This window comes from Cellulophaga sp. L1A9, from assembly GCF_009797025.1.
Lineage (GTDB): Bacteria > Bacteroidota > Bacteroidia > Flavobacteriales > Flavobacteriaceae > Cellulophaga.
In genome coordinates this window covers 3,114,259-3,229,601 of record NZ_CP047027.1, presented here as the reverse complement: position 1 = coordinate 3,229,601, position 115,343 = coordinate 3,114,259, and the positions used below count along the sequence as shown (strand labels likewise).

Sequence of the window (115,343 nt, the reverse complement as noted above, 5' to 3'; positions counted from 1 at the left end):
AGATTGGAATGCCACAGTAATTAGAGCTTCTATGGGTATTGAAGATGCAGATGGATACATCAGTAATCCTGAAACCGAAAAGGCAAAAGTATTTACTGTGATTGATGCTGCTATTGAAGCTGGTATTTATGTGATTGTAGATTGGCATAGCCACCATGCCGAAAACTATCTTACGGAAGCCAAAGCATTTTTCGCTGAAGTAGCTCAAAAATATGGCGACCAACCCAATATTATTTATGAAACCTATAACGAGCCTTTAGATGTTTCTTGGGCTGGTGTTTTAAAACCCTATCATGAGAGTGTAATTGCAGAGATTAGAAAATACGATGCTAATAATATTGTAATTTGTGGCACAAGAACTTGGTCTCAACGTGTAGACGAGGTGGTAGGTAATGAAATTGATGATGATAATGTTGCCTATACATTGCATTACTACGCATCGAGCCATAAACAAGAACTAAGAGATATTGCGCAAATTGCTTTAAATAATAACCTAGCCATTTTTGTTACAGAATACGGTGTTACAGAAGCTTCTGGTAACGGGTATATTGATGAAGCTTCTGCCAACACTTGGTGGAGTTATTTAAACGACAACAAAATTTCTTGGTGTAATTGGTCTATAGCCGATAAAGATGAGAGTGCCGCAGCTTTAACACCTGGTGCCAGTGGCACAGGAAATTGGGCAGAAAGCGAGCTTACCGTTTCAGGGAAATTAGTTCGTGCAGAAATGTTAGCCAAAAATCCTACCTACTAGCCCACAGCTAGGAACACATAAAAAAAAGCTCCTTACAAATTAAGTTTGTAAGGAGCTTTTCTATAGTATAAATCTATTCTTTAATTCTTAGCATCTTGTTTTTCAGCCCATTCCTTAGCTCTTTCAGAACGTTTTGCAGAACCTGGGTGAGAAGAAGTTAAAGATCCTTTACCTCCATTATCACTTAAGGATGCTAATTTCTGAAAAGCACCTTCCATAGCGTGGTAATTTAAATCATGACGTACTAAAAACTCAAATCCGTATTTATCAGATTCAGATTCATTCGTCTGAGAAAATTGTGCATTTAATACATTTTCTACAAAACCACCAATTTCACCGTCTGCTAATACTTTACCAGAATTTGTATTGGCAACCGCCAAATCTTTAGCTGCAGAAATTTTGTATGCAGATTTATAACGCTCTTTTGAGTGTCCTAATTTAACATGTCCTATTTCATGACCAATAACACTTAAGATTTCATCATCCGACATTAAATCCATTAATCCAGCCATGACACGTACACTACCATCCGGAGTAGCAAATGCATTAATATCGGTAACTAAATACACTTTATAGTTCAAATCTAAACCGTCTTCACTTTCAAAACCTTTTACTAAGTTTGCCAAACGATCTGCATATGGATCACCAGCTTCGCCTACAGGGTTATTTTCATCCATCCAAACAACAGATTCTAATGACAATTTTGCCATATCTTCATCTGTTAAAGATGCTGCAGCGACCATTTTTTTCCCCGCATCAATATTCCCTTTTTTTAAAGCTTTACCGAATTGTGCTTGCAAACTAATTGTTCCTAAAGCAAAAACAGCCATTAAAATACTTGTTTTCATTATGTATGGTTTAATTATTTAAGTTTCAAATTTAATTTTAAAAGTGCAAATATGGTTTATTTACTCCGGAATATTTTCAAGAATATCTAAAGTAAACTTCCAAAACTTCTGTACAGATGAAATACTAACACGTTCATCTGGAGAATGCGCCCCTTTAATTGTTGGTCCGTAACTAATCATATCAAGGTCTGGATAATTCTGTCCTAGAATTCCACATTCTAAACCTGCATGACAAGCCACTACCTTTGGCTCTTCTTTAAAAACAGTTTTATATTGTACTTTTAACACCTCTAAAATAGCAGAATCTGGATTAGGGTTCCACCCTGGATAATCTCCACTTAAAGTTACTTTACAGTCCGCCAATTCAAAAGCAGATTTTAAAGCATATGCTAAATCCATTTTTGAAGAATCTACAGAAGAACGTGTTAAACAACCAATATGTATATTCCCACCTTCTACTTTTACGCGCGCCACATTATTAGAGGTTTCTACTAAATCATCAATAGCGGCACTCATAGCATATACACCATTATGTGCAGTGTATATTGCTTTTAAAAGATCTGATTGTGTTTTAAAACGCATAACCGATTTTGGTTTTTTAGCCTCAGATAAGCTAATCACCATATTAGGCTCTGTACCTAATTTTTCAGCCTTAATTGCATTCGCCCAAATCTCAAAGTCTTTTTTAAAATCTTGAACATTAGATTTTTTTAAACAAACAATGGCAACGCTTTCTCTTGGTATAGCATTCCGGAGACTTCCGCCATTAATTTCTGATATTCTAAGCTTATATTTTTCTGAACCTAAATACAAGATTCGGTTCATTAATTTATTGGCATTGCCCAAACCTTTATGGATATCCATTCCACTATGCCCACCAGTAAGCCCTTGAACTTTTACCTCAAAAGAAACAGCTCCCATTGGTGTAGAGCGCTCTTTATAGCTACGTTTCGCAGTCACATCAATACCGCCTGCACAACCTATGTCTATTTCATCATCTTCTTCCGTGTCTAAATTAAGTAAGATAGCTCCTTTTAGCACACCTCCTTTTAAACCCATAGCACCGGTCATCCCCGTTTCTTCATCAATAGTAAACAATGCTTCTAAAGCGGGGTGCGGAATGTTTGTACTCTCTAATAGTGCCATTATTGTAGCTACTCCCATACCATTATCTGCACCAAGGGTAGTCCCTTTTGCTTTTACCCAATCCTCTGCTATAAACATTTCTATACCTTGCGTATCAAAGTCAAAAACAGTATCATTATTTTTTTGGTGGACCATATCTAAATGAGATTGAAGCGTTACCATCTTACGCTTTTCAAAACCCTTAGTTGCTGGCTTTCTAACAATCACATTCCCTACGTCATCCTTAAAAGTTTCAAACCCTAAACTTTTCCCGAAATCTAACATAAACTCAATAACCCGCTCTTCTTTTTTAGAAGGTCGTGGTACCGCATTTAAATCTGCAAATTTATTCCAAACAGCTTTAGGCTCTAGTTGTCTTATCTCTTTACTCATATTTTTTTTATCTTCTTCAAAAATACGGATACTTAAAGAATACCGTATTTTTGAGACTAGAAATTTTTAATTTGATGCATGAATAATAAATTTAAAAATGCAATTGCATTAAGCTTACCACTTCAGTTTCTTCTGGTTCAATGGCTAAGCAACTATCCTGAGCTTATTGAAAAATATTTCAGCACAGGCATCTATTTATATTCCTCAAAATTTTTTCGTTTTCTTTTAGGATGGGTTCCTTTTTCCGTGGGTGATGTATTATATGCCTTGCTCATTCTATATGCACTTAGGTATCTTATTGTAAAACGAAAACACATAGGAGCTCATAAACTACTTTTCTTAAGAAATGTAACTGTGGTTCTCGCGGTCGCCTATTTTACTTTTAATATATCATGGGGCCTCAACTACCATCGGGAACCTATTTCAAAGAAATTAGCGTTGGAAGAAAAGACATCAAAAAAAGAGCTCATTTCTTTTGTTGAAACTTTAATCCTAAAAACAAACCAAACACAAATGACCCTTGTGGGCGATTCCACTAAAATGGTGAAAATTCCCTATTCCAATAAAGAAATTTTTAAGAAAACTATTGAAGGATACAAAAGCTTAGAAAAAATTCATCCTTTTTTAGGGTATCATCAAAAAAGCATAAAAGAATCTTTGTTCAGCTATCCCTTAAGTTACATGGGGTATGGCGGATATTTAAATCCGTTCACGAATGAAGCACAAGTAAATGGGCTGATCCCTGCATTTCGTTTTCCTGTTATTACAGGTCATGAAATAGGACATCAACTGGGGTATTCCGCAGAAAATGAAACCAATTTAATCGGCTATTTAGTCACCTTAAATAATGACGATATACAATTTAAATATTCGGCATATGCGTATGCATTGAGTTACTGTTTAAGCAATATTAAAGAGAATGATAATGCACTTTTTAAAAGATTAATAGCTAAAGTAAACGCTGGTGTATTACAAAATTATCAGGAATTAAACACCTTTTGGTTGCAGTATGAAAACGTAACAGAACCCCTATTTAAAGCAGTTTTTAATTCCTTTCTAAAAGTAAATAAGCAAGAAGATGGCATTAAGAGCTACAGCAAAGTTGTTTTTTTGCTAGTAAGTTATCATCAAAAATACCCGCTCTAAAATACCTATCTTCAATTTAAAAGTAGTTTTTTTTATAAGTCAATATAAGCTTGCCAATAATCTGTTAAAATCAAAGTAATACTTTCCATATACTACCAATTTAACTTATTTTTAAGACAGACTAATTAACTAAAACTACATATATGAAAATGCGATTACTCGTGCTCACCTTCCTATGGTGCAGCAGTTATCTATTTGCGCAAGATTATTTTCCCAAAAATGATGGCGTTAAATCTAAAAACAACAACTTCACTGCTTTTACCAATGCTAAAATTTATGTGACGCCAACTCAAATCATTGAGAACGGAACACTTTTAATCCAAAATGGTAAAGTAGTGCAAGCTGGTAAAACGGTAAGCCTACCAAAAAACACGGTGACTATTGATTTAAGCGGAAAATCTATTTACCCTTCTTTTATTGATATCTACTCTGATTTTGGTATTGAAAAACCCAAACGACCTGCAAGAGGTCGTAGAACCGCAGAATATGAACCTTCAAGAGAAGGTTTTTATTGGAATGACCATATTATGCCCGAAAATAACGGCATCAGCACATTTAAATATGATTCTAAAAAAGCTAAAGAATTATTAAAAGCGGGCTTTGGTGTTGTAAACTCACATCTTCAAGATGGTATTGCTAGAGGCACAGGGGTTTTAATTGCGTTAAATACAGAGGGTACCGATGCTAACCGTGTACTCGATGATAAATCTGCTCAGTATTTCTCTTTTGAACGTAGTGTAATTAAAAATCAATCGTACCCAACTTCATTGATGGGAACTACTGCCCTACTGCGTCAGATGTATAGTGATATGAATTGGTATGCTCAAGGAAAATCTGATACTAAAGACCGGTCTTTAGAAGCGCTGATTGCCAATAAAAATTTAGTCCAAATTTTTGAAGCTAAAGATAAAGGCAATGATTTATTAGCTGATAAAATTGGTGATGCAAATGGAATACAATATGCAATTGTTGCGGGTGGTGATGAATACGAAAGTATTGCCGACATAAAAGCAACTGGTGCCAAATATATTTTGCCTTTAAATTTTCCTGATGCTTATGACGTATCTAACCCTTACCAAGCAGGATATGTTTCTTTAGAGGATATGCGTTACTGGAACCAAGCGCCATTAAATCCTAAAATGATGGCCGATAATGGTATTTCTTTTTCCTTTACAATGCATGATTCTAAATCATCTGCAAAGTTTAAAGAAAATCTAATGAAAGCTATTACTTACGGACTTTCAAAAACGAAAGCTTTAGAAGCGTTAACCACTGTTCCTGCTTCAATATTAGGCAAAAGCTCAAAAATAGGTTCACTACAATCAGGTAGTTATGCCAACTTCCTAATTACCTCTGGTGATATTTTTGAAAAAGGAACCACATTATATGAAAACTGGGTCCAAGGCAGTAAGACTATTGTAAATGACATCAACCTAAAAGATATTAGAGGTGATTATAGTTTAAATACTGACGGTACTGCTTTTGCAATTTCAATTAGTGGAGAAGCTAGCAAACCTAAAGTTGAAATCAAGCAAGACACTGTAAAACTAAAGTCTAAAATTAGTTTTGCGAACGACTGGTTGGATTTATCTTTTTCTACGGATAAAGGTGAAAAAATATACCGGATGACTGGTTTAGTGACTACAACTGATGAATTATCAGGGCGACTCATTTTGCCAAATGGAAAAGAAACTACTTTTAAAGCGAATAAAACAAAAAGCTTTGAAGACAAAGATAAAGATGAAAAGGAGAAAAAGACTCCTAAAATTATGCCTATAACCTACCCTAACATTGGATACGGTTATACTTCTATACCACAACAAGAAACGCTTTTATTTAAAAACGCTACCGTTTGGACGAGTGAAGATGCAGGAGTTTTAAAAAATACTGATGTTCTTATTAAAAACGGAAAAATAACCAAAATTGGTACTAATTTAAATGCAGGCAGTGCAAAAGTTATTGATGCTACTGGTAAGCATTTAACCGCTGGAATCATAGATGAACATACCCATATAGCGCTTTTAGATGTAAACGAAGCAGGGCAAAACTCCTCTGCTGAAGTTACCATGGAAGATGTGGTGAATATTGAAGACATGAACATTTACCGCAACTTGGCGGGTGGTGTTACCTCTGGTCAACTCCTTCATGGATCTGCTAACCCAATCGGTGGCCGTTCTGCAATCATTAAATTAAAATGGGGAGAATCTGCAAAAAACATGATCTATGACAACAGTCCTAAATTCATAAAATTTGCTTTGGGTGAAAATGTAAAACAATCTAACTGGGGTAGTTTTAGTCGTTTTCCTCAAACAAGAATGGGTGTTGAGCAAGTATATATCAATTATTTCCAACGAGGAAAAGAATACGATGCACTTAAGAAAAGTGGAAAACCGTATCGTTACGATGAAGAGATGGAAGTTATTGCAGAGATTTTAAATGGCGAACGTTTTATTAGCTGCCACTCTTATGTACAAAGTGAGATTAATATGCTAATGAAAGTTGCCGATAAATTCAACTTTAGAATCAACACCTTTACTCATATTTTAGAAGGCTATAAAGTTGCGGATAAGATGAAAGAACATGGTGTTGGTGCTTCTACATTTAGCGATTGGTGGGCATACAAATACGAGGTTAACGATGCAATACCTTACAATGCAGCTATTATGCACAGTCAAGGTATTACAGTTGCTATTAATAGTGATGACCGTGAAATGTCTCGTAGACTTAACCAAGAAGCTGGTAAAATTGTAAAATATGGTGGTGTTTCTGAGGAAGAGGCTTGGAAAATGGTTACCATTAATCCGGCAAAACTTTTACATTTAGATGGTAGAACAGGAAGTATAAAAGAAGGTAAAGATGCGGATTTAGTATTGTGGTCCGATCATCCTTTATCCGTTTATGCGAAATCTGAAAAAACGTTAGTTGATGGTGCTGTTTATTTTGATATTGAAAAAGACAAGCTACAAAGAGAAGCCATTGCAACGGAACGAAACGAATTGATTCACATGATGCTTCAAGAAAAAGAGGGTGGTAAACCAACTCAAAAACCTACAAAAAAGGACAAAGAAGAATTTCATTGTGATAGTTTATAAAATGGTTTACAGCTGCTTGTTGCTTGTTATTTATTTTCAAGAAAATACATACATAACAACTACATAGCCTGCTGTTCTTAAAAGCTTAAATTAAAAAAATACAGAAATGAAAAAAATAACATATATACTCGTATTACTATGTGCCACATCACTCAGTTTTGCACAGCAGACTCCTGCACCTGCACAAACTGAAGCGATTACTATTGAAGGCGCTACCGCACACTTGGGTAATGGAAAAGTGATTGAAAATTCACTGCTAATGTTTGAGGATGGTAAAATTACATTTGTAGGTGATGCCAAAATGAAAATTGCCCGTAAAGGAAACGTAATTAACGCTACAGGAAAACATATGTACCCTGGTTTTATTGCTCCTGCCAAATCTTTAGGTTTGGTGGAAGTAGATGCCGTACGTGCCAGTGATGACCAAGATGAAATAGGAGATATGATTCCTCACATCCGAAGTCTAATTGCCTACAATGCAGAATCTAAAGTAATTGAAAGCATGCGCCCAAATGGAGTACTTCTTGGACAGATTGCTCCACAAGGGGGCCGTATTTCAGGAACTTCATCTATCGTGCAATTTGATGCATGGAACTGGGAAGATGCTGCTGTAAAAGTAGACGATGGAATTCACATGAACTGGCCTAACTCCTTTAAGCAAGGTCGTTGGTGGATGGGTGAAGAACGTGGTTTTAAGCCCAATGAGAAATATGCTGAAGAACTAGATGAGATCGCTACATTCTTTAAGAACTCTATGGCGTACGGTAAAGCTCCTGCCCCTGAAATGAACCTAGCTTTTAAAGCAATGAACGGATTATTTGATGGCAGTCAAAAACTTTATATCTATACGGATGGTGAGAAAGAAATTATTGATGCAGTAACATTGGCTAAAGCTAATGGGGTAAAAGAAATTGTAATCGTTGGTGGATACCAGGCTTATAAAATTACCAATTTCCTGAAAGAAAACAACATTGCTGTTTTAATCAATTTTACCCACAACAATCCAAATTTTGAAGATGATGATTATGATCTACCTTACAAGAATCCAAAGTTATTATTTGACGCTGGAGTATTAGTAGGAATTCAAAATGCTTCTGCTGCAAATTTTCAAACGAGAAACTTACCTTTCTATGCAGGACAAACCGTAGGGCAAGGTTTAGATAAGGAAGCTGCTTTGCAATTAATCACGGGAAACAATGCTAAAATATTAGGTATTGATGCTGATTATGGAACTTTAGAAGTAGGTAAAAGCGCTACTCTTTTTATCTCGGAAGGAGATGCCTTAGATACGCGAAGCAATCAATTAAGTCACGCCTATATTGATGGACGTGATTTATCTTTAGAAACGCACCAAACAGAATTATGGAAACGTTACATGGGCAAGTACGAAGGAAAAAAATAACCTTTTATCGCCCTATATAAAAAAAGCGTCTAGAGAAATCTAGACGCTTTTTTTATAGTTTTATTTTGAGGGTATAAAATGAACCTGATCTCCTTTTTTATAGCTAGTTTCCCCAGGGGGCAAACAAATAAACCCATCTATTTCTGCCAAAGAAGTTAAATCTCCTGAACCATTATTTTGGATAGGTCTCGCCATTAACGTAGCGCCTTCCCATTCTAAAAAAACAGGAATATAAAGCGTGAGCACCAAATGCATTTCTACATCATCAGTTAAAATAACAAAACGATCTCTTACCCCTAATCCCATAGAATTTTTTAACCAAGGAGAAAAGTATACATAGTAGTTAGAAAAAGTAGATACTGGGTTCCCTGGAAAAGAGAATACAATGGTTTCATACTCCTCATGAACACCAAACCAAAATGGTTTACCCGGTCGTTGCAATACTTTATGAAAAACCTTTTCTACACCTAATTCATCCATAACTTCAGGGATAAAATCAAATTTCCCTTTAGATACTCCGCCACTTAATAGGAGTACATCATACTCTTTAAGTGCCTCCATAATAGCACTTTCAATAACTGCTTTATCATCATTTAAATGCAAGTGCGTAGCTGCTATATTTTCTTTAATTAATGCTGCTTTTAAGGACAATACATTAGAGGTGCGTATTTGATGTGGTTTAGGCGTTTCCGAAACAGAAACCAATTCATCGCCTGTAGAAATTACACAAACGGTGGGTGTCTTTTGTACCTCAACATTAACTTTACCTACAGCAGCTAAAACACCAATCTCAGAAGCTGATATTCGTATTCCTTTCTCCAATAAAACAGTACCTTCCTTCTTATCACTCCCTTGAACATGGATATTTTGGCCTTTTGTAGGTGCGGTATGTATTGTTGCATAGCCGTCCTTAATAATAATGTCCTCATACATCACAACAGTATCTGCATGTTCTGGCAATACAGCTCCTGTCATAATTTCCAAGCAAGATGTTGGATGCTTTAGACGTTGTTGCGGAATCCCTGCACCAATAACCCCTTCTATTTTAAAAGTTTGCTCATTTGTTTCAAAGGCACTATGTTGTAATGCTATACCATCTTTAGTAGACCTGTTAAATGGCGGAAAATCTCTATCCGCATGAATAGTTTCTGCCAATACACAATTTACACTTTCCATCAATGGCACGCTAACCGTCCCAAAATCTTTAGTGTATAACATTACGCGCCTAAAAGCCTCTTCATATGTAATCATAGTACGTTCAATCCATTTTTAAGTAAAACTCGTATTCCAACAATAAACACTAATAAAGCCGTCAATCGCTTTATGTTATTGGGCGTTAATTTTTTTAAACTTAATCGTATTCCTAATTGCCCGCCCAGAAAAACAGCTATTACTAAAAATAAAGTTTCTCTCCAAGGCAAAGCTATTGTTCCGCTATTTAATAATCCTAATAAACCAGAAATAGAATTTACTAAAATAAAAAAACTTGCCAAAGCTGCAATTTTCAGTGCCGTATTCCATTTAAAATGATTTAACACTGGAGCTAAAAAAATACCTCCACCAATGCCCACCAAACCCGAAAGAAAGCCAATGACACCCCCCATGATATAACTAAAATAGCTTGAGTATTCTTTTACATCTTTCGCTTCTTTCTTTTTAGTAAAAGTCTGCCCAGCCAAAGCTAAGGCAGAAAGCACTAGAGACAGTCCTAGAATAATAAAAAAAACGCGCTCATTCAACTTAAATGATGCTCCAATAAATGCTAAAGGTATGCTTGTAATTACAAAGGGAATAAAATCTTTAATTTTGGCGTGACCATGTTTAAAATACAAATAAGTACTACCACTAACTACCACCAAATTACAAATCAAAGCAATAGAACGGATGGCAAAAAAACTAGGTAAGAATAACGTCAATAAAGCCAAATAACTAGAACCTCCACCAAAACCAACGGAGGAATATAGCGTTGCAATGATAAAAAAACCTAAACAAAGTAGTATAAGATGTGTACTATCTAAGAGCATACCTATTCAGTTTATTAATACCACCTTCTACATTAATAAGCGTAGCATTTGGTTTAATGGCTGCAATTAAATGTATAGCTTTCTGACTCCGGATTCCAGATTGACAGATAACATAAATTTCTTTTGAATAATTAATAGTATCTACCTTACTTTCTAAATCTGCTAAAGGAATATGTATGGATTCTTCTAAATGAAATTGGTCATATTCTGCTTCGGTACGAACGTCTATCAATTGTAAGTCTTCGCTCTTTAGAAGTAGTGCTAATTCTTGAGTAGAAATCGAATTCTGGCCTATTTCACAACTAAACTCATAGGCGTCTTTTAACTGCGTGATGGCATCGTTACCTGCTACTTTTTTAAAGTTTATTTTTTGATAGTTCTGAGATAGCCCATCAAATAATAAAAATTTACCAGAGAGCACTTCACCAATTCCAGTAATAACTTTTACTACCTCTAAAGCTTGCAGATTTCCTATAATTCCAGGTACTACTCCTAAAACACCATTTTCATTACAATTAGGAATCTCTGCTGGATTTGGCATTGTTGGAAAAATACATCTGTATGTTGGTCCGTCTTGAAAATTAAAGACACTAACCTGCCCTTCAAAGCTATGTAAGGCGCCATACACAAAAGGCTTTTTAAGAATAACGCAGGCATCATTTACCAAATAACGGGTAGGGAAATTATCAGAAGCATCAAGAACTAGATCATACTGAGCTATAAGTTCAAGGGCATTTTCTGTTGTAAGAAAGGTATGATGCGCTATTAGATTGGTTTCTGAGTTTTGGGCTTGTAATTTTTTAATTAGAGAAGTTACTTTAGGTTCCCCTACTTCATTTTCATAATAACTCACTTGCCGGTGTAAATTAGACAAGCTTACCACATCACTATCTACAATCCCTAAGGTGCCCACTCCCATAGCATTTAAATAGGTTAATGCAGGAACACCTAAACCACCAGCTCCAATTACTAAAACTTTAGCAGTAGAAAGCTTCTTTTGCGCCTCTAAACCAAATTCTTTTAATTGTGTTTGTCTTGAATAGCGTTCTAAACTCATTACTGTGCAACTATTTTTAAAGCTTCTTCGTATTCTGTTTTAGAATTTGCATTAAGCAATACTTTTTCATCTGAAGGAAAAACAAGTGCAACTTCATTATGTATTAGAAATTTTCGTGGACAACTCCCTTGCTGTGTATTCATATAAAGTACAGATGCTTTTAATCCTTCTGCCTCCCAAATGGCACACAAAGGTTCTGGAAGCGGATTTTCCCTCAATGCAAATGCCGTGGCTAACCTTGTAGTATCTCTAGCTGTTATTAATTCTTTCAAAGACGGAACATCAATTAACGGCAAATCACACGCGAGCACCAACCAAGCTACATCGGGGTACTTTTCATGCGCGGATAAGATTCCGTTAAACGGACCTTTAAACGTATCTTCATCAGTAATGACTTGAAAATCTTCTGAGATTTCATCAGCCTGATCTTTTCGGATACTCATAAACGTTTCATCACAAACCTCCGATAAGCGCTTATAAATATACTCGCGTTGTGGAATTCCGTGATAGGCAATGACGCTTTTATCATTTCCCATTCGGGTACTTTTCCCTCCTGATAATACTAATCCGTAAAGTTTACCTTTTGAAGTCATTTTTCCCTCCTGTTTTTTTAGCTAATTGTACATTGGTAATAGTAATATCTTGAGACAATGCTTTACACATATCATAAATGGTCAGGGCACTTACGGTAACTCCAGTTAATGCCTCCATCTCTACACCTGTACGTTCGTTACATTTTACGGTACATGATATCTGTAAACTTGCACCCTTAGGTTGGATATCTATAGCTATTTTTGATAATGACAACTGATGACAAAGTGGAATTAAATCTGCTGTTCTTTTCACAGCTTGAATTCCTGCAATCACTGCGGTTTGGATAATACTGCCTTTTTTACCCAAAAAATCTTGTGCAGACAGCGTATTAAACACCTCCTGCGGAAAAACAACTTCTCCCGTGGCTATAGCAACTCTTGTTGAAATTTCTTTTTGAGAAACATCAACCATTGCTGCATTTCCTGAATCATCTATATGCGATAATTTATTTTCCATTATCCTCCTATTGAAGTCATAGAGTTTGAAAAAACTCCTTTATATTTTTCTTGTGCTTCAAAACCAGTTTTAGCTCTGCTGCCTACCGCTTTTAAAATATTTTCTTTTACTTTTTCCTCTGAATTATCACCCCGCAAAGCAGCAATTAAATTACTACTGGCTTTAGCGTACAAACACGTAATGATATCCCCTGTTGCAGAAATCCTTAATCGGTTGCAAGACCCACAAAATGTTCTAGTAAAAGACGGAATCACTCCAAAAGTTCCGACAAATCCAGGAATCTTATAATTAACTGAAGTTGATGTTTTTGGTGATTCTAATTGATAGTAATCCGGATACGCTTCTGCTATATGCGCTAAAATTTGCTTGTAATCCCAAGTAATGGCCGTAAATTTTTTAGATCCACCGTTAAAGGGCATTTCTTCTAAATACCGAACACAAACATTATGGTGTTTTGCTAAATCTAACATTGGAATAATCTCGTCTATATTCTGACCTTCTAAAGCGATACAATTGATCCGAACATTAAAGCCTTCTGTAATTAAACGGATAATATTTTCATACACAATATCGTATTGCTTACGTCGTGTAATTTTCTCGAAAACATCTTTTGTAATCGCATCCATGCTTACATTGATATTTTTAATACCTAATGTTTTTAACTCTGAAATATAGGGGCCAATTACGGTAGCGTTCGTGGTGATTGAAATATCCTCTAGCGCATCCATTTTAGAAAGTTCTCGAAGTAAAACCATTAGATCTTTACGAACAAAAGGTTCTCCGCCGGTAATTCTAATTTTTGTTATGCCTTGCGAAACTAAGATCTGACTTAGTGTAATTAATTCTTCAATAGTAAAAAGCTTGTCATTCTCCGCAAAATTTATCCCTTCTGACGGCATACAATAATTACAGCGTAAGTTACAACGGTCTGTAACCGCCAATCGCAGGTAATTAATAGTTCTATTGTGATTGTCTACCAACATAAGCCAAAGGTGTATTAAAACACCAATAAATTAAACGTTAAAAAAAGTACTTTGCTAACCACTCTAAAGGACTAGCCCCCACTCACTGGAGGAATTATAGCAATCTCATCATGAGAATTCAAAAAAACATTCTCGTCTGCATATTCACTATTTACCGCGATCGCAAAAGAAGATAGTTTGTCAAATTCCGGAAACAAAACAACCAAAACATCCTTTAACTCTTTTACGGTTGAAGGTTGTTTTGGTTGTGCAGGAACTTCAAACTCAGAAGCTCCAATAATGTCTTTTGCTATCCCGAATAATAAAACTTTCATTTTATAATTTTTGAAGCAGAAAGTTACGGATAATCACTCGCAATAAAAATCCTAAGCTGTTATATTTTTAAGATTCCTTACGGGTAACATAGGTAGCAGATTCTGGCTTAGCATAATAGCCATTTTCCATTCCTTTTTCTGAAAGGGTAGCATTGTCAAAAACTACGGTTTTAGCCACATCCATAATTTTATTGCCTTCGGCTTTATGCCAAGAAATAGATTTTGGTAGTTTTAATCCTGAAACCTCTGTCCAATCATTATAATGAATCCAACTGATTTTATCAGATTTCTCTCCTGTTCTATAGGTTACCGTATATCCCAGCCAAGCCATTTGGTTTGTTGTTGGATCATAATGCAAATAGTAATTATCTTTTGGCGAAGTACCTACACCTTGATCAAAGCTAACTTTTACACCTGGGTAAGACACCCCGTCTACTTCTAATGCTTCTGTATTCGTATAATTAATCCCTTTATCCGCCAACACAAAAGGCATCGCGTAAAAATAAAAATATAAGTTCTTATAAAAAACGGCATCACCTTTAAAATTATTCTCAGGATCTAAAACCCACGTTTTATCTCCCTCATTTCCTCTTTCTACTTCTTCAGAAACTACTTTTTCATTTCTAGTATGCAAATCAATAGTATAGTGCTCAAAACCTTTATCATTTGGCTTAACAAAAGTCAAGGTCTTTTGAGCTTTCCATGTAGCAATACCGCCATGTGCTTCTAATACTTTCATGAAGTCTTCTGGATAATCCATCTTACTTTCTGTTGCAGAAACTTTTTCTGTAGTTTCCTTTACGGGTTCGGAAGTTTGTTCTTTCTTTTTAGTGTCTTTACACGAGAAAAAGAGAGTTACAACTAACGAAATAAGTACTAAGCGCATATTATGTATTTTATGGGTTGAAATGCTAGGTCGGTAAAAACATGTCTTCATTACAAGCGTTACTGAAAATAATTGCATTAATTTATCGCAAATTAACTTAATACATTTTAAGGACGATATATTAAGATTAGTTTATTTTTGCAGCAATGAATTCAACCAAACACATTAGCAGTCTTCAAAATGCCCTCATTAAGAATGTTCTAGTTTTAAAAGACAAATCACGTGAGCGAAAAAAAACAGGGGTTTTCATCCTTGAAGGCATCCGAGAATTTGAATTGGCTCTTAAAGGTCTTTACACTATTGAAACTGTTTTTTATGCTGAAGATTTATTTTCCGAAGCCAAAATAGAAGCCTTAACAGCGACATTAAATCATTCCCCGGAGTTAATTAGTGTTTCTAAAGAGGTCTATCAAAAAATTGCTTATCGTGAAACTACAGAAGGTATCTTAGCACTAGCCAAAGCCAAAGTTCACAATTTAAGTGAATTGAAATTCAAAAATAAAAACCCGCTTATTTTAGTAGCAGAAGCGCCAGAGAAACCTGGTAATATTGGGGCTTTATTGAGAACGGCAGATGCCGCAAACCTTGACGCTGTAATCATAGCAAACCCAAAAACCGACTTATACAATCCTAATATTATACGGTCAAGTGTAGGCTGTGTTTTTACAAATGCTATTGCCATGGGCAACACCACAGAAATTATTGCGTTTTTAAAAGAAAACAACATTAATATTTTCTGTGCAGCATTAACCGCTTCAAAGGCATATACGAGTACTAATTTTAAAACTTCTTCTGCGATTGTGGTAGGCACGGAAGCTACGGGACTCTCTGAAGAATGGTTAGAAAATGCTACTCAGAACATTATTATTCCTATGGAAGGAGAAATAGACTCTATGAATGTTTCTGTTTCTGCTGCTATTTTAATTTTCGAAGCCAAAAGACAAAGAGGTTTGTAAAAACAAAGCTAACAACCAATATACCAAATGACCGCCAACCTATTATTTTATCTTATAATTGCCATTGTAAGTCTTCAGTTTATACTTGAAACTACTTTAGACTACCTAAATGCCAAACGCTATAAAGATCCTATCCCAGCAGAACTGAATGATGTCTTTGACGCTGAAGAATATCAAAAATCTCAAGATTACAAAGCAACCAACTATAAATTTGGACTTATAACTTCTAGTTTTTCAGTTGTTCTAACCTTATCATTTATAATTTTTGGAGGTTTTGACTATATCGATACTCTTGCTCGAACATTCTCCAACAATAACATTATTATTGCTTTACTCTTTTTTGGCATCATAATGATTGGAAGTGATATCATCACCACTCCTTTTAGCTACTATTCAACATTTGTGATTGAAGAGAAATTCGGATTTAATAAAACTACCCCTAAATTATTTTTTTTAGATAAATTAAAAGGATGGTTAATGACAACTGTTTTAGGAGGTGTCATAATCTCTTTATTTATTTGGTTTTTTAATTGGGCCGGTACTAATTTTTGGATATATGCCTGGGGATTAATGGCTGTTTTCGCCTTAGTTATGAATCTTTTTTACAGCAAATTAATTGTTCCGTTATTTAACAAACAAACGCCATTAGAAGAAGGTACCTTAAAAACTAAAATTGAAACCTATGCACAAAAAGTAGGTTTTGAACTTAATAATATTTTCGTGATTGATGGCTCAAAAAGATCTACAAAAGCAAATGCCTATTTTTCTGGTTTTGGCAAAGAAAAAAGAGTAACCCTATATGACACCCTAATTAACGATTTAAACGAAGATGAAATTGTTGCCGTTTTAGCGCACGAAGTTGGCCATTATAAGCGCAAACACATCATTTTCAACCTAATTAGCAGTATTTTATTAACAGGATTCACCTTATTTATATTATCCTTTTTTGTAAATACCCCTGAGGTTTCTTTGGCTATTGGCGTTAGCATTCCTAGTTTTCATGCCGCATTAATTGGCTTCGGAATTTTATACAGTCCCATTTCTGAAATCACCGGGTTAGTTATGAATATTTTATCTCGGAAATTTGAATACCAAGCAGATGATTTTGCTAAAAACACGTTTTCTGCCACCCCATTAATTACCTCCCTTAAAAAATTATCAAAAAATAGTTTGAGTAATCTTACCCCCCACCCTGCCTATGTTTTCATGCATTATTCCCATCCTCCATTAATTGCCAGAATTAAAAACCTAAAGGCATAGTTTTTGTAGGATAGTTAAAAGGATTGTATTAAATTTAAGATATGATGACAGAAGCTGATATAGAAAAAGAAAATAAACAGATTGCGAAGCAGTATAAAGAATTGCTCCGTATCAGTTATCAAACGCTTACCGATGAGGATAAAAAACTTATCCGAAGTGCATTTGATACTGCTGTTGATGCTCATAAAGATCAGCGAAGAAAATCTGGTGAAGCCTACATCTTTCACCCTATTGCTGTTGCTAAAATTGTCGCTTCTGAAATTGGCTTGGATGCCGTTTCTATTGCTTCTGCTTTATTGCATGATGTAGTAGAAGATACGGAATACACTTTGGATGATATTGAACGGATGTTCGGCGAGAGTGTTGCTCGTATTGTAGATGGCCTTACTAAAATTGCCCACCTGAAAAAAGATATGAACATATCGCAACAGGCAGAAAATTTTAGAAAGATGTTATTAACGCTTAATGATGACATTAGAGTAATCATTATTAAAATTGCCGATCGTTACCACAATATGCTTACGATGGATTCAATGCCAGAGTATAAGCAAGTAAAAATAGCTTCCGAAACACTTTACATATACGCTCCTTTAGCACATAGAATAGGACTATATAATATAAAAAATGAACTTGAAGATTTAAGTTTAAAATATACAGAGCCAGAAGTCTACAATGACATTTTAGGTAAAATTGAGGAAACTAAAGAGGAACAAAAAGAATATATAGAAAATTTCTCCGGAGTAATTAGTGATTCTTTAGATAAAGAAGGACTTAATTACACGATAAAAGGACGTATGAAATCCATTTATTCTATCCGGAAGAAAATGGTAGCGCAGAGTGTCACCTTTGATGAGATCTATGATAAATTTGCCATTCGTATTATCTACAAGTCAGACAAACCAAACGAAAAGTTTTTGGCTTGGAAAATTTATTCTATTGTAACAGATCACTTTACCCCTAACCCCGTACGTTTAAGAGATTGGATTTCATCTCCAAAATCTACAGGGTATGAAGCTTTACACATTACCGTTATGGGACCAATGGGCAAATGGGTAGAAGTACAGATTAGAAGTGAGCGAATGCATGAAATTGCAGAGAAAGGCTATGCTGCGCATTATAAATACAAGCATGGAAATCAAAAAGAGATAGGGATTGAAGATTGGCTAAACAAATTACAAGAAGCATTAGAAAACGCAAACACTAATGCCGTAGATTTTGTTGAAGAATTTAAACTGAATTTGTACTCAAAGGAGATTTTTGTTTTTACTCCGAAGGGAGAATTAAAGTCCTTACCTAAAAATTCTACCCCATTAGATTTTGCATTCAATATACATACAGAAGTTGGCATGCACACTCGTGGGGCAAAAGTCAATGGAAAACTTGTCCCTTTAAACACCACATTAAATAGTGGTGATCAAGTAGAAATTATTACTTCCGAAAATGCACAACCCAACCAAAGTTGGTTGGATTATGCGACTACTGCCCGCGCTAGGTCTAAAATTAAATCTACTTTACGCGAAGAGAAGAAGAGTGTTGCATTAGAAGGGAAAGAGATTTTAAGAAGAAAATTAAAATCACAAAAGATTAATTTTTCGGAAGACACTATCAATAAAATGGTGCTTTACTTTAAATTAAAAACAAGTTTAGATTTATTTTACAGAGTAGGCATAGGCGCTATAGACAATCAGAAGATAAAGGACTATAGTGCTTCTGACAGCAATGCTTTTATTAACTTTTTTAAGAATAGAATTCGTAGGCCACAAACTTTAGACGACGTAGACAAGGACGAGATTACCTCTAAATATGATTTGCTTGTTTTTGGCAAAGAAGAGGAAAAATTACCTTACAAAATGTCGCCTTGTTGTAATCCTATTCCAGGTGATAATGTGTTTGGTTTTTTAAGTATTAATGAAGGAATTAAGGTACATGCTAAAACATGCCCTAATGCCATTTCTCTTCAATCTAACTATGCATACCGAATTATAAGTGCAAAATGGATTGATTCTAGTCAGCAAGAATTCACAGCAGAAATTAACCTCACAGGAATTGATAATTTAGGTTTAGTAAGCGATATTACTGAGGTTATTTCAGGGAACATGCACGTGAATATGCGTAACATTAATTTTAGTACAGACGGCGGCACGTTTAAAGGAAAAATAACAGTTGTCGTTAAGAATAACGAAATATTAAAAAAACTTATCAACAATTTAAAGGGCATTAACGGTATAGACAAAGTAACTAGAATTTAAATTTTAGCTGTACATTTGTAACCTGAATGATGCAAAAGTTCTTATGAGCAATAACAAGAACCAAGACATCGTAAAAAATGTCTTTACAAAATTTTTAGAGGAAAACGGGCACCGAAAAACACCTGAACGATACGCTATACTCCAAGAAATTTACGATAGCGAAGAACATTTTGATATTGAGAGCTTATACATCAATATGAAAAATAAAAACTATCGGGTAAGTCGCGCTACTTTATACAACACCATTGAACTTTTATTGGATTGTAAATTGGTACGTAAACACCAGTTTGGGAAGAATCAAGCGCAATATGAGAAATCATATTTCGATCGGCAACATGATCACGTAATTCTTACGGATACTGGTGAAGTGATGGAGTTTTGTGATCCACGTATTCAATCTATCAAAAAAACCATAGAAGAAGTGTTTGATATCAAAATAACGAATCATTCGCTCTATTTTTATGGGGTTAAAAATAAAAAAGTAGAAAACAACGACGATAATAAAAACAACTAACGAAATACACTAATGGCAGTAGATTTACTACTTGGGCTTCAATGGGGAGACGAAGGAAAAGGAAAAATTGTTGATGTACTTACTCAAGATTACGATATCATAGCTCGTTTTCAGGGAGGTCCAAACGCAGGGCACACGTTAGAATTTGATGGTATTAAACATGTTTTACATACAATACCATCAGGGATATTTCATAAAGGTGCAATGAATATTGTTGGAAATGGTGTGGTAATAGACCCTGTCATTTTCCAAAAAGAACTCGACAATTTAAAACAGTTTAATCTTGATATTAAATCTATTTTATTAATCTCAAGAAAAGCACATTTAATATTACCAACGCACCGCTTGCTAGATGCAGCTTCTGAAACAGCTAAAGGAAAAGCAAAAATCGGTTCTACATTAAAAGGTATTGGTCCAACATATATGGACAAAACTGGTAGAAACGGAATGCGTATTGGCGATCTTGAATTTGCAGATTGGAAAGAAAAATATCGTGCACTTGCTGACAAGCATGAAGCCATGATTGACTTCTACAATGTAGATATTCAGTATGATTTACCTGAACTGGAAGCAGATTTTTTCAAAGCCGTAGAAGCTTTAAAAGAACTTACCTTTATTGACAGTGAAGAATACTTGTTTAAAGCACAAAAAGAAGGTAAAAAAATATTAGCTGAAGGAGCTCAAGGATCGCTGTTAGATATTGATTTTGGTACCTATCCATTTGTGACCTCTTCTAACACTACAGCCGCTGGTGCTTGCACTGGATTAGGAGTTGCTCCAAATCAGATAGGTGATGTAAAAGGTATTTTTAAAGCGTATACCACTCGTGTGGGTAGCGGACCTTTTCCTACTGAATTATTTGATGCTGATGGTGAAACTATGGGTAGAGTTGGTAATGAATTTGGTGCTACTACAGGTAGACCAAGACGTTGCGGATGGCTAGATTTAGTCGCTTTAAAGTATGCCGTTCAAATTAATGGTGTTACCGAGTTAATGATGATGAAAGGCGATGTACTTAGCGGTTTTGAAAAACTGAAAGTATGTACAGCATACAATTACAAAGGAGAAACTATCACCCATTTCCCATATAATATAGATGCAGAAAATATAACGCCTATTTATAAAGAAATGAATGGTTGGAATGAAGATTTAACGAAAATGACTTCTGAAGATCAATTCCCTAAAGCGTTGAATGAATACATTGACTTTTTAGAAAAAGAATTAGAAGTGCCTATAAAAATAGTTTCGGTAGGTCCAGACAGGACACAAACGATACACAGATAAATTTAAAAGCCACTTTCGAGTGGCTTTTTTTTTAGTTAATCTTGTCATAGGCTACCTATTTATATACTGTATTCTAAGATTAAAGGAGTTTGTTTGACTTAAAATATGCACATACTCGTAAACAGATCCTTAAGGATCATTGTCAACGTCTCATTAGTTAATTATTGATTAGCTGTCTTTATTATTTTAGTTATAAATTTTATTAATTCGCCAATAATACTAAATTTATGCTAATGGGCTTTTGCCTGTATTAAAAATCCCTATTTTTGAGCAAAATTGTAAACCTAGTGCAAAAACTCTTTGTTTTATTTTTAGTCCTATTTAGTTCAGCCTTCAGTTTTGCACAGCAAGACACACTTGCTGAAAACAAGCAAATAAACATCGTTTACGGGGGTACCTTCACTAAAGACGAAGCTAGAGCTCCTGGCGCTTCCATATTTAGTATGGATGACAGGCAAGTGCAATTTGAACACCAAGGTGCCGATTTATGGTGTGATTATGCTATATTTTATCAGAAGGAAAACCGACTCAAAGCCGTGGGTAATATTCGTCTTCAACAAGGAGATTCTGTTCAAATGACCAGTGGGAAAGTTGATTACGACGGAAATACAAAGTTAGCGAAAGCATGGCAAAATGTTATTTTAGAACAAAACCCAGGCATGCGACTAGAAACAGACACCCTACGTTTTGATCGTGAAAAACAAGAAGCATACTATAAAGATTTTGGTACCGTAATAGATTCAACCAACACCCTTACCAGCCAGATAGGTCGCTATTATATGGAAACCAAAAAATATCAGTTCCTAGATAGCGTACATATAGATAACCCCGAATACAAAGTAGATTCTAAACAGTTAGACTATTATACCTCTTCTAAGAATGCCTACATGTACGGACCTTCTACAGTAACTGGGAAAACGTATAAAATTTATTGTGAGCGTGGTTTTTATGACACCAAAATAGAAAGTGGTTACGGAATTAAAAACACACGGATAGATTACAACAACAGAATTATTGTTGGTGACAGCGTGTATTTCAACAAAGCAAAAGAATATGCTTCCGCAACAAATAATATCGTCATAACAGATACTGTTAACAATGGTATTATACGTGCTCATTATGCAGAAGTTTTTAAAGCCAAAGATTCTGTATTTGCTACAAAAAGAGCCGTGGCTATAAGTTTAGTAGAAAAAGATTCCCTCTATATACACGGAGATACGCTTATGATTACGGGAAAGCCTGATAAAAGAATTATGCGGGCATTTAAAAATGCTAAATTTTATAAAACCGATTTAAGTGGTAAGGCAGATTCTATTCACGTTGAAGAAGCTACAGGGTTAACCCAACTTATTGGAAAAAAAATTCCTAAAGACGTAAAAGAAATATCCTGGCCAAAGTATTATCCCGTAATATGGAATGGTGAAAATCAAATGACCGGAGATAGTATTCATTTGATTTCAGATTTAAAAACAGAAAAACTAGATTCTTTAAAAGTAATAAAAAATGCTTTTATTGTCTCTTCGGATACCATAGGAAAAACAGGATACAATCAGGCAAAAGGCATTGATTTATATGGTAAATTTATTGAAAACACTTTAGATGAAGTAGATTTAATTGGGAATACCGAAGTGGTCTACTGGATGTATAATGATGATCAAGAACTCATTGGTATCAATAAAACTATCTGCAGTAAAATTAACATCACCTTTAACGAAAATGAGGTAGAAGACCTGACGTTCTACGTAGATCCTGATGGAAGTATTTTTCCTGAAAAAGATTTAGAAGAAGAATTAAGAATCTTAAAGGGTATGGTTTGGCGTGGTGATGAACGTATCATGACCAAAGAAGATATTTTTGATGAAGATGATAATAACGTTAAGCTTGTCGTGATTCAAGGGATTGAAAATCCTATTGATATAGATGCAGAAGAGGAGCAGCGCAGTAAGAATTCATCAGACCCTGTAAATAACCTACCTACAAATACGACCATCTCTACTACTAAAAAGAAAAGTGCTAGTAAAGCCGCGCTAAAAAAGTCTAACTAATTTTATGAAAGAGGACTTTTACAAACATCAAACACAGACAACACCGCATCCATTAGCTTTGGAAGTTTCTCATGCTAAAGGCAGTTATATTTATGACACAGACGGTCATGCTCATTTAGATTTTGTTGCTGGAGTTTCTGCTTGTAGTTTAGGCCATTGTCACCCGAGGGTTTCACAAGCCATAAAAGACCAAGTAGATAAATATGCTCACGTGATGGTATATGGAGAATACATACAAGAACCTGCGGTTGCCTACACCAAACTATTAGCTTCGCTATTACCAGATAACCTTGAGACCACTTATTTAGTGAACTCAGGTACAGAAGCTATAGAAGGTGCTTTAAAATTAGTTCGAAGAGCAACAGGTAGAACTGAAATCCTCTCAGCGAATAATGCCTACCATGGAAATACTATGGGAAGTTTGAGTGTTATGGGTTATGAAGATCGTAAGGGAGCATTTAGACCCTTAATTCCAGATGTACGGTTTTTACAATTTAATGACGAGGCAGCTATTGCAGCTATCACAGAAAAAACAGCAGGGGTTATTCTAGAAACCATACAAGGAGGTGCAGGATTTATAGAACCAAAGAATAATTTTTTAACTAAAATAAGAAAACGCTGTACCGACGTTGGTGCGCTTTTAATTTTAGACGAAATACAGCCTGGTTTTGGTAGAACCGGAAAATTATTTGCCTTTGAACACTACAATTGTATTCCTGATATTCTTGTAATAGGAAAAGGAATGGCTGGAGGTTTACCCGTTGGTGCTTTTGTTGCGTCTTACCAACTCATGCAAACGCTACAAGACGCTCCAAAATTGGGCCATATTACTACTTTTGGAGGAAACCCCATTATCGCTGCCGCAAGCTTAGCCACCTTACAAGAAATTACTGAAACAAATTTGATTGCCGAAACTTTAGAAAAAGAAATCCTTTTTAGATCCTTATTACAACATAAACTTATTAAAGAAATAAGAGGAAAAGGCTTAATGCTTGCATTAATTCTTGACGACTTAGATGTTGCAAACCACGTAATATTAACAGCAGCCAAAGAAAAACTGATCCTTTTCTGGCTTTTATTTGAGCCTCGGGCAGTCCGCATCTCTCCTCCCCTAACCATTTCCAATCAGGAGATTACAGCGGGTTGCAAGCAAATTATATCCATTTTAAATCAATATTAATTTCCTTTTGTTAACTATTTTGTTAATAATACAGCCGTACAACTTAACTAGAAATAAGTAGTATGCACTATATTTAAGATATTAGAAAAAAAAAAGAAAGGCCTATGGCACTAGATGCAGAGGAAAGACCAAGCCAACCAATCACCAAGTTTGAATCCATGTTAAAGACAGATGATGTCTATTTTTTTGACTCAGAAGACTTTGAGGATATTATACATCATTATCTAAACAATGGAAAGATTGCTTTGGCAAAAAAGGCCATTAAAATAGGCTTACAACAACATCCAGGTGCAATTGAAATAAAACTCTTGCTAATAGAAGTTTTTGTTTTTGAAAACAAGCTGGAAGAAGCAGAAAAAATGTTGGATGAGTTACAACAACTAGATCATCACAATGAAGAAATTTATATTCAACGTGCCAATATTTTTTCTAAAAAAGACGATCATTTAGGGGCTATAAATTTATTAAATAAAGCACTAGACCTAACTGACGACGGCTTTGACATCTATTCCCTATTAGGTATGGAGTACCTTTTTATGGATGATTTTGAAATGGCTAAAAAGAGCTTTATGAAATGTGTTGAGTTTGATGATGAAGATTATTCATCCTTATACAACGTAGTGTATTGCTTTGAGTTTCTAGAAGATTACGATGGTGCTATTTTTTATCTCAATGATTATTTAGAAGATAATCCCTATTCTGAAGTGGCATGGCACCAACTAGGAAAGCAATACTTTTCTAAAAAAATGTACAAAGAAGCCTTAAGCGCTTTTGATTTTGCTGTTATTTCAGACGATACATTTATAGGGGCTTATTTTGAGAAAGGAAAAGTATTAGAAAAACTTGGCTTATATAATGAAGCTATTGAAAATTACGAGACCACCATCACTATAGAAGACCCTACATCACATGCCTATTTACGCATTGGCAAATGCCATGAAAAATTAGGCAATGTAGAAATGGCTAAATATTATTTTTACCATACCGTACATGAAGACCCATTATTAGATAAAGGTTGGTTGGCTATTACTGACTTTTATTACCGTTTAAAAGATTATGACAAAGCTGCTTACTATATAAATAAAGCAACAAGCATAGATAGTGAAAACCCTGTTTACTGGAAAAAAAGTGGTAAAATTAATGCTGCCTTGCAAAGATATGACGAAGCTGATTTTGCTTTTAAACAAGCTGTAGATTTTGGTAATTATGAATTGGAAACTTGGCTTCAATGGGCGGATGTTGTCGAAAAAAATAAAAACTATGAATCTGCCATAGCCATACTGACACAAGGAAAAGAATTTCATCCTGAGGAAGCAGCGCTATTATTTAAACTATCTGGCAACTATAGTCTCTTAGGAGAGATAGACATGGCGCGAAAACATATAACAGAGGCGATGATTTTAAACACAAAAGGCTTGGCGGCTTTTCAAATAAATTATCCAAATTTCTGTACAACAGAATGGATGCAAAACATATTAGAACAATATAAAAACGCTTCCAAATAAAAAAACTATTTTTGTTTTTTTAGCTTATGGAAAATCGCAATTTTTTACAGTACTTTTTTATCACCTTAAAAGGCATGGCTATGGGAGCTGCAGATGTAGTCCCAGGGGTTTCTGGTGGTACCATCGCATTTATTTCTGGTATTTACGAAGAGTTAATTGATTCTATCAACAATGTAGACTTATCACTTTTTAAAACCCTTAAAAAAGAGGGATTTAAAAGTTTCTGGAAACAACTCAATGGTAATTTCTTAGTAGCGTTATTCCTAGGTATTGGCATCAGTGTACTTTCACTAGCAAAAGGAATTAGTTGGTTGCTCTTAAATGAGCCTGTTCTTTTATGGTCTTTCTTTTTTGGACTTGTCGTTGCTAGTATATTATTTGTAGGTAAATCTGTAGAAAAATGGAACCTAGCTGCTATCATTATGCTAATTATTGGTACCGCTCTTGCTTATTACATTACAACGCTCCCTCCTTCTGAAAATACAGACAGTTTACCCTTTTTATTTTTATCAGGAGCACTAGCTATATGTGCAATGATTTTACCTGGTATCTCTGGCGCTTTTATTCTGGTACTTTTAGGATCGTACAAGGTTATTCTAGATGCTGTTCACGAATATGATTTAAAAATTGTGGGCACCGTAGGTTTAGGCGCAATTTTTGGATTGTTAAGTTTTGCTAGACTCTTAAAATGGATGTTTAAACATTATAAAGATTTAACCTTAGCCGTACTTACAGGCTTTATTTTAGGTTCATTAAACAAAATATGGCCTTGGAAAAAAATATTGGAGACGAAAGTTTTTGGCGATAAAATTATCACTGTAAGCGAGCAAAGCATTTCTCCTTTTTCTTATGAAGGTGATAACCAATTAATGTTTGCTATCCTTTTAGCCATTGTAGGCTTTTCTTTAATTTTAATTTTAGAAAAATTAGCTACTAAAAAGTAAACAAGCCAATTATGGAGTCACCTAGAACATTTTCCGATAAGTTTTGGCTTATCATTAAAGGCTTGTGTATGGGTGCTGCAAATAAAGTACCCGGAGTTTCTGGTGGTATCGTTGCATTTGTCGGCGGCTTCTATGAAGAGTTTATTTATTCCCTTCAGAAAGTAAATACCAAAGCTTTCAAATTGCTTTTCAATAGGAGATTTAAAAGCTTCTATCGGTATATTAATGGGCAATTTCTAAGCCTATTAATTTTCGGAATGCTTGTGAGTTATTTTAGTATTTCGAAACTTTTAGATTACTTTCTAGAACATAAAGAGCTATATGTTTGGTCGGCCTTTTTTGGTATGATTATCGGCTCTATCTATTACATTTCAAAAGATTTTAACCATTGGAATAAAAAAACCATTGCTGCTGGTGTATTTGGTTTACTCTTAGGTATAGGAATTAGTTTTTTAAATCCTGCTACTGAAAATGACAACCTATTTTTCATTTTCTTTTGTGGTATCATCAGTGTTTCTGGTATGACCTTACCGGGTTTATCTGGATCTTTTATTTTAATCTTATTAGGAAATTATGTATTGCTACTCGTTGATTCTGTCAATGCCCTTTTTGATACGTTTTCTGAAGTGATACGTGGCGATTTTAGTTTTTATTATAATGAAAATAGAATTAAAACCTTAAAAATATTGGCCGTTTTTACCGCAGGTTCCACAGTAGGTTTAGTCACATTATCGCACCTGTTGACCTACTTACTAAAACATTTTAAACATAGTACCAATGCCATTATCATCGGCTTTATTACTGGATCACTAGGGGTGGTATGGCCGTGGAAAAAAACAATTTTAAAAACAGCTATAGATGGCACCACACTGGTAGATTCTAATGGCAATGATATAATAGTTAATTATGAAAGATATTTACCCAATTTATCAAGTGCTGATACTTGGTGGGCATTTTTATTTGTCTTAATGGGGATCTTTCTTTTTTTAGGTTTAGATTGGTATGGAAAAAACAGAAAATAAAAATCGTTTTGGATTAATTGGAAAAGATATAGCGTATTCTTTTTCGAGAGCATATTTTACACAAAAATTCAAAGACTTAAAATTAGAAAACTATTCCTACGAGAATTTCGATTTTCAGGATATCAGTGAGCTAAATAAGGTTTTAGAAACTACTACTAACATTAAAGGTTTTAATGTAACTATACCCTACAAAGAAGAAGTGATTCCTTTTCTAGCGCTGATTGATGAAAAAGCGAAAGCAATCGGCGCGGTGAATACTATAAAATTTACAGAAAAGGGCTTAAAAGGATACAATACTGATTTCTACGGGTTCCAAAAGTCCATTGAACCTTCTATAAAAGAGCATCATAAAAAAGCTTTAATTTTAGGCACAGGGGGTGCATCAAAGGCCATCGCTTTTGTTTTTAAAGAACTAGGTATAGCCTACACGTTTGTGTCTAGAAGAAAAAAAGAAAACCAATTTACTTATCAAGAACTAACACGACAAATACTAGAAGAGTATACCGTAATTGTAAATTGTACCCCCGTAGGAACTTTTCCCGATAGTACAGAAAAGCCGGCACTACCTTATGAGTATATTACAAAAAAACATTTGTTATTTGATCTTATTTACAATCCAGCAAAAACAGCATTTTTAGCCGCAGGAGAAGCACAAGGCGCACAAATTAAAAATGGTGATAAAATGCTAGAGCTTCAAGCCGAAAAAGCTTGGGAAATATGGAACAGCTAATCCGATAGCTCCTAGAGGTCTAAACTGAAAATATTTAGAATTTCTGCACAACTTTTTTACATTTTTTTTGGTATTCAAGTGGTTGTTACTATCTTACCAATGAATTAGGCAAAAAAGCCAAATACGTACATAATGTTGGACGAGAAAGACGAGAAACTATCTAATGATAGTAGTAATGAAAAATCAGTAGAATTGAATGAAGTTGTAGATACGACTTCGGAAAATAAGGCTGCTGAGGATACAGAAGTAACTTCTAAAAGCACTCCTGAAGAAAGCAAGGAACCTAATGAAGAGGACAAACCTGATGAAGATGTTCTTAATGAAATTGATGATTCTAATGCTGAAGATGCTGAAGATACCGACAATCACCAAAGGCATGTAATTCCTATTTTAGACTATCACTCGATGTCTATGGAGAATTTGGTGGGCGAATTACAACGTCTGGTTAAAAATGAAAAAGTACAAGCCATCAGAAAACATGTTGATGGAATTAAATACGAGTTCGATTTAAAATTTCAAGAATTTTTAGAGCATAAAAAAGAAGAGTTTATTAGTAATGGTGGAAATGAAATTGATTTCAAATATAATTCTGTTACGAAACGACAATTCAACGAAGTTTATTCAGAATATCGAGATAAAAAAAATCAATACCACAAGAGTCTTGAAAATAGTTTGAAAGACAATCTTGAAAATAGACTTCAAATTATTGAAGATTTAAAAGGTTTAGTTAATGTTGAAGAAGATATTAACACCACCTATAAAAACTTTAAAGATTTACAGGAAAGTTGGCGTGTTGCAGGGCCTATACCTAGAAATAACTATAATGATGTTTGGCGCACCTACCATCACCACATTGAAATATTTTATGATTTCCTTCATCTTAATCGCGAATTAAGAGATTTAGATTTTAAGCGAAATCTAGAAGAAAAAGAAAAACTTGCAGAAAGAGCGGAATCCCTTGAACATGTTGCAGACTTAAACACTGCTTTTCAAGAATTACAAACTTTACATAAAATCTGGAAAGAAGATATTGGTCCTGTAGACAAAGATCATAGAGAAGCAATTTGGGAACGTTTTAGTAATGCTACAAAGGCATTACACAATAGAAGACAAGGTTATTTTGCTGAACTAGAAAAAACCTATGAAGTAAACTTAATCAAGAAACATGAAATTATAGAAGGTATTAAAGCCATCACTACAAACGTTTCTAAAAATCATAAAGGTTTACAACAACAAATTAAAGAGATCGAAGCACTACGTGAGAGTTTCTTTAGCGCTGGAAAAGTACCACAGAAGGTAAATGAAAAAACTTGGGCGTCTTTTAAAGATAGTGTCCGAGATTTTAACAGACAGAAAAATGCTTTTTACAAAGACCAAAAGAAAGAACAACAAGATAATTTAGACAAAAAGAGAGCATTATTAGAATTAGCATTATCTCTAAAAGATAGTGAAGATACTGCAATGGCTACGTCTGAAATGAAACGCATTCAGAACGAATGGAAAAAAATTGGTCATGTACCTCGTAAATTCTCTGATAAAATCTGGAAGCAATTTAAAGATGCGTGTAATCATTATTTTGATCGATTAAATGCTAGCAAAAATGAAGCACAAAAAGACGAGCTTGAAAATTTTGAACTTAAAAGTACTTGTTTAGAGCGCTTACAAGGGTTTCAATTATCTGGCAAAAGAAATGAAGATTTAGATGGCATAAAAGGATTTATTGCAGAATGGAAAGCTATAGGACGGGTACCGTTTAATAAGAAAAGTGTTAATGCTAAATTTAATAAAATATTAGATGCTTTATTCAAAAAGCTAGACATAGAACGTCAAGAAGCTGAAATGATGAAGTACGGGAATAAAATTCAGCAAATTACCAACGGAGAAGATACTGAATTTGCATTACAGAGAGAACGCACTTTTATTCGTCGCAAAATAGACGAAAGCATGAGTGAAGTTCGTCAGCTAGAAAACAATTTACAATTCTTTTCAAATGCCTCTGAAGATAGCCCTGTTGTTAAAGATGTGATTAAGAAAATTAATGGTCATAAAGAAGATTTAGCAACTTGGAAAGCAAAATTAAAAAAGCTAAACATTCTTAAGAATAACTTAAACAAGGAAGTTGAAGAAGAAAGTGAAGATAGTTCTGAAGATGAAGCTGAAGCTTAAATAAAATGCATTCCACGCAATAACACCTTTACTATTAGGCAGTATTGGCGCTGGCAAAACAACCTATTCCCATCAACTAAAAAATATAGTTGATGGGATTTTGTTTTCTATAGTAGTCTGGAAGACATCCCTCTTTCTCTTAGACAAAACAGAAAAGGATGGCTTGGAGTGATTTTTAAAACGAATTGACCATGCACGGAAATCAATATAAGAACAAATTTTACAGTTAGAAAGTAGTGCTGTAGGTTTCAATTTAGGGTTCTTCAAAAAAGATCCCCAAAAACATTTAGAGCCTTTAGCTAGGGGAATGCAATTACAAGTGACGCTTCATTATTTGAACCTCATTAAAATTAAACGAAAAAAGGGGCGAAATACACGAAATATAGAAAAAGCAAACAGCTATGTTTTTTGAGGTTAATGACGAAAAATTTGAATTCACGGAAAATTGGTTTGAAAAGCCAACCTTTAAACACTAAAATAACGCCACAAAACTCACATATCAACTTCTTACCAAAATGAATATTGAAAATTTATGGTCGTTATATTGCTAAAAATTAGTATCTTATAAGGAAGACTCAACGACACACTTTAAAAAAGAATGCTATGAAAATCAATACGAACAATTCATCTATAAAAATCTGGGTAGTACTTCTATGTATGCTAGTAAGTATAGGAGGAATACAAAAAATTAAAGCAGCGAACGTTCTGCAAGAAGAACAACAAGAAGTTTTTAATAAATATAAAGGTAAAATAATTGATTCCAATACTAAAAAAGAACTTGTATTTGCAACCATCGCTATTGAAAATTCTAATATAAGTACGGTAACAAATACCGAAGGAGATTTTGCCTTGAAAGTCCCAAAAAGTATGGAAGCTTCATTGGTTACTATTAGCTTTTTAGGATATAAAACGAAAACCATAAACTTAAGCGATATTGATAATACCAACAATAAAATTTCACTAGAAACTGCGGTAACCGCATTGACTGAAGTAAATATTGTAGTCCCAAAGAATGCAGAATTATTAGTTCGTGAAACCTTGCAAAACAAAGGCGCTAATTATTTCGAATTTCCAACACTGATGACTGCCTTTTACAGGGAAACCATAAAAAAAAGAAAGAAGAATGTCTCTCTTTCTGAAGCAGTAGTGACTATTCACAAAGCACCTTATACTACCAAACAATCTGATGCTGTTGAACTCTATAAGTCTAGGAAAAGCACAGATTATAGTAGGTTAGATACTTTAACTTTAAAGTTACAAGGTGGCCCCTTTAACACCTTATTTATCGATTTAATGAAATATCCAGAATATGTATTCACCGAACAAACAATACCGCTGTATACCTATACCTTCGAACGTTCTGCTAGGATAAACGATCAGCTTATCTATGTTATTAACTTCGCTCAAAAAGAAAATCTAACGGATCAGCTCTATAAAGGCCAATTATTTATAGATGCCGAACATAAAATTTTAACTAGTGCTATTTACGAACTAAATATTACAGATCAAGAAAATGCAGCGCGCATGTTTGTAAAACGGAAACCGGCAAAAGCAAAAGTTTATCCTACGGCCGTAGCCTACCGAGTAGATTATAGAGAAAAAGATAATAAATGGTATTATGGCTACAGCAATGTTATGTTAGAGTTTAAAATTAATTGGGACGATAAATGGTTTAATTCCGTTTATAGTATGACCTGTGAAATGGCTGTCACAGATTGGGAAAAAAATGTAGGTAAAAACATAAGAGGAAAAGAAAAGCTGCGCAAAAATATAATTTTGAGTGATGAAGCTTTAGGGTTCTCTGATCCCGATTTCTGGGGAGAATACAATATAATTGAGCCCGAAAAATCAATCGAATCTGCCATCAAAAAAATTCAAAGACAAATTAAAAAAAATAAGATAGGCAGTAACGCAGCCGTACCAAAACCTTAAAAAATAATTGATATTTTGGACGTATATTTATCTTTTAAATTAACACTGTTAAATTAGTGTTTGCATACAATTATACAGCAAGTGTTTCGTTCTCCATATTGTAATATATTTCTCACTTTACAAAATCGACATCATGCTTGCTCCAAAAGCACACAAAGAAGAAGAAAAAAGGTTAGCAGAGTTACAATCTTATAATATTTTAGACTCATTACCTGAAGAAGATTATGATAATCTATCCAAAATAGCTTCCGAAATATGTGGCACCCCTATTTCTATGATTTCATTAGTTGACGAAAAGCGACAATGGTTTAAATCATCATACGGTATAGATGTGAAGGAAACAGAACGTGAAATTTCATTTTGCGGTCACATGATTAATGATTCCAATGATATCTTTATAGTACCGGATGCTCGTAAAGATGCACGTTTTTTTGACAATCCTATGGTGACTGGTGACACTAATGTTGTATTCTATGCTGGTGTTCCATTAATGACTTCAAATAATTTACCTATTGGTTCACTTTGCGTCATAGATAATAAACCTAAGAAGCTAAATAAAAGTCAGATAGACTCTCTAAAGGCATTATCAAATCAAGTGATGAAGTTAATAGAACTTCGTAAAAATGAACAGCTATTACAACAAGCATTATCCAATCAAAAAGAAAAAAACACGGAATTAGAGCGTTTCGCATATATCGCTGCGCATGATTTAAAATCGCCTTTAAACAACATTTCCACACTAACAGCCATCTTTATTGAACAATATGGATCAAAAATTGATTCGCAAGGAACTGATATTTTAGATATGATTGTGACTTCTTCTAATCGATTAAAAGGATTGATTGAAGGTTTATTAGACTATAGTAAAAGTGACACTCTTTTAAAAGAAAAAACTATAGCCGTTTCTGTTGAAAAAATAAAAAATAACATCAATGGTATATTTAGTAGTAATCCTCACATACACCTAACTGTAGCATCGGAACTAAAAACCGTTAAAATTAATGAGACTGCATTAGACCAAATACTTATTAACCTCGTAACTAATGCCATAAAATATAATGATAAAGCGGAGGCAGAAATAAAAATAGGAATTGATGCTTCTAAAACGCATTATCTATTCTATGTTGAAGATAACGGTCCTGGCATTCCCGAAAATAAATACAATAGCATCTTTGATATATTCACTATACACAGTCCTCAGGATAAATTTGGTGTAAGAGGTAATGGTATTGGTTTAGCCACTGTGAAAAAAATTATTGAAAAATTGGGTGGTGAAATCGCTGTAAAATCTACTTTAGGCACAGGCTCTAGATTTAGTTTCACCATTAAAAAATAATCTTTAAATTAAATACATTGTATTCATTCTAAATGAATAATAGTTACTTTTAACCTAACAAAGAGCTATTTAAAATGTTTATACCAAAGTATTACGAGCAAACAGATTTAAAAGAAATTAAACAATTTTTAGTTGAAAATAGTTTCGGGATTCTTATTAATCAAGTTAATAATAAACCTTGGGCTACCCACATTCCATTAGAATTAGCCATAGACGAGGATGGTTCTGATATCCTAGTTGGCCATATCGCCAGAGCAAATCCGCAAGGCAAATACTTTTCAAAAGACAGTACTGTTCTTTGTATTTTCAATGGTCCCCATTCTTATATATCTTCTTCATGGTATAAAGAAGAAGAGGTGCCTACTTGGAATTACATTGCGGTTCATGTCTATGGAAAATTAAGCATTCTTAGTGAAGAAGATGTAATGGCATCTATGCATAAGCTGGTCAATAAATATGAGAAAATATCTAAAAACCCTATTTCTTTAGATGATATGTCTGATAAAACACTTCGGCAAGTAAAGGGTGTAATCGGGTTTAAAATAAAAATAGAAGATATTCAAGCTACCTATAAATTATCCCAAACTAGACCAGAAGATCATGAAACAATTATTGATGAATTAGAAACCTCTAAAAATCCAAACGCTTGTGCCATAGCCCAGGCAATGAAAAACCAAACATCAATTTAAATGATAATCAACTAAATTATTTATACCCTTATAATTGTTCAATGTAATAGGGCTACCCATTCACAATCTTGCATTCTTTTTAAAGAGGCTGCAATAAATTTCACCATACAAGAAACTAAAGGTATGGTACATTGGTTAGAAAATAGAATTGGGAATTAGATCGTTCTTATACAACTCAGCTATAACATGCTACAGTTGAGTTTTTAGGATTTAGCATTACTGTTTATTTTTTTCAACTTTGAAGTATTAATAACCACTACCCTAATTTATAGGTAGTACAATACCTCATTTAAATGAAAAATTTAATAATTACTTCAATGTTTATTTTAAGTTCAATCTTAGGTATGGCTCAAGAAAATGAAAGCTATACCCTTACCGTTATTATTGATAATATCTCTAATGACAATGGCAAAGTATTACTCTCATTACACACTGCAGATACCTTTATGAAAGGTTCTGGCATACAACATAAAGAAAGTGAAATTGTAGCTGGAAAAATAAAGCTAACTTTCCAAAATGTACCACTCGGAACCTACGCTATTATGGCGCTTCATGATGAAAACGATAACCAGCGAATGGATTATGAAACCAACGGAATGCCTAAAGAAAGTTATGGTATGTCTGGAAATGAAATGTCGTATGGACCCCCGAATTTTGAAGATGCAAAATTTAAAGTTTTAGATCAAAATTTAGACTTCAACATTCGTTTTTAATACTAAAAAAGCCTCTTAACATACTATGCTGAGAGGCTTTTTATTTAATAAATTAGACTATTATATTTCTTCTGTTAACCAGGCTTTCATCATCCAAACTGTTTTCTCTTGTTCAGCGATAAAATCACTCATCATAGAGTTAGTTCCTTCATCGTTCGCATCACCAGATGTGTTCAAAATTTTTCTTTCTAATACAAGTAATTTACTTAATGAATCTACAATTAAATGGATTGCAGCTTCATCTTTATTGACATTTTTACCCACTTGAATCGTTGAATTTTCAATATAATCTTCAAAAGTATGTAATGGAAGACCGCCAAGAGTTAATATTCTTTCTGCAATCATATCTACTTTCTCATTAGCATCTGTATACAATTCTTCGAATTTAATATGCAAATCGAAAAAACGTTTTCCTTTAATATTCCAATGAATACCTCTTAAATTTTGGTAATATGTTTGAAAATTAGCCAATAAAGTATTTAAGTCGTTACTTAATTGTGCAGATTTTTCCTCGTCTAATCCTATGCTATTTAGTTTCATAATAAGTGCTTTTAATTTCATAACAAAATTACAAAACATATACCTCCAAAGGCTATAAGATTCATTGATAGTTTTTATATTTTTATAGCCTAAAACAATACAGATGACTATAACGCAATTGCAATATGTTTTGGCTGTTGCCGAATACCAAAATTTCACCTTGGCTGCCGAAAAAAGTTTTGTAACCCAGCCTACTTTAAGTATGCAAGTTCAAAAATTAGAAGATGAATTAGATATTCTAATTTTTGACCGTGGAAAAAAACCAATTGCGGTTACTGAAGTAGGAAAAAAAATTGTGGCGCAAGCAAAGAATATTGTCAATGAAGCCAATAGGATAAAGGATATTGTTGATCAAGAAAAAGGATTTATCGGAGGTGAATTTACATTGGGAATCATACCTACCGTAATGCCTACACTTTTACCAATGTTTTTAAATACATTTATAAAAAAATATCCAAAAGTAAACCTTATCATTAAGGAGCAAAATACTGAGGATATGATACGAAATATTCAAGATGGCCATTTAGATGCAGGAATTGCTGTTACTCCTTTAGAAATTGAATTTATCAAGGAACGTCCGTTGTACTACGAACCGTTTGTAGGGTACGTACCAAAAAATCACCGCCTAAGTTCAGTAAACAAACTTAAGACAGAAGATTTAGATATTAATGACGTACTTCTTTTAAGAGATGGTCATTGTTTTAGAGATGGTGTGATAAACCTATGTAAAGCTTCAAAAGATGCAAATGGTGAAGCATTTCAATTACAAAGTGGTAGTTTTGAGACTTTAGTGAATTTAGTAAATGAAGGAATGGGGATGACCTTGCTACCTTTCTTGAATACATTAACGCTAGACGAACGAAAAAAAGAAAATTTAAAATATTTCGAAAGTCCTTCACCTGCTAGAGAAGTGAGTTTAATTTATCACAAAAGCGAATTAAAAATACAAATCACAGAAGCGCTAAGAGAAGTAATTTCTAGTATTGTTAGAGGAGCAATTGCTTTTCAAGACGTAAAAATTATTAGTCCGCTTAATAAAAAATAGATTCAACATTAAAAACAATAAAAAAAGCCACTTTAGAAGTGGCTCTTTTGTTTTATGTCAAATAAATTAAGCTCTGTTGTAATTCTGGCTTATCGTATATAAATTTTTCTAACCAGAGTTTTAGTTCTTCTACTTCTTCAGGTAATAAATTTGAAAAAGCTTTTTTTACTTCTTTACAAAATAACTTTGTATCAAAACTAACTTTATTCAGTACCATTTTAGTGTACTCAAGCATTGATTTAGCCATATTAAAATGTGTATTAGTTGATTTTACTAAGTTAACCATAAAAAGATGATATCTATTGCTTTGCATTAGTTAAAAAATAGATAAATTGTTGTTAATATACACAAAAAGCCTAAATTTCAATTTAAATAACTACTATTTAGAAATGCAGAGAATATTATATTCACTATTGATTATCAGCCTATTATGTAGCTGTTCAGCTACAAATATTAAGAAAATTAAGAAGGAAACACAACAAACACTTGTTGCGCCTTTATTCGATAATCAGTTCCTAGGAGTATTCATTTACGACCCGTCAAGTAAGGATACTATTGTCCAATACAATAGCAAAAAATATTTTACACCTGCTAGTAATACAAAAATTGCAACCCTCTATACGGCACTAAAAATACTCCCTAAAAAAATCCCTGCGCTAAAATATTACACCACTGTAGATACGGTTTATATTGAAGGCACTGGCGACCCTAGCTTTTTACACTCCTATTTTAAAGATAGTACCGTTCTTAAATTTTTACAACCGTACCATCACATCAAACTTCACTTAAATAATTTTGATGCTGCTGCATATGGTCCTGGATGGGCTTGGGAAGATTACGATGCTTATTTTCAACCAGAACGTTCTCCTTTTCCTATATATGGTAATGTAGTGTCTGTTTTTAAAAAGGATTCATTAACTGTTATTCCTCCATTTTTCAAAAAAGACGTGAAGGAACTATTAGCACCAAAGGCTCGTGAACACTATCAAAATACATTTTATTATAATCCTGATAAAAAGGACACCCTAGAAACTCCTTTTATGGTAGATTCTACATTGGTTAGAACACTTTTAGAAAAAGCAATAAACAAGAAAATAAATCTTGTAAATACATTTCCAAAAGTTGAAAAACAAATTCTATTTAGTGTCTCTACAGATTCTGTTTTAAAAAGAATGATGGCCGTCAGCGATAATTTTTTAGCAGAACAACTTCTTGTTTTAGTAAGCACTACCCTATCTGACACTTTAAGTAGTAGAAAAGCACAAGATTATATTTTAAAAAATAATCTTTCCGATTTAAAACAACAACCGAGATGGGTAGATGGTTCTGGGCTCTCTAGATATAATTTATTCACCCCAGAATCCTTAGTACATGTCCTTCTAAAAATGTATCATGAGGAACCACAAGAGCGCTTGTTTAACCTATTCCCTGTAGGCGGAGTTTCTGGCACCCTCAAAGGTTCGTATGCAGGAACCAACCGACCTTATATGTATGCAAAATCTGGATCCTTAGGTAATATCTATTGTTTGAGTGGTTATTTACTAACCAAATCTGGTAAAACTCTAATTTTTAGTTTTATGAATAACCACTACAAACAACCTTCTGCAGAAATAAAAAAACAAATGCAGCTCGTATTCGAAAAATTAAGAGATAATTACTAATTGCTATTAACCCTTAGAAAGATGCTGAATTTTTAAATATTGTAACAACATGATGGACTTCCCATCCACAATTTCTCCTGTAGCAATCATATCATAAGCCGAAGAGAATGGAATATCTAACACTTCTATATTTTCGGTTTCATCTTCTGCGCCACCACCTTTACTGACCTTCATTGTATCATCAATATAGCCTGTGAAAAAATGAACTTTTTGCTTTACCGTTCCTGGTACCATAAAGCTCCCAAAAACTTTACTGACATCAGAGATTTGGTATCCAGTCTCTTCTAAAACTTCTTTTCTAATACAATCTTCTGGGGTGTCTCCATCTAGAAGACCAGCGCAAACCTCAACCAGCATTCCTGTAGCCACTCCGTTTTGATACGCAGGCATTCGAAACTGTTTGGTTAAAATTACTGATGCTCTTTCTTTATGAATCAAAAGAATAGCTGCAGCATCGCCACAATCATATACTTCACGCTCTTGTTTTTCCCAAGTATCATCTTCCCTTTGATATTCAAAAAAATATTTATCTAACCGATACCAGTTATCTGATAAGAGTTTTTTTGTTATGTTTTTTACAGTACCGTTTTTCAAATTATGCTATTATAAAATTAATTATCACCATCTAACAAATCTCCTATTCCTCCAAGAATACTTCCTTCCCCTTTAGTTTTTCCACCTCTAGGGATTGCCGCTAGAACACGCCCTGCTAGCCTACTAAAAGGTAAAGACTGTACATATACGGTTCCGGGTCCACGCAGCGTTGCATAAAATAATCCTTCCCCACCAAAAACAGTATTTTTAATTCCGCCAACAAATTCTATATCATAGTCTACCTGTTGCGTAAACCCAACAATACACCCTGTATCTACCCGCAAGACCTCTCCAGACTTTAATTCCTTTTTCGCTAAAGTTCCTCCGGCATGTACAAAAGCCAAACCATCGCCTTCTAGTTTTTGCATGATAAAACCCTCTCCTCCAAACAAACCTCTTCCTAAACGTTTTGAGAATTCAATTCCAATAGAAACCCCTTTAGCTGCACAAAGAAAAGCATCTTTCTGACATATAAATTTACCTTGCGTTTCTGATAAATCTATAGGAAGTATTTTTCCAGGATAAGGAGAAGCAAAACTAACTTTGCGTTTTCCTTGACCTATATTTAAAAAAGCCGTCATAAATAAACTTTCACCTGTTAGCATCCGTTTTCCTGCAGAAAATATCTTACCCAAAACACCCGTATCTTGATTAGATCCGTCTCCAAAAATAGTATCCATTTTAATATCAGAATCCATCATCATAAAACTTCCCGCTTCAGCCACAACTGCTTCTTGAGGATCGAGTTCTATTTCTACAAACTGCATTTCTTCTCCAAATATTTGGTACTCTATTTCATGTGCATTCATATTTCTATTTCTTTTTGATTGATGATGATTAGTTTACAAGTATATCATTATGTTACATTTATTTTACTTTTTTTATTAAGATTTTGGCCAGCTCAACAGGGTTTTGCGTTCCAATCATTATCTTCTTACCATTTTTAAGATGAAGAGCTAAGCCTTGGTTCCCTTTTATATTATACACTGTTCCATATTTTAAACTCAACCTAATTCCGTAACCAACAAAGCTATAAGTAACAATCTCAGCAGCAGTAATGTCTGTCCAATTCCATTTTTTAGAAAAGAGAGGAAAAAAAGAAATTTTTATATATTCTTGCGTTACTGTAGTTTTTAATTTTAAAAGAATAAAAAGTATCAAAACTAAAAGCATAATCACCAAGGAAATCCAAAAATCTATAGGTGCTACTAAACTAAAAGAGAAATTACCATTGGCCTGATTAGAATCTTCTAAAATAGGTTTAACCAATGTATACCCTAAAATTAGGATAGGTGACAGCAATAACAACCATAACCACCATTGTGTAAACTTTTGTTCTTCGTAAAATAAAGGTGCTTCTTTCATAATGAACTACATAACTATAATATCCTAAAAATAAAAAACAGAAACTACAATTCTGTAATTTCTGTTTTTTAGTTTTAACTAATTGCAGTATTCATAATCTACTTTTGACTTAATATGGACTTTTAACTTTTGACTTTTTATTTAAATTGTATTTCAATCCAAAATTATAGTAGGCCCCATTCTCCATGTCAAAATCATAAATCTCATCCGTATCATAATCCTGAACTTCCATGGTATTAAAAGCGGAATATCCCACTTTGGCATTAAACTCAAAGTTATTAAGGAATGTTATGTTATACCCTAAGCCGCCCACTAAATAAGTGTTTTTTAAAGTACCTACATAATCTGTTTTATAAATCTCCACATCATCATTAATATTACCAGCAAAACCATCTAAAGTAGTAAATGCTTCGAAATTATGATTTTTATGTAAAGTCCATTTTAATCTTGCATCAGGAAACCCAATTTTGTAGGCCCATTTTTCATCCAAACGTTTTGTGTATGCAATTATAGGGATTGGAAAATTTAAGCCATTTTGAGCATCATACTCCACCCCAAAACTCCACATGGATTGTTTTTCTTCGTTTAATTTATCAAATAGTAAAGTTCCATTTATAAAAACATCTCGACCATCAATCTCTTGAATATCGAAATTTGAAGATATTTGCGGCGCTAATTTCAAAGAAAAACCCCAGCCGTTTTCAAGAATTCTATCATACAAAAGACCTAAACTAAAGGTTTGAAAGTTGTCAATTTGATAGGTTTCAAAAGGCACATCTTTATCCACATAGCCAATATTTAAATTTTGATATTCTCCAAATAAGCTAATTGTTTCTTTACCCGTAATGGTCTTTAAAGGAATATCAAAACCTACTTTATTTTTTTTTATAGTTCCTACCTCAGTATTAGGTAAAATTTCAGAATCAATATAAACACTTCCCATTTCTTGAGCGAAGCCTACTCCTACTGAACTAAGAATAAAGATAATTACCAATTTTCGCATTTTCATTTCTTTTATAAAAGTTATGGGTTAGATTTTAACTGTTATACAGCAGCTATAGGTCTAATCCCAAACGAAATTGGTGAAAATGTAAAAAAACAACAAAGCAAATAGATATGCGCGGGGTTTGAATATACCAACCCTCCATATTCATCTATAGAATGAAGAAATGAGGTTAATTTTATTTTTTTCTTAACTTTATGGTCCATTCAAAGTTAAAGGTAGATACGACTACGCCATCTGTATTTACTCCAACGGACTTCATCCAAATAGTTTGCCCTTCTCCCGTAGCTACCGTTTTATCAATACCCTCTTGAATTAGATGACCATCTTCGCAAGTAAATGTAATTTTGCCTGTAGCTTTTTTTGTAAAACTAGCATTGTTATTTGCTACTAACATAGAAATTTTATGTCCGCTCTCTTTAATTTGATCAATCATCATGGCTCCAGTAGTTAATTCTGCTGCCATACCTTGAACTGCCCAGAACATGGATTTAAAAGGATTTTGATTCACCCATCTGTGCGTTACCGTTACTACTGCTTTTTTTTGATCTATATGACGTAAACGTACGCCACACCACCAAGCAGAAGGCAATTTAAAAAATGTAAACGAATTAAACTTACTTGCGGAAACTCCCATAATTACTCTAAATTTTTTATAAAAGTATTGAAAAATAATGAGCTTACAATTGTTAATAAAAAGTTAATTTTCAGTACTATGTGTAGCATAGTACCTTTTTTTAACCATATATTTGCATAAGAAATTACTAAGCCATGACAGATACCTTATCAAAACACGAAAAAAACCTCTCTGCGATTTTGCATGCATCAACGTTTTCAAAGTTTTTTATTCCTTTTGGAAACTTCATTTTACCCTTGATTCTATGGACCGCAAATAAGAATGAATATAAGTATGTGGATTATAATGGAAAACAGGCGTTAAACTTTCAATTGAGTTTATTACTGTATTCTTTTATCCTTGGAATTATAAGTATTCCTTTTTTTATCGGTTTATTTCCAAGCGTATTTGATTTTGGTAATTTTTCATTTGGAAATTTAAATCACTTTAATACTATGAATTTTCACTTTGATAGTAGTGATTTTAGGTTTGGCTCTTGGTTAATTCCTTTTGGAGTTACAGGTTTATTGCACGGAGCTTTATTTGTCTTAAATATCGTATATACCATTTTAGCTGTTATAAAAACCAATGAAGGTCAGCCCTTTGCATATCCATTAACCATTCAATTTATAAAGTAAAAGAGGTCTTAATCACACCTTTTCGGTATAGGAGTTTATTCATTAATCACAATCAAAAATCAATCCGGATGTTTATTCATCAATCAAAAAACGAACCGTTAATCTATGCAAGAAGTTAGTTCTAAAACAGAAAGAATTTCGAGGCTAAAAAAGCTGCATACAAAGCACAACGAAATTATGAATGTAGAAAATACAAAGGCGCAAATGCGAAAAGGTGTTCTGGAATATTGCATCCTCTCTATCCTAAACGGAGAAGATAAATATGCTTCAGAAATTCTTGAAACGCTAAAAAATGCTAAAATGCTAGTTGTTGAGGGTACTATTTACCCTTTACTAACTCGACTAAAAAATGCAGGCCTATTAAATTACCGTTGGGAAGAGTCTACTTCTGGACCACCAAGAAAATACTATACCTTAACTGAAACCGGTAAACTATTCTTAAAAGAATTGGATACCACTTGGGATGAATTGCGAAGTGCTACGAACCTAGTGACCAACAACAAAAACAACTAACGATGAACAAGACTGTAAATATAAACCTCGCTAACATACTTTTTCATATTGATGAAAATGCGTACAACAAAATGCGACGCTATTTGGAATCTGTAAAAAGATCATTTGCAAATACCCCTGGAAGCGATGAGATTTTGGCCGATATTGAAGCTAGAATTGCAGAACTCTTTCATGAAAAATTAGCCAATGAACGTCAAGTAATTACGACGAAAGAAGTAGATGAAGTCATCGCTATAATGGGACAGCCAGAAGATTATATGGTGGATGAGGATATTTTTGATGATGAACCTGTAGCCGCTTCTAAAGAACCTAAAAGGGTTAAAAAATTATACCGAGATATTGAAGCAAAATATGTTGCAGGTGTATCTGCCGGTATTGGTCATTATATAGGCCTAGATCCAATATGGGTTCGCATTCTTTGGATTATTTTTACTGTTGGATCTGGAGGAAGTTTTGCGCTTATTTATGGACTACTATGGATATTGATTCCTGAGGCCAAAACAACCGCTCAAAAATTAGACATGCGTGGTGAAGATGTAAACATCAGCAATATTGAACGTAAAGTAAAAGAAGGTTTTGATGAAGTTGCAGACCGTGTAAAAAACGTTGATTATGAAAAAGTAGGAAATAAGGTTAAAAGTAGTGGCAAAACTTTTTTTGATACCCTTGGAGAAATCATCATGTTTTTCTTTAAAATTATAGGAAAATTTGTAGGTATCTTACTTATAATTACCGGAGGCGCTGGATTAATTGCCATGCTGGTAGGTTTCTTTACTGTAGGTGTTTTTGATACTGTTCATCTTGGTCCTTTAAACTTATATGAACTGGTAGATGCAACAGATACCCCTTTTTGGATTGTAGCACTATTCGCATTCTTATTGGTGGCTATACCGCTGTTCTTTCTAATGTATCTTGGTTTAAAAATTCTTATCACCAATTTAAAATCTATAGGATCTGTTGCTAAGTTTACCTTATTAGGCTTATGGTTAATTTCATTAATTGCCATTATGATACTGGGAGGCAAACAAGCTGCTTCAAGAGCATTTTGGGATAGTGCAATAACAGACAATGAATATTACTTAAATAGCCCTAACGACACTTTAAATATCGCTTTCGCCTCTAATGATTTACATTGGAATAGAAGAACATTAAATATTGGTGATATGGTAGTTAGTTATGATGATAACGGACAAGAAATTTTATCTTCTAAAGACGTCGAATTTAATTTCAGAACTTCTAAAGATTCACTCATTCATATAGAAATTCAGAAAAATGCCAACGGAAAGTCATTTCCAAATGCTAGAGAAACTGCAGAAAAAATAAATTACAACTATACTTTTGAGGGAAATACCTTAGAACTGAATGAATTCTTAACGACAAGAAGAGAAAACAAATTTAAAAATCAAGAGGTTCGTGTTTTTATCTACTTACCAAAAGGTATGAAAATAAAATTTTTGAATAATGCTGATAATTGTTGGAGAATTAACACCAAAAACAATTCGGATGTTAACGACTGTGATGTCTCTGATTTCAAATGGATAATGGGGAACAATGGAACGCTAAATTGTTTAGACTGCTTGGAAGAAGAAATAGATAATCCTGAAGGGAATAACCGAGTGAAAATAAATGAAGACGGTATTAATATTAACATCAATGACAATGGAGAAAAGGGCAAAATAAAAATAGATGAAGACGGTATTGATATTGATGTGAACGATAATGGCGAGTCTTTCATTTTAAAAATTGATGAAAATGGAATCCGAGTAAACACTAATGAAAATCAATAATCAGTAGGACGTTTAAAAACTAAACCACTAGTGAACGCCTATCATTTACAATACATTACAATTCATCAATTAAAATCAACAGTTGAGTTTTAAAAGTTATAAAGCAACCTCAATAAATAACATCTTTACATCAATCATAAAAACAACAATCATGACAACTTTAGTAAGAATTGCACTCACACTAGCACTAAGCATATTTTTAACCTCCTGCGGAATGGATATAAAAATAGGCGAATTTGGCTCTGGCGTTAAAGGAAACGGAATAGTAACCAAAGACATTAGACCCGTAAATGAAGATTTTACCGAAATTTCTGCATCAGAAGGTTTAGAAGTAATTGTAACCCAAGCAGATGTTTTTGAAATAACGGTAGAAGCAGATGAGAATATTATTGATTTAATAGGAACAGATATTAATAACAACGTCCTTAAGATTCATGCAATAGAAAACATTGGTAATGCTACTAAAAAAGTATATGTTTCTTTACCTAATATATCAGAATTAAAAAGTTCTAGTGGTGCAAATGTAACAGCAAAAAACACCATTAAATCAGACAAATTAACTATAGATTCAAGTAGTGGTTCTTTAGTTGACGTAACCATTGCAACAGATGATTTAACTATTGATGCCAGTAGTGGTGCTAATCTTAAAATTCTAGGAGAAACAACGCATGCAACTATTGATGCTAGTAGTGGGTCAAATGTGAGCGGTAAAAAGTTAGCTGCAAAATTTTGTAACGCAGAAGCAAGTAGTGGTGCGAATGTTGACATCAATGTTTCAGAAACATTACATGCAGATGCTAGTAGTGGAGGGAATATATCTTATTCTGGCAAAGCACAAGTAAATTCTAATAAAAGTGTTTCCGGTAGTGTAACTTACAACGATTAACTACCAAACGTAAATAGATGAAAAGCCATTGAAATTTCAATGGCTTTTCGTTTTTTTATATTTTGTCTTTGCCTATTTTCGTAGGAAAGATTTACACCATGGAGCTTCAATTAAAAAAATACATTTTACCTTTAAAACATACTTTTAGTATTTCTAGAGAATCTCATGATTTTCAGGATACGTTAATTGCAAGCTTAAGTTTAAATGGCCAAACGGGATACGGAGAAGCTACTTCCAATCCTTACTATAAAATTTCAGTAGAGAGTATGATGGCAGAGATAAATGCCATACGATCAGAAATAGAACAGTACACATTCACCACCCCTGAAGTATTTCATGCCTTTACAACTAGTAAAGGTCTTTCTAATTTTGCCATTTGTGCTTTAGATTTAGCAGCTCATGATCTTTATGGCAAACTAAAAGGGAAGCCATTATATGAAATTTGGAATACAAACTTAAACCACTACCCTACTACAAATTACACCATTGGTATTGCAAGTATCGAAAAAATGGTAGCCAAGATGCAAGAAACACCATGGCCTATCTACAAAATAAAATTAGGAACAGATGATGATGTTAACATCGTAAAGGAATTGCGCAAACATACAGATGCTATTTTTAGGATTGATGCCAATTGTGCTTGGACCGCAGAAGAAACTATTTTTAATGCTCCGCTTTTAAAAGAATTAGGTGTAGAATTTTTAGAACAACCCCTAAAAGCTGATGATTGGGATGGTATGGAAAAAGTAATGCATCATAGCGTTCTACCCATTATTGCTGATGAAAGTTGTATTTTAGAACGTGACGTAGAAAAATGTAGTCTTCATTTTAGTGGTATCAATATTAAATTAACAAAATGTGGCGGATTGACCCCTGCATTACGAATGATTAAGGAAGGAAAAGAATTAGGTCTAAAAGTAATGGTGGGCTGTATGACCGAGTCTTCTGTAGGCATCTCTGCAATTGCCCAATTATTACCGCAATTGGACTATGTGGATATGGACGGTTCTATGCTACTAAAAGAAGATATCGCAGATGGCATTATTATTAATAAAGACGCTAGTTTAATATATCCTACACTTGGAGGTAGTGGAGTAACACTTAGATAATGATAAAATATATTGATTCATTCCCGGGAAAAAACCTTCAGGCAGACCATACCAATTATTTGTATTTTGGTGGCACTGCGTATTTAGGTTTGCAAACGGATATTGAATTTCAAGATTTATACATTAAAAATATACGAAAATACGGTACCAACTATGGTGCATCTAGAAAATCAAATATTCAGATTAATATCTTTAATCAAGTAGAAGACTATTTTGCAAAATTAGTAGGTAGTGAAGCTTGTGTAACCTTATCTTCGGGATATTTAGCGGGACAATTCATAGGTCATTTTTTAAATAAAAAGGAATTCAAACTCTTCTACTCCCCCAATACACATTCTGCGCTTTATATTAATAATCCTGAGGAGAATAAACCAAAATCATATATTACTTTTTCATCATTAAGCATCGCTATTCGCGATCATTTAGAAAAACAGAGCACAATAACACCTGTAGTATTTCTTGATTCCATAGATTTTTCAGGTGCCAATTTTCCTAATTTCAAAGGACTGCAAGCACTACCCTTAGAAGATGTTATACTCGTCGTCGATGATTCTCACGGGATTGGAATTACAGGTAAAAATGGGGCTGGGGTTTTTAAAACTATAGACAGTTTAAACCCTAAAGAATTGATTGTGTGCTGCTCCTTAGGCAAAGGTTATGGCGTACAAGGAGGTGCCATTTTCGGAAGTACTGATCGAATTAAAGAACTAACAGCTACTACTTTTTTTGGGGGAGCAAGTCCGGCTTCTCCAGCAAATCTTGCCAGTATTTATCAAGCTGAAGTTTTATTAAATGCAAAACGCATTTTACTTCATCAAAATATTGAATTTTTTATAGATAACGTTGATGCGATAACCAAATTTAAATATATGATTGGCCACCCCGCATTTACTTTTTCGGACGAAAAACTAACAAACTACTTAGAAGAACATTATATTTTAATCACCAGTTTTCGGTACCCTAATGAGGACGCTAATCTTATGAGTAGAATTGTGATTAGTGCTGCTCACACCAAAGAAGACATAAGAAATTTATGCGCGCTTATTAATAAGTATTATATTTTTTAATAATTTTCCTACATTTTAATAAAAATTATCGTAACTTATTGGTATCTAACAATTTAAAAATACATGATCATGAAAAAATTAATCGGATTGATTTTCTTGATGTTATTTTTAGTTTCTTCAACTAATGTTACACCTCTTAAATCTTTAAAAAACTCTTCTTTAGAAGGTACTTGGGAACTCGTTAACCGTTTTAACTACGACGGTATGAATGTAACTGACACGCTATCCAATATGAATGGTTATCGTCAGGTAAAAATTTACAGTAAAGGCAAAGTGATGTGGACGCGTTATTCTCCTAATGATCCATCAGAATGGTTTGGATATGGTTCGTATTCAAATTCAGAAAATAACTTGGAGGAACAACTAGAATTTGGTTCTGAAATGATGATGAAAATTCAAGATACCGTTCAAGTATTCAAATTTGAGTTGCAATTAGATAAAGATTCCTTTAAACAAATTACAGTAGACGAGGAAGGCAATAAAATTTCTTCAGAAAACTATAAACGAATAGATTAATACTATTTTTCAAACTTAACCTTAAAAGACGTGGGGAATATTAAAAAAAAGAGCCGCTAAATAGCGGCTCTTTTTTAATTTAAGCCATTGAGGCCGGTGTTTCTATTGCCGCCAAATAACGTTCGGCATCTAAAGCTGACATACAACCTGTTCCTGCTGCTGTAATCGCTTGTCTGTATTCTTTATCTTGAGAATCTCCACAAGCAAACACTCCTGGAAGGTTCGTTTTAGTAGATTTTCCCTTTGTGATTAAGTAGCCGGTTTCATCCATATCTAACTGACCCTTAAAAATATCAGTATTCGGTTTATGACCAATAGCAATAAATAATCCTGTAATGTCAATTTCTGATTTTTCACCAGTAACATTATTTACCATTCGTAAACCTTCTACCACTTGTCCTCCTAATACTTCATCAACTTCCGTATTATATAAAACTGTAATATTTTTTATATTATGAACCCTATGTTGCATCGCTTTTGAGGCTCTCATCTCGTCCTTACGAACTAACATGGTAACACTTTTACAAATGTTTGCCAAATAAGAAGCTTCTTCTGCGGCAGTATCTCCTGCCCCAACAATAGCTACATCCTGGTTTTTATAGAAAAAACCATCGCAAACAGCACATGCCGAAACGCCTCCGCCTCTTAATTTTTGTTCACTAGGAATATTTAAGTACTTTGCAGTTGCTCCCGTTGAAATAATAACCGTTTCTGCTTCAATCTGGATAGAATCATCAACCGTAGCTTTATGAATACCGCCCACTTCTGTGCTTAATTCTACCGCAGTAATCATTCCTATTCTAACTTCTGTACCAAAACGTTCTGCTTGAGATTGCAATTGCATCATCATCGTTGGTCCATCAATCCCTTCAGGGTAACCAGGAAAATTATCAACCTCTGTTGTTGTCGTTAATTGTCCGCCTGGCTCCATTCCTGTGTAAACAACAGGCTTTAAATCTGCTCTTGCAGCATATATAGCAGCTGTATAACCCGCAGGTCCTGAACCAATAATTAAAGTTTTAATTCTTTCAATTTTATCTGACATAATCTAGTACTTCATATTTGTTACTTCAAAAGTAGGTTTTTTGTCAAAAAACTTACATTAAAAGTTATCAAAAGTTGTTATAGTTTAATAGTAGCATCCTGTACCCTACTTTTTTCTAGGAAAAATATTAATTCTTAACGAGCATATCTGGAGTAGCCACCGTTCTAAAACCTACGTGTTCTGCTCCAGAATCTGGGCTTGATCCCATTCGTGAAGAGATTCTATAACTAGCACAATATGAGGCACTGCATAAAAAAGAACCTCCTTTAATTACTTTTTCTATAGCGTACGGGTTGTTAGGATTATATGTTTTTGATGGCCCCTGAGGATTTCTTGCCAATGCAACATTATTGGCTACTTCTTTAAAATAATTAGCGCTGTACCAATCTGAAGTCCACTCCCACACGTTACCCGCCATATCATACAAACCAAAATCATTTGCAGGATAAGACATTACCGCTGCTCTACGTTCAAAGCCATCTAATTTTGAATTAGTTACAGGAAACTCGCCTTCCCAAGTGTTTGCCATTGACGCTAACTTACTAATATCATCACCCCAGAAATATATGGTTTGCTTTTGGTGACCACGCGAAGCATGCTCCCATTCTGCTTCTGTTGGCAACCTTCTTCCTGCCCAAGTACAATAGGCCATAGCATCTTCATAAGAAATTTGAACCACAGGTTCTTTGTCTTTACCTTGTATCGTACTTTTTGGTCCGTTTGGATGTTTCCAGTCTGCTCCAATTTTCCATTCCCACCATTGAGAAAAATCATATAAATTAGGAACTGAGTTTTTTGTTTTCTTGAATATTAATGCTCCCGGTTGTAAAATAGAATCATGTGGCTTTGGAGTACCTTCTGGCAGTTGTGCTTTCATTTCTTCCCAATCAATTTCTCGTTCTGCAACAGTAACATATCCAGTTTCGTTTACAAATTTTGCAAATTGGGCATTGGTAACTTCCGTAATATCCATAAAGAAACCATCTACCTGTACTTCATGCATTGGTTTTTCATGATCCATTGCCATTTTATCTTGAGGCACTGCTCCTTGATTAAAGGTTCCTCCAGGAATCCAAACCATACCTTCAGGTGCAACTATATCTGTAGGTTGTGCAACTAAAATTTCCTTTAAAGCTTCTTTTTTTGAAATTTCAACCGCAGCCTTATCTTCTTCTTTAACTAGTTCTTCTTTCTTTTGTTCTTTACATTGGGTATTCACTAAGAGTAGCGCAAAAAGTAATGGTAACAAGAACTTCATTGGAAAGGGTTTATCGGTTAAGTGTCAAAAATACAATTCTAGTCTAATCGAATAAAACATTTAACTTTAAATTAATCCATAAAAAATCAGTAAATTATTAAACTAATGAAAGTACAAATAGTATACTTTTACTTTGATTTAAATTTGATCAACCCATGAAAACCAAATCAATTTCTACTTTTATTCTGTTTTTATTCGCCGCCACCTTATTTTCTCAAAAGCTTAGCAATGAAAAGATTACAGAACAAATAAATACCTATAAAAACGATATAAGAGGACCTTATAAAGATATTCGTTGGTTTTGTACTGACGGCAGTATTCGCCAACCAAAAGATCCGTGTCCTGAGAATGTTGGACCAGGGGTCCAACATGCGCGTTATAAAGATGCTGTAGTTGCTTTAGGAGAGAGCAATCATATTTATTTAGGACAGATTTTAGCATATACAGATGTAAAAGAATTTTGGGATTTAGAGCGCAATCACTCCCGTTTAAAACAATATCAATTAGATAAGTATTTAAGAACTATTGATGACGGATGGATTTTACAAAAAGGGCAATTTTACAGAGGTTCCATTCAATCTGAAGATGAGCAAGCTTGGGGTATTGAATTTTATAAATGGCTATTAGCCGATAAAGAGCGTGTGGCTCAAAATTATTTCTTAATCCGACAATCTTTAAAAGATATTCCGCATGAGGGTGATGATAACACCTCACAATTAATGCGCAGCCAGTCTAAAGTAATTTCTGATGCCTATGAACCTTTTATGGATCTTAGGGTGAAAATCCATAGTCAACCAGAATTTGTAGACATTCAAAAAGTAAAAGATTTTAAACAGAAACATACTGCAAAACTAACTACAAGCCTTAGCAAACAAATTGATGCTTTGATAACTACCATGCAAACCTTTTATAAACCTATAGATGCTTCTACATTTTTAGCAAATGCTCCTCTTGTAAAAAAAACAGCCATAGGAAAGAAAATTGATGCGTATGCGATTACTTCCGCAACGGATACTCCAAAGAGTATTATCATTAATTCTTCTGATTTACTTTTGGAATTGAGAGTTGCTATCTTAGAAGAAACAAATCCTGAGATTAAATTACAATTGCTTGATATCTCTTTAAAAGTTGAAGATATCCTATTTAAAAATGCTCCCAAATGGGAACCGGAATCAGTAAATGTTCTATTAGAAAAAATCTGCTATTTAGGAATGGCAACTGCAGGCGCTGGCTATGCTGAAACATGGGAATGGGAACAGTTGATGGGGTCGTTAAGCAAATATCAAGCTCCAAAAATGACCTTAGGCGAGCTTACAGCTGTTTTAGAAAATGCCCGCAGAGAGGTGGAATGGAGCGCAGCTATGGTAAAAGCTACGTATCAAGACATTGTTAATGAGTACACAGGTTTTGAGCCTAAAGCTTATGGTTTTATAGATGACAAAATCAGAGGATCTATAGCCTTATATTTAGGTAAAGCTGTAGGTGATTTAGGCGATTTTATTGCAAAAGAATCTTCTTTGAGTAACAAGGTATTAGACGTACAAAACCAAAGCACGTTTAGAGGATTAAACCCCGGCTATGCCTATGGAGAATTGGTCGTGGTTGATGGTTCTCCTGATGAGATAGAAGTAGCCTCTGATAAGATTTATATTTTTCAACGCCCTCCAGCAGACTTAAAACCTGTTGCAGGAATAGGAACTGTTGCAGAAGGTAACATGGTTTCTCATGTTCAATTATTAGCCCGTAACCTAGGCATCCCAAATACCGCATTATCCGATGAAAATTTAAAAGATTTACTGGCTTATAATGGTCAAAAAGTATTTTATGCGGTCTCTAATAAGGGAAATGTTATTCTAAAATTAGAGAAAGACATGGCTGCAGATGAATTAGCCTTGTTTACTAAAAAAGAACGGAAGGAAGAAAAAATTGCTGTGCCTGTGGCTAATATTCGTTTAGACGAAACTGCAATTCTAAATATGCGTAGTGTTGATGCGGAAGATTCAGGAAAGCTCTGTGGACCAAAAGCGGCCAATTTAGGACAGTTAAAAAAGATGTTCCCTGACAATGTTGTAGAGGGATTAGTGATTCCTTTTGGGATTTTTAGAGATCACATGGATCAGCCTATGCCAGGACAAACGGTTACGTACTGGAAGTTCCTTAACAATATGTTTGCGGAAGCAGATAAAATGCGAGAAACTAATGTTCCTGAAAAAGAAGTAGAAAACTATCAACTCCTGCAATTAGAAACTTTAAGAACGGCTATAAAAATAATGCCGCTAAAAGATAGCTTTACCTCTTCCTTAGAAAAAGAATTCTCAACAGTTTTTGGTGAAAATTTAGGAGCTGTTCCGGTATTCTTGCGCAGTGACACCAACATGGAAGATTTAAAGGATTTTACGGGAGCCGGACTTAATTTAACCATTTTTAATGCGGTAGCTAAAGAAAAAATTATTGCAGGTATTAAAGATGTATGGGCTTCGCCTTACACAGAACGTAGCTTCAAATGGAGACAGAAATATTTATTAAACCCAGAAAATGTTTTCCCATCTATTTTGGTTATCCCTAGTGTAGATGTAGATTATTCTGGTGTTTTAATTACCAAAGGATTAAATTCTGGAAATGAAAAAGATTTAACCATAGCCTTTAGTCGTGGTGCTGGTGGTGCTGTTGACGGTCAATCTGCAGAAACTTATGAAATTAAGAACTCTGGGGGCTATGACTTATTAGCGCCTGCACGGGAACCGTACCATAATACCTTACCTGTTACGGGTGGTACTGGTAAAAAATTAGCAACTTTTGAAAAGTCGGTTTTAAATGAACAGAATATAGAAGAGATACGCCTCCTTGCTGAAACGATTCGAAAAAGAATGCCTACAGAAACAAACACAGATTACAAAGGTGCGTATGATGTAGAATTAGGCTTTAAAGACAATAAATTATGGTTGTTTCAAATTAGACCTTTTGTAGAAAACAAAAAAGCATTGAGTTCTGCCTATTTAGAATCCATCACCCCAAAAATAAATACAAACAAAGAAATACCCCTATCAATAAAACTATAACCATGAAAAAACTACTTATCCTCGGAATATTAATTAGTTCTTGTTTTGCATTTACTACCCTATTGTTTTATCCTATAGACGGGTATGAGCAAACAGGAATTAGACGATTGCTTCGATTAGAATTAATCAACAGTGGCGAATTGAAAGAAACCACACCTCTACCTGAAGGGGCTAAAAAATCATGGAGTGACATTAAATTGAATTTAATCTCAAAAGCTTCTGATAGTGTAGGGAGTTTTTTACAAGTCGACGAAGATTTCCAGAAGGAAATTAGTGGTTTATTCAGAGGTTTAGATAAAAGCTACTCGCTTACTGTTCTAGATATTTCAGATTTAGATAGCATTCGGTATGCTAAAAGAAATGAAACTGCCGGGTATCAACCAGGTAGTGTAGGTAAACTGGCGGTATTAAATGCCTTGTTTACGCAATTGGCTAAGATATACCCAGATTCATGGGAAAGTAGAACAAGTTTATTAAAAAATAAAACCGTTAAGGCCGGTGTTTGGGGCCTAACCGATGAGCACACTATTCCCATCTACAATGTAGAAAAGAAAACCTTAGTAAAGCGCCAAGTCGTCGCTAGTGATGTTTTTTCGTTGTATGAATGGACAGACCATATGTTGTCTGTAAGTAATAATGGCGCAGCAAGTATTGTGTGGCGAGAAGCTTTATTGATGGCTGCTTTTGGAAAAGAGTATCCCGAATTGACAGAAGAAAAGGCTTTAACCTATTTTAAAACAACACCTAAAAAAGAACTAACAGATTTAGCTAATGATGTGGTAAATTTACCCCTTCGTGATTTAGGCATCACTCATGAAGAATGGCGTTTAGGGAGCTTTTTTACAGGCGGCGCTAATACCTACGTGGGGGATAAAGGAGGCAGTACAGGAACTCCTATTGGATTGATGAAATTTTTAATACAACTAGAACAAGGGAAAGTTGTGGATGAAAATAGTAGCTTAGAAATGAAGCGCCTTATGTACATGACAGATCGTAGAATTAGATATGCACAATCTCCTGCATTGAAGGATGCTGCCGTATATTTTAAATCTGGAAGCTTGTACAAATGCGACCGTTCTAATGGTCAAGTTTGTGGAAAATATATGGGGAATGTTTCAAATTTCATGAACTCTGTTATCATCGTTGAACACCCAGATAATTGTACGTACATGGTTGTTTTAATGACCAATGTATTGCGTAAAAATTCGGCTTCGGATCATATGTATTTAGCCTCCGCAATAGACAAAGTCATTAAACAATAATAGTTAAATTCTTCAAAGCTGTTTTAATAAGTATGGACAAATAACGTCATAATTCAATGTTAATTAAGTAAATTTAAAAACATACTACCTAGTATTTTATTACTTTTACGACATGGAGCAAAAGCAGAAATCGGAATTCACTAAACAATTAATCCTAGAGGAATCATTTAGACTATTTTATTCCAACGGTTTTAAAAGTACCAGTGTAGATAAAGTTATGCTCGCTACCAAGCTTACAAAGGGTGCCTTCTACCACCATTATAAAAACAAAAAAGAATTAGGTCTCGCTGTAATTACCACAAAGGTAAAAGAGCGTGTTTATGACGGTATGGTTGCCCCTTTATATCAACCTGGTAATGCTTTAGACATTTTAAAAGCCACTTTTATTGATCGTCTAAAATCATTTTCTATCCATGAAAAGAAACATGGTTGCCCCATGAATAATTTAATTAATGAGATTGGAGATGAAGAAATTGCATATCAAATCGCATTAAAAAAAATTATAGAAGAATGGCAAGCAGCGCTAATTTTCTTAATTGATAGAGGTAAATTAGAAAAGAGTATCCAACAAAATATAGAAAGTAAAGCGGTTGCTATTTATTTAATAAGTGCTTTTGAAGGCATTCGAGGCATACGAAAATTATACCAAGACGATGCAATTTTAGAAGCATACATCTCTGGGCTTTCTTTCTACCTGCAAAAATTAGAAGTTTAATTTTTTTTACATAAAAACATACTACTTAGTATGTTTTAAAAAACATCCATTATTATGAGTCAACAAAACGAACAAAGAAGAAATTTCGTAAAAAAATCTGCCTTATTAGGTTTAGCGGGTATTGCTGCCCCACACTTAGGTTTTTCTGCGAATGATACCAAAAAAAACATAGAACCTACCCTTTTGACAGACCGTCCTAAAGTAATTTTCTTTGATGTAAATGAAACCTTATTAGACCTAAACGCAATGAGAGAAAGCGTAGGGAATGCTTTAGGAAAAAGAAGTGACTTATTATCCTTATGGTTTACCACCATGCTACAATATTCATTAGTAGACACGGTAGCAAGGCAGTATCACGATTTTGGAATCGTAGGCGTTGCTGCGCTACAAATGGTAGCCTCAAACAACGGAATTACAATCTCTAAAGACAAAGCCACAGAAGCCATTCTAAAACCATTACGCTCGTTACCTGCGCACCCAGAAGTAAGATCTTCTTTAGAAAATTTAAAAAAGGCAGGCTATACATTAGTCTCTTTCACCAATTCATCAAACATAGGTGTAAAAACACAGTTTGAAAATTCTGGATTGATAGATTTATTTGAGGAGCGCTTGAGTGTAGAGGATATTGGAAAATTTAAACCACATACAGATGCCTATGATTGGGCTGCCCGAAAAATGGGTGTAAAACCACAAGAATGTTTATTAGTCGCTGCCCATGGCTGGGATATTGCAGGTGCACTCTGGGCAAATTGGAGAGCCGCTTTTATCAGCAGACCTGGCGCACAATTGTATCCCCTAGCACCTAGTCCTGAATTAAATGAAGCCAATTTAAAATTGATCTCCGACAAATTGATTGCCTTAAAATAAGCGCAGTATGAACGTCATTAAGGAAAATATTTTAAATGCTATCACCGTCATAATCATGTCATTTTTTGCGATTCCTAAATTAACAGGAATGCCTCGAAGCATAGAAGGCTTTAAGCAGTTTGAAATTGCGTTAGGTATACCTGCAACTTTTTTTAGAATATTCACGGGAATTTCGGAATTAGCTTTAGCAGGTCTTTTAATATTCGCATTTGTCTATGAAAAACAAAAGATCGAGAAAATTGCTTTTGCTTTTTTATTGGTTACGATGCTAACCGCTATTTTATTAGAACTACTCGCTAGGCCCGAACCTAAACTTATCCTTGTAGCAATAGCAATATTCTTAGCTATTGGCGCTATTTATAAATTAAATAAAAATTCTATAACAACAGAACATGATACATAACAAAGTAATTATCGTAACCGGATCCTCTAAAGGGATTGGGAAAGAAACAGCTCTATTATTGGCTAAAAATGGAGCAAAAGTTGTCATAAATCATTCAAACAGTGAAAAGGAGGCGGAAGAAACCGTTACACAAATAATTGACAACGGCGGAACTGCATTTTCATTTAAAGCTGATGTGAGTAAAAAAAAGGAAGTAACAGTCTTATTTGATGCTACTCTTGAAGCTTATGGTAAAATTGATGTGCTCGTAAATAATGCAGGAACTATGGTTTCTAAATTATTGAAAGATAGTAGTGAAGAGGATTTTACGACCCTTTTTAATGTCAACGTTAAAGGAGTATTTAATACGATGCAAGAAGCCAATTTTAAATTAGCCGATAATGGTATAATCATCAATTTTTCATCAAGTACTGCAAAATTGATGCTCCCTACCTATTCTCTTTATTCTGCTACAAAAGCTGCGGTAGAACAAATGACACGCGTATTTTCTAAAGAAATAGGAAGAGGAATATCTGTAAATGCAATTGCTCCAGGAGCCACAGAAACAGATATGTTTTTAAATGGAAAATCTGAAGAAACACTCACAAAACTTAGAGGCATGAATGCCTTTAATAGATTAGCAAAACCATTAGATATTGCTAAGGTAGTATTGTTTTTATCTAGCGATGATTCTAAATGGATTTCTGGTCAGGTAATAGGAGCTAATGGAGCTTTAATATAACAAGGCTTGGGTATAGCTTTCTTTAAAATTAGAAAGACAGCTATACCTATATTTTATATAACTCTTCTAGAGCTTCTTTTGCAAAAGATTTGATTTTGAAATTCTCATCTTCCAAATACTTTTCGAGCAAGGGAATATATTTTTTATTTTGTTGTTTTCCAATCAAAAAGAAAACAGCAAGTTTTAGTTTCTGATCATTAGCTTCTAATAGCAATTGAAAGCATTCTAATTCTGTTAATATTTTTTGCTTAAATTGATGTATTACTTCTTCAGAAGTTACATCTATAGCACTACTCTCTATAATAGGAAGTAATTTTCGTTTTAATTCTCCTGAAAGTAAATTATCTAAAAATTCTATAGCATTGGTTCTTGCCTCCTGTTTTTCACTCACCAAACCAGCATAGGCAATGGTAATATCATTCTGCTTATATTTTAAACCTAATAATTTAAAAATACGCTCTAAACCTGCATCTAGTCTACGCTCTAATAATTCCAATAAACTTGCACGGGCATCTCGCTCTGATTCAGAAACTATTTCTTTTGTTTTTTTCCTATTTCGATAAGAAACAATAATCTGCGTATGCATAGCAGATAAGGTATTATGATACAATTTACATTCCTCATAAATACTAGAAACAATTTTAGCATTATTAAAATGAAGGTTCGGAAAATCGGTCTTTAAATCACTTAAAGCTCTAATTGCCGATAGCCGTACCGCCAGATCTTTATCTTCTAATAAATGGAAAAGATTGCGGACTGAATCTTGAGAATGAAACGCTTTAAATACTAGTGGAATAAACCGAGCTATTTCAATAGAAACCGTATGCGCCTTGACCATGTCTAACAAAGTAGGCTGTATTTGCTGGCCGTAGTTTTGAAGCGCTAACACTGTTGTATTCCTTAAGTTTTTATTGGGCAAAAAACCAACAAGTAAAGGAATAAACTCCGGACTTAAAGTTTGTCCTGCGGCATAAATGGCCGTTTTCTGTACCGCTTCCGAAGAGTGCAATAGGTATTCTTTTAGGATGTCATGAAAGCCTGCAATATTAGCAGCCCCTATTGTTTTCAATAGAATCTGCAATCGGTCTATAGCTGCTTCATTTTCTTTAACCGCTGCAATCTCTCTTGCTATGCGCTCCGTAAGCTTATAAGTAGAACGTAAAGAGTAATTATCTCTAGACTCACGTGCCAAACACAGCAATGCTGTAGTTGCTATTAATGAATTTTTATCATCCAAATAAGCATCAAACACAATAGTTTCATTTTTCTGAGCGTGCAATAACAAGTATGCCAATGTAGCTTCTACTAAATCCTCATCCTCACTTTTGAGTAACTCAGGTATTTGAGAAATCATACTATTACTATTCAAAAAATAAAGGCTTTGGATTGCTGCTGTTTTTACTTTAAGAGAAGGATGGTCTACTAATAGCTCAACTTCTTTTATAAATCGCTTGTCATTGATTTCCTGAAGTTTTTGTAACATAAATAAGATCTGAGATTCTGATCCTGATTTAAATACCGTCTTCATACCTTCTACTACAGAAACATTCTTTACAACGGAAGTATCTTTTATTTTAATATTGGCTAACTCGGCAAGGTTTTCTCTAAACGTTTGAAAGTATTCTTTTCTAACTTTATAAATAAAAAACATCCAAATCCCTACAAGAAGTATAATTATTGACGTAATATAATATATGGGTAAATCGAGTCCCTTGATGGCGAAAATTAAAATAAAACCTGCAATACCGGTAGCTACACTATCTACAACAACATCAATAAAAGACTTTGTTTTGTTTTTAAGATCAAAGGGCAATGGTAAGGATAACAGTTCCGTAGCACTCTTATGAATAGATTGTTTTAATGTACCATCTACAGCTTTAATAAAAATGATTACCGACAATTCTGGAACAACAAAAAATAATGCTGCTCCCATGAATATTCCTAAAGGCAACAACATCAAAGAAAAACCAACACCCCAAATACCTACGACTCGTTGAGTAAAAAATAATTGAATTAATAATGACAATAAATTGAAAGTGGAAAACCAAAAAGCAAAGAAAGAAGTCAGCTCATCTGGGTCTGGAATACGTGCAGAAGCAAAATCACTGTACAAATAGTCTACCAGTTTAGCAACAATAACACTAATCCCCACAATACCGGCTAGATAGGTTAAGTGCTTAGAATTTTTAATTAATGTAATTGGTTTTACTTCCCTTACTCCAGTGCGCTTCTTCTGCTTAAATGTATTTAGTTTAATAATTCTGGCTTTCCATATTTTATTTAGCAAGGCGATACAAATTCCTAAAAATAAAGCGGCAATGAATATCACATTTTCATTACCAATAAGAGGCGCTAATAAAGACGTTAAGTACCCTCCTAAAATTCCGCCTAGAATAGCTCCAGAACCAATAAACCCAAACAAACGCTTGGCTTCTCTGGCATTATATACCAAATTTGCCATGACCCAAAACTGTGATGCTGAGAGAACGGCATGAATGGCTACCCACACATAAAAAAAGTAGAGTGCCCATTTATTTAAATAATGAAACCTCAGCAGTAATGCAAGAACAATACTAAGGATTATAGAAACTGATAAAGTAAATCTAATTATTTTTTTAAGTGAAAAGCGCGCTAAGGCTCTAGAATACCCATAGGAACTTACAATGGCAGTTGCGGCAACTAAAAGAAATGCTAAAGGAAGATTTTCTACGCCTAATTCCGATAAAAATAAAGCATTTACTGTTGGCTTGATAATTAGCAAAGAAGCTATTACCAAAAATATATACGCCAACATATAGAAAGAAATTTTAAACTCTCCTTCTCTTATATCAAATGTTTTCTTAATTAAGTTTAGGAGCATGAAAGGTTTAAAATAGTGCTAGTTACTAGCCAAAGATATTCTCTTTTTTAAAACTTTTTCTACTGGTTTCACTAAATCTCTAATAATCTGTTCTCCATTAGCATCATCTATTAATGCTACTAAGATATAACGGCGGTCAGGATCATCTCCCCAAACCAATATAGAATCTGAATGAAAAGTACGCCAAGAACCAGATTTTCTGAACAAACGAGCATCAGGAGCAATTTGATCTAGGGTATTTACAAATTTGTGATGCAAGTCTGGATTTTCCATAATGGCCAACATTTGCTTAGAACGATTTTCGTTCACTAATTTCCCATTAGCTAGTAAATAATAATACCTACAAACTTGCGTAACCGTAGCTGCATGACTTAAGTTTTTTAGGGGCTCTCTATTCGTATCACCACCACCACCGTAGCGTTTTCCTACCCAAAGACCTCCTCCTTTATGCTCATCATAAAACGCATATTTAGGATCTGTCATGACATCTTCAATTTTCTTATACCCCACACGATCTATCATTCTAGTAGAGGCTTGGTTGTTAGATTTACTAATCATTAAACGCATATCTGCCTTAACTTCCTTAGTTTCTTTTAACTGGCCTTTTTCAATAGCATCCATAGCCGCTAAAAGAATGGCAATTTTAGGCAAACTAGCAGCATACATCATATGATTTCCGTTGATTCTTGCGAATCTTGTATTCCCTGGATTGCTTAAATCTACGACACCAACAGCCATTTTCTTTTCTGCGATTAATTTCCTCCACTGCGGATTCAATTTTAATTCTTTTTCAAGGTTAGTTTGTAATGATTTATTGAAGACACTAGGAAGACTTTTAATTTCTGTATCTGGAATACGAATAGGCAGTTCATCTTGCGCAAAAAGTGAAGTACTGATGAGTACTATTAAAACTACAAGTAGTGAGTTCTTCTTCATAATTAAAACGCAAATTATTGCCGTGTCAAATGTATTTTTTTTATTGGTTCGCTGTGTGTTAAAATTTCAATAGGCTGTAAAAAAATAAATCCCATATAACACAATAGCTTACAACAAATTACAGCGCTAGATATGTTAAAAAAAGTAATCTTCCAGAGCGTAAAAAAATAAAGTTACGCATTTTCCAGCACCTTAAAAAATAGGAAGTATCCGTTGATAAATTTTTAAAGCATACAATCCTAAAAATGAAGCACTTCTATTTCATCCTTACTGGTTATAATTATTTCAAATTTATACGTAGAAAGATTAGCTTTTAGTTGCACGCTATCAAGACCTTTAACCCATGAAATATCTAACTCTTGCTCCGCAGTTTCTGCAATCGCCATTTTTCCCGTAAAAGCAACATTTGTATTTCTCAAACGCAACAACTTCAATTGTTTTAGTACTACTGGTTTTTCTAAACCTTTATGAATAGCTTCAAGAGATAAGGTCGTTCTATTTATTTCTTTATGACCTCCACTGCCGCCATGATCAGCAGCTTCATAATTATTTTTACCAGCAAATAAATCTAAATACCAAATCTGAGGAGTCCCTGGCATAAATAGTTGAATGGCCCTTGCCAATACTAATTTCTGATCACTTTCTCCTAATGCACTGTAAAAAGTAGCATTGACTTGGTAGTAAGAAATTTTCTTCCCTGATGGATCATAAAGGTTTTTAACTCTGCCACCGCGCGCAATAATGGTGTCCATAATCTCTTCTATTTCTTTATCTAATAATAGGCCTTCTTGATAAACACCCTGTACTTCTTTTCCTTTAAGGTCTAGCACAGGAATACCATCATGGCATCCTAACATGTTTACGGTAGTATAATTTTTAGCAACTATCTCATTCGCCCATTTTAGAATAGCCGTATTCGTACCTTTTTCTAACGCATGAATTGTTAAGCCTGGCAAGAAAAAATCATAAATAACGTATCCTTTAGCTGCTACCTCATCATGAAGATGTAATCCGTATTCCGCATGGATTTCTGGTAAAAGTTGTAACTCATTTTCTTGTGCAATTTTATTAATGCGCTCTAAATAATCCCAAGTTCCTGGAATATTAAAAAAATTAGTTTGCCCTACTTCTTTATGCAAATATGCAAAAGCATCTAGCCGAAGTACTTTACACCCATAGCTTCGTACTTTCTGCAAGGTTTCTTTATAAAACTCCCATACTAAAGGCGACTTTGCATTTACATCCATCTGCCCTAAATACGAGCGCTTCTTTTCTATAATTGCTAGGATCTGGTCTTTATATATTTCTGCTGTACCTAAGTCAAGAATTTTAAAATCTTGTTGGGTCGCTATCGCTGCATTGATAGTTTCACAAATAGCTACTGCTACTTTCTCTGATACATTTAAATTAGATAAATCACCTATTGCTATTGGCTGATACTTAATTTCTTGATAAAAGGTATTCCAATAGGGTTTTTCTGTTCCGTCTGGGAAAATAACTTTGAGAATAGGAAGTCCAGATTTACGCATGAATAACTTATTCAAATGTCTAGGATCAGGTATAATCACTCCATTTTCGGCTAGCTCACCATTGCCCTCCCAAAACTGATTCCAATCAATAAAAAAGTCCTTGTATTTTGATGCCTTACCGTGCTGCAACATATCTTTAAATTGAGGGGAAGCCACGGATAGGTGATTCAAAACAATATCAAACTTGAGCATAATGCGCAATGCGTCTAAAGCTTTAAGGTCTTCTTTGGTAACTAATGCTTCATTAAAGTTATAATCTATAATAGAAAAACCGCGATCTAAATCACTATTAAAAAACGTTGGCAACACATAGAATAACGAAAAAACATCTTTAAATTCTGGCATTTGCAACACTTTAACGGTATCGCTTAGTTTGTTTCCGATGCTATCTGGGTAAGCATTTAACATTACACCATTTCTAATATCTGTCATATCTGGGTTTTATGATAACTAGTTGCATTTTTATTTAATGGGCTGATTATAATAATTCTGAAATAATATTAATATTATCAGGAAGTCGCCCTACATTTTGAAGCTTTAATGCCGCCAATTTAAGAGCCACTTCTAAGCACTTTTCAATAGGCTTTTCATTGATATAAGCAAATAAAAATCCTGACCAAAAAGCATCTCCTGCACCGGTGGCATCCATAATTTTGTCTACCTTAATTGCCGGTAAAGTGATGACACCATAGCCTTGTTTTGATAGCTTAACGCCTTTACTTCCTAAGGTTAAACAAACTGTAGCAACACCCTCAGAATGAAAGAAATTAAAAATTTCATCATGTGGTACTTCTTTCTTAAACAAGCGAAGCATATCGTCCTCACTAATTTTAACAAGTGGGTTAAATTTGCAATAGGCTTTAATAACCTTTAGTGCTTCTGCCCTACTCTTCCAAAGTTTTCTTGCGTAATTCACATCGATACTCAATTGACACCCCAATTCAAAAGCTTCTTGAGCTTTTTTAAGAATCGTAGCTTGGGCAGGGTTTTTACTTAGGGCAAAACACGTGGTATGAAATATTTTACTATCTAATAATAAGGCTTTACTTAATTGGCTTTCTTTGATTTCTTTATCGGCTTGTCTAAACGGAATAAAATCTGGCGTACCCGCTGTTCTCGAAACAAAGATGACACTGGTGGGTTTGTTCTTTTTCTGACTGATGTATTTTGTCGAAATCCCCACCTCATCTAATCGTTTAAAAATATAAGACCCAAAACCATCATCTCCAACGGAAGCCACAAGCGCGGGGTTTAGTCCTAATCGTGCTGCATTCATCGCTACATTGGTAGGAGAGCCTCCTAAATATCTGTGGTAATCTCTGGTATTATCAATACCCATTCCGGATTGATGGCCTATAAAATCTATAAGAATTTCACCTACACAGAGAATGTCTATCGTTCTTGGTTTTGTTTTCAAGTTTTTGGTTTTAAAATACTATGTTATTTAGTTTAGTTTTAAGACACTGACTTATAGTAAAATATAGCCACTTTCTCCGAATTGATTACCAAGATAAATGATAATTAACTTGTTATACCATTTTAGGTTCCGAAATTGATTTCGTAATGAACTAAAACGATTTCGATTTTTATTTCTAACTTACTTTAAAAAGCAAAACCTACATTTAGCTTATGAAGCCAGTAACATTAAAGGAAATAGCTCAAAAATTAAACATATCTGTATCTACAGCTTCAAAAGCGCTGAAAGATTATCCTGATGTTAGCAAAAAAACAAAAGCATTAGTTCATGAACTCGCTAAAACTTTAAATTACAAGCCTAATAGCTTGGCCGTTAATTTACGTAATAAGGAGACTAAAACCATTGGTTTAATAGTACCCGAGGTAGTGCATCATTTTTTTTCTAGTGTCATTAAAGGGATTATTTCGCAGGCAGAAAAGAAGGGATATTTAGTAATTATTTTACAGTCTAATGAATCGTATAAATTAGAAAAAAAGCAGCTTAATTTGTTAATGCAGCAACGTGTAGATGGTATTCTTATATCCTTAGCTAATGGTACGGCAGATTTTATGCACCTCAACGAAATTGTTGCTCAGGACAAGCCACTAGTCATGTTTGATAAAATTGCAAAATTAGTACGCTGTTCTAAAGTTATTATTGATGATCGTAAAGCTGCATATGAAGCTACGCAACATCTAATTGATATAGGCTGCAAGAAAATAGCGCATTTTAGAGGTGCTTTATTACCCCAGAATTCCATCGATCGTTTTTTAGGCTACAAGAAGGCCTTGTTAGATAATCACATGGATTATGATCCTTCTCTAGTTTACATCTGTGAATGTGGAGATAAGAGCTTTGAGGAAGGCAAAACCAATGCGCTACAACTATTAGAAGACCACAAAAATGTTGATGGCATCTTTATAAACACAGATCTAGTTGCCATTGGTGCTTTAACAGCGTTTCAAGAAAAAGGAATACAGGTCCCTAATGATATAGCTGTAGTAGGATTTAGCAATTGGTTTATGTCTTCGGTCATATCTCCTAGTTTAACCACAATAAACCAACCTGGATTTTTAATGGGTAAAACAGCCTTTAAGCAATTATACAAAGAAATTAAAAGCAAAAAAAAGAATAAACCCATTGCTCTAAAAGAGATTATTTTACAAACAGACCTGATACAAAGAGCATCTACAACCCTTAGCTCTTAACCATTAAATCTTTTGTAATTTCTCTGGCTAACATTCCTTCAGAACAATTTTTAAATGACTTAGCTAAACTCTACTAAACTGTAGTATAGGCAATATCCATTCACACTCAAGTCTAATGCTAATTAACAATTTCCTGAAGCTCCGATGTCAATTCGTTATAAATCTCCATCTCCGCTTCACTTAATGCATTATCAAGTAAGTTCGTAATTTCAAGAGGATCTAAGTCTAGATTATAAAGAGCTTCAGTACCATTTCTAAATAACATATACTTGTACGTTGCAGATCTAACCGTATAATCAAGCGTATCGTCATTATAACTAACCTCTGAAAACGCATATTCTCTACTTCCTACACCTGAATCTGTTAGAACATTTTTAAAACTCTTACTATCTGTATTTGAATTCGTTGAATTTCCTGATAATTCTAAAATGGTGTTATATAAATCTGTAGCATTTATGATACTATTCTCTTCTATGTTTGTTCTAGTGATACCTTGACCGGATAATACCATCGGAACATTTATACCACCTTGATAAATAGATCCTTTTGCCCTAGACCTATCATATTCTTGCGCAACTTGGTTTGGCGACCCATTATCGCCTATAAAAATAATAACGGTATTGTCTCTTACCTCAGCACTCATTGCTCCTAAAAGCCTTCCTATTTCAGAATCCATAGCCTCTAACGCCGCTAAAAAATAAGGCAATGGATTGGCATCAATACTTGCCTGGTCTATAGGCAAATCTCCTTGGCTATGTAAATTTGATGGTGGTACATGAAACGGAGTATGAGGTGCATTATAAGCTAACCATAAAAACCAAGGATCATCTTGAGCATTCACCCAATCTATAGATAAATCTGTTAATTTTGAGGTCACATACTCGGTACTTGTAGCTGAATTTGAGTTTTCTACAAGGCTCCAATTGTAATAATCTTGAACGGTACCATTTAGTATTCCTGCAAAATAATCTATTCCCATTGTTGTAGGCTGGCTAGCATCGGTTGAAAGATGCCATTTACCAATTAGTGCGGTGTTATAATTAGACATATCATTTTGAAGAATATGCTCTGAACTTACAAGGGTCTGCGCCACTCTTGTGATACCTGTCTGAGTACCGTATTTACCTGTTAGCATTGTTGCTCTGGTGGGACTACATAAAGGATTTGCCCAAACATTATTAAACTTAATCCCATTTGCCATTAACCCCTCTAGGTTTGGCATATTTGGTTTTATACTCCCAATAGGATAATTAGGCGTCGCGTCTAAACCCATATCATCAGCTATAATTAAAAGAATATTAGGAGGGTTATCATCTTCAGTGCCATTATCTGCAATTTCTTCTGTAATTTCTTCCGCTGTGGTTTTACTGCTACACGAAAAAATAAAAAGTGTCATGACTGAATATGTAAAAATAGATAGTAGTGATTTCATAAGGAATTAATTTTTATTACTTTTTGTTTTAAGCATGAAGTATTAAAAATCTTCGTTTTTTAAAATATCAATATGCCGTATAAGACGTTTAATATCTAATGCAATAGTACCATTATAAACACCACGTATATAGCCGCTCTTATCTACCAAAATAAAATTTTCTGTATGTATAAAGTCATCTACATCGGTAGTTTTCGTAAAGTCATCATCTGCAAAATAGCCATCTCTTGCAATGGTATAGAGTTCCGTTTTATCCCCTGTTACCAAATGCCATTTTTTTGCATCTACATTTTTTATCCTGCTATATTTTTTTAGCTCCTCAACTGTATCAACCCACGGCATAACCGTATGTGACAATAGCATAATAGCATCATCTTTCTGGTAAACTTCTTGAAGACTACTCATGTTTTCCGTGAGTTTTGGACAAATCCCAGGGCATATAGTGAAGAAAAAATTAGCCACGTAAATATGCCCTTTATAGGTTGCATTGGTAATCGTATCTCCGTTTTGGTCTAGAAATGAAAAAGACGGAATTTTATGTATTGGTGTATTCCATTGAGGTGTAAAATCTGCTGTATTAAAATATGGCAAAGCACTGATCTGTTTCCCATTTTTTAGTGAGTCTGTGTTTATTTTCTTTTCATTTTTACATGAACTTAATACTAGGAATAAACTTAATATTAGTACTATCTGCTGCATTTATTTATTTTATATTTTTACTATCAACCGTAACTTTGTAGCATTTCTTAAGACCAATTAAACCAAAACGTTCCCCATTGATAGTTTCAAAATTCGCCCTTATTTTACCTGAAGCATACCACATTTTTTGACTCCCCGCTTCTTTTCCTTTTGAATAATTAAAGTCTTTAAATAGCGTTCCTGTTTTATACCATTCTTTGAGATTTCCATCATAGGCTCCCTTAGCATTAAAATGATACGCAAATTTTGGAGTACCCGTGTCCCACCATCCTTTGTGAGTCCCTATTTTTAAATTATTAGCATAGGAACGCTCTGAGGCTTTTACCCCATTTTGATGCCAAAAAGATTCCAAACCTTCTTTCTTGCCCTTGTCGTAATTGATTTTAGATTTTAATTGACCATCCTGATGATACGCTACTAATACACCTGTGTACGGAATATTTTTATATAGTAACACTCCATTTTCCAAATTGAGGTTGGCATCAGATTCATTAAGATTTAATTGATCTTCTGAACATCCACAACTAAGTATCAGACATAAAATGCAACCAATAAGTTTTGTAAATAATTTCATTGTACAGCATAATGAATTAACTCATGCAATCTTTTGTAAATAGCCTTTTGCTGTTTAAATTAATTAGTGATATTTCCTGGCGTTCCAAAAAAGCCATTTCCATTAATATATGGATCATCAGCTGTCACGTGATAATGGTAAATTCCATCCGGGAAATCTGCCGTTACCCCTGTGTGCCCATGAAACTCATCTAAATCGGCAGATATAATTATCTCACCATCCTCTAGAGGCCCGTAAACTGGAAATCCATCTGCTAACAAGCCTATAAAGGCATCTTCTCCAAACTCTTGAGTAAGAAAAGTAGGTTCAATATGATAGTGATAGGTACTTTGGCCTTGTGGGTGCCCCAACCATTGATCGAAGCTATCAATTTCATTAGTTAATGGTTGATCTGGTCCTGCATATTGATTATAGAGAACAATCCCGTTTCTTGCAATGCCTATAGTACCTAAAGAAGTAGCCTCATGAATAGCCGCTTCTTCGGGATTTAATGTAATCGTTAAAGTAATATTCTGAGTCGCAATTTCATTAGGGTTTTGATGAAAGGCCGTATTTGTTCCATTATATTCCTCATACAAGTCATTTGATGTTGGCCAATATGGGCTTGTATGATTTGGTAAATCTTCTGTTGTAAATGTTACTGTACCATCATTAACGGCATAGGATAAACCTGTGGCATCAAATTTTGAAAGTAACATAGATATATCGTTTATTGTATCTGGAGTTTCAGGTGTTACTTCATCAGCTATAGTATCATCAACAGCATCATTAGTACTAGAACAGGCAACAAATAGCGCTAGTATACTTATTGTAGCTATTGATTTTAATTTCTTCTTCATTGTAATAGGTTTTGGGTTTTCTATTTATTTAGATGCCAATTAAAAAAATACCTTGCGTTTATTTTAAAATAAAATGAAATTGCAGGAATACTACGCTACTATTCGTCTTTATGCTCAAAGAACTTTGGCCTTTCGTGTGTTGCTTCACTCTTATTTAATGCCTCTTTAATTATTTCCTGTAATTTCAATCGTTGCTTTTTAGTACAAATACGTTCAACATCCTTGAAATAATAAAAAGTCTTTTGCTCTTTCTGTTTTTGAATTTGCCCCATTAATGAGGTTATAGCATCTATTTGGTTTTCTTTTTTTGTTGAATCTGCCAAACTATTCCATAATTGCTTTTTTAGACCTCTGTTTTCCATAGATAATTCTCGGATGGACCGTCTATGCTTTCTCGTAATTTTTCTAAATTGCTGTAATTGCCCTTTGTCAAATCGTAATTCTTTAGCAATAAAATTACTGGGTTGTTCTGATGCTGTTGGTTGTTTTTTATTGCCATCCGTCATATAGGTAACTAAAAAGAAACCATTCACTGCGATCAAAAAAAATAGCAATATATATGTTATTAAATTTTTCTTCATTTTATCTATATCATCCGTCCAATAAAATTTAAAATAGCCAAGAATAGACAAATTATAAAATTGTATTGGTCGTATTTATTTTAGTTAATTAAACAACGCTGTTTCCTTATTACCTGATAAATCATAGGCTTCCACAAACTGTTCAAGGTTATCATTGTAGCTAATTTTTTTCATTTTAGAAAAGGCTAAAGTATTTAAAACAAGTATTAAAATTAGTAGTGCAAATTGAACTCTTACTGTTAACCATGAAAAAAATACTTTTTCATTTTCAGCTTTATGAAACAAGGTACGTATTACTTTTTCTTTAAAAAAAGGGGACACGGTTACAGGTTTAATCGCTGTTGTACTCTCAAAAACCTCCTGTACGCTATTCTCTATGTTACTGTCTTTTCGCTTCATACTATTTATTTAGATGTGAAAAAAAATAAAATCTCTCGCTAAATTTCATTTTTATAATAATTAACTAATAATTCCTGTAATTTCTTCTTTGCTCTAAACATTAGGGATTCTATTGAAGAAATACTTTTTCTCGTTAAATCATTAATTTCCTGATAACTTTTCCCTTCTAATTTATGCAAGGTAAAAACTAGTCTTTGGCTTTCTGGCAATTGGTTTATAGCATAAAAAAGCAATTTGGTTTTTTCTTTATTTTCTAGGATAATACCTGGATGATTCACCTCCGTAAAATAATTAGAATTAGTTAAAGAAATATCGTTTCCATTTATAACTTGCAGGAAAGCAAAACGCTTTTTCGTATTCTTTTTTCTAATAAATTCTAGACATTTATTCGTGGCTATTCTATAAATCCACGTAGATAAAGCTGAATTTTCCTTAAATTTTTTGATGGATTTAAATATTTCTATAAAGACCTCTTGCGCTATATCTTCAGCATCTTCTTTATTTGGAACAAAAGATAAACAAGTATAAAATATTTTATCTTTATATACATCAATTAGCTTACTATAGGCCGCTTGATGCCCGCTTCTTAATTCATCAATAAAATTTGAATCTTCCAATTATAAAAGCTGCATTAGTATTAAAGAGCACAAAAGTAAGTTTGTAATTCTCGGTATCGGTAAAAAGTTACGTTAAGACTTCCTCTTTTTTTTGTCTACTTCCTTTAGTTAACTAACGATATTCGCCTTAATTAATTGCAAGTCTAGACTTATGAACCTTTCCTCATACTAGAAATAGTATATTTATATCTTTGTATTAGACACAAGCTCAAAAATCAAGGTTGGAATTTCAATATTATATTCACGAAGATACATTTAGCACGAACAAACAAGGTTTGAAAGTTGGTACTACAATATCAAAGGTTCCTACCATTTACCAAATCAAATACTCAGAAGATAAAGATGACGGACCTTTTAAAGATATTCCAAGTCTTCGAAAAGAATCCAAAATCTTTCAACAACTTCTAATAACAAATCCAAAAAGAGCTCAACAGATTTGTTTAGAAAAGAATATCCACGAAGTAAAAAATTTCGGTATTACAGATGAAAACAAAAGTGTTTCACCTGATTTTATAGAATTGTTAGAGCATTGTAGTAAAGGAAAAATTAAAAATGGATTAATAACTGGAATTCATTTTTACGATAAAGAAGTAGTGAAAATTAAAAAAATTCTGAAAAAAAATAAGTTCGGAGTGTTTGAAGCAAAGATAGAGTATTATGACTCTGAAATGAATAGATGGACAAGAAAGGAAAAACCTAGCACCTTCTTCCCTTCAACATGGACCTACAATCAGTTATTCCATGAATGTTTATTTGCAGTAAAAAATAAAAATAAAAAGTTTGGGACTTTAAACGTTTACAGGTCTAAAATGGAATCTGGAATAAAAGTAGAAATTATAATTAAAAACGGACTGCTTAAATCAATTTATCCCTTGATATAAAAAGCTTGTGCCTTACAATATCTATGAAGCAATACAGATTATGGTGTTTAATTTAATGTTTTACGTACATTTACTACGTCTGCAAAATCTTCCCGATTTTGCTCTGGAAACTAAAAATAAATCAAAACAAAAAAGCTTTTGATAAGTGCTAAAGCGGAAACGAAACAGTTTCCTTGCCCCCGCACTACTCATAGCTGTAGTTTTATCGATTAAATCAAGAGCACAATTTCTCATAAATACAGAAAGGCGCATGTAGACCCTTTCTTTTAAGTCTTTCTATGGCAGCATTATTTATTCTAGTTTTATTTTTAGTACTCATATTATTTCTAGTGTGGCTTGTGTTAAAACGTTCTAAAATAACAGCAAAACCTAGTGAGCTTATTATTGGTTCTGTATATATATTTACACTCTTCTTATTTCTTGTAGGCTTATTATTTCATAGTAATCCATATTACAAAGCTGTAGATCCTGTTGATGGAGAATGCTACAACCCTTTCTCTGAACAACACATACTCACCCTAATATTTTATTTTATAGCCTATAATAGTTCACTTTTTTTGGTATGGACAAGAAGTAAAAAACTCCCTCCTTTAAGCTTAGTACTTTCTATGGTATTCATCCTGATAGGAATTGTATTGAATATCGCCATTATATACCAAACCTCAACGCACGATACCACTAGCTTAGATATGTACATAAGTGATACGGAACACATCTTACTACTATTTGCCCCAGTTGCAGCATTGTGTGTGGGTATTTTTCTAGTGTATAAAGTAGTTACGGAACAGCTAACAGAAACCGCAAATAGAACTTATGCTAATCCCTATTTAAATAAGATTCAAGTTTTTCTCTTACATAAGTGCAGAAATCCACTTTGGATACTTGTATTCCTATTTCCTGTATTTTTCATTTGTACGCTAGTCCTCATATTATTTGGTCAAGCGCCAGATGCTATTATTAAAGTATTTACAGAAACTACCACCTGGAAACTATCGCAACAAATGCACCCGCCCATACTCGATCATAAAGGACATTACTTGTGTACCGTAGCTGCTTCTGGTCATCCTAATATTGTAAAACCAATACGATTAGGGCAGCGTAATGGCAGGCCTATCATTGTAAATAGACAATTACTTATTGCCAATGCTTTTGAGGAAATGATTCAAGATTTCTCACCAAAACTACACCGCATGATTCGTAAAAATTACGATCGATATGGATACAACCTCTCTAAAAAAATAAATACCCCAAAATTGTCTAGTATAACCTACATTATTATGAAACCCTTAGAATGGTTTTTCTTAATTGCGCTATATCTCTTCTGTAACAAACCAGAAGTAAAAATTAGAAAGCAGTATGCTTCATGATGATAACAGGTATACTTAGTAAAATATATAAAGGTAAGCGACCTTTAATTTAGCGTATACTCCAAAGTAAGCGTATATTTACTCTGTTTGAAAAATTATGTATATTATAAAGTAGCGCTAAATTTTTAATTTAACCAACAGACCAAATGAAATACTTATTGCCCCTTATTTTAGCTTCAATTGCAATACTCCTATTTTCTTTTAATAATTTTTCTGATGCTGAAGAGATCAATTGGAATAAAATTGATGAAGGTTTGTACTATGCAGAATATGATGCTCCAAAAAAATCTAGTCTTGGAGACAGTAAAATCAATATTTTAAAGATTTCTCCAAAATTATACAACCTAAATTTATTGAGCGCTAAACAAAATGGGGAGCGCATTAAAACTGCAAAAAAATGGGCAGAAGACAAAAATCAAATTGCAGTTATTAATGCCGGCATGTATATGCAAGATTTCGCTACGAATGTGGGCTTTATGAAAAATTTTGATTTTACAAATAATGGCCGCTTAAACAAAGATAATACTATTGCCGCTTTTAACCGAAAAAATGATAGTGTTCCAGAGTTTCAAATTATTGATAGAACCTGTCAAAATTGGGATCAATTAAAAGAACAATACAATTCTTATACACAATCTATACGTATGGTAGATTGCAATCAGAAAAATAAATGGGGGCAGCAATCTAAAAAATGGAGCATGGTCGTTATTGGAAAAGATAAGGAAGGTAATGCCCTTTTTATTTTTACTCGTTCTCCTTATTCGGTTCATGATTTTATTAATATACTCTTAAATTCTTCTTTGGAAGTATACAATTTAATGTATTTAGAAGGCGGACCCGAGGCTTCATTCTATATGAACCATAATGAAACCAAAGTAGAAAAGATGGGAAGTTATGAAACAGATTTTAATGAAAATGATGATAATAAGGTATTTTGGTCTATTCCAAATGCCATTGGAATCTCAAAAAAATAAATAATAACGTCAAAAACTCATTTTTTATGAAAATTAAATTAGCATGTACACTCTTTTTGTTTACAAGCCTTTACAGTTTTTCCCAGATTGATTATAAAGCGTTAATCAAGAATTTAGAGAACGTTACTGCAGAAACAGATTTAAATACGTTTTTTAAAGGTATTCCTAATGATGAAACATATTCTGGAGATCTTATGTTTGAAGATGAACGTTTTTTAATGTTTTATAATGTCCCAATAGATAAAGTTATTTTCTCTCATGGATGGAGCAGGTTTACAATGAAATTGGAGCCATTTGATGAGAAAGAAGATTTTGAGACTATTAAATCTAATCTAATTAATAGCTATGGCGAGCCAGAAATTGATGATAATGACACTAGTATTTACTATGAATGGGAGACAGCATCATTACAAGTACAATTAGGTATCCGCAAAGAAGAAGGTGAATTCAAAGCTTTTGAAAATTTAGAGATACAGTTCAAATAAAACCATTCAAATTTCAACCCATGAAAAAATTTATTATTTCACTTATTTTACTCACGGGAATTTCCGTTACCTCCTGTGGCCAAGAAAAATATGACTTTGCAGAAATAACCCAGAAATCAGATATAAATACATTCCTTAATAAAATACAAAAAGAGAATGAAGAGGTGAAAATTGACACCGTTTATAATTTCAATGAACTTACTATCGCAGGAATGCACTACGCCGGAATCCCCATTAAGGAAGCTTTAGTGACCAATAACTATATGATTCTGACCACTGATACCCTAAACTATTCGGGGGAAAAATTATTAGAAATCGTAGAAGCCGAATATGGCTTAACAACTATTTCTGATGGTTATTCTAACGACATAAAATTTGATTGGAAGAAAGAAACCAAAGACATTAGTTTAGCTGTAAAAATTAACAATGGAAAACACTTGGCTGCTATGGGAGACAAGGATAATGCCGAATTAACTATTACGTTTAAAATCCCTTATGATCTACCAATAGCAAACCTCCATAAAGAAATAAAGACGTTTGCCAATGAGCCAAAATATATATTAAAAATTAAGGAGCAGGATTGTGATTATGACATTGTAGTTAATGGTATAAAAATACCTAATGCAGCGCTTTATAGCGAAATATTTTTAAACGAATATATTACCAGTACAAGATCTAGTATAGAACTGATCGTAAAGCCAAATACAAAAAACGAAAATAATTCTAGGGGAAGTTTTAGTGAGGATTCTCAATTCTCAGCAGTACTATATGATTTTGATACCGAAGAAATCTATACACAAATAAACGACTTAGAACTGTCTGGAACAACACCAGTTCATTTCAGTAAAGAATATGATTTAGTACTCCCCTTTTACCCAAAGGCTTGGACTGATGGTGTTGATTTACGGAATGATAAAAATTTAGTATCTAAAATTAATGCCATTTATACTAAAATAGGAGAAGCAGTATTAGCTAGTGATGAACAAGCTATTAATGACCTCTTTTATGTGTCTGACCTAGAATCGCAACAAGTAGCTTTTGATACTGATTTTGAAACTGCAAGAGAAAATTGGGAAGAATATCTATCATGGGCATTCAACAGTTATAAATATACCATAGCTAAGGACATTGATATTCAATTTTATGCTGGTGGTAAGCTACTATATGTATACCCTAAAGATAAAGATGCCATGCTGATATTGACAGGAAAAAAATATAGCAAAAAATTAAACTATTTCTTATACCAACCCAAAGGAACCAACGAACTTAAAATAATAAGACAATGAATAAAGTACTATTTATAACTCTATTATTGATTATAGCCGGATGTAAAAATGTACAAACGCAAACAAAAAGTAATGAAGAATTAGACGAATTTATTTCAGCTTTGGATGACAAATCGTTGGATGACATAAAGGAAGAAATGAATACTAATATTAAACAGTTTGAGGCATTTTTAAATTTCTTCGATGGTTCTTTTTCAAATAAAATTAAAAGTATAAAAAAAGAGGACGAAAAATATGGCGAAGAATTTAAGGTAGATACCACAGGTATTCATAATGCTTTAAATCAGTTTAATGGTGTCGTTTTTGATCAGTATTTTGAATCTTATGAGAGTAATCTTAAATTTTCATTTACTAATCCTGACCAAAGAAGACCTTTAGAATTAGGTCAAGGTATTACACAAAATTTTAGCCCTACTAAAATCTACTATCACGCTGGTGACGTTAAAATAGACAGCGTTGAAAACTATATGGTAGATTTCAGTTTTGACAGAGATGGTTGGGGTGCAGCCAAGCCTATAGATAGTATTGCTATTTCTTACGAATTAGAATATATAAAAAATTATGATAGTGTAGCGCTATCTAATAAAAATCCTAAAGCGAAATATAAAGGAGGTAAGATTGAATTAGTAAATACGAATGAGAACTATGCTTATATTACCCTCACAGACACTATAGAATCCCCATTTGTAGTTCAAGGCTATAATGAAGAAGGTAAACTTATAGAGAGAAGTGGCTCCTCTAGCAATGCAATGGCTCCTGGAGATTCCGAAGATATATTTAGTGAAATGTTGAAGTACTTAAAAGTAGTACAAGAAAAGCTGAATGACGGAGATTTTAAAGATACCGCAGCGTTTCAAGAGTATTTGCGTAAAAACTTAAACAACATTGATTATTTTAATGATAAAGATGGACTATTCCACCGAGAATACTATTTCTATGGAAATGTAGCTGCTATAAAATTATTATTTAAAAAAGATACCGAAGTCGAGAATGTAAAATTTACAGCGCGTAACACGCATTCTTTTAACGCTACAGATGAATTATTTGATATGAGTACAGATGATGCTCTTATATTTCTAAATGCGAAAGGAGAGCATAAAATAACTATAAAAAATGACAACATAAGTCTTGTGAAAATTAATGGTGATTATTATGAAAATAATGACTATTACTACCATTTAAACAGAGCGAACAAAAGCTTAGACACCCTATTCGTTTATAGTCTTGAAGCTTACAAGAATGGATTAACAGGTATTCAACCAGAGGATGAAAATGACGCCATTCAACTGTTTTCATCTAGCTATAAACTTATTAGTCAAAAAAAATATGATCATCTAATTGAAAGAGGAGAAATACTTTTTGGAAATAGAAATAATTCATACTTCATTATCGATACAATTGGCAACGAAATTCCGGTACCTAATGTTACCAAAATTTATGACGGATTATCGGATGATAGAATTTTAATAAGTAATGACGATCTTATTGGATTTATTAATTCTAAAGGAAAAACCGTTATTCCTGCAAAATATGATATTGGAGAACCTTTTGAAGATGGTGTAACCGCTGTTCGCCTAAATGGAACATATAAGCTTATAGATACAAACGGAAAGGTTTTAGTAGACACCGAAGAATCCTATATGAATTTTCTAACTGAAGATGAGCAAGGCAGAAGAATCTATACGTTTGATTATGGAAGTAAAACGTATAATTACAAAGGAGACCTTATCCCTAAATAAGAAAAAAGCTATTAAATTCTATTTTTACCGCAACTTCTATGTCTTATTTGTGAAGTAAAAAATAAGACATAACTGCTCTTCTGGTAGCCGAAATAAAAAATTATAAATTATCATAAATACCAAAACTCAGGCCTTTTACGTTATAAGTTCAACCAAACAAAATACCAACCAACACACCACTTATAATGACTCAAAACAAAAGACTAAAAATAGGCGAAGGCAAAATTAGTGGGTACATTTCTATATTTTTAGCTATAATCTGCTTCGGAACCACTATTTGCGCTTACTATCCTGAATATTTAACTACGGCCGATTTTCGCGCGCTTTACGAACCAGGTTATGTAAAGTGGGCTTTTTTAATAGTCCTTACGTTATCTTTTGCTTTTGCATTGACCAGTTTTATTCTCAGCAAAAAAACAAAACTTGGTTTCTATGCGATAATGCTCATCGCTGCCTCTATATTTCTAGCCAATGGATTACCAGAATATCAAGAAATAGATGCAAAACGTTTTACGATTGGTATGGATTGGCTCTTACTCGATATTTTAATTTCCGCAGTAATATTCATTCCAATGGAATTGTTTTTGCCAAAACGATTAACACAAACAAAATTTCATGACGAGTGGAGAACAGATTTAGTCTACTTTATTATAAGTCATTTACTCATTCAGGTAACGGGAGTATTGGTACAGTTACCCGCTGTATTGGCTTTTTCAAACATTGGTTTAACTGGTTTCCAAGAAATTATACAAGGTATATGGTTTATACCTCAACTTTTCTTAGCCTTATTGGTATCCGATTTATTTCAATATACCGGACATTACTTTTTTCATAAAATTCCGTATTTATGGCGTTTTCATTCCATACACCATTCTACCAAAGATATAGATTGGTTAGCGGGTTCTAGAACCCATTTTGTAGATTTAATCGTAGTGCGTGCGGTTTCTTTTTTACCTTTATATGTATTTGGTTTTAGCCCTGCAGTGTTTACTACCTATATTGTAATTGTTTCTTTTCAAGCTGTTTTAGCACATTCTAACACGCGTATAAATTTTGGTGTGTTGCGCTACGTTTTTGTTACGCCACAATACCATCATTGGCATCACTCAGACGACCCTAAAGCATATGATAAAAACTTCGCCATTCATTTTCCGTTTATAGATATGCTATTTGGCACGTATTATCCAATAGGAACAACTTGGCCCGAAAGTACTGGATTAGGCGATGTGAAATTCCCAAAAGGGTTTGCGCGGCAATTTGCGTTCCCCTTTACAAAAAACCCTGCAGAGAATAACGAGATAGAAAACCCTAGCGAACGGTAATAAAAAGTAAGTCTACTAAAATAATATCCTGCAAAAGCTTCATATTTTTCTAGTTTACAGTAGTAATAACCTTCAACATGAAATTGAAACTCCTTATATTATGCTTCATTGCCATACTAGGTAGTGCTTGTTCAAAAAAGAATAAACCATTCCATGCACCAGAAATTGGTTGGACCATTGATCTTATCAATGATTGGAACATAGAAAGTACAAGAAAAATAGATAAAGATCTTGAAGAAGGCTTAGAGATTATTGAAAGATCGGGAGAACACCTTAACATAAGTGGACAAGAAATTGGGCTTTTTGTGATTCGTAAAAATGAATTAACAAAGTTTCAGGCAACCATTATTCCATTTAAAGAAACCTACGAAAATGAATGGGATGATAAATACCCACACCTAAAAAATGTTATTTATTCTGTATTTGCTGCTCAAGGCGTACAAGTAGATTCTACTTCAAGTAAAGAAACCATAGCTACTATTGAATTTGAAGTTTTTAATCTTAAACTGTCCCAAAATGGCAGAACATTAATGGAGCAGAACATGTACAGAACCTACTTAAATGGGTATGATTTTATCATCAATATGAGTCACAATAGTTCTAAGGATAAAGAGACTATGCTGACATTATTAAGAGCATCCAAATTCAATAAAAAGGACTAATGTATTTCATAAAGAACAGCACGCTTTATCAGTTTTTAGTCCTATTCTTTTTCATATTTATAGCCTATGCAGCTATAGATATATTTTTTAAAATACGGGAACAAAAGAAGTATGACATGGAAAAAATACTTGTCAACATTAAAAAAAAACACCCGAAAGCAACATTAACTTTTCAGAATATTGAAGTAAAAATAAGAACAAAATCACCTTCTCAAGATAAGTTTTTCGAAAGCGAATTTGATACCATGTACTTTTATATAAAAAATAATCAATTTGAAAAAGAATCTGATTTCAGTTTGAATTTTTATTTACTCCCTGTACTTTTTTTCTCAGTAATTTTTATCAACCCAAAAAACTTAAAAATAAGAGAACTACATAAAAAAATACACCCTGCATTAATTATTATTTCAGGAATTACAATCTTATATATTTTAATAATTATTAATCCATTTGAAAAAAATAAATATTCCTACGCTAGTCTATTTAAACATCAGACAACTTTATTACTAAATGAAATGAGTTTAGATAGGTATAAAAAATAGAAGATGCTTGACGTATATCACTCCATAAATGCAGAAGAAGTTAACCTAAACTATATTCTATTGAATCCTACAAAAAATAGAATGTTCACGTTTGACACTTATGTCTTGTTGCCACTAACTTTTGTTTTGCTCCTACTAGTAAGCACCTACAATCATCAAGGAATTATACAGATGATTTTCACATTAATCTTATTATTAACTGTAATTATTCTTAATGTTTACAAAAGAAAAATTTGGCATAAAACTGTAAAATTCAATAGAGTAAAAGGCACTATAGAATTTAAAAGCAATTTTCCACGGTATAAAGAAATATTTAATTTTTCTACCATTGAAATAAGGTATGAAGATGTGAATATTAAAAATGGTGAAGATGGCAATAATTACTATACAAGATATACGTTAAAATCACCACATTCAACACGGGAATATGATATTTGTGATACAAGTCAGGATTTTAGTTTTGATCATTTTATTAATAATTACATGAATTCTGATCCATCCACAATTGACAATTTAATTCTTTACAAAAAGAATAAAGATGAAGAACTTAAAAAAATATTCCGTTTTTAATACTTTATATTTAAATACAATAGCATTTCATATTGTTATATTTTATCTCATCTCAAAAAAATAATTACATTATACATTCTAAAATGAGTATAAATTCGATGAAACACATCTTGTTTCAAGAAATATCATGGATGATTTTTCTATATTTAAAGGATATATCTTAAAGTATGGTAAAAGCTAAGTTATTGATTGACGGTCTTGACATAAATGTATTAAAATTTACTTATCGCTTCAATCAACAATTAGATCCTTATGGGCAACCCCATCAAGAACCAGTTTTCTTAGGAATTACATTGACCGTAGAGAGTCAGACTAATCTAAATCTAGGTAGTTGGTCTGCTGATCCGGATTTAACAAAACAATTAGAGTTACACATTCCTCCAGTAGACGAAAGAACAAAAATTCGTAAACTTTACTTATTTGACTGCTACCTCACCAACTGGTCAAATAATTTTTCTTCTTCAGGTATAGATCCTAAAACAGAAACTATTCACATAAGTGCTGGAGGTGTGAAAGAATCAGGTTCCACTACTGAATATTCGGCACATTGGAGAGTAACATTCCCTCCACCTGAAACGCCAAAAGTACAAGAAGAAATAACAGAAGAAGAGGATGAATTAGATTTAGTGTTTATAGCTAAACTTGAAAGATTGAGCAATTATCAAGGAGAATTTGGATTTGATTGGATGCGAAAATCTTATGAAACAGAAGCTATTTCTGAAAACTACGACAAACTTAAGAAAGAATACAATCCACTAGAAATAAATGGTTTAGAATATTTTACTCCATGGCTAAGTATGTTCCCTAAACAAGAGAATGTAAAGCTAAAACTGAATATCATAGAATTATTTAGTACGGTCAAAGATACGGACATCATAAAATTTCAAGAAAAAAAAGGAATAAAATTTGAACCCAATGAATTAAAAATTTCGGAAGCACATGGCGCTGAAATAACGATAAGTTGCAATTCTCCCTTGACTCAAAACACAACAATTTCATTTTTAGACAAAAATGATAACGAGGTGGGAAAAATTAACCTATTTAGAAATGCGAACCACGAACAACTACATTTTAATATTACTCCAATTCGTATTTTAAGAAGTACTTCTATAGAAATTGATAAAAATATTATAGAAGATAAAATAGACTTAGGTTTTGGCGATGTAAATAAAAATCTAGAAGATGATTTAGAAAATCTTGAAAATTATCTTAATACCAAATCATTAAATCAAGCATTGCTACAATGTAAAATTGGGGAAGTAGTTGATATAATTATAGATGAAGAAAATTGGATTGCAAATGATTTAATAATAACAAATGGAACTGCTTTCAAAGGAGATAATTTACTAACCTATTTTGAAATAGAATTAAAAGAACAACAGCCTATAGCTTTTAAAAATAAAGGAATTTTTATTTTTCTTTGCCCCTTAATAAATGTTGATGATGATGAATCAATAGAAAAGGGTGCACCCGCTTATGCGAATCTAAGAGATATTGACTCAAAAAACTTAGTTATGTTTGAGCCTAATTTAGGAAATAAGGAATCATTTGCTCATGAAATTTCGCACGTTGCAGGATTAGAGCATTCATTTAAGGAAAGAAGAGATCTAACACCTCTTGAAATAATTAAATATAATAAAAGAAAAAATGCAATTGACACAAATTTTGATACAATTATTAAATCAGGAAAGCACACTAAACAAGAAATTGCAGCACTTTGGAAACCATACAGTGTTGAAATGAGAAGGATAAATTCCATGTTATATACTTTAAACCGAAATCAATATAAATTTAAAAAAACAGAAACAGAAAATTTTATGGATTATGCCAATAATAGAAAATCTTTTTGGAAATTTCAATGGAAAGCATTGCAGGATGATATAATCAAATTTTATATAAAATGAAAAATATTTGTTTTAGTATTCTAATGTTTGGCACTAGTTTATTCGCATACGGCCAGGGAAGCAGTCCCATTCTTCCTCCTTTATTTTTGAATTCTTTATTTGTAGAAGTTAAAATAACTAATGGCATAATTATTTACAACTATAATTACAAAAATAAAAAAATAGAGAATAATGAATACTCCATATATCTTATCATTGATGATAAAGAAAATGAAGAAGTTACAGATATTCTTGAGGAGGAATCAGACTTTACCTTTGGCAAAATGACTGATTATATATCAACTGGTTACTTTCTCAATAATCGGAAAAATGGCATATGGAAAACAACTTTTAATGAAAAAATAGTTAAAAAAGAAAATTGGAACCATGGCCTTATAACAGGTGATTATCAGGTATACAATACCAAAAATAAAATACTATACAGCACATCATTTGGTAAATCTGGAAATGGCGTATATAAAGACTACTATTACAAATCTGGTAAATTGAAAGAAGAGGGGCGCTACAAAAACGGTAAAAAAGAAGGAGAATGGTGTACGTATCTAGAAAATGGTACATTACTTAAGCAGATAGACTATACAGACGGAAATCCAGATACCGAATAAATAACTATTGAAATTCGAGACCAGCATTGCTACAGTAGCTCTCAGAATATCGCTATCAACAAAAAGTTAAATGCCTGTACTTATTATTTCAGTATCTAGTTTATCAATATATTTAATGTATCAAAAATTGGTAGGATATAGCGTCTAAGGAAAATATAGTTTTCGTGCGCTACATTCACCTTTAAATAGAGGAATTACATGAAAGAGATACTATTAAATGACGGAAATAAAATACCAATTGTAGGTTTTGGCACCTACAAAGCAACGGAACAAGAAGGCATTGAAGCTGTAAAATTTGCATTAGAAAATGGCTATCGCTTACTAGATACTGCCGCAAAATATAACAATGAAGAAGCCGTTGGTAAGGGTATAAAACTAAGTGGTGTTCCTAGAGAGGACATAAAAGTGACCACCAAATTATGGAGAGAAAATCTCTCCTATGAAGAGACAATGTCTGAATTTGAGATCTCTCTAAAAAAACTACAATTAGAATACATAGACCTTTACTTGATTCATTGGCCTGCAAATGCTAAAAATTATGATAATTGGCAGCATGCAAATGCCGAAGCATGGCGCGCTATGGAAGATTTACAAACTGAAGGAAAGATAAAGTCTATTGGGGTCAGTAATTTTTGGCCAGAACATTTAGAAGCACTTTTTAAAACAGCACGGGTTTTACCTGCCATTAATCAGATAGAATTTCACCCTGGATATTGGCAACCAGAAGTAACTTGGTTTTGTAAAGTAAAAAATATCACGGTACAATCATGGTCGCCTCTTGGCAGAGGTGAAATTTTAAATAATAACACGCTGAAATCTATTGCTCAAAACCATAATACCACTGTGGCAAAAGTTTGTTTACGCTGGGTAACACAACATAACGTTGTTGTCATCCCTAAATCCACTACAAAAGAACGTATCATAGAAAATATTGATATTTTTGATTTTGACTTAACCCTTGAAGAAATTCAACAGATCAATGAAATTCCGAAATTAGGGTATAGCGGTGAACATCCTAACTTATGGCCCGAAAGAGAAGAATAAATCATTGTTTTCCGAATACCATACAAATCATCTTTAATTAATTAAATGAAATCTCGCAGAAACTTCTTCACTAATCTCTTAGGTATTTCAACAGCCTCGCTCCTGCCCTTTTCCGTTTTCGCGAATGCACGGCAACCCAAGATAAATCTGACCGCTATAAAACCCAAACGCCTTAAGAAGGGAGACACCATAGGTTTAATAGCTCCTGGTTATGCGGTGAAACCAGAAGTACTGGAAAAAGCAAAAGAAACGCTGATTAAAATGGGCTTTATTCCGTTTCATACAGCACGTATTTTATGGAATCACGGTTATTTTAGCAATACCGATGAAGAACGCGCTGCTGATGTCAATGACATGTTTGCCAACCCAAATGTAGCTGGAATTTTATGTGCACGTGGCGGGTATGGCTGCACCAGAATTATGCACCTTCTGGATTACGAGTTGATTAAAAACAACCCGAAAGTGCTTATTGGATTTAGTGATATTACTGCTTTAGCAAATGGAATATATTCCGAAACAGGACTTATTACTTTTCATGGCCCGGTTGGGAGTACTTTAGACGATGACTATTCTATCCAACAACTAGAAAATGTTATCATCCATCCTGAAAATCAGCTTTTAATTAAAAATGCTGTCCTTAAAGATGACGAACTTCTAAACAATCCGGAGTTTGATCGGTACAACATTACTTCAGGAAAGGCTACAGGTAAATTGGTTGGCGGAAGTTTAACGCTCATAATAGCTTTAATTGGTACTCCCCAGGAAATAGATTTCACCAATGCCATTGTCTTCATAGAAGATGTGGAAGAAGCTCCTTACCGAATAGATCGTATGCTCACGCAATTAATTGAAGGTGCTACATTTAAAAATGCAGCCGCTATTATGATTGGGGTTTGCAATGGTTGCGATAAACCTGCTGCATCAGGAAGTTTTACACTGAAAGAAGTTATTTTAGACCGCCTTAAACCTTTAAATATCCCTGCTGCATATGGTATGAGTTTTGGCCATGTGAAAAATAATTTCACACTGCCTATTGGGATCAATGCCACTTTTGATGCTGATAAAATGACGGTAAAGTTACTTGAAAAAGCAGTTCTTTAAGTTAAGAATAGGCTTTATCCCAATCTTTAAAAACAACTTCATATCCTTGAGATTGAATCATAGATTTTATTTCTGCTGTAGAGCGTTCATCTGAAATTTCAAACTGCTCTAACGATGCCGGCTCCACACTATACCCTCCTGGGTTGGTTTTAGATTCTGCACTAATAGAAGTGATGCCTAAATTGATAATATTATCCCTAAACTTTTCACTTTCTCGTGTAGACATAGATAACTCTACATCTTCATCAAGCAAACGATACGCACAGATTAATTGTACCAAATCAGCATCTGTCATTTCTACTTTCGGAGCTACATCACCTTCAAAAGGACGCAATCTTGGAAAAGAAATAGAATACTTCGTTTTCCAATACGTCTTTTGCAAATACCGTAAATGCAAAGCCGTATAAAAACTATCTACACGCCAATCTTCTAATCCAAATAAAGCACCGATTCCTATTTTATGAATACCCGCTTTTCCTAATCGATCAGGAGTATCTAAACGATAATGAAAGTTTGATTTTTTTCCTTTAGGGTGATGCACTTTATAGGTGGCTTCATGATACGTTTCTTGATACACCAAAACAGCATACAAACCTGCATCAATCAAAGTTTCATATTCCTCTTGATCTAGAGGCTGTACCTCCATACTAATGTTCGAGAAATTGTTTTTTATTAATTCAATAGCGTGTTTGATATATGCTACACCTACCGTTTTATTTGCTTCTCCTGTAACCAATAAAATATGATCATACCCCAAGCTTTTAATCTTTGCTACTTCTTTTAAAATTTCAGGGTCCGTTAAGGTTTTTCGCGGAATTTTATTCGTCATACTGAAGCCACAATACGTACAAATATTCTGACATTCGTTTGATAAATACATTGGAATGTACATTTGCATGGTATTTCCAAAGCGTTTTTTAGTAAGCTGATTGCTTCGCTGTGCCATTTGCTCCAGAAAAGGCTTTGCCGCAGGAGATATCAAAGCCTTAAAATCTTCTAATGCTATCTTTTCCTTCTGAAGTACTAGCGCAACCTCAGCTGTGGTAACCTGGTAGATTTCCTTTTCTAAGGTACTCCAATCGTATTGCTCAAATATGGTTTTGAAAGACATAGAATTAGTTTTAAAGTTCGTTCAAGAAGGATGTTAATGGGCTACTTGCTTCTGCTTGTTCTTTGATAGGTGCAAGTTTTGCTAAATAGGCCATTCTCCCCGCCTCGACTGCCATTTTAAAAGCAATCCCCATTGCTACAGGATTCTGCGAAACTGCAATTGCTGTATTTACTAAAACAGCATCGGCCCCCAGTTCCATAGCATACGCCGCATGTGATGGTGCACCTATTCCTGCATCTACAATCACAGGTACATTACTTTGCGCGATAATTATTTTTAAAAAATCTTCCGTTTTTATTCCCTTATTACTACCAATAGGCGCCCCAAGCGGCATTACACATTGTACTCCCACATCTTCTAATCGTTTGCATAAAACAGGATCGGCATGAATATAAGGCATGACTACAAAACCCAATTTCACTAATTCTTCGGCTGCTTTTAAGGTTTCTATCGGGTCAGGCAATAAATAACGGGGATCTGGGTGAATTTCTAGTTTTATCCAGTTTGTCTGCAAAGCTTCTCTAGACAATTGGGCAGCAAAAATAGCTTCTTTGGCCGTACGGACTCCAGAAGTATTCGGTAATAAATTAATGCTATCATTGGTTAAATAACTCAAAATATTATCAGATTCACTTTCAAAATCCACACGTTTTAAAGCTACCGTTACCAGCTCACTCTCAGAAGCTATAATCGCCTCTTTCATTTTCGTAGCACTTGAAAACTTCCCTGTACCAGTGAATAGTCTTGAAGTAAATGTTTTATCTGCTATTTGAAGTAAATCAATCATACTTATAAGTTTTGCTTTGGTTTCCACACCTGTTCTTCAATATCAGAATTTTCTAATATTTTTTTAAAAAGTGTAATGGTATTGAAGTCGTTGGTAATTGCTGTTGCTACAGCAACACCATAAACTCCTGTCTTTAAAATTTCAGGAACATCATTAAGCGTTATACCTCCAACAGCAATAATTGGAATACTTGTTTTTAGATTCTTAAGCAGCGCTACGTAACCTTCAAGCCCAAGAATAGGACTCAAAATTTCCTTTGTTTTTGTAAAATGATAAGGTCCTACACCGATATAATCTACCCCTTTTGCAATTAGCGTATTACAATCACTAATCGTATTTGCTGTGCCACCTATAATTTGCCAACTTTCTAAATACTTCCGCGCTATAGAAGGGCACGTATCTGTTTTTCCTAAATGAACACCATCTGCTTTTATTTCTTTTGCTATTCTATAATGATCATTAATGATTAATCGCGTTTGGTAATGATCTGTGATCTCTTTGGCTTCGCTTGCAAATTTTAAAACCTTCTTAGGACTTAAATTTTTTAACCTTAATTGTACCAAAGCTGCTCCTGCTGTACAAGCACTTTTTATATTTTTCAAATGCTCTTGTGGTGTTTCTCCTTGAGATATGTAGTGTAAACTGGGTAATTGCATCGGTGATCTATTTTGTATTTATATATTATTTTTATTTTTGCTATAATATGCTTGCATTGCTTTAAACGCTGTTACGGGTGATACGCTATTCCAAATTCCTCCTAAAACGCCCACACCTTTAAAACCCAACTGATGTATTTCCGCAATATTGTCTTTAGTAACACCGCCCATACCTATGATTCTTTTTTCAATAGAATTCACATCAAAACCTTTGCCTTCATATCCTTTTTTAGAGATGGAAGAAAAAACGGGACTCAGCAAATGATAATCAAACTCAAACCCACAAGCGGCTAACACTTCAGGATCATGAAAAGAAGAACTAATCGTTTTCCCATACATATCAAGCGGTTTAAAATACTGTCCGGGGTTATCAATATGATCTATTCTTTTTTGCTCCTGAAAGTGAATACCTTTTAAATTATAGGCATTTACTAATTCATGAAAATAATGCACGACGATACGATTGTGATACTTCTTCTCTACCAAATCTAAATAATCACAATGCTCTTGATAGCTTTTGTTAGGCTTACGAAAATGAAAATAGGCTAAACCCTCCTCAAAGAGCTGATGTAAAATTTCAATTTCATTAGCAATATCTTCTTCTGGTGCTATAAGAACTATCATAGTGTTTTGGGTTAGGGATTGCAGTGGCATCCTTTTGCTAGCTGTTGGTGCAAATTTATGGCGTAAAACAGCAAATTCACATAAATAAGCAAAAGATATAACGGAAAGCCCGACTACGCCTTTTTTCAAGGCGTAGGAACCTCCTAATTATGTTACAAATACACTTCTGATCCTTTTTCTTTAAATTCTTTGGACTTTTCATCCATTCCTTTTTGAATCACTTCGTTGTCTACAATATCATGTTCCGCAGCAAAATCTCTTACCTCTTGCGAAATTTTCATGGAACAAAATTTTGGTCCGCACATAGAACAAAAATGCGCCACTTTTGCACCATCTGCTGGTAAGGTTTCATCATGGTATTCACGCGCCAATTCGGGATCTAAACCTAAATTAAACTGATCTTCCCATCTAAACTCAAATCGTGCTTTTGATAAAGCATCATCTCTATGCTGCGCTCCTGGGTGTCCTTTTGCTAAATCGGCTGCATGTGCCGCCAACTTATACGTAATTACTCCCGTTCGTACATCTTGTTTATTGGGTAATCCTAAATGTTCTTTTGGCGTTACATAACATAACATTGCACAGCCGAACCAGCCAATCATTGCAGCACCGATACCTGAGGTAATATGGTCATAACCTGGAGCAATATCCGTAGTTAAAGGTCCTAAGGTATAAAAAGGAGCTTCATCACAAAGTTCTATTTGCTTCTCCATATTTTCCTTAATCATATGCATTGGAACGTGACCAGGGCCTTCTATAAAGCATTGAACTTCATGCTTGCGTGCAATTTTCGTTAACTCTCCCAAAGTTTCTAATTCTGCAAATTGCGCTTCATCATTAGCATCTGCAATAGAACCAGGGCGCAATCCATCTCCTAAAGAAAAAGCGACATCATATTGTTTTAATATTTCGCAAATATCTTCAAAATGGGTATATAAGAAACTTTCTTTATGATGCGCTAAACACCATTTTGCCATAATAGATCCACCACGAGAAACAATGCCTGTAACACGTTTAGCAGTCATAGGCACATAGCGCAAAAGAACACCTGCATGAATGGTAAAATAATCTACCCCTTGCTCTGCCTGCTCTATAAGCGTATCTCTAAAAATTTCCCAAGTAAGATCTTCTGCGACGCCGTTTACTTTTTCTAGTGCTTGGTAAATAGGCACTGTTCCTACCGGTACTGGTGAGTTACGAATAATCCACTCTCGTGTTTCATGTATATTTTGTCCCGTAGACAAGTCCATAATATTATCTGCTCCCCAACGGCATGCCCAAACGGCTTTTTCTACTTCTTCTTCAATAGAAGAGGTAACGGCAGAATTACCGATATTGGCATTTATTTTTACCAAAAAGTTACGTCCCAATATCATTGGTTCTGCTTCTGGGTGATTGATATTTGACGGAATTACAGCTCTACCTCTAGCTACTTCTTCCCGCACAAATTCTGCGGTAATCTTATTGGGTATGGATGCACCGAAATGTTCGCCTTTATGTTGTTTTGCTATCTCCGTCATTTCCTCCATACGCTGATTCTCACGAATAGCGATGTATTCCATCTCCGGGGTTATAATTCCCTTTTTAGCATAGTGTAATTGGGTAACATTTTTACCCTCTTGAGCGCGCATTGGTTTCTTCAATAGCGAAAAACGCATATGGTCTAGGCTCTTGTCATTTAAGCGTTGGTTGCAATATTCAGATGTAAAACTATTCAATTGCTGTACATCTCCGCGGTCTAAAATCCACTGTTCACGGATTCTATCAATACCTTGATGCACGTTAATAGATTTACTCGGATCAGTATAAGGTCCGGAAGTATCATAAACAGTAACCGCTTCATTTGGCCTAAGCTTGCCTGTAAGTGAGTCTTTGGTATCACTCAATGCAATCTCTCGCATGGCCACTTTTAATTGTGGATGCAATTTACCTGCTACATAAATCTTTTTTGAATTTGGAAAAGGTTGTGTCGTTAGCTTTTCGTTTTTTGGTGCGGTGTCTTTGCTTTTCATATTTTGTGAGAATTTAAGTCTTCGTGATATAAATAAGAATGTAGTGTGTAGTTTTATAAATTATCCGCCTTGTGTTGCTTTGATAAGCAGAACTACATCATTCTCAAAAAGAATTTCGTACTTCCAGAAATCTTTAGAAATAACCGTATTATTAATAGCGACAGCAATACCATCTTGAGTGGCCTTGAGGTGATTAAGGAGGTGAATAAGATTCGAATTTTCTTCGATGTCCACTCTTTTTTCGTTTACAACAATAGAAATCATGTACAGGATATTTTTAAATATGCTGTAAAAATTAAAAGATGAGAATATTCTTTGAAAAAGGAGGTGTTTAAGAACAAAACACACACATATGAAAAGGTTGCAAACACCCATTTCAAGGTGCTTTTCAACTTTTCCCTTCGGCGGTACTAACCGCATCAGGTTCAAAGGGTATGTCTCAGTTCCAAAATAGGAACACCCCTAAAGTTTACTCCGTAAAACTATAAAAAAACAATGGAACTAAAGAAGATTTGATCTATAATAAATAAGAATTAACAATTTAGTAATAGGGCTATAAAAAAATAACACTCCTAAAACTAGGAGTGTTATTTAAAATTTTAATTATAAATGAATGCTTAATTGGCTACTTCACTAATAAATTTAATACGATACAATCGAAGCTCTTCTTCTTCATAATCGCCCTCAAATTCATTCAAGGCCAAATCTATATTATCAGAATCTGCTTCTAAAAAATAATCGTGCAACTCTTCTTGCTGATCTTCATCTAAAACATCATCTACCCAATAGGAAATATTTAATTTGGTACCACTGTAAACGATCTGTTCCATTTCCTTTATCAATTCAGGAATGGCTATCCCTTTTGCAGAAGCAATATCATCTAATGGTAATTTGCGATCAACATTCTGAATGATATATAATTTTAATGCAGAATTGGCTCCTGTACTTTTTACGATTAAATCATCTGGGCGGGTAATCTCATTATCCTCCACATACTTTTTAATAAAATCTACAAATGGCTTCCCGTATTTTTTTGCTTTACCTTCTCCTACTCCATGAATATTTACAAGTTCTTCTAGGCTAATAGGATACTTTAAAGCCATATCATGTAGTGATGGGTCTTGAAAAATTACAAAAGGAGGTACTTCTAATTTCTGACCTTGTCTTTTTCTCAAGTCCTTCAATACTTTAAGTAACGCCTCATCTATTACGCCACCGCTACTTTTTGCAGCACTGACAATAGCATCATCAGCCGCTTGATTGTATACATGATCTTTAGTCATCATAAAGGAAACAGGATTTTTAGCAAATTCCGCTCCTTTATCCGTTACATGTAGTATTCCGTACTGTTCTATTTCTTTACGTAGATACCCCGCTACTAAACCTTGGCGCACTAATGCCATCCAATGTTCTTTGTCTCTGTTAGCTCCTATTCCAAAAAATGGTTTTTCATCTGTTTTATGAGAAGCGATAATCGCATTTACTTTTCCTGTAAGTACTTTTACGATTTCTTTAGATTTAAATTTTTCCATGGTACCCTGTACCACTTGAATCACTTTAACTAAATCTTCTTTAGCTTCTTCTTTGTCTTTCGGGTTTTTTGTGTTGTCATCCATGAGCGCTCCGTCTCCGTTTACATCATCAAAATATTCTCCGAAATAATGTAGAATAAATTTTCTTCTAGACATAGAAGTTTCCGCATAAGCTACCATTTCCTGTAACAAGGCATTACCAATTTCCTGTTCTGCAACAGGCTTACCAGACATAAATTTTTCTAACTTCTCAATATCTTTGTAGGAGTAAAAGGCCAAACAATGACCTTCGCCACCATCTCTACCTGCTCTACCCGTTTCTTGATAATAACTTTCTATACTTTTAGGAATATCATGGTGAATAACAAACCTTACATCTGGTTTATCAATCCCCATTCCAAAAGCGATCGTTGCCACCACAACATCTACACCTTCCATCAAGAACATATCCTGATATTTTGATCGTGTTTTGGTATCAAATCCGGCATGATAGGGTACAGCGCTGACACCATTTACCTGTAGTACTTGAGCGAGTTCTTCTACTTTTTTTCTACTCAAACAATAAATAACACCAGATTTACCAGAATTTTGTTTGACAAAACGTATGATATCTGCTTCTATATTTTGAGTTTTAGGACGTACTTCATAAAATAAATTAGGTCTATTAAATGACGCTTTAAATAAATCAGCATCTGTAATTCCTAAGTTTTTTATAATATCCTCTTGTACTTTTGGCGTTGCTGTAGCGGTAAGCCCTATAATAGGAATCGTATCGTCTAAGCGACTAATAATATTTCTTAAATTTCGATATTCAGGTCTAAAATCATGTCCCCATTCGGAAATACAATGCGCTTCATCAACGGCAACGAATGATAATTTTACAGATTGTAAAAACTCAACATACTCGTCTTTAGTTAATGATTCTGGCGCCACGTAAAGTAATTTAGTGATACCACTAGTAATATCACTTTTCACCTGTTTTATTTCTGTTTTGGTCAATGAAGAATTCAAAACATGAGCAATACCGTGCTCTGAAGAAATACCACGAATGGCATCTACTTGATTTTTCATTAACGCAATAAGTGGGGAAACTATAATTGCAGTACCTTCTTGCATTAATGCAGGAAGTTGGTAACAAAGCGATTTTCCACCGCCAGTGGGCATTACTACAAAACAATTTTTACCTTCAAGAATACTTGTAATAACACTTTCCTGAAGTCCTTTGAACTCTGAAAATCCAAAATATTTTTTTAGTGAGGAATGCAAATCAATTTCACTCAAACTCATAATTTATTTTACTATTAATACTGATGCTAAGTTCGCATATTCAATACGATTTAGTTAGTTTCTTAGCAAGTTTAAAATTAGCACAAAAAACAAAAGTTTACTTTAAAGAATTTAAAATATCTTTTAACACTAAGTTTATGTAATTTTGTAACTAAATATAAGACATTCTTTTAGGAATACAATCAGATAATTGAATTAATTGATTTGAAAAATAATACTGCGATACTTGACATAGCTAGAAGAACCATTGAAAATGAAGCGAATGCCATTCAAAATTTATCTTCATTACTAGATGCTAATTTCTCGAATACCGTCAATCATATATTAAATTCTCCTGGACGAATTATTATTTCCGGAATTGGAAAAAGTGCTTTAATTGCTTCAAAAATAGTCGCAACACTTAATTCTACCGGAACACCTTCGATATTTATGCATGCTGCGGATGCCATCCATGGAGATTTAGGAACCATTCAAGAAAACGATACTGTAATTTGTATTTCTAAAAGTGGAAACACTCCTGAGATAAAAATGCTGGTTCCATTAATCAAAAAAACTGGAAATACGCTTATTGCTATGACGGGTAATTTAGATTCCGTACTGGCAAAACAGTCCAATTTTATCTTAAATACTTTTGTAGAAAAAGAAGCGTGTCCAAATAATTTAGCACCGACTACAAGTACAACCGCACAATTAGTAATGGGTGATGCTTTAGCTGTTTGTCTTTTAGAATTACGAGGATTTAGCAGTAAAGATTTTGCAAAATACCATCCTGGAGGCACTCTTGGCAAGAGGCTTTACCTACGCGTATCCGACATTGTAGAAAACAACATGAAGCCACAAGTAACTATTGATTCTGACGTGAAGCAAGTAATTGTAGAAATCTCGGCAAAAATGCTAGGAGTTACAGCTGTGTTGGATAACAATAAAATTGTAGGTGTAGTTACAGATGGTGATATTCGTAGAATGCTTAACAAGCATGACGATATTAAAGGGCTTACGGCGCAGGATATTATGACCGTACATCCTAAAACCATAGAAAATGATGCGTTAGCCGTTAAAGCGTTAGAATTAATGCAAGCTAAAAATATATCACAACTTATAGCAATTGAAAATGGTACCTATATGGGTATTGTTCATATTCATAATTTAATCAACGAAGGAATTATATAATGGCAAAGAATAAAGACGCCGCAGATATGTCATTTCTAGACCATCTAGAAGAATTACGCTGGCATTTAATCCGTTCAACTTTAGCAATACTAATTGTAGCTGCAGTAGCTTTCGCTTTTAGCCGTTATATTTTCGATTGGGTTATTTTCGCCCCTAGCAAAATGAACTTTGTAACCTATGAGTTCTTTTGTGATATTGCAAAGTTTTTTAATTTTACTTCTGATTTCTGCGCAGAAGAATTACCCTTCACTATTCAAAGTAGAACAATGGCAGGGCAGTTTTCTGCTGATATCTGGACCGCTATTTGGGCCGGAATTATTATAGCATTTCCTTATATTTTATTTGAAATGTGGAAATTTATTAGTCCCGGACTTTACGAAAAAGAACGCAAGAACTCTAGAGGTTTTATTTTCATAGCCTCTTTCTTATTTTTCCTAGGCGTATTATTTGGCTATTACGTAGTAGCTCCGCTATCTATTAACTTTTTAGGTACCTATTCCGTCAGTGATGTGGTTAAAAACGAATTTGACCTTAGCTCATACATTTCAACACTAAGATCGTCTGTTATTGCCTGTGGAATTATTTTTGAATTACCAATCATCATCTACTTCTTAACCAAAGTTGGATTGGTTACTCCTGAAATATTAAAAAAATATAGAAAAATAGCTTTAGTCATTGTTTTGATATTATCTGCAGTAATTACGCCTCCTGATGTTGCGAGTCAAATTGTAGTTTCTATTCCAATTATTATCCTATACCAAGTAAGTATTTATATCTCCGGATATGTGGTACGAAAAGATTTAAAAAAAGAAGCAAAAAGAAAGAAAAATGCCTAATCAAATAGAAGAATTTAATGCTTACCGTTCTAAAATGAACGAAAAGCTCCTAGCTGACAATAACAAAATTATTAAAAGGATATTTAACCTAGACACGAATGCTTTTGCTCCTGGTGCTCTTGATGTTAAAACTAAAGAACTACTGGGACTTGTTGCTTCTGCTGTGCTACGTTGTGATGACTGCGTAAAATACCATTTAGAAAGCTCTCATAATGAAGGTGCTACGAAAGCAGAAGTTATGGAAACCTTAAGTATTGCAACACTTGTTGGTGGTACTATCGTTGTTCCACACTTGCGAAGAGCGTACGAATATTGGGAGGAATTGGAAACGCAAGACAAAGAATAGGGTTAAATATTCACTAATTAATTGAGAGGTAGCACATTTTCCTTTAGTTTTGAAACAGGAAAATAAATAAAAACCAACAACGAACTAGCATTTATGAAGTTACGTGCAGACAATATAATGAAGTCCTATAGAGGTCGTCAAGTAGTAAGGGGAATTTCATTAGAAGTGAATCAAGGCGAAATTGTAGGTCTTCTTGGACCCAATGGTGCCGGAAAAACTACCTCGTTCTATATGATTGTTGGCTTGGTAAAACCTAATGGCGGTAATATTTATTTAGATGATAAAGATATTACCAAATTCCCGATGTACAAAAGAGCACAAAACGGAATAGGATATCTTGCACAAGAAGCTTCTGTTTTTAGAAAATTAAGTATTGAAGAAAATATCTTAAGTGTTTTGCAACTGACTAAGTTGAGTAAGAAGGAGCAAGTCATGAAAATGGAATCGCTTATTGAAGAATTTAGCTTAGGCCATATCCGAAAAAACCGCGGAGATTTACTTTCTGGTGGGGAGCGTAGAAGAACAGAAATTGCTCGTGCTTTAGCCACCGATCCTAAATTTATTCTACTAGATGAGCCTTTTGCTGGAGTAGATCCTGTGGCAGTAGAAGATATTCAACGTATTGTTGCGCAATTAAAAGACAAAAATATCGGTATTTTAATTACAGATCATAACGTACAAGAAACATTGGCAATTACAGAACGTTCTTACTTAATGTTTGAAGGTGGTATTTTAAAATCGGGTGAACCTGAAGAATTAGCTGCCGATGAAATGGTACGTAAAGTCTATTTAGGTCAGAATTTTGAACTACGTAAGAAGAAGATATTTTAGAAATTCTAATGCTTCTTCCCATAATTACGAGCTGAGCTAAAATAAAAACCTCTTAAAAGGCGATTAATAAAGTCATTCTATTACAAAATATAGGCTCATACAACGTTTACTTTTGTTGTGAGTAGGTTTTAACTTAACATTGCCATAAGAATTTAGCCGTTTTTCCTTCTTCACAATCAAATAGATAACCAACTCCAGCACCCCCAAAATTCATTGCGGTTTTGTGGTCAGGACCTTCTTCTAATTGGGAAACAAATCTCATTCCTTTATTACAACAATCACAATTTGGTGTTTCATCATTTTGTATCCACTCAGGTTCTCCAAACAAACTCCCTAGTATCTCTCTTTTGTTTCCTTTCCAATTTTCTCTAGCTTCATCGTAATTCTCACCCGCAGTTTCTATAATTTTAACTCCATATTCAGTTTCCCTAAGTCCGATTTCCTTATTTTCTGGATTAAAATATTCCAAACTTTCATTGTTTACTATAATCACTTTATTTCCTCCTTCATCTGGACTCCATTCATCGCACATTCCCGGATCATTTTCACACATAAATATTAATTCAAGTCCAATATTTGTTTTTATTTTGCCTTGATATTTCATCTCAGAAGTACAGCTTTTACATTTAGGCCATTCCATAATACTATTTATTACTTTTACAGGTAAACCACCAAAACTAGTTTCATTAAGTAGTCCTTTTTGTTTACTGTCATTTATCAATAGTTTAATCATAATTTTTTTCTTGGAGCTTAAACACAAAGCGGTTCAGCGAAGCGTAATGAGGTGGCTAGGAAATTTTTAATATCTCTCACAAGGCTGTCTGAATAACTTGAAAATTCACTAGCCAATTTGATCATTAAACTTTCAGAATTCTTGTAGGAACTTTCACAGAACCAACTTTCATCATTTGGAAGTAATTCAACTGCTTGCTTTTTAATTTTTGCCAGTTTAACAGCACCTATTTCAACTAATGATTTCAAACAAAGCAATTGAAAAGTCATAGTTATCTTTAAGAGAAAATAGACTTTCAAAATCTTCATCACTTACAATATTATCTCGTTTCCACAAATTTCATCTTTCATTTAATCTGTCATCCATGAAGGTCCATTAAAAGAATCATTTTTCAACATTTAAAGCTTTTACTATGGGTGTTTTAGCTTACCAACAACAATAAAATATAGTGAACTAGTAAAATGTGTACACAACATGCTACAAAAAACCGATTCAATCAACGCTTCTCACCCATTGCACTTATCACCGAAATCAGAATATAAAAAACAATGATTGCTGGTACTGCCATAAATTTTAAAGTAACCAATAAAACTAAACTTATAAACAAAAACACGTATCGAATCGCATTATCTTTAAAGCTCCAATTTTTAAATTTTAAAGCAAATAATGCTATATTAGAATTTAGCAAGTAGGCACTAACGAAGGTTAATCCTATTAAAAACCATTGGTTAAGAATGATGTTATTCAATATTTCATTATTCTGATACAACATGATCAAAGGCAACGAAATAATCAACAAGGTATTTGCTGGTGTTGGCAAACCAATAAAAGAATTGGTCTGATTTTCATCTATATTAAACTTCGCTAATCGATAAGCAGAAGCCAAGGTGACAATCAATCCTAAAAGTGGAATTAATTCTTGAGGACTGAATTTAAAAGAATGCCACGTAGTCAAGGCAGAAGATTCATACACTATACCACTACTCCAACCGCCTGTTGATGACATCTCTAAAAGCTTAAACATTACAATACCAGGCACAACGCCACTTGTAACCATATCCGCTAGTGAATCTAATTGCAAACCTAATTCGCTTCTCACATTAAGTATTCGTGCCGCAAATCCGTCGAAATAATCAAAAATTATCCCTAGAAAAACAAACAATGCTACCATTTCAAAAACTCCGTGTACAGCAAAGAAGATGGCAACACATCCACAGAATAAATTAAGTAAAGTAATAAGGTTTGGTATGTACTTTTTCATTTGTTAAGCTTTTGGTAAAAATAGGATATTTTTATCGGAACTAATTATCTCAAATAAATTCTTCGCATATTTGTTTACAGAAAATATTTACCCCAAATTATGCCATTTAAAAAATACATTCTAAGTCTCCTTTTTGCTTTTTCTTTATTTGGTTTTTCGCAACCAGTGCTCTCCCCAAAATCAGAAATAAGCATCTTAACAGTGGGCACAGCAGATGAACTTTACGCTAAGTTTGGCCATAGTGCTATTCGGGTGCAAGACCCAGCTTTAGGAATAGATGTTGTTTATAATTATGGGCATTTTGATTTTAACACCCCTAATTTTTATCTAAAATTCACCCAAGGAAAGTTATTATACCGCTTAGCACGAGAATCTTTTGCCGACTTTCTATATGGTTATGAATTAGAAAATAGATGGGTAAAAGAACAAGACTTACAACTTACTCTAGAAGAAAAAAATGATTTTCTGAAATTCCTAGAAAACAATCACCTCCCCGAAAATAGGTATTATAAATATGATTTTTTATTTGATAATTGCTCTACACGATTACCAGAGGCATTGAAGACAGTCTTAGGTGATAAATTAGTATTTGATTACAAGCATTTAGAAAACCAGTATACCTTCAGAGAATTAATACATCAAAACTTAGAAGTAAATTCGTGGTCTAATTTTGGAATAGATTTAGCATTAGGCTCCGTAATAGATAGAGAAGCAACACCTTGGGAACATTTATTCCTCCCAATATATGTATACGAACAGCTAGCGTATACAACATTAGATGGGAAAAAATTAGTCGCTAAAGACCGAACATTACTAAAAGAAACGCCTGTAAAAAAAGAAAATAACTTCTTTTTATCCCCTTTATTTTGGCTTTCTATATTATGCATACTCGTATGCTTCATCACATTAAAAGACTATAAATCTAAAAAACGATCTAGATATTTAGACTTTACTTTATTTCTGATCACTGGATTAGCCGGACTTTTAATCGTTTTTCTTTGGTTTGGAACAGACCATCACGCTACGGCAAAGAACTTTAATTTTTTATGGACCTTCCCATTAAATAGTATTGTAGCCTTTATCATATTAAAAAAGGGCATTGCTCCAAAATGGATGAATACCTATTTAATTATAGTACTAGTTTGCATCTGTGCCGCAATGCTCCTTTGGGTTCTTAAGGTGCAAATATTCAGCATTTTAATCCTTCCCATTATAATTGCATTGGTTGTTAGATATTCCTTTTTAATTTATTCGCTAAGGTCTGCTAGAGTTCACTAACTTTGCCAGTTCTAATACGAAAATTACATGAATCTATTATCAGTAGAAAATATTGCAAAAGCCTATGGCGAACACGTTTTATTTTCTGATATATCTTTCGGAATAAACAAAGACCAAAAAATAGCACTAATCGCTAAAAATGGGAGTGGAAAAACATCCATCTTAAATATATTATCAGGATTAGACACTCCAGATTCTGGACAGGTTAATTACCGAAAAGGAATTCGAGTATCTTTTTTAGATCAAGAACCTAATTTAGATCCAAATTTGACCATCGAAGAAACCATCTTCGCATCTGATAATGAAGTATTGAAAGTAATTAGAGCCTATGAACATGCATTAGAAAATCCTGAAGAAGCAGACGCGTATCAAACGGCTTTTGAGGGAATGGAACGTTTTCAAGCTTGGGATTTTGAAACGCAATACAAACAAATTTTATCAAAACTTAATTTAAACGATATTCACCTTAAAGTAGAAATACTTTCTGGGGGGCAAAAAAAGCGTTTAGCTTTAGCGAATGCCCTGATTAACAAGCCAGATTTATTGGTGCTTGATGAACCTACCAACCATTTAGATTTAGAAATGATTGAATGGTTAGAGGAGTATTTTGCTAAAGAAAACATGACACTTTTTATGGTAACGCATGATCGTTACTTTCTAGAACGTGTATGTAACGAAATCATAGAATTAGATGAAGGCATTATGTACCCGTATAAAGGGAACTACTCCTACTACCTAGAAAAGAAAGAAAACAGAATAGAACAAGAAGCTACAGAGCAACATAAATCTAAACTGTTATTCAAAAAAGAATTGGATTGGATGCGCAGACAGCCAAAGGCTAGAACCACAAAATCTAAATCCAGAATAGATGATTTTTACGAAATAAAAGATAAAGCTAGCAAACGTAGAAATGAGAATGAGGTAGAATTGGAGATTAATATGGCACGTATGGGAAGTAAAATTCTCGAGCTCCATAAAATTTCAAAATCATACCCCGGAAAACCTATACTCGATAAATTTGAATATAATTTTCTTCGAGGAGAACGCCTTGGTATCATTGGTAAAAATGGAACTGGAAAATCTACCTTCTTGAACATTATTAGCGGTAGGGACGAACCAGACAGCGGAAAAGTTGTGGTGGGAGAAACTATAAAATTTGGATACTATACACAAAAAGGAATCAACATAAAAGAAGGCCAAAAAGTTATTGATGTCATTCGTGAATTTGGAGATTATATTCCATTAATGAAAGGCAGGCAAATATCTGCACAACAGTTACTGGAACGCTTTTTATTCGATCGTAAAAAACAATATGATTTTGTTAGTAAATTAAGTGGTGGTGAACGGAAACGTTTGTACTTATGTACTATCCTTATTCAAAATCCAAACTTTTTAATTCTTGATGAACCTACCAACGATTTAGATATTGTAACGCTGAATGTTCTTGAGAGTTTCTTAATGGATTTCCCTGGCTGTTTACTTGTTGTATCTCACGACCGTTATTTTATGGATAAAATTGTAGATCACCTTTTTGTTTTTAGAGGCGATGCTGTTGTGGAAGATTTCCCAGGCAACTACTCAGATTTTAGATCTTATGAAGATAGTGCCGTTTTGGAAAGCAGAGCTGCTAAAAAAGAAAATACGATCACAAATGCAGATACAAATTCTAAGAAAAAAGAGGACAAAAAGAAATTAACTTTCAACGAACAAAAAGAGTACACTAATCTTGAAAAAGAGATTAAAAAACTTGAAAGTAAAAAAGAAGCAACGCAACATAAATTTACAGACGCTTCATTGAGTGGAGAACAGATAGACAAACTATCTATTGAACTAAAGGAAATAGGAGAAGCAATTGAAGCCAAAACAGAACGTTGGTTTGAACTTTCTGCGCTTATAGAATAACCAATAATGCATTTTTTTAGGCACCTATCTTTTATATTATCCTCCACCAATCAGCATGGGGTTCACTCCCCTTTTGTTTATGCTCTGGTAACGAAGTGTTTGTATAAAAAGAAAAAATATACTCGGGATAAATCCTTAAATACAGTTTTAAAACTATTGGATTATTTCAATAGCACTACAGTCTGCTTTAAGGATAGGAACAACGCTTTAGAGGAATTAATGCAACAAAAATTTCCTGAAATAAGTAGTGATGAGAGTTCCCGTGATTTTATTTATTTAGATCATCTTTCTGAAAAAAACTTAGAATTCTTAAAAAAAGTGGATGGTTTAAAAAACGATACAATCATTTTTGTTAACGCCATTCATAAGAATTACAATCACTGGAACAAGCTTATCGCTTTAAAAAAAGTAACCGTAAGTATCGACACATTTTACTGCGGTATGTTATTTTTCAGAAGAGAACAAGCAAAGGAACATTTTAAGATTCGGATATAAACCTTTAATTTTAGTTTAAATTCTATTAAAAAATGAAATACATCATCTACATCTCATTTGCCGTCTTGGCTGTAATTTTTGTAATGAATCTTCTTAAAAACAAAAAAAGAACAAAAGAACGAAAAGGCCGTAGATTTATGGATCGTGATAAACGCTAAAGGTTTAAAAGAAGTACGCATACTAAAAAAAGAGGCAATGAAGATTTATACAAAAACAGGAGATAAAGGCACAACAGCACTTTTCGGAGGCACTCGCGTAGCAAAACATCATATTAGAATTGAAAGCTATGGAACTGTTGATGAATTAAATTCTTGGATTGGATTGATTAGAGATCAAGAAATAGATTCGCATTCTAAAGATATCCTTACTATAATTCAACATAAATTATTTATTGCCGGTGCAATTTTAGCCACAGCCCCTGAAAAAGCTGTGCTAAAAAACGGAAAAGAACGCTTAAATATTGATAAAATTAGCGCTAATGATATTTTACTTCTAGAACAAGAAATGGATGCAATAGAGGCTAACTTACCACCTATGACACATTTTATTTTACCTGGAGGCCATACAACGGTGTCATACTGTCATATTGCCAGAACGGTATGTAGAAGAGCCGAGCGCATTTCATCCCACTTAAATGAAAATGAACCCATTGAAGCAAATGTTTTACGTTACCTCAATAGATTGTCAGATTATCTCTTTATGTTAGGTCGCGGTTTATCTGCACATTTAAACGTTGAAGAAATAAAATGGATTCCAGAAAAAAAATAATCACAAATTACTGTATATCAGTAGAATAACTTATTATGAAAAAAATAATTTATTAATAACTACGAAAAAACTTGGATATATCATTTTAAAATTTAGTTTTGCAAAAAAATTAAAATAATACCACTAACATGTATTGGACTTTAGAATTAGCATCTTACTTAAGCGATGCACCTTGGCCAGCTACCAAAGACGAATTGATCGATTACGCAATTAGAACCGGAGCTCCACTTGAGGTTGTAGAAAATCTACAGTCTATGGAAGAAGAAGGCGGTGAAATTTACGAATCTATCGAAGAAATTTGGCCAGACTACCCAACGGAAGAAGATTACCTCTGGAACGAGGACGAATATTAAAATATTAACGCAATAACATTAAAAAAGTCTCATATGAGGCTTTTTTTTTACTTAATTTTGAACTTCATTGACAGCTTTTCTGATTTTGCTGTTTATTTTAGTTCATTCTGTCATGTTATTCCGGTAAAATACCTTTGGTATGGTTATAGCATAGATTAAAAAAAATAATTTACCGTATGAGTTTTTTAAATTCTGTTTTAAAAGTTTTTGTAGGCGATAAGGCTAAGAAAGATGTCAAAGAGCTACAACCTATCATAGATAAGATTCATTCTTTCGAAGAAGAGCTTGCTACTTTAAGCAATGATGAAATTCGAAATAAAACACTTGCGTTCAAAGCTCAAATTAAAAATGACACACAAGTCATTAATGATAAGATACAAGCACTTGAAGCGGAAGTAAAAAACTCAAAAGATATTGACAAAAATGAAGATATCTACGCAGAGATAGACGGACTCAAAAAAGAGGTTTACGAAATTTCTGAAAAAACACTAAAATCTATATTACCAGAAGCATTTGCTGTTGTAAAAGAAACATCAAAACGTTTTGCAAATAACACAACAATAGAAGTAACAGCCTCTGAATACGACAGACAACTTTCTGGAACTAAAGAATATGTTTCTTTAGAAGGTGATAAAGCTATTTGGCTTAATTCTTGGAATGCCGCAGGAAAAGAAGTAACCTGGGACATGGTTCATTATGATGTACAACTTATTGGTGGTATAGCATTACATGAAGGTAAAATTGCCGAAATGCACACAGGTGAAGGTAAAACTTTAGTAGCAACCTTACCGCTATATTTAAATGCACTAACAGGTAATGGAGTTCACTTAGTAACGGTAAATGATTACTTAGCCAAACGTGATAGCGCGTGGATGGCTCCAATATTTCAATTTCATGGTATTACTATAGAATGTATTGATAACCATCAACCCAATTCTGATGGTAGACGTGCAGCCTATAATGCAGATATTACTTATGGTACAAATAATGAATTCGGTTTTGATTATTTGAGAGATAATATGGCGCACACGCCAAGTGATTTGGTACAACGTCCTCATAATTTCGCTATTGTTGATGAGGTCGATTCTGTTTTGGTGGATGATGCACGTACCCCTTTGATTATTTCGGGTCCTGTACCAAAAGGAGATATTCAAGAATTTGATCAGTTAAAACCAAAAGTAAATGATATTGTAACGTTACAAAAACATTACTTAACAGGGGTTTTAGCGGAAGCTAAAAAATTAATTACTTCTGGCGATACAAAAGAAGGTGGTTTTCAATTATTAAGAGTACATCGCGGATTGCCAAAAAATAAAGCATTAATTAAATTCTTGAGTGAAGAAGGTGTAAAACAACTACTTCAAAAAACGGAGAATTATTACATGCAAGATAATAACCGTGAAATGCCAAAAGTAGATGAAGAACTTTGGTTTGTTATCGATGAAAAAAACAATCAAATAGAGCTTACTGAAAAAGGTGTAGAACATATTTCTGGAGAACAAGACCCTACATTCTTCTTAATGCCAGATATTGGTGGTGAGATTGTAAAAATTGAAAATCAGAATCTTGATGTAGAAAAAGAAGCTGAACTCAAAGAAGACCTTTTTAAAGAATTTGGTATAAAAAGTGAACGTATACATACCTTAAATCAATTATTAAAAGCATATACCCTTTTTGAAAAAGATGTGGAATATGTTGTTATGGAAAATAAGGTAATGATTGTCGATGAACAAACGGGTCGTATTATGGACGGACGTAGATATTCAGACGGATTACACCAAGCAATTGAAGCTAAAGAAAATGTAAAAATTGAAGCCGCAACACAAACTTTTGCAACAGTTACCTTACAGAACTACTTTAGAATGTATAATAAGCTTGCCGGTATGACCGGTACAGCGATCACTGAAGCAGGGGAATTCTGGGAAATCTATAAGCTAGATGTTATGGAAATCCCTACAAATAGACCCATTGCTAGAGATGACAAAAACGATTTAATTTATAAAACGAAACGTGAAAAGTACAATGCGATAATTGATGAAGTTACTAAACTTTCTGCCGCTGGAAGACCTGTCTTAATAGGTACAACATCTGTTGAAATTTCTGAGCTTCTCTCTCGTATGCTTAGTATACGTAAAGTTCCACACAATGTCTTGAATGCTAAAATGCATAAAAAAGAAGCTGATATTGTGGAAGAAGCTGGTAAAGCTGGGATTGTTACTATTGCTACAAACATGGCTGGTCGTGGTACAGATATCAAATTATCAGATGCTGTTAAAAAAGCAGGTGGTTTAGCAATTGTAGGAACCGAACGCCATGATTCTCGTCGTGTTGACCGTCAGTTAAGAGGTCGTTCAGGACGTCAAGGAGATCCAGGAAGCTCACAATTCTATGTATCTCTAGAAGATAACCTTATGCGTTTATTTGGTTCTGATAGAGTAGCAAAAATGATGGATAGAATGGGCTTAGAAGATGGTGAAGTTATTCAGCATTCTATGATGACCAAATCTATTGAACGTGCTCAGAAAAAAGTTGAAGAGAATAACTTTGGAGTTCGTAAAAGATTATTAGAATATGATGATGTTATGAATGCACAACGGGAGGTTGTTTACAAGCGTCGTCGTCATGCATTACAAGGTGAGCGTTTAAAGGTTGATATTGCCAATATGATCTACGACACTTGTGAAGTAATTTCTGAAACAAATAAGAACGCTAGTGATTATAAGAATTTTGAATTCGAATTAATTAAATATTTCTCTATTACTTCTCCTTTAACCGAAGAAGAGTTTGCTAAGAAAAGTGTTCAAGAAATAGCTTCATTATTATATAAAAATGCATATGAACATTATCAAGATAAAATGGAGCGCAGTGCTACCGTTGCTAATCGGGTAATTAAAAATGTGTTTGAAGATGATGCAAACAAATTTGAACGCATAGTAGTTCCTTTCTCTGATGGAATAAAAACTTTTAATATTGTTACCAATTTAAAAGAAGCTTACGAAAGTGAAGGAAAACAATTGATTACAGATTTTGAGAAAAATATCACCTTAGCAATTGTTGATGATGCATGGAAAGTTCATTTACGCAAAATGGATGAATTAAAGCAATCGGTACAACTAGCGGTTCATGAACAAAAAGATCCATTGTTAATTTATAAGTTTGAAGCTTTTGAATTATTTAAAGGGATGATTGAAAAGGTGAACAAAGAAGTTGTAGCATTCTTGTATAAAGGAGAAATCCCTAACGGTAATGATACAAACATTCAAGAAGCTAAAACAATTAGCGAACCCAAAGAAAATTTAAATATTAGTAAAGAAGAAGTCTTAAATAGTGATGAACTTGCTGCACAAAACCGTGCTGTAGGTCAAAATCAAGGAAGCAGACCTTCAATAACAGAAACAATAACACGAGAAGCTCCTAAAATTGGACGTAATGATCGTGTAACAATTAAAAATGTGATGTCTGGCGAAAGTAAAACGGTGAAGTTTAAACAAGCCGAACCTCTTCTCTCTAAAGGAGAATGGGTGATTACAGAACACTAGTTTTTTCCAAAATTTATTTAAAAAACGACAGTCTATACAGGCTGTCGTTTTTGCTTTTATCCAAAATACATATTTAGATTTACATAAGATTCTTTGTATTTTGATGGTATTATACAGAAAATACTTATCTTAATGCTTGGAAATTCCACCTGTTAAGGAAAATTATTAGCAGTAAAACTAAATAAATGGCTCACCAGCAACGCCTTAAAACCAAAACAAACCTAATTCTAAGAGTAAATTACATCTCCTCCACACTATCCTTAGTGTTTGGTTTCATGTGTATTTACTTCCTAAAAATTACAGAAGTAATTCCGTACGTGTTTTTTTTATTTTCAATATTGAATTTAGCGAACACCTTTGCGTACAAGTCTTTTAAAAATTTATCATTGATGTATAATATTACATCACTTTTAGCTTTAATTTGCTGTATTGTAATTACACTGTTTAGTGGAGGTATTAACAGTGCCTTTATTTTCGTTTTAGGATTAGTTGTTTTTGCCGGCTATGTCACTACAAAACGGTACGGTGAAGTTTACCTCTATTGCGCATTCATTATTGTTACCTTAATTTATTTTCAGTCCATTATAGATCTTCCCTATGTTAGAAATGTGGTCCCGGAATCTTCCCAGGACCTTTTTAATTTCATAAGTGTTCTTTTCTCCTTATATATACTTGGTGGTGTATTTGGTAAAATATTGGTCAAAACCCATTATAACCTGTACAAATCTAAAATGGAGGTCGAGCAAAAAGTACGTGAAAAAGAAACACTCATTAAAGAAGTACACCATCGCGTAAAGAATAATCTTCAAACCGTATCTAGTCTTTTAAGTTTACAAGCGAGAAACATGAAAGATGAGGAAATGAAAAAAATGATTAAGAGTAGTCAGAACAGAGTAAACTCTATGGCTATGGTTCATGAAATGCTATACATGCGTGAAGACTTATCAAAAATTGAATACAAGTCATATGTAGAAGAATTAAGTGATTACTTAGTACGTTCTATAAAAGGAACTGATAATAGAATAAAGGTAGCTATTGATATTATTGACATTAATCTTGGAATAGATACTGCCATCCCATTAGGACTACTTATCAATGAAGCCATTACAAATTCATTAAAATACGGTATCAAAGACAATGGAGAAGGCGAAATAAGCATCGCGCTTAAAAAAGGCCAAAAAGACCAGGATTATGTTTTAAATATTGGTGATAATGGTGATGGATATGAAGAAAGTATAACACCACAAACAACAACATCCCTAGGATTAAAACTTATCTACAACCTTACAAGACAACTGCAAGGTTCTATACTAAAAGATGGTTCTAAAAAAGGAACTAATTATATTATTACATTTAAAGAAATTGGTCAAAACTTCCAACCAATCGGATAAGCAACTCCTCGCTTAGCGTTTATTCACTCTTACCTTTATCGGCTTCAACTTTTTGCCCGTATTTTTTGTAGCTACCACTAAAGCAACAACGATAGATAAAGAAAATACTAGTACTATTGTAGATATACTCATAATTACGCTAATTTAGTTTTGTTTGCTTTTGTATAAAAAGATAATTCCTTTTTCACTTTATAGTTTCTATCCATGTATAAGCGAGCAATTTTTGTTTCATTACTATTTAAAGTAGTTTCAACCGTTGGAGCAACCAAAACAACATTTTCTGTTGCTGTAGCTACTTTCGCTTCTTGAGCTTGAGCGAATAAACCGATAAAAAGAACAAATAAAATAGTTAAAATTGCTTTCATGACTTGGGTATTACACTGTAAAGATACTTCCTAACTAATGTGTATTTCGTCGATTTTCGCCCAACACCATTTATCTATCGGTGAATGTAAATTATCTAGATGTAAAGAACTTTTTGTCCGATAACGGTAATTCACTTAAAAATAGGTCATCGTGTTAATGGGTACTTTATCGGTATTTCCACCCTACCCTATTACCTTGATCAAATTTAAAAAACACCCGAAATAGTTTTTCAGTAAAGCCTTTTAGCGAGAACCTCAAATAAGAGTCTTTACCTTATAACATCAAGCATAGTACAATAGCTAGATTAATAATGAACTAGAAGTGCTTGATAATGCAAATTAGATTAATTTTTGAGCAACCAATACCGACATTCCTTAAACCAAAAAAGATTCCTTTGAAGGAATCTGGATACTATCAATTAAAATAAAATTTTGAAGCTATTTTATGCGTAATGGCTGATGCTATTTTTTCTTTCCAAGAAGCATTTGCTTCATTTTTGATGAAGTCTGTATATTCATTCTAATAATGTTAAAAAGAGTAAATACGATGACGACTATTAAGGATACTTCCATAATTACGCTAATTTAGTTTTGTTTGCTTTTGTGTAAAAAGACAATGCTTTTTTTACTTTGTAATTTCTATCCATGTATAAACGAGCAACTTTAGTTTCAGTACTATTTAAAGTAGCTTCTATTGTTGAAGCAACTAAAACAACACTTTCTGTTTGTGCAGCAACCTTCACTTCTACTTTAGCATCTTGTGCTTGAGCAAATAGACCGATAAAAAGAACAAATAAAATAGTTAAGATAGTTTTCATGACTTGCGTATTACACTGTAAAGATACTCCCAAGCTAAAGTGTATTTCGTCGATTCTCGCTCGATACCGTTTATCTATCGGTGAATGGATATTATCTAGATGTAAGCAGATTTTTGTCCGATGACGGTTTTTAAGTCCAAATTCCGTTACCGTAATTATTGGTATTTAAACGATAGCTTAAAAGCCTAATTATCGCCATAAACTGGGAAATAAGCTTAGTTTAACGAGCAATTTCTATGTATTTGAATACAATATGGCTCTAGTAACCGCTTAATAATCGAACAAGGGTTAATTCTAGTGGAGCGTCACTTCAAAATAAAGTAGAGCACAGAAATAATTTGAAGTTAAAGGGAATATAAAAGAAGCTGGTAAATGAGGTAAGGTAGGTTGTAAAAAAAGTCAGTAAGAATAACAAAACTAGAATTACGCTAATTTAGTTTTGTTTGCTTTTGTATAAAAAGACAATGCTTTTTTTACTTTGTAATTTCTATCCATATATAAACGAGCAACTTTAGTTTCATTACTATTTAAAGTAGCTTCTATTGTTGAAGCAACTAAAACAACACTTTCTGTTTGTGCAGCAACCTTCACTTCTACTTTAGCATCTTGTGCTTGAGCAAATAGACCGATAAAAAGAACAAATAAAATAGTTAAGATAGTTTTCATGACTTGCGTATTACACTGTAAAGATACTCCCAAGCTAAAGTGTATTTCGTCGATTCTCGCCCAATACCATTTATCTATCGGTGAATGGATATTATCTAGATGTAAGCAGATTTTTGTCCGATAACTGTTTTTAAGTCCAAATTCCGTTACCGTAATTAATGGTATTTAAACGATGGTTTAAAAGCCTAATTATCGACCCAAACTGGGGAATAAGCTTAGTTTAACAAGCGATTTCTATGTATTTGAATACGATATGGCTCTAGTAACGGCTGAATAATCGAACAAGGGTGAATTCTAGTGGAGCTTCACTTCAAAATAAAGTAGAGCACAGAAATAGTTTGAAGTTAAAGGGAGTATAAAAGAAGTTGGTAAATGAATTAATGCAGGTTGTAAAAAAAGTCAGTAAGAATAACGAAACTAGAATTACGCTAATTTAGTCTTGTTTGCTTTTGTATAAAAAGACAATGCTTTTTTTACGTTGTAATTTCTATCCATGTATAAACGAGCAACTTTAGTTTCAGTACTATTTAAAGTAGCTTCTATTGTTGAAGCAACTAAAACAACACTTTCTGTTTGCGCAGCAACCTTCACTTCTACTTTAGCATCTTGTGCTTGAGCAAATAGACCGATAAAAAGAACAAATAAAATAGTTAAGATAGTTTTCATGACTTGCGTATTACACTGTAAAGATACTCCCAAGCTAAAGTGTATTTCGTCGATTCTCGCCCAATACCATTTATCTATCGGTGAATGGATATTATCTAGATGTAAGCAGATTTTTGTCCGATGACGGTTTTTAAGTCCAAATTCCGTTACCGTAATTATTGGTATTTAAACGATGGTTTAAAAGCCTAATTATCGACCCAAACTGGGGAATAAGCTTAGTTTAACAAGCGATTTCTATGTATTTGAATACGATATGGCTCTAGTAACGGCTGAATAATCGAACAAGGGTCAATTCTAGTGGAGCGTCACTTCAAAATAAAGTAGAGCACAGAAATAGTTTGAAGTTATAGGGAATAAAAAAGAAGCTGGTAAATGAATTAATGCAGGTTGTAAAAAAAGTCAGTAAGAATAACGAAACTAGAATTACGCTAATTTAGTCTTGTTTGCTTTTGTATAAAAAGACAATGCTTTTTTTACTTTGTAATTTCTATCCATATATAAACGAGCAACTTTAGTTTCAGTACTCTTTAAAGTAGCTTCTATTGTTGAAGCAACTAAAACAACACTTTCTGTTTGTGCAGCAACCTTCACTTCTACTTTAGCATCTTGTGCTTGAGCAAATAGACCGATAAAAAGAACAAATAAAATAGTTAAGATAGTTTTCATGACTTGCGTATTACACTGTAAAGATACTCCCAAGCTAAAGTGTATTTCGTCGATTCTCGCCCAATACCATTTATCTATCGGTGAATGGATATTATCTAGATGTAAGCAGATTTTTGTCCGATGACGGTTTTCAAGTCCAAATTCCGTTACCGTAATTATTGGTATTTAAACGGCGTTAATGCGACGCTATTTTTAAGAGTAGATCAGGATTAGGACAATTGTTGCTATAAAATTCTAAATCTTTGCCATTACATACTCCAGGATAATCCCCCAAATAAGCTCCTATAGAATTTATAATTTGAAAATGTAGGTGTGGTGCATAATTCACATTAATATCTGGTGTTCCTAAATAACCTATACAATCTCCTGCTTTAAAAGCAGCACCAACTTCTAGACGCGCTATAGTGTCTAAGGATAAGTGACCGTATAAGGTATAAAAGCTTACCTTATTAATGGTATGCTTCAATATAATTGTAGGTCCATAATCGCCCACAGTATCATTATTCTTAAAACTATGAACTGTACCGTCTAGAGGAACTAGCACTTTAGTACCTGCAACGGACCAATAATCTATTCCTAAATGAATATTTCTTGCAATATGTTGTTCTTTAGAAAAGCTGGACTTATCTGCATAAAGGTTTCTCTTTTCTAAATATCCGCCATAAGCAACCATGCCATCATTTGAAGAAAGAACCGTATCAATATACTGTTGACATTCATTTGGATCCGTAATAGCTATGCTAGCTAAAGACTCATTGGAACTAGATAGATCTAAAGTACAATACTTACCAAAGGGTATTTCTTTATCGAGAATAGAAATACTAGTTTTAGAATATGCCATCAATACGTTCTCTAATTCACTCATATCGTTAAATGCAAAAATCTATTTTAATCCTGGAAGTATTAATTTAATAATTAATTAACAACTTGCACAAGAGGTAATACGTAAGTAAATTTAAAGGTATCCTACTAATAATAAAAAAACAATATGAACTATTTGAAAATTACTTTTATTGGACTCTTAGCGCTAGCGACCACGAGTTGCCAATCTAAAACAAAAGAAACTAAAAATACTCCAATACATACTGAGGTTCCCGTTCAAGATTTGTCTTCTTATGAAACTGCATATTTTGCCAGTGGCTGTTTCTGGTGTGTAGAAGCTGTATTTGAAAGTGTAAAAGGTGTTAAAGAAGTTGTCTCTGGTTATTCCGGAGGAAAAGAAAAAAATCCTACGTATGAGGCTGTTGGTTATGGTAGAACCACTCATGCAGAAGCAGTTAAAATATATTACAATCCTAAAGAAATAAGTTTTGAAACCTTGGTAAAGGTCTATTTTGGCTCTCATGATCCAACAACTGTAGATGGTCAACGTCCAGATATGGGAAAACAATATAGATCTATTGCCTTTTATAAAAATGATAATGAGAAAAAGATTATTGAGGCTTACATGACTAAATTAAAAAATGATAAGGTCTACAATAAGCCATTAGCTACAGAGGTCACTAAATTTGAAATCTTTTATGATGCAGAAGATTACCATCAAGATTATGAAAAAAAACATCCTAATAATTCTTATATAAAAGGTGTATCTGTTCCACGATTGAAAAAATTTCAAAGTAAATTTCCTGAACTAATAAAGAAAGACGCTCATTAAACTACTCTAACACTACTTCACTGTATTTCGCATGAATAGTTAAGGTCTTACCAGTATTTTTAGAAATATGATAGCCTTTACTTAAGGTTGTCTTATCATTTTTGGTTTTCACTAAATGTAATGCGGTGGGCGCTATTAACTTAGAATTCTCCCCATTTACAGTAATTGTAAATGGGGATTTTGGGATCTCACAGCGAAGTGTTCCGTTTTGCACAGAAACGTCTATAGCCGTAAAATCTTCATTTACTTCATGAATAGCTAAAGATCCAAAATTATTTTCAGCAAAAATATTCTGTAACAAATGCCCTATAGAAACTTCTGAAGATGATGCATTTAAGGTTAAATTCTTAGCGGTAGCTATAGAAACCTTATCAGAATAGCTGACTTTTAACTTTCCATAGTTCCAATTTTGAATTGTAACTGGAGAATAAGAAGCATTAATCTGTGTTTGATCACCATCAATACTATTTGCGTACAATCCTGCATAGGCAAAAGTTCCTTGAATATTTTTAGTGTTTTCAGCAAGCTTAACTTCCCCATGACGTACATTCAATTTGAGGGTTACAGACTTGGGCATTTTTATCTTTATGTACTTCTTTACTTTTATTTTAGAATTACCTTTTGCACTAGAGGACTGGTAATATACATTAGGAGAACTGTTATACCACATGATTAATGAATCATTGATCATGGTATCTATTCGCTTAGACAATAAATGAGCTACACGTTCTTGAGAATTATTTTTTAAACGTACAGATAATTCCTTACGTCTTTCTTCTAGTTGGCTTTTACGTCCTTCTTGAGCCGCTCTCAAAGCGGTACTACGTTGCTCAAAAGCAATTGCTTTAGCATTCATAGCCTCATGTCGTAATTCTTCAGCTTTTTGGTGTTGCTCCTCTACTTTTTCTTCTAATTCTTTAAAAGCTTTCCTGTCTTTTTCAGAGAAACCTGCATCTAATTCTTTTTGCCACTTTTTCATATAGGCATCTCCACCTTTTTTAAATGCTTCAAAATCAAACTCAGGTACCGTAATCCTAGGAATTTCAGGAAAATCAAGAGAGTCTAGCATGAACGTTAATTGTTCAAACTCTGGCATTTCCCCAATTTCTGGTAATTCAAATTCATTAGAGTCCCAAGAACTTTTAAATCCGCTTATTGCATGATTAGACGACCATGAATTCTGTGCTCCCGAAGTAATAGATATTTGACTACTATTCCCCGTAATATTTAATTCATTTTGCTTGAAATACTTTTCCATATCTTTTGGAGAAGCCCCTTCTATCGCTATAACTACCTCTATTTCTACTTGGTCTTTATTCCACGTTTCAAATTCAATATCCGTATGCGATGTGTTTAGATTTACTACGGCATCCTTATTTACATTATAGTTTTCAATATAGGTTTTAGTTTGCTTTTGTGCCGTTGCAGAAGCAATTGCAAAAAGAAACACTACTAGTAATTTATATGCTGATTGCTGTTTCATTTTTTGATGATTTTAATTCGATTAATGTATCTTTTAGTTTTTGCAACAACTGTAAGCGCAACTGTAGATTTTGAATTAGTGCAGAAATAGTTTGATCATTTGGCCCTATGGTATTTAATTCTTTATTCAACCGCTGATATTCTGTATTCAAATCTGCCAATCGTTCCATAAATCCATCTACAAGATCCTTGTTCTCCTGAGAGACTTCTAATTTTGCCAATTCTAAATTAAT

111 protein-coding genes and 1 riboswitch (2 of these 112 only partly in view) are annotated in these 115,343 nt (G+C 33.7%); of the genes, 63 read left to right on the top strand and 48 right to left on the bottom strand.

The window, feature by feature from the left end:
- A protein-coding gene (locus GQR94_RS14145; RefSeq protein ID WP_233268321.1) for a glycoside hydrolase family 5 protein crosses the window boundary here: on the top strand, positions 1 to 754 show its 3' portion. The gene continues 341 nt to the left of window position 1, outside the view; the window shows 754 of its 1,095 coding nt (coding positions 342–1,095); the start codon falls outside the window, past its left edge; its stop codon occupies positions 752 to 754.
- Positions 755 to 834: 80 nt separating this feature from the next.
- Here the strand turns inward: GQR94_RS14145 and GQR94_RS14140 are convergent, their stop codons facing one another.
- Both GQR94_RS14140 and GQR94_RS14135 read right to left on the bottom strand, forming a co-directional pair.
- On the bottom strand, positions 835 to 1,602 hold the full coding sequence (locus GQR94_RS14140; protein WP_158976132.1) for a M48 family metallopeptidase: 768 nt from the start codon (positions 1,600 to 1,602) through the stop codon (positions 835 to 837).
- A gap of 60 nt (positions 1,603 to 1,662) precedes the next feature.
- Positions 1,663 to 3,120, bottom strand: coding sequence for an aminoacyl-histidine dipeptidase (locus tag GQR94_RS14135; protein WP_158976130.1), 1,458 nt, complete (start codon positions 3,118 to 3,120; stop codon positions 1,663 to 1,665).
- Between the two features lie 78 nt (positions 3,121 to 3,198).
- Here GQR94_RS14135 and GQR94_RS14130 point away from each other — a divergent pair, with 78 nt between their 5' ends.
- The 3 genes from GQR94_RS14130 to GQR94_RS14120 all read left to right on the top strand — a co-directional run bounded on the left by GQR94_RS14130 (position 3,199) and on the right by GQR94_RS14120 (position 8,760).
- Positions 3,199 to 4,266 carry a DUF3810 domain-containing protein gene (locus tag GQR94_RS14130; protein ID WP_158976128.1) on the top strand — a complete coding sequence of 356 codons (1,068 nt, stop codon included), beginning with the start codon at positions 3,199 to 3,201 and terminating at the stop codon, positions 4,264 to 4,266.
- 143 nt (positions 4,267 to 4,409) lie between these two features.
- Positions 4,410 to 7,358 carry an amidohydrolase family protein gene (locus tag GQR94_RS14125; RefSeq protein WP_158976126.1) on the top strand — a complete coding sequence of 983 codons (2,949 nt, stop codon included), beginning with the start codon at positions 4,410 to 4,412 and terminating at the stop codon, positions 7,356 to 7,358.
- 106 nt (positions 7,359 to 7,464) lie between these two features.
- The gene (locus tag GQR94_RS14120; RefSeq protein ID WP_158976124.1) at positions 7,465 to 8,760 is read left to right on the top strand and encodes an amidohydrolase family protein; all 1,296 of its coding nucleotides are present in this window, start codon (positions 7,465 to 7,467) and stop codon (positions 8,758 to 8,760) included.
- A gap of 60 nt (positions 8,761 to 8,820) precedes the next feature.
- On the opposite strand, the gene GQR94_RS14115 is transcribed toward GQR94_RS14120, so the two are convergent.
- The 8 genes from GQR94_RS14115 to GQR94_RS14080 form a co-directional block, all read right to left on the bottom strand.
- Positions 8,821 to 10,011, bottom strand: a complete 1,191-nt coding sequence (locus GQR94_RS14115) for a molybdopterin molybdotransferase MoeA (protein ID WP_158976122.1) — start codon at positions 10,009 to 10,011, stop codon at positions 8,821 to 8,823.
- Positions 10,008 to 10,784 carry a sulfite exporter TauE/SafE family protein gene (locus GQR94_RS14110; RefSeq protein ID WP_158976120.1) on the bottom strand — a complete coding sequence of 259 codons (777 nt, stop codon included), beginning with the start codon at positions 10,782 to 10,784 and terminating at the stop codon, positions 10,008 to 10,010. The genes GQR94_RS14115 and GQR94_RS14110 overlap by 4 nt, the downstream gene beginning before the upstream one ends.
- A complete protein-coding gene (locus GQR94_RS14105; protein ID WP_158976118.1) occupies positions 10,771 to 11,841 on the bottom strand; it encodes a HesA/MoeB/ThiF family protein in 1,071 nt (356 codons plus the stop codon). The genes GQR94_RS14110 and GQR94_RS14105 overlap by 14 nt, the downstream gene beginning before the upstream one ends.
- Positions 11,841 to 12,434, bottom strand: coding sequence for an NTP transferase domain-containing protein (locus GQR94_RS14100; RefSeq protein ID WP_158976116.1), 594 nt, complete (start codon positions 12,432 to 12,434; stop codon positions 11,841 to 11,843). The genes GQR94_RS14105 and GQR94_RS14100 overlap by 1 nt, the downstream gene beginning before the upstream one ends.
- Positions 12,418 to 12,891: a cyclic pyranopterin monophosphate synthase MoaC gene (moaC, locus tag GQR94_RS14095; protein WP_158976114.1), complete on the bottom strand. Its 474-nt coding sequence runs from the start codon at positions 12,889 to 12,891 to the stop codon at positions 12,418 to 12,420. The genes GQR94_RS14100 and moaC overlap by 17 nt, the downstream gene beginning before the upstream one ends.
- Positions 12,891 to 13,874: a GTP 3',8-cyclase MoaA gene (gene moaA, locus GQR94_RS14090; protein WP_158976112.1), complete on the bottom strand. Its 984-nt coding sequence runs from the start codon at positions 13,872 to 13,874 to the stop codon at positions 12,891 to 12,893. The genes moaC and moaA overlap by 1 nt, the downstream gene beginning before the upstream one ends.
- A 71-nt stretch (positions 13,875 to 13,945) precedes the next feature.
- Positions 13,946 to 14,188, bottom strand: coding sequence for a MoaD/ThiS family protein (locus GQR94_RS14085; RefSeq protein WP_158976110.1), 243 nt, complete (start codon positions 14,186 to 14,188; stop codon positions 13,946 to 13,948).
- A 67-nt stretch (positions 14,189 to 14,255) separates the two neighbouring features.
- Complete coding sequence (locus GQR94_RS14080) at positions 14,256 to 15,074, bottom strand: DUF6503 family protein (protein WP_158976108.1); 819 nt, start codon at positions 15,072 to 15,074, stop codon at positions 14,256 to 14,258.
- Between the two features lie 146 nt (positions 15,075 to 15,220).
- On the opposite strand from GQR94_RS14080, the gene GQR94_RS14075 reads away from it, so the two are divergent.
- From GQR94_RS14075 to GQR94_RS14000, 16 genes are all read left to right on the top strand, one after another.
- Positions 15,221 to 16,030 carry an RNA methyltransferase gene (locus GQR94_RS14075; protein WP_158976106.1) on the top strand — a complete coding sequence of 270 codons (810 nt, stop codon included), beginning with the start codon at positions 15,221 to 15,223 and terminating at the stop codon, positions 16,028 to 16,030.
- A gap of 27 nt (positions 16,031 to 16,057) precedes the next feature.
- Entirely contained in the window at positions 16,058 to 17,290 is a 1,233-nt protein-coding gene (locus tag GQR94_RS14070) for a M48 family metallopeptidase (RefSeq protein ID WP_158976104.1), read from the top strand.
- A gap of 44 nt (positions 17,291 to 17,334) precedes the next feature.
- Positions 17,335 to 19,539, top strand: a complete 2,205-nt coding sequence (locus GQR94_RS14065; RefSeq protein WP_158979616.1) for a bifunctional (p)ppGpp synthetase/guanosine-3',5'-bis(diphosphate) 3'-pyrophosphohydrolase — start codon at positions 17,335 to 17,337, stop codon at positions 19,537 to 19,539.
- A 43-nt stretch (positions 19,540 to 19,582) separates the two neighbouring features.
- Entirely contained in the window at positions 19,583 to 20,053 is a 471-nt protein-coding gene (locus GQR94_RS14060; protein WP_158976102.1) for a Fur family transcriptional regulator, read from the top strand.
- A gap of 12 nt (positions 20,054 to 20,065) precedes the next feature.
- Positions 20,066 to 21,337, top strand: coding sequence for an adenylosuccinate synthase (locus tag GQR94_RS14055; RefSeq protein ID WP_158976100.1), 1,272 nt, complete (start codon positions 20,066 to 20,068; stop codon positions 21,335 to 21,337).
- Between the two features lie 266 nt (positions 21,338 to 21,603).
- On the top strand, positions 21,604 to 23,382 hold the full coding sequence (locus GQR94_RS14050; RefSeq protein ID WP_158976098.1) for an OstA-like protein: 1,779 nt from the start codon (positions 21,604 to 21,606) through the stop codon (positions 23,380 to 23,382).
- A 4-nt stretch (positions 23,383 to 23,386) separates the two neighbouring features.
- Positions 23,387 to 24,562, top strand: a complete 1,176-nt coding sequence (locus GQR94_RS14045; RefSeq protein WP_158976096.1) for an aspartate aminotransferase family protein — start codon at positions 23,387 to 23,389, stop codon at positions 24,560 to 24,562.
- Positions 24,563 to 24,666: 104 nt separating this feature from the next.
- Positions 24,667 to 26,067: a CDC27 family protein gene (locus GQR94_RS14040; RefSeq protein ID WP_158976094.1), complete on the top strand. Its 1,401-nt coding sequence runs from the start codon at positions 24,667 to 24,669 to the stop codon at positions 26,065 to 26,067.
- 26 nt (positions 26,068 to 26,093) lie between these two features.
- Positions 26,094 to 27,011, top strand: coding sequence for a DUF368 domain-containing protein (locus tag GQR94_RS14035; protein WP_158976092.1), 918 nt, complete (start codon positions 26,094 to 26,096; stop codon positions 27,009 to 27,011).
- A gap of 11 nt (positions 27,012 to 27,022) precedes the next feature.
- Entirely contained in the window at positions 27,023 to 28,033 is a 1,011-nt protein-coding gene (locus GQR94_RS14030; protein ID WP_158976090.1) for a DUF368 domain-containing protein, read from the top strand.
- Positions 28,014 to 28,763 carry a shikimate dehydrogenase gene (locus GQR94_RS14025; protein WP_158976088.1) on the top strand — a complete coding sequence of 250 codons (750 nt, stop codon included), beginning with the start codon at positions 28,014 to 28,016 and terminating at the stop codon, positions 28,761 to 28,763. Before GQR94_RS14030 ends, GQR94_RS14025 begins: the two co-directional genes overlap by 20 nt.
- Before the next feature lie 132 nt (positions 28,764 to 28,895).
- Positions 28,896 to 30,929, top strand: coding sequence for a DUF349 domain-containing protein (locus GQR94_RS14020; protein ID WP_158976086.1), 2,034 nt, complete (start codon positions 28,896 to 28,898; stop codon positions 30,927 to 30,929).
- 603 nt (positions 30,930 to 31,532) lie between these two features.
- Entirely contained in the window at positions 31,533 to 32,861 is a 1,329-nt protein-coding gene (locus tag GQR94_RS14015) for a carboxypeptidase-like regulatory domain-containing protein (protein WP_158976084.1), read from the top strand.
- Positions 32,862 to 32,994: 133 nt separating this feature from the next.
- Positions 32,995 to 34,197, top strand: a complete 1,203-nt coding sequence (locus GQR94_RS14010; protein ID WP_158976082.1) for an ATP-binding protein — start codon at positions 32,995 to 32,997, stop codon at positions 34,195 to 34,197.
- A 74-nt stretch (positions 34,198 to 34,271) separates the two neighbouring features.
- Positions 34,272 to 34,886 (top strand): FMN-binding negative transcriptional regulator, encoded by a 615-nt coding sequence (locus GQR94_RS14005; protein ID WP_158976080.1) that lies wholly within the window; start codon positions 34,272 to 34,274, stop codon positions 34,884 to 34,886.
- 293 nt (positions 34,887 to 35,179) lie between these two features.
- Positions 35,180 to 35,599 carry a DUF2141 domain-containing protein gene (locus GQR94_RS14000; protein ID WP_158976079.1) on the top strand — a complete coding sequence of 140 codons (420 nt, stop codon included), beginning with the start codon at positions 35,180 to 35,182 and terminating at the stop codon, positions 35,597 to 35,599.
- Positions 35,600 to 35,659: 60 nt separating this feature from the next.
- Here the strand turns inward: GQR94_RS14000 and GQR94_RS13995 are convergent, their stop codons facing one another.
- A complete protein-coding gene (locus tag GQR94_RS13995; protein WP_158976078.1) occupies positions 35,660 to 36,139 on the bottom strand; it encodes a Dps family protein in 480 nt (159 codons plus the stop codon).
- Between the two features lie 103 nt (positions 36,140 to 36,242).
- On the opposite strand from GQR94_RS13995, the gene GQR94_RS13990 reads away from it, so the two are divergent.
- Complete coding sequence (locus GQR94_RS13990; protein ID WP_158976077.1) at positions 36,243 to 37,184, top strand: LysR substrate-binding domain-containing protein; 942 nt, start codon at positions 36,243 to 36,245, stop codon at positions 37,182 to 37,184.
- A 52-nt stretch (positions 37,185 to 37,236) separates the two neighbouring features.
- Here the strand turns inward: GQR94_RS13990 and GQR94_RS13985 are convergent, their stop codons facing one another.
- Positions 37,237 to 37,431 (bottom strand): hypothetical protein, encoded by a 195-nt coding sequence (locus GQR94_RS13985; RefSeq protein WP_158976076.1) that lies wholly within the window; start codon positions 37,429 to 37,431, stop codon positions 37,237 to 37,239.
- A 142-nt stretch (positions 37,432 to 37,573) separates the two neighbouring features.
- Here GQR94_RS13985 and GQR94_RS13980 point away from each other — a divergent pair, with 142 nt between their 5' ends.
- Positions 37,574 to 38,845: a D-alanyl-D-alanine carboxypeptidase/D-alanyl-D-alanine-endopeptidase gene (locus GQR94_RS13980; RefSeq protein ID WP_158976075.1), complete on the top strand. Its 1,272-nt coding sequence runs from the start codon at positions 37,574 to 37,576 to the stop codon at positions 38,843 to 38,845.
- A gap of 6 nt (positions 38,846 to 38,851) precedes the next feature.
- On the opposite strand, the gene GQR94_RS13975 is transcribed toward GQR94_RS13980, so the two are convergent.
- From GQR94_RS13975 to GQR94_RS13955, 5 genes are all read right to left on the bottom strand, one after another.
- Positions 38,852 to 39,439 (bottom strand): NUDIX domain-containing protein, encoded by a 588-nt coding sequence (locus GQR94_RS13975; RefSeq protein WP_158976074.1) that lies wholly within the window; start codon positions 39,437 to 39,439, stop codon positions 38,852 to 38,854.
- 17 nt (positions 39,440 to 39,456) lie between these two features.
- Entirely contained in the window at positions 39,457 to 40,248 is a 792-nt protein-coding gene (locus GQR94_RS13970; protein ID WP_158976073.1) for a TIGR00266 family protein, read from the bottom strand.
- A 58-nt stretch (positions 40,249 to 40,306) separates the two neighbouring features.
- The gene (locus tag GQR94_RS13965) at positions 40,307 to 40,804 is read right to left on the bottom strand and encodes a hypothetical protein (RefSeq protein ID WP_158976072.1); all 498 of its coding nucleotides are present in this window, start codon (positions 40,802 to 40,804) and stop codon (positions 40,307 to 40,309) included.
- 109 nt (positions 40,805 to 40,913) lie between these two features.
- Positions 40,914 to 41,807 carry a DUF6268 family outer membrane beta-barrel protein gene (locus GQR94_RS13960; protein ID WP_158976071.1) on the bottom strand — a complete coding sequence of 298 codons (894 nt, stop codon included), beginning with the start codon at positions 41,805 to 41,807 and terminating at the stop codon, positions 40,914 to 40,916.
- Positions 41,808 to 41,985: 178 nt separating this feature from the next.
- Positions 41,986 to 42,444, bottom strand: a complete 459-nt coding sequence (locus tag GQR94_RS13955) for a DUF4442 domain-containing protein (RefSeq protein WP_158976070.1) — start codon at positions 42,442 to 42,444, stop codon at positions 41,986 to 41,988.
- Between the two features lie 134 nt (positions 42,445 to 42,578).
- On the opposite strand from GQR94_RS13955, the gene GQR94_RS13950 reads away from it, so the two are divergent.
- The 7 genes from GQR94_RS13950 (at position 42,579) to GQR94_RS13920 (ending at position 48,939) form a co-directional block, all read left to right on the top strand.
- Positions 42,579 to 43,061, top strand: coding sequence for a DUF4870 domain-containing protein (locus GQR94_RS13950; protein ID WP_158976069.1), 483 nt, complete (start codon positions 42,579 to 42,581; stop codon positions 43,059 to 43,061).
- Between the two features lie 177 nt (positions 43,062 to 43,238).
- Positions 43,239 to 43,574: a PadR family transcriptional regulator gene (locus tag GQR94_RS13945; RefSeq protein ID WP_024479993.1), complete on the top strand. Its 336-nt coding sequence runs from the start codon at positions 43,239 to 43,241 to the stop codon at positions 43,572 to 43,574.
- A gap of 2 nt (positions 43,575 to 43,576) precedes the next feature.
- Positions 43,577 to 45,361, top strand: coding sequence for a PspC domain-containing protein (locus tag GQR94_RS13940; RefSeq protein ID WP_158976068.1), 1,785 nt, complete (start codon positions 43,577 to 43,579; stop codon positions 45,359 to 45,361).
- 151 nt (positions 45,362 to 45,512) lie between these two features.
- Positions 45,513 to 46,247, top strand: a complete 735-nt coding sequence (locus GQR94_RS13935) for a head GIN domain-containing protein (protein WP_158976067.1) — start codon at positions 45,513 to 45,515, stop codon at positions 46,245 to 46,247.
- Positions 46,248 to 46,345: 98 nt separating this feature from the next.
- On the top strand, positions 46,346 to 47,356 hold the full coding sequence (locus GQR94_RS13930) for a dipeptide epimerase (RefSeq protein WP_158976066.1): 1,011 nt from the start codon (positions 46,346 to 46,348) through the stop codon (positions 47,354 to 47,356).
- A complete protein-coding gene (locus GQR94_RS13925) occupies positions 47,356 to 48,423 on the top strand; it encodes an aminotransferase class I/II-fold pyridoxal phosphate-dependent enzyme (RefSeq protein ID WP_158976065.1) in 1,068 nt (355 codons plus the stop codon). Before GQR94_RS13930 ends, GQR94_RS13925 begins: the two co-directional genes overlap by 1 nt.
- 69 nt (positions 48,424 to 48,492) lie before the next feature.
- Entirely contained in the window at positions 48,493 to 48,939 is a 447-nt protein-coding gene (locus GQR94_RS13920; protein WP_158976064.1) for a hypothetical protein, read from the top strand.
- Between the two features lie 79 nt (positions 48,940 to 49,018).
- Here GQR94_RS13920 and trxB read toward each other — a convergent pair whose 3' ends face one another.
- On the bottom strand, positions 49,019 to 49,984 hold the full coding sequence (gene trxB, locus GQR94_RS13915; RefSeq protein WP_158976063.1) for a thioredoxin-disulfide reductase: 966 nt from the start codon (positions 49,982 to 49,984) through the stop codon (positions 49,019 to 49,021).
- Between the two features lie 127 nt (positions 49,985 to 50,111).
- Positions 50,112 to 51,242 (bottom strand): formylglycine-generating enzyme family protein, encoded by a 1,131-nt coding sequence (locus tag GQR94_RS13910; protein WP_158976062.1) that lies wholly within the window; start codon positions 51,240 to 51,242, stop codon positions 50,112 to 50,114.
- A gap of 155 nt (positions 51,243 to 51,397) precedes the next feature.
- Here GQR94_RS13910 and GQR94_RS13905 point away from each other — a divergent pair, with 155 nt between their 5' ends.
- The 6 genes from GQR94_RS13905 to GQR94_RS13880 all read left to right on the top strand — a co-directional run bounded on the left by GQR94_RS13905 (position 51,398) and on the right by GQR94_RS13880 (position 58,269).
- Entirely contained in the window at positions 51,398 to 54,301 is a 2,904-nt protein-coding gene (locus tag GQR94_RS13905) for a PEP/pyruvate-binding domain-containing protein (RefSeq protein WP_158976061.1), read from the top strand.
- Between the two features lie 2 nt (positions 54,302 to 54,303).
- A complete protein-coding gene (locus GQR94_RS13900) occupies positions 54,304 to 55,563 on the top strand; it encodes a serine hydrolase (RefSeq protein WP_158976060.1) in 1,260 nt (419 codons plus the stop codon).
- A 112-nt stretch (positions 55,564 to 55,675) separates the two neighbouring features.
- Entirely contained in the window at positions 55,676 to 56,278 is a 603-nt protein-coding gene (locus tag GQR94_RS13895; RefSeq protein ID WP_034666861.1) for a TetR/AcrR family transcriptional regulator, read from the top strand.
- 54 nt (positions 56,279 to 56,332) lie between these two features.
- A complete protein-coding gene (locus GQR94_RS13890) occupies positions 56,333 to 57,145 on the top strand; it encodes a haloacid dehalogenase type II (RefSeq protein ID WP_158976059.1) in 813 nt (270 codons plus the stop codon).
- 7 nt (positions 57,146 to 57,152) lie between these two features.
- Positions 57,153 to 57,548 (top strand): DoxX family protein, encoded by a 396-nt coding sequence (locus GQR94_RS13885; protein WP_158976058.1) that lies wholly within the window; start codon positions 57,153 to 57,155, stop codon positions 57,546 to 57,548.
- On the top strand, positions 57,538 to 58,269 hold the full coding sequence (locus tag GQR94_RS13880) for an SDR family oxidoreductase (RefSeq protein ID WP_158976057.1): 732 nt from the start codon (positions 57,538 to 57,540) through the stop codon (positions 58,267 to 58,269). The genes GQR94_RS13885 and GQR94_RS13880 overlap by 11 nt, the downstream gene beginning before the upstream one ends.
- A 46-nt stretch (positions 58,270 to 58,315) precedes the next feature.
- On the opposite strand, the gene GQR94_RS13875 is transcribed toward GQR94_RS13880, so the two are convergent.
- The 4 genes from GQR94_RS13875 to GQR94_RS13860 form a co-directional block, all read right to left on the bottom strand.
- The gene (locus tag GQR94_RS13875) at positions 58,316 to 61,129 is read right to left on the bottom strand and encodes an MFS transporter (protein WP_158976056.1); all 2,814 of its coding nucleotides are present in this window, start codon (positions 61,127 to 61,129) and stop codon (positions 58,316 to 58,318) included.
- A gap of 18 nt (positions 61,130 to 61,147) precedes the next feature.
- Complete coding sequence (locus GQR94_RS13870; RefSeq protein WP_158976055.1) at positions 61,148 to 62,065, bottom strand: serine hydrolase; 918 nt, start codon at positions 62,063 to 62,065, stop codon at positions 61,148 to 61,150.
- A 239-nt stretch (positions 62,066 to 62,304) separates the two neighbouring features.
- A complete protein-coding gene (locus GQR94_RS13865; RefSeq protein ID WP_158976054.1) occupies positions 62,305 to 64,026 on the bottom strand; it encodes a glycosidase in 1,722 nt (573 codons plus the stop codon).
- 46 nt (positions 64,027 to 64,072) lie between these two features.
- Positions 64,073 to 65,011: a carbohydrate kinase family protein gene (locus tag GQR94_RS13860; protein ID WP_158976053.1), complete on the bottom strand. Its 939-nt coding sequence runs from the start codon at positions 65,009 to 65,011 to the stop codon at positions 64,073 to 64,075.
- 212 nt (positions 65,012 to 65,223) lie between these two features.
- Here GQR94_RS13860 and GQR94_RS13855 point away from each other — a divergent pair, with 212 nt between their 5' ends.
- A complete protein-coding gene (locus GQR94_RS13855; protein WP_158976052.1) occupies positions 65,224 to 66,258 on the top strand; it encodes a LacI family DNA-binding transcriptional regulator in 1,035 nt (344 codons plus the stop codon).
- A gap of 118 nt (positions 66,259 to 66,376) precedes the next feature.
- On the opposite strand, the gene GQR94_RS13850 is transcribed toward GQR94_RS13855, so the two are convergent.
- The 7 genes from GQR94_RS13850 to GQR94_RS13820 form a co-directional block, all read right to left on the bottom strand.
- Complete coding sequence (locus tag GQR94_RS13850; protein WP_233268318.1) at positions 66,377 to 67,690, bottom strand: sulfatase-like hydrolase/transferase; 1,314 nt, start codon at positions 67,688 to 67,690, stop codon at positions 66,377 to 66,379.
- 42 nt (positions 67,691 to 67,732) lie between these two features.
- The gene (locus tag GQR94_RS13845) at positions 67,733 to 68,389 is read right to left on the bottom strand and encodes an SCO family protein (protein WP_158976051.1); all 657 of its coding nucleotides are present in this window, start codon (positions 68,387 to 68,389) and stop codon (positions 67,733 to 67,735) included.
- Positions 68,390 to 68,393: 4 nt separating this feature from the next.
- Positions 68,394 to 68,963: a toxin-antitoxin system YwqK family antitoxin gene (locus tag GQR94_RS13840; protein WP_158976050.1), complete on the bottom strand. Its 570-nt coding sequence runs from the start codon at positions 68,961 to 68,963 to the stop codon at positions 68,394 to 68,396.
- Between the two features lie 59 nt (positions 68,964 to 69,022).
- Complete coding sequence (locus GQR94_RS13835) at positions 69,023 to 69,802, bottom strand: YHYH protein (RefSeq protein WP_158976049.1); 780 nt, start codon at positions 69,800 to 69,802, stop codon at positions 69,023 to 69,025.
- A 98-nt stretch (positions 69,803 to 69,900) separates the two neighbouring features.
- Positions 69,901 to 70,383 carry a hypothetical protein gene (locus tag GQR94_RS13830; protein WP_158976048.1) on the bottom strand — a complete coding sequence of 161 codons (483 nt, stop codon included), beginning with the start codon at positions 70,381 to 70,383 and terminating at the stop codon, positions 69,901 to 69,903.
- A gap of 84 nt (positions 70,384 to 70,467) precedes the next feature.
- A complete protein-coding gene (locus tag GQR94_RS13825) occupies positions 70,468 to 70,782 on the bottom strand; it encodes a hypothetical protein (protein WP_158976047.1) in 315 nt (104 codons plus the stop codon).
- 38 nt (positions 70,783 to 70,820) lie between these two features.
- Positions 70,821 to 71,399, bottom strand: coding sequence for an RNA polymerase sigma factor (locus GQR94_RS13820; protein ID WP_158976046.1), 579 nt, complete (start codon positions 71,397 to 71,399; stop codon positions 70,821 to 70,823).
- Positions 71,400 to 71,674: 275 nt separating this feature from the next.
- Here GQR94_RS13820 and GQR94_RS13815 point away from each other — a divergent pair, with 275 nt between their 5' ends.
- The 14 genes from GQR94_RS13815 to GQR94_RS13750 all read left to right on the top strand — a co-directional run bounded on the left by GQR94_RS13815 (position 71,675) and on the right by GQR94_RS13750 (position 85,881).
- Entirely contained in the window at positions 71,675 to 72,280 is a 606-nt protein-coding gene (locus GQR94_RS13815; protein ID WP_158976045.1) for an EndoU domain-containing protein, read from the top strand.
- Between the two features lie 278 nt (positions 72,281 to 72,558).
- Positions 72,559 to 73,647: a DUF6688 family protein gene (locus GQR94_RS13810; protein ID WP_158976044.1), complete on the top strand. Its 1,089-nt coding sequence runs from the start codon at positions 72,559 to 72,561 to the stop codon at positions 73,645 to 73,647.
- A 146-nt stretch (positions 73,648 to 73,793) separates the two neighbouring features.
- Positions 73,794 to 74,621 (top strand): phosphodiester glycosidase family protein, encoded by an 828-nt coding sequence (locus tag GQR94_RS13805; protein ID WP_158976043.1) that lies wholly within the window; start codon positions 73,794 to 73,796, stop codon positions 74,619 to 74,621.
- A 26-nt stretch (positions 74,622 to 74,647) separates the two neighbouring features.
- Positions 74,648 to 75,106, top strand: coding sequence for a hypothetical protein (locus tag GQR94_RS13800; RefSeq protein WP_158976042.1), 459 nt, complete (start codon positions 74,648 to 74,650; stop codon positions 75,104 to 75,106).
- Positions 75,107 to 75,126: 20 nt separating this feature from the next.
- A complete protein-coding gene (locus GQR94_RS13795) occupies positions 75,127 to 76,392 on the top strand; it encodes a hypothetical protein (protein WP_158976041.1) in 1,266 nt (421 codons plus the stop codon).
- A complete protein-coding gene (locus GQR94_RS13790; RefSeq protein WP_158976040.1) occupies positions 76,389 to 78,131 on the top strand; it encodes a WG repeat-containing protein in 1,743 nt (580 codons plus the stop codon). Before GQR94_RS13795 ends, GQR94_RS13790 begins: the two co-directional genes overlap by 4 nt.
- Before the next feature lie 185 nt (positions 78,132 to 78,316).
- On the top strand, positions 78,317 to 79,453 hold the full coding sequence (locus GQR94_RS13785) for a sterol desaturase family protein (protein ID WP_158976039.1): 1,137 nt from the start codon (positions 78,317 to 78,319) through the stop codon (positions 79,451 to 79,453).
- 77 nt (positions 79,454 to 79,530) lie between these two features.
- Positions 79,531 to 80,115, top strand: a complete 585-nt coding sequence (locus GQR94_RS13780; protein WP_158976038.1) for a hypothetical protein — start codon at positions 79,531 to 79,533, stop codon at positions 80,113 to 80,115.
- 116 nt (positions 80,116 to 80,231) lie between these two features.
- Positions 80,232 to 80,657 carry a hypothetical protein gene (locus tag GQR94_RS13775; protein ID WP_158976037.1) on the top strand — a complete coding sequence of 142 codons (426 nt, stop codon included), beginning with the start codon at positions 80,232 to 80,234 and terminating at the stop codon, positions 80,655 to 80,657.
- Positions 80,658 to 80,660: 3 nt separating this feature from the next.
- A complete protein-coding gene (locus tag GQR94_RS13770) occupies positions 80,661 to 81,227 on the top strand; it encodes a hypothetical protein (RefSeq protein ID WP_158976036.1) in 567 nt (188 codons plus the stop codon).
- A gap of 167 nt (positions 81,228 to 81,394) precedes the next feature.
- On the top strand, positions 81,395 to 83,131 hold the full coding sequence (gene tssD / locus GQR94_RS13765; RefSeq protein WP_158976035.1) for a type VI secretion system tube protein TssD: 1,737 nt from the start codon (positions 81,395 to 81,397) through the stop codon (positions 83,129 to 83,131).
- Positions 83,128 to 83,736 (top strand): toxin-antitoxin system YwqK family antitoxin, encoded by a 609-nt coding sequence (locus GQR94_RS13760; protein WP_158976034.1) that lies wholly within the window; start codon positions 83,128 to 83,130, stop codon positions 83,734 to 83,736. The genes tssD and GQR94_RS13760 overlap by 4 nt, the downstream gene beginning before the upstream one ends.
- A gap of 198 nt (positions 83,737 to 83,934) precedes the next feature.
- Positions 83,935 to 84,780 carry an aldo/keto reductase gene (locus GQR94_RS13755; protein ID WP_158976033.1) on the top strand — a complete coding sequence of 282 codons (846 nt, stop codon included), beginning with the start codon at positions 83,935 to 83,937 and terminating at the stop codon, positions 84,778 to 84,780.
- A 45-nt stretch (positions 84,781 to 84,825) separates the two neighbouring features.
- Positions 84,826 to 85,881, top strand: coding sequence for an LD-carboxypeptidase (locus tag GQR94_RS13750; protein ID WP_158976032.1), 1,056 nt, complete (start codon positions 84,826 to 84,828; stop codon positions 85,879 to 85,881).
- Position 85,882: 1 nt separating this feature from the next.
- Here the strand turns inward: GQR94_RS13750 and thiH are convergent, their stop codons facing one another.
- From thiH to recQ, 7 genes are all read right to left on the bottom strand, one after another.
- A complete protein-coding gene (gene thiH, locus GQR94_RS13745) occupies positions 85,883 to 86,992 on the bottom strand; it encodes a 2-iminoacetate synthase ThiH (protein WP_158976031.1) in 1,110 nt (369 codons plus the stop codon).
- A gap of 10 nt (positions 86,993 to 87,002) precedes the next feature.
- Positions 87,003 to 87,779, bottom strand: a complete 777-nt coding sequence (locus GQR94_RS13740; protein WP_158976030.1) for a thiazole synthase — start codon at positions 87,777 to 87,779, stop codon at positions 87,003 to 87,005.
- Between the two features lie 2 nt (positions 87,780 to 87,781).
- A complete protein-coding gene (gene thiE / locus GQR94_RS13735; RefSeq protein ID WP_158976029.1) occupies positions 87,782 to 88,435 on the bottom strand; it encodes a thiamine phosphate synthase in 654 nt (217 codons plus the stop codon).
- Between the two features lie 18 nt (positions 88,436 to 88,453).
- Positions 88,454 to 89,059, bottom strand: a complete 606-nt coding sequence (locus tag GQR94_RS13730; protein ID WP_158976028.1) for a thiamine phosphate synthase — start codon at positions 89,057 to 89,059, stop codon at positions 88,454 to 88,456.
- 152 nt (positions 89,060 to 89,211) lie between these two features.
- Positions 89,212 to 91,071, bottom strand: coding sequence for a phosphomethylpyrimidine synthase ThiC (gene thiC, locus GQR94_RS13725; RefSeq protein ID WP_158976027.1), 1,860 nt, complete (start codon positions 91,069 to 91,071; stop codon positions 89,212 to 89,214).
- Positions 91,072 to 91,131: 60 nt separating this feature from the next.
- A complete protein-coding gene (thiS, locus tag GQR94_RS13720; RefSeq protein WP_158976026.1) occupies positions 91,132 to 91,335 on the bottom strand; it encodes a sulfur carrier protein ThiS in 204 nt (67 codons plus the stop codon).
- A 115-nt stretch (positions 91,336 to 91,450) separates the two neighbouring features.
- Positions 91,451 to 91,545: riboswitch (TPP riboswitch) on the bottom strand.
- Positions 91,546 to 91,688: 143 nt separating this feature from the next.
- Positions 91,689 to 93,890 carry a DNA helicase RecQ gene (gene recQ / locus GQR94_RS13715; protein WP_158976025.1) on the bottom strand — a complete coding sequence of 734 codons (2,202 nt, stop codon included), beginning with the start codon at positions 93,888 to 93,890 and terminating at the stop codon, positions 91,689 to 91,691.
- A gap of 204 nt (positions 93,891 to 94,094) precedes the next feature.
- Between recQ and GQR94_RS13710 the strand changes: the two genes are divergently transcribed.
- From GQR94_RS13710 to lptB, 4 genes are all read left to right on the top strand, one after another.
- Positions 94,095 to 95,060, top strand: a complete 966-nt coding sequence (locus tag GQR94_RS13710; protein ID WP_158976024.1) for an SIS domain-containing protein — start codon at positions 94,095 to 94,097, stop codon at positions 95,058 to 95,060.
- Positions 95,060 to 95,896: a twin-arginine translocase subunit TatC gene (gene tatC / locus GQR94_RS13705; protein ID WP_158976023.1), complete on the top strand. Its 837-nt coding sequence runs from the start codon at positions 95,060 to 95,062 to the stop codon at positions 95,894 to 95,896. Before GQR94_RS13710 ends, tatC begins: the two co-directional genes overlap by 1 nt.
- Positions 95,889 to 96,242 carry a carboxymuconolactone decarboxylase family protein gene (locus tag GQR94_RS13700; protein WP_158976022.1) on the top strand — a complete coding sequence of 118 codons (354 nt, stop codon included), beginning with the start codon at positions 95,889 to 95,891 and terminating at the stop codon, positions 96,240 to 96,242. Before tatC ends, GQR94_RS13700 begins: the two co-directional genes overlap by 8 nt.
- Before the next feature lie 93 nt (positions 96,243 to 96,335).
- Positions 96,336 to 97,073 carry an LPS export ABC transporter ATP-binding protein gene (gene lptB / locus GQR94_RS13695; protein WP_158976021.1) on the top strand — a complete coding sequence of 246 codons (738 nt, stop codon included), beginning with the start codon at positions 96,336 to 96,338 and terminating at the stop codon, positions 97,071 to 97,073.
- A 133-nt stretch (positions 97,074 to 97,206) separates the two neighbouring features.
- On the opposite strand, the gene GQR94_RS13690 is transcribed toward lptB, so the two are convergent.
- The 3 genes from GQR94_RS13690 to GQR94_RS13680 all read right to left on the bottom strand — a co-directional run bounded on the left by GQR94_RS13690 (position 97,207) and on the right by GQR94_RS13680 (position 99,067).
- Complete coding sequence (locus GQR94_RS13690) at positions 97,207 to 97,806, bottom strand: hypothetical protein (RefSeq protein WP_158976020.1); 600 nt, start codon at positions 97,804 to 97,806, stop codon at positions 97,207 to 97,209.
- 17 nt (positions 97,807 to 97,823) lie between these two features.
- A complete protein-coding gene (locus tag GQR94_RS13685) occupies positions 97,824 to 98,054 on the bottom strand; it encodes a hypothetical protein (protein WP_158976019.1) in 231 nt (76 codons plus the stop codon).
- A 248-nt stretch (positions 98,055 to 98,302) separates the two neighbouring features.
- Positions 98,303 to 99,067, bottom strand: a complete 765-nt coding sequence (locus tag GQR94_RS13680) for a phosphatidylcholine/phosphatidylserine synthase (RefSeq protein WP_158976018.1) — start codon at positions 99,065 to 99,067, stop codon at positions 98,303 to 98,305.
- A gap of 99 nt (positions 99,068 to 99,166) precedes the next feature.
- Between GQR94_RS13680 and GQR94_RS13675 the strand changes: the two genes are divergently transcribed.
- From GQR94_RS13675 to GQR94_RS13645, 8 genes are all read left to right on the top strand, one after another.
- Positions 99,167 to 100,345, top strand: coding sequence for a DUF4105 domain-containing protein (locus GQR94_RS13675; RefSeq protein WP_158976017.1), 1,179 nt, complete (start codon positions 99,167 to 99,169; stop codon positions 100,343 to 100,345).
- Between the two features lie 27 nt (positions 100,346 to 100,372).
- Positions 100,373 to 102,247, top strand: coding sequence for an ABC-F family ATP-binding cassette domain-containing protein (locus tag GQR94_RS13670; protein ID WP_158976016.1), 1,875 nt, complete (start codon positions 100,373 to 100,375; stop codon positions 102,245 to 102,247).
- Positions 102,248 to 102,403: 156 nt separating this feature from the next.
- A complete protein-coding gene (locus GQR94_RS13665) occupies positions 102,404 to 102,742 on the top strand; it encodes a hypothetical protein (protein WP_158976015.1) in 339 nt (112 codons plus the stop codon).
- Positions 102,743 to 102,774: 32 nt separating this feature from the next.
- On the top strand, positions 102,775 to 102,900 hold the full coding sequence (locus tag GQR94_RS22835) for a hypothetical protein (protein WP_255451523.1): 126 nt from the start codon (positions 102,775 to 102,777) through the stop codon (positions 102,898 to 102,900).
- Positions 102,901 to 102,937: 37 nt separating this feature from the next.
- A complete protein-coding gene (locus GQR94_RS13660) occupies positions 102,938 to 103,510 on the top strand; it encodes a cob(I)yrinic acid a,c-diamide adenosyltransferase (protein ID WP_158976014.1) in 573 nt (190 codons plus the stop codon).
- 128 nt (positions 103,511 to 103,638) lie between these two features.
- Positions 103,639 to 103,863, top strand: coding sequence for a DUF2795 domain-containing protein (locus GQR94_RS13655; RefSeq protein WP_013551418.1), 225 nt, complete (start codon positions 103,639 to 103,641; stop codon positions 103,861 to 103,863).
- Positions 103,864 to 104,039: 176 nt separating this feature from the next.
- Complete coding sequence (secA, locus tag GQR94_RS13650) at positions 104,040 to 107,402, top strand: preprotein translocase subunit SecA (RefSeq protein ID WP_158976013.1); 3,363 nt, start codon at positions 104,040 to 104,042, stop codon at positions 107,400 to 107,402.
- A gap of 389 nt (positions 107,403 to 107,791) precedes the next feature.
- A complete protein-coding gene (locus GQR94_RS13645) occupies positions 107,792 to 108,793 on the top strand; it encodes a sensor histidine kinase (RefSeq protein ID WP_233268317.1) in 1,002 nt (333 codons plus the stop codon).
- 134 nt (positions 108,794 to 108,927) lie between these two features.
- Here the strand turns inward: GQR94_RS13645 and GQR94_RS13640 are convergent, their stop codons facing one another.
- The 6 genes from GQR94_RS13640 to GQR94_RS13615 form a co-directional block, all read right to left on the bottom strand.
- Positions 108,928 to 109,158 carry a hypothetical protein gene (locus GQR94_RS13640; protein ID WP_158976011.1) on the bottom strand — a complete coding sequence of 77 codons (231 nt, stop codon included), beginning with the start codon at positions 109,156 to 109,158 and terminating at the stop codon, positions 108,928 to 108,930.
- Positions 109,159 to 109,733: 575 nt separating this feature from the next.
- Positions 109,734 to 109,976: a hypothetical protein gene (locus tag GQR94_RS13635; protein ID WP_158976010.1), complete on the bottom strand. Its 243-nt coding sequence runs from the start codon at positions 109,974 to 109,976 to the stop codon at positions 109,734 to 109,736.
- Between the two features lie 423 nt (positions 109,977 to 110,399).
- Positions 110,400 to 110,642 (bottom strand): hypothetical protein, encoded by a 243-nt coding sequence (locus GQR94_RS13630; protein WP_158976009.1) that lies wholly within the window; start codon positions 110,640 to 110,642, stop codon positions 110,400 to 110,402.
- A gap of 423 nt (positions 110,643 to 111,065) precedes the next feature.
- Positions 111,066 to 111,308, bottom strand: a complete 243-nt coding sequence (locus GQR94_RS13625; RefSeq protein ID WP_158976008.1) for a hypothetical protein — start codon at positions 111,306 to 111,308, stop codon at positions 111,066 to 111,068.
- A gap of 423 nt (positions 111,309 to 111,731) precedes the next feature.
- Positions 111,732 to 111,974 (bottom strand): hypothetical protein, encoded by a 243-nt coding sequence (locus GQR94_RS13620; protein WP_158976007.1) that lies wholly within the window; start codon positions 111,972 to 111,974, stop codon positions 111,732 to 111,734.
- Positions 111,975 to 112,149: 175 nt separating this feature from the next.
- On the bottom strand, positions 112,150 to 112,839 hold the full coding sequence (locus GQR94_RS13615; protein ID WP_158976006.1) for a peptidoglycan DD-metalloendopeptidase family protein: 690 nt from the start codon (positions 112,837 to 112,839) through the stop codon (positions 112,150 to 112,152).
- Positions 112,840 to 112,962: 123 nt separating this feature from the next.
- On the opposite strand from GQR94_RS13615, the gene msrA reads away from it, so the two are divergent.
- On the top strand, positions 112,963 to 113,628 hold the full coding sequence (gene msrA / locus GQR94_RS13610) for a peptide-methionine (S)-S-oxide reductase MsrA (RefSeq protein ID WP_158976005.1): 666 nt from the start codon (positions 112,963 to 112,965) through the stop codon (positions 113,626 to 113,628).
- Between the two features lies 1 nt (position 113,629).
- On the opposite strand, the gene GQR94_RS13605 is transcribed toward msrA, so the two are convergent.
- Both GQR94_RS13605 and GQR94_RS13600 read right to left on the bottom strand, forming a co-directional pair.
- Complete coding sequence (locus GQR94_RS13605; RefSeq protein WP_158976004.1) at positions 113,630 to 115,111, bottom strand: hypothetical protein; 1,482 nt, start codon at positions 115,109 to 115,111, stop codon at positions 113,630 to 113,632.
- Positions 115,089 to 115,343, bottom strand: partial view of a hypothetical protein gene (locus GQR94_RS13600; RefSeq protein ID WP_158976003.1) — the 3' portion only. It continues 330 nt past the right edge of the window; 255 of the gene's 585 nt are visible here — the last part of the coding sequence; its start codon lies beyond the right edge, outside the window — the gene reads right to left on this strand; it ends in the stop codon at positions 115,089 to 115,091. The genes GQR94_RS13605 and GQR94_RS13600 overlap by 23 nt, the downstream gene beginning before the upstream one ends.

Excerpts from the sequence above, each read along its gene's own strand:
- GQR94_RS14140 (WP_158976132.1), bottom strand. The coding sequence starts at position 1,602 with ATGAAAACAAGTATTTTAATGGCTGTTTTTGCTTTAGGAACAATTAGT.
- GQR94_RS14135 (WP_158976130.1), bottom strand. The coding sequence starts at position 3,120 with ATGAGTAAAGAGATAAGACAACTAGAGCCTAAAGCTGTTTGGAATAAA.
- GQR94_RS14130 (WP_158976128.1), top strand. The coding sequence starts at position 3,199 with ATGAATAATAAATTTAAAAATGCAATTGCATTAAGCTTACCACTTCAG.
- GQR94_RS14125 (WP_158976126.1), top strand. The coding sequence starts at position 4,410 with ATGAAAATGCGATTACTCGTGCTCACCTTCCTATGGTGCAGCAGTTAT.
- GQR94_RS14120 (WP_158976124.1), top strand. The coding sequence starts at position 7,465 with ATGAAAAAAATAACATATATACTCGTATTACTATGTGCCACATCACTC.
- GQR94_RS14115 (WP_158976122.1), bottom strand. The coding sequence starts at position 10,011 with ATGATTACATATGAAGAGGCTTTTAGGCGCGTAATGTTATACACTAAA.
- GQR94_RS14110 (WP_158976120.1), bottom strand. The coding sequence starts at position 10,784 with ATGCTCTTAGATAGTACACATCTTATACTACTTTGTTTAGGTTTTTTT.
- GQR94_RS14105 (WP_158976118.1), bottom strand. The coding sequence starts at position 11,841 with ATGAGTTTAGAACGCTATTCAAGACAAACACAATTAAAAGAATTTGGT.
- GQR94_RS14100 (WP_158976116.1), bottom strand. The coding sequence starts at position 12,434 with ATGACTTCAAAAGGTAAACTTTACGGATTAGTATTATCAGGAGGGAAA.
- moaC (WP_158976114.1), bottom strand. The coding sequence starts at position 12,891 with ATGGAAAATAAATTATCGCATATAGATGATTCAGGAAATGCAGCAATG.
- moaA (WP_158976112.1), bottom strand. The coding sequence starts at position 13,874 with ATGTTGGTAGACAATCACAATAGAACTATTAATTACCTGCGATTGGCG.
- GQR94_RS14085 (WP_158976110.1), bottom strand. The coding sequence starts at position 14,188 with ATGAAAGTTTTATTATTCGGGATAGCAAAAGACATTATTGGAGCTTCT.
- GQR94_RS14080 (WP_158976108.1), bottom strand. The coding sequence starts at position 15,074 with ATGCGCTTAGTACTTATTTCGTTAGTTGTAACTCTCTTTTTCTCGTGT.
- GQR94_RS14075 (WP_158976106.1), top strand. The coding sequence starts at position 15,221 with ATGAATTCAACCAAACACATTAGCAGTCTTCAAAATGCCCTCATTAAG.
- GQR94_RS14070 (WP_158976104.1), top strand. The coding sequence starts at position 16,058 with ATGACCGCCAACCTATTATTTTATCTTATAATTGCCATTGTAAGTCTT.
- GQR94_RS14065 (WP_158979616.1), top strand. The coding sequence starts at position 17,335 with ATGACAGAAGCTGATATAGAAAAAGAAAATAAACAGATTGCGAAGCAG.
- GQR94_RS14060 (WP_158976102.1), top strand. The coding sequence starts at position 19,583 with ATGAGCAATAACAAGAACCAAGACATCGTAAAAAATGTCTTTACAAAA.
- GQR94_RS14055 (WP_158976100.1), top strand. The coding sequence starts at position 20,066 with ATGGCAGTAGATTTACTACTTGGGCTTCAATGGGGAGACGAAGGAAAA.
- GQR94_RS14045 (WP_158976096.1), top strand. The coding sequence starts at position 23,387 with ATGAAAGAGGACTTTTACAAACATCAAACACAGACAACACCGCATCCA.
- GQR94_RS14040 (WP_158976094.1), top strand. The coding sequence starts at position 24,667 with ATGGCACTAGATGCAGAGGAAAGACCAAGCCAACCAATCACCAAGTTT.
- GQR94_RS14035 (WP_158976092.1), top strand. The coding sequence starts at position 26,094 with ATGGAAAATCGCAATTTTTTACAGTACTTTTTTATCACCTTAAAAGGC.
- GQR94_RS14030 (WP_158976090.1), top strand. The coding sequence starts at position 27,023 with ATGGAGTCACCTAGAACATTTTCCGATAAGTTTTGGCTTATCATTAAA.
- GQR94_RS14025 (WP_158976088.1), top strand. The coding sequence starts at position 28,014 with ATGGAAAAAACAGAAAATAAAAATCGTTTTGGATTAATTGGAAAAGAT.
- GQR94_RS14020 (WP_158976086.1), top strand. The coding sequence starts at position 28,896 with ATGTTGGACGAGAAAGACGAGAAACTATCTAATGATAGTAGTAATGAA.
- GQR94_RS14015 (WP_158976084.1), top strand. The coding sequence starts at position 31,533 with ATGAAAATCAATACGAACAATTCATCTATAAAAATCTGGGTAGTACTT.
- GQR94_RS14010 (WP_158976082.1), top strand. The coding sequence starts at position 32,995 with ATGCTTGCTCCAAAAGCACACAAAGAAGAAGAAAAAAGGTTAGCAGAG.
- GQR94_RS14005 (WP_158976080.1), top strand. The coding sequence starts at position 34,272 with ATGTTTATACCAAAGTATTACGAGCAAACAGATTTAAAAGAAATTAAA.
- GQR94_RS14000 (WP_158976079.1), top strand. The coding sequence starts at position 35,180 with ATGAAAAATTTAATAATTACTTCAATGTTTATTTTAAGTTCAATCTTA.
- GQR94_RS13995 (WP_158976078.1), bottom strand. The coding sequence starts at position 36,139 with ATGAAACTAAATAGCATAGGATTAGACGAGGAAAAATCTGCACAATTA.
- GQR94_RS13990 (WP_158976077.1), top strand. The coding sequence starts at position 36,243 with ATGACTATAACGCAATTGCAATATGTTTTGGCTGTTGCCGAATACCAA.
- GQR94_RS13985 (WP_158976076.1), bottom strand. The coding sequence starts at position 37,431 with ATGGCTAAATCAATGCTTGAGTACACTAAAATGGTACTGAATAAAGTT.
- GQR94_RS13980 (WP_158976075.1), top strand. The coding sequence starts at position 37,574 with ATGCAGAGAATATTATATTCACTATTGATTATCAGCCTATTATGTAGC.
- GQR94_RS13970 (WP_158976073.1), bottom strand. The coding sequence starts at position 40,248 with ATGAATGCACATGAAATAGAGTACCAAATATTTGGAGAAGAAATGCAG.
- GQR94_RS13965 (WP_158976072.1), bottom strand. The coding sequence starts at position 40,804 with ATGAAAGAAGCACCTTTATTTTACGAAGAACAAAAGTTTACACAATGG.
- GQR94_RS13960 (WP_158976071.1), bottom strand. The coding sequence starts at position 41,807 with ATGCGAAAATTGGTAATTATCTTTATTCTTAGTTCAGTAGGAGTAGGC.
- GQR94_RS13955 (WP_158976070.1), bottom strand. The coding sequence starts at position 42,444 with ATGGGAGTTTCCGCAAGTAAGTTTAATTCGTTTACATTTTTTAAATTG.
- GQR94_RS13950 (WP_158976069.1), top strand. The coding sequence starts at position 42,579 with ATGACAGATACCTTATCAAAACACGAAAAAAACCTCTCTGCGATTTTG.
- GQR94_RS13945 (WP_024479993.1), top strand. The coding sequence starts at position 43,239 with ATGAATGTAGAAAATACAAAGGCGCAAATGCGAAAAGGTGTTCTGGAA.
- GQR94_RS13940 (WP_158976068.1), top strand. The coding sequence starts at position 43,577 with ATGAACAAGACTGTAAATATAAACCTCGCTAACATACTTTTTCATATT.
- GQR94_RS13935 (WP_158976067.1), top strand. The coding sequence starts at position 45,513 with ATGACAACTTTAGTAAGAATTGCACTCACACTAGCACTAAGCATATTT.
- GQR94_RS13930 (WP_158976066.1), top strand. The coding sequence starts at position 46,346 with ATGGAGCTTCAATTAAAAAAATACATTTTACCTTTAAAACATACTTTT.
- GQR94_RS13925 (WP_158976065.1), top strand. The coding sequence starts at position 47,356 with ATGATAAAATATATTGATTCATTCCCGGGAAAAAACCTTCAGGCAGAC.
- GQR94_RS13920 (WP_158976064.1), top strand. The coding sequence starts at position 48,493 with ATGAAAAAATTAATCGGATTGATTTTCTTGATGTTATTTTTAGTTTCT.
- trxB (WP_158976063.1), bottom strand. The coding sequence starts at position 49,984 with ATGTCAGATAAAATTGAAAGAATTAAAACTTTAATTATTGGTTCAGGA.
- GQR94_RS13910 (WP_158976062.1), bottom strand. The coding sequence starts at position 51,242 with ATGAAGTTCTTGTTACCATTACTTTTTGCGCTACTCTTAGTGAATACC.
- GQR94_RS13905 (WP_158976061.1), top strand. The coding sequence starts at position 51,398 with ATGAAAACCAAATCAATTTCTACTTTTATTCTGTTTTTATTCGCCGCC.
- GQR94_RS13900 (WP_158976060.1), top strand. The coding sequence starts at position 54,304 with ATGAAAAAACTACTTATCCTCGGAATATTAATTAGTTCTTGTTTTGCA.
- GQR94_RS13895 (WP_034666861.1), top strand. The coding sequence starts at position 55,676 with ATGGAGCAAAAGCAGAAATCGGAATTCACTAAACAATTAATCCTAGAG.
- GQR94_RS13890 (WP_158976059.1), top strand. The coding sequence starts at position 56,333 with ATGAGTCAACAAAACGAACAAAGAAGAAATTTCGTAAAAAAATCTGCC.
- GQR94_RS13885 (WP_158976058.1), top strand. The coding sequence starts at position 57,153 with ATGAACGTCATTAAGGAAAATATTTTAAATGCTATCACCGTCATAATC.
- GQR94_RS13880 (WP_158976057.1), top strand. The coding sequence starts at position 57,538 with ATGATACATAACAAAGTAATTATCGTAACCGGATCCTCTAAAGGGATT.
- GQR94_RS13875 (WP_158976056.1), bottom strand. The coding sequence starts at position 61,129 with ATGCTCCTAAACTTAATTAAGAAAACATTTGATATAAGAGAAGGAGAG.
- GQR94_RS13870 (WP_158976055.1), bottom strand. The coding sequence starts at position 62,065 with ATGAAGAAGAACTCACTACTTGTAGTTTTAATAGTACTCATCAGTACT.
- GQR94_RS13865 (WP_158976054.1), bottom strand. The coding sequence starts at position 64,026 with ATGACAGATATTAGAAATGGTGTAATGTTAAATGCTTACCCAGATAGC.
- GQR94_RS13855 (WP_158976052.1), top strand. The coding sequence starts at position 65,224 with ATGAAGCCAGTAACATTAAAGGAAATAGCTCAAAAATTAAACATATCT.
- GQR94_RS13850 (WP_233268318.1), bottom strand. The coding sequence starts at position 67,690 with ATGAAATCACTACTATCTATTTTTACATATTCAGTCATGACACTTTTT.
- GQR94_RS13845 (WP_158976051.1), bottom strand. The coding sequence starts at position 68,389 with ATGCAGCAGATAGTACTAATATTAAGTTTATTCCTAGTATTAAGTTCA.
- GQR94_RS13840 (WP_158976050.1), bottom strand. The coding sequence starts at position 68,963 with ATGAAATTATTTACAAAACTTATTGGTTGCATTTTATGTCTGATACTT.
- GQR94_RS13835 (WP_158976049.1), bottom strand. The coding sequence starts at position 69,802 with ATGAAGAAGAAATTAAAATCAATAGCTACAATAAGTATACTAGCGCTA.
- GQR94_RS13830 (WP_158976048.1), bottom strand. The coding sequence starts at position 70,383 with ATGAAGAAAAATTTAATAACATATATATTGCTATTTTTTTTGATCGCA.
- GQR94_RS13825 (WP_158976047.1), bottom strand. The coding sequence starts at position 70,782 with ATGAAGCGAAAAGACAGTAACATAGAGAATAGCGTACAGGAGGTTTTT.
- GQR94_RS13810 (WP_158976044.1), top strand. The coding sequence starts at position 72,559 with ATGGCAGCATTATTTATTCTAGTTTTATTTTTAGTACTCATATTATTT.
- GQR94_RS13805 (WP_158976043.1), top strand. The coding sequence starts at position 73,794 with ATGAAATACTTATTGCCCCTTATTTTAGCTTCAATTGCAATACTCCTA.
- GQR94_RS13800 (WP_158976042.1), top strand. The coding sequence starts at position 74,648 with ATGAAAATTAAATTAGCATGTACACTCTTTTTGTTTACAAGCCTTTAC.
- GQR94_RS13795 (WP_158976041.1), top strand. The coding sequence starts at position 75,127 with ATGAAAAAATTTATTATTTCACTTATTTTACTCACGGGAATTTCCGTT.
- GQR94_RS13790 (WP_158976040.1), top strand. The coding sequence starts at position 76,389 with ATGAATAAAGTACTATTTATAACTCTATTATTGATTATAGCCGGATGT.
- GQR94_RS13785 (WP_158976039.1), top strand. The coding sequence starts at position 78,317 with ATGACTCAAAACAAAAGACTAAAAATAGGCGAAGGCAAAATTAGTGGG.
- GQR94_RS13780 (WP_158976038.1), top strand. The coding sequence starts at position 79,531 with ATGAAATTGAAACTCCTTATATTATGCTTCATTGCCATACTAGGTAGT.
- GQR94_RS13775 (WP_158976037.1), top strand. The coding sequence starts at position 80,232 with ATGGAAAAAATACTTGTCAACATTAAAAAAAAACACCCGAAAGCAACA.
- GQR94_RS13770 (WP_158976036.1), top strand. The coding sequence starts at position 80,661 with ATGCTTGACGTATATCACTCCATAAATGCAGAAGAAGTTAACCTAAAC.
- tssD (WP_158976035.1), top strand. The coding sequence starts at position 81,395 with ATGGTAAAAGCTAAGTTATTGATTGACGGTCTTGACATAAATGTATTA.
- GQR94_RS13760 (WP_158976034.1), top strand. The coding sequence starts at position 83,128 with ATGAAAAATATTTGTTTTAGTATTCTAATGTTTGGCACTAGTTTATTC.
- GQR94_RS13755 (WP_158976033.1), top strand. The coding sequence starts at position 83,935 with ATGAAAGAGATACTATTAAATGACGGAAATAAAATACCAATTGTAGGT.
- GQR94_RS13750 (WP_158976032.1), top strand. The coding sequence starts at position 84,826 with ATGAAATCTCGCAGAAACTTCTTCACTAATCTCTTAGGTATTTCAACA.
- thiH (WP_158976031.1), bottom strand. The coding sequence starts at position 86,992 with ATGTCTTTCAAAACCATATTTGAGCAATACGATTGGAGTACCTTAGAA.
- GQR94_RS13740 (WP_158976030.1), bottom strand. The coding sequence starts at position 87,779 with ATGATTGATTTACTTCAAATAGCAGATAAAACATTTACTTCAAGACTA.
- thiE (WP_158976029.1), bottom strand. The coding sequence starts at position 88,435 with ATGCAATTACCCAGTTTACACTACATATCTCAAGGAGAAACACCACAA.
- GQR94_RS13730 (WP_158976028.1), bottom strand. The coding sequence starts at position 89,059 with ATGATAGTTCTTATAGCACCAGAAGAAGATATTGCTAATGAAATTGAA.
- thiC (WP_158976027.1), bottom strand. The coding sequence starts at position 91,071 with ATGAAAAGCAAAGACACCGCACCAAAAAACGAAAAGCTAACGACACAA.
- thiS (WP_158976026.1), bottom strand. The coding sequence starts at position 91,335 with ATGATTTCTATTGTTGTAAACGAAAAAAGAGTGGACATCGAAGAAAAT.
- recQ (WP_158976025.1), bottom strand. The coding sequence starts at position 93,890 with ATGAGTTTGAGTGAAATTGATTTGCATTCCTCACTAAAAAAATATTTT.
- tatC (WP_158976023.1), top strand. The coding sequence starts at position 95,060 with ATGGCAAAGAATAAAGACGCCGCAGATATGTCATTTCTAGACCATCTA.
- GQR94_RS13700 (WP_158976022.1), top strand. The coding sequence starts at position 95,889 with ATGCCTAATCAAATAGAAGAATTTAATGCTTACCGTTCTAAAATGAAC.
- lptB (WP_158976021.1), top strand. The coding sequence starts at position 96,336 with ATGAAGTTACGTGCAGACAATATAATGAAGTCCTATAGAGGTCGTCAA.
- GQR94_RS13690 (WP_158976020.1), bottom strand. The coding sequence starts at position 97,806 with ATGATTAAACTATTGATAAATGACAGTAAACAAAAAGGACTACTTAAT.
- GQR94_RS13680 (WP_158976018.1), bottom strand. The coding sequence starts at position 99,067 with ATGAAAAAGTACATACCAAACCTTATTACTTTACTTAATTTATTCTGT.
- GQR94_RS13675 (WP_158976017.1), top strand. The coding sequence starts at position 99,167 with ATGCCATTTAAAAAATACATTCTAAGTCTCCTTTTTGCTTTTTCTTTA.
- GQR94_RS13670 (WP_158976016.1), top strand. The coding sequence starts at position 100,373 with ATGAATCTATTATCAGTAGAAAATATTGCAAAAGCCTATGGCGAACAC.
- GQR94_RS22835 (WP_255451523.1), top strand. The coding sequence starts at position 102,775 with ATGAAATACATCATCTACATCTCATTTGCCGTCTTGGCTGTAATTTTT.
- GQR94_RS13660 (WP_158976014.1), top strand. The coding sequence starts at position 102,938 with ATGAAGATTTATACAAAAACAGGAGATAAAGGCACAACAGCACTTTTC.
- GQR94_RS13655 (WP_013551418.1), top strand. The coding sequence starts at position 103,639 with ATGTATTGGACTTTAGAATTAGCATCTTACTTAAGCGATGCACCTTGG.
- secA (WP_158976013.1), top strand. The coding sequence starts at position 104,040 with ATGAGTTTTTTAAATTCTGTTTTAAAAGTTTTTGTAGGCGATAAGGCT.
- GQR94_RS13645 (WP_233268317.1), top strand. The coding sequence starts at position 107,792 with ATGTATAATATTACATCACTTTTAGCTTTAATTTGCTGTATTGTAATT.
- GQR94_RS13640 (WP_158976011.1), bottom strand. The coding sequence starts at position 109,158 with ATGAAAGCAATTTTAACTATTTTATTTGTTCTTTTTATCGGTTTATTC.
- GQR94_RS13635 (WP_158976010.1), bottom strand. The coding sequence starts at position 109,976 with ATGAAAACTATCTTAACTATTTTATTTGTTCTTTTTATCGGTCTATTT.
- GQR94_RS13630 (WP_158976009.1), bottom strand. The coding sequence starts at position 110,642 with ATGAAAACTATCTTAACTATTTTATTTGTTCTTTTTATCGGTCTATTT.
- GQR94_RS13625 (WP_158976008.1), bottom strand. The coding sequence starts at position 111,308 with ATGAAAACTATCTTAACTATTTTATTTGTTCTTTTTATCGGTCTATTT.
- GQR94_RS13620 (WP_158976007.1), bottom strand. The coding sequence starts at position 111,974 with ATGAAAACTATCTTAACTATTTTATTTGTTCTTTTTATCGGTCTATTT.
- GQR94_RS13615 (WP_158976006.1), bottom strand. The coding sequence starts at position 112,839 with ATGAGTGAATTAGAGAACGTATTGATGGCATATTCTAAAACTAGTATT.
- msrA (WP_158976005.1), top strand. The coding sequence starts at position 112,963 with ATGAACTATTTGAAAATTACTTTTATTGGACTCTTAGCGCTAGCGACC.
- GQR94_RS13605 (WP_158976004.1), bottom strand. The coding sequence starts at position 115,111 with ATGAAACAGCAATCAGCATATAAATTACTAGTAGTGTTTCTTTTTGCA.